Raw genomic sequence first — 111882 nt, forward strand, 5'->3', positions numbered from 1 at the left:
AGGCCTTCGTGTACAGCTCGAGCAGCTGCGCGTTGTCGTAGAGCATCCGCTCGTAGTGCGGGTCGCTCCAGTCCCGGTTCACCGCATACCGGAAGAACCCGCCCTCGACCGGGTCGCGCAACGGTGATGCACCCATCCGCTTGAGGGTGCGGAGGGCCAGGTCGCGGGAGTCGTCCCGGTCCAGCAGCAGGGCCAGCGCGGGTGAGGCGGGGAATTTCGGGGCTCCGCCGAAGCCGCCGTAGACCGGGTCTTCGGCGGCCGCGAGGGTGGCGACGATCGCGGCAAGCTGGGCCTGGTCGGGCAGCCGGCGCTCCGCCGGGTCCGGGGCCGGTTGCGCCAGCGCCTCGGCCAGTCCGGCCGCACTCTGCTCCACCTCGTTGCGGCGGCTGGTCCAGGCATCCGTCACCGCGTCGAGCACCTCACGGAACGCCGGATGACCCGGCATCGGCACCGGCGGGGAGTAGGTGCCGGCGTAGAACGGCCGGCCGGCCGGGGTGACGAAGACGTTCAGCGGCCAGCCGAGGTTCTGGGTGAACGCGCCGGCGGCGGTGAGGTAGCTGGCGTCGACGTCCGGATGCTCCTCCCGGTCCACCTTGATGCTCACGAAGTGCTCGTTCAGGTACGCGGCTACGCCCGAGTCGCTGAAGCTCTCGCGTGCCATCACGTGGCACCAGTGGCAGGTGGCGTACCCGATCGACACGAGAACGGGCACATCGCGCTCGCGCGCCTCGGCGAACGCGGCCTCGCCCCACGGGTGCCAGTCGACCGGGTTCTCGGCGTGGGAACGCAGGTAGGGGCTGATGGCATCGGCGAGGCGATTCGTCATGCATCCATTGTGCCGCGACACCTTCCATCTCGCCCCGTCGTTGCGCGAACGCTCAGCCGCAGGTTGCCGGGACGGGCGATGGAGAGTCTTGCCGTGCCCGGGAGTGGCTGTGAGACTTGATAGTCAACCGCGGCGCGCTCGCCAGGATGCGCCGCCCGCGCACCATCCGCAGCCGGAGGCACCGTGACCCACGACGACGTGACAGCATGAGCGAGAACCGCCCGTGACCGAACGCACGATGACCCCGGCCGAAGCGGCGGCGCTGCTCGAGGTGCCCGTCGACGCCGAACTCGAGCAGGTCGAACGTGCCTTCCGCTATCAGGCCCAGCGGTCGCATCCGGACCGGCTGGCCTCGGCGTCGCCCGCGGAGCTGGCCGCGGCGGCCGCCCGGTTCGACCGGTTCACCCTGGCGCGTTCGGTGCTGCGGGCGGCCGACGACGAGCGCCGCCACTCCCCCGGCATCGGCGCCCCCGGGCCGGAGCGCGGGCCGGTGGGCGGCCCGACCGCGCCCGGCTCATCCGCGCGGACGGGCCGCAGGTTCGCGGAGGAGTCCTGGGGGGGCCCGGTGTGGGCGGCCGACGAGCCCTACCAGCCGGTGGTCCCGGCGGGGCCGTGGTTGTTCTGGGTGTGGCTGGGGCTGTACGTCGTTGCGGCCGTGATCGCCTTCATCGGCGGCCCGCTGCCGTACTCCGGGCTGGACCTCTGGCTGCGGCTGCTGCCGCTCGGGCTCGCCGCCGGGGCGTACGCCCGCACCGGCCGGCAGGGGTTTCTCGCCGTGGTCGTGGCGCTGGGCGGCGCGACCGCCGCGCTCACCATTGCGTTCGCGTCGTTCGGACCGCTCGTGTCGATGATCCTGCTCGCGGCGCCGGTGCTCGGCCTGGTGGCGTTGGGCCGGTACCGTCGGCTCATCCGGCCCTGACTCAGGCCGGGGCGTGCTCGAGCAGCAGCTGCCGGCGGCGCTGCACGCGGGTCCAGATCACGAACCCGGTGAGCGTGAACGCACCGTAGAAGAGATACAGCACCGCAGAGGCGTAGTAGCCGGCGCTGATCAGCAGCGGCACCCCGACGATGTCCACCGCCACCCAGATCAGCCAGAACTCCGTCCAGCCGCGGGCCATGCCGTAGGTGGCCAACAGCGACCCGGTGAAGATCCAGGCGTCGGCCCAGACCGGTTCGAACGAACCCAGGGCGCGGAAGATCGGGGTGAGGATGAGGGTTCCGGCGATCAGGCCCACGCCCAGGCCGATGCGCGCCCGGCTGCCGGCCCAGTGCGGGGCGACGGCGACGTGCCCGGCCCCGCGGCTGCGCGACCACTGCACCCAGCCGTAGAGCGACACGACGATGAACATGACCTGCCGGCCGGCCTGGCCGAGCAGGTTCACCGGGTTGGGGGTGCCGAAGACGGCACCGAGGAACACCGTGAAGAGCAGGGCGTTGCCGATGATGCCGACGGGCCAGGCCCAGAGCTTGCGGCGCATTCCGCCGACGGCGCTGGCGATGCCGAAGACGTTGCCGATGATCTCCCGCCAGAGGATCGTTTGGCTGCCGACCTGCAGTTGGGCGTCGAACAGCCAGTCGATCAGGGACATCGGGTGCTTCTTTCTGCGGATGGGTCGCATCCGGTACGTCCCAATGTAAGGCGTGGGGGCGCGGGACTATTCCGCGCGGCTACCAGACGATGGCGGCGGAGTCCGCGGACAGGTTGGCCGGCAGGCTCGCGCGCACCAGCGGCAGTCCGCGGCGGATGGCCTGGTCGATCCGTTCGCTGAGCTCAGCGTTGGTCACCCGGTAGTTGGTGAAATCGGAGTCCTTGGCGTACACGCCCAGAGGAAGGGTCAGGGCCTGGAAGAAGCTGAACAGCGGCCGGAACTGGTGCTCGAGGATCAGTGCGTGCCGGTCGCTGCCGCCGGTCGCGGCCAGCAGCACCGGCTTGTCGACCAGGGAGTATTGCTCGACGAAGTCGAAGACGTGCTTGAACAGGCCGGTGAACGAGGCCCGGTACACCGGGGACGCCACGATGAGGAGGTCGGCGCCCTCGATGCGCTGCAGGTCGGCTTCGGCCGCCGCGGAGAGCTCGTCGCGGCGCAGCGCGCCGGAGAACTCGCGGCCCACCTGGCTGAGTTCGATCAGGTGCACGTCGATCGAGAGTTCCCGTTCGAGCGCGGCGAGGATCTCCCGCACCAGGGCGGTCGTTTTCGACGGCGCGTGCAGGCTGCCGGAGACGGCGACGACATTCAGGGTGTACGACATGCTTCGACGCTAGGGCCGCCTGCCGGATGCCGCCACTCGCGCCGACACACGGCGTAAGACGGCGGCTAGTTGACCTCGTTGGGGTGCGAGCCGACCCGGCCGCCCCGCTCGAGCGCCGTGATGGTGGCCAGCTCGGTGTTGCTCAGCTCGAAATCGAAGACATCGAAGTTCTCGGCCATCCGCTCACGGCGGTTGGACTTGGGGAAGACGATGTTGCCGGACTGCAGGTGCCAGCGGATGACCACCTGCGCCGGGGTCTTGCCGTGTGCCTCGGCCGCCGCGGTCACCACGGGCTCCTCGAGCAGCGGGTACTTGCCCTGGCCGAGCGGCCCCCAGGCCTCGATCTGCATGCCATGCTGGCGTGAGAACGCGGCGACCTCGGCCTGCTGGCCGGCCGGGTGGAGCTCGATCTGGTTGACCGCCGGCACGACATCGGTCTCGCTGATGATCCGCTCGAGGTGCGGCACCAGGAAGTTAGAGACGCCGATCGAGCGGGCGCGGCCGCTCTCGCGGATCTGCGCGAGGGTCTTCCAGCTCTCCACGTACCGGTCCTTCGCGGGCGTCGGCCAGTGGATCAGGTAGAGGTCGACGTAGTCAAGGCCGAGCTTCTCCAGGCTCGCATCGAAGGCGTCCAGCGCCGACTGGGTGCCCTGGTCGTCGTTCCACAACTTCGTGGTGATGAACAGCTCCGACCGGTCGATGCCGGAGGTGGCCAGCGCCTTCCCGACGCCTTCCTCGTTGCCGTAGATCGCGGCGGTGTCGATGTGGCGGTAGCCCACCTCGAGCGCGTCGGAGACGATGCGCGTGGTCTCGGTCGGTTCGACCTTGAAGACCCCGAAGCCGAGCTGCGGGATGGTGTGGCCGTCGTTCAGTGCGATGGTGGGTACGGAATTCGTCATCCATTGAGCCTAGGGACTGGGCCCGAGCGGCGCACGTCAGGTGTGCCCACAGCGTAATCGGCGCACCTGTTGCCGATGCGGACAACTGTTGCCGGCGCACCGGGTGCAAATGTCCGCTGAGGCAACAGTTGCGACCCGGGCCCGTCGTCGGGGGCGTGCCTGGAGGCAATACGATGGAGGGCTAATGATTCCCGTCCAGATCACCTTCCCGCCCGAGTTGCCGATCAGCCAGCGCCGCGACGACATCGCGCGCGCCATCCGCGACAACCAGGTCGTTATCGTCGCCGGGTCCACCGGATCGGGCAAGACCACCCAGCTGCCCAAGATCTGCCTGGAGCTCGGCCGGGAGTCGATCGGTCACACCCAGCCGCGCCGGCTCGCCGCGCGCACCATCGCCGAGCGCATCGCCGAGGAACTCGGCCAGGAGGTCGGCGAACTCGTCGGCTACCAGGTGCGCTTCACCGACCGCGTCGGCGCGAATACCCGCATCAAGCTGATGACCGACGGCATCCTGCTCAACGAGATCCACCGCGACCGGATGCTGCGCAAGTACGACACCATCATCATCGACGAGGCGCACGAGCGCAGCCTCAACATCGACTTCCTGCTCGGCTACCTGCAGCAGCTGCTGCCCCAGCGCCCCGAGCTCAAGCTGATCATCACCTCCGCCACCATCGACCCGGCCAGCTTCGCCAAGCATTTCGCGGCCGCCGACGGCACCCCGGCGCCCATCATCGAGGTGTCCGGCCGCACCTATCCGGTCGAGATCCGTTACCGGCCGCTCGTGGCCGAGGCCGCGATCGACGACGAGGACGAGATCACGGATGCCGCGCCCAGCGTGGACCGCGACTACATCGAGGGCATCTCCGCCGCGCTCGACGAGCTCGAGCAGGAGTCCAACGGGGACGTGCTGGTGTTCCTCTCCGGTGAGACCGAGATCCGCGACGCCGCCGACGCGCTGCAGGGCAAGTTCGCCGGCGGTGGCCGCACCAGCCCCACCGAGGTGCTGCCGCTCTACGGCCGGCTCTCCTCCGCCGACCAGCACAAGGTGTTCCAGCCCTCCACCGTCGCCGGGGTGCGGCGTCGCATCGTGCTGGCCACCAACGTGGCCGAGACCAGCCTCACCGTGCCTGGCATCCGCTACGTCATCGACGCCGGCACCGCCCGGATCAGTCGTTACAGCGTGCGCTCCAAGGTGCAGCGACTGCCGATCGAGGCCATCGCGCAGGCCTCCGCCAACCAGCGCTCCGGCCGGAGCGGCCGCACCAGCGACGGCATCGCCATCCGCCTGTACAGCGAAGAGGACTTCACCCGCCGGCCGGAGTACACCGAGCCGGAGATCCTGCGCACCAACCTGGCCGCGGTGATCCTGCAGATGATCTCGCTGGGCCTGGGCGACATCGCGCAGTTCCCGTTCCTCACCCCGCCGGACTCCCGCAACATCAAGGACGGCCTCGACCTGCTCACCGAGCTCGGCGCGGTCAAGGCCGTCGTGGCGCCCACCGGTACCCCCAGCGAAGACCCGAGCCAGGCCGGCGGTCGCTCCGGTCGCAATGGCGGCCGTAACGGCGGGCGCGGGCGTGGCGGCGGGCGGATGGCCGTCACGGCCGGCACCCACAGCCTCACCCGGGTGGGCCAACAGCTGGCCCAGCTGCCCATCGACCCGAGGTTCGGCCGCATGGTGATCGAGTCCAAGGCGCAGGGCACCAGCCGCGAGGTGATGGCCATCGTCGCCGGCCTCACCATCCAGGACGTGCGCGAGCGCCCGCTCGAGCGCCGTGGGTCCGCCGACGAGAAGCACGCCCGGTTCGCCGACCCCACCAGCGATTTCCTCTCGCTGCTCAACCTCTGGAACTACCTCGAGACCCAGCAGAAGGAGCTCGGCTCCAGCGCGTTCCGGCGACTGTGCAAGAACGAGTACCTCAACTACCTGCGGGTGCGCGAGTGGCAGGACGTCTACAAGCAGCTCCGCCAGCTGGCCAAGCCGCTTGGCCTGCACATCGGCGACCCGGCCGTGAACCCCGACGGCATCCACCGGTCGATGCTCTCGGGCCTGCTCTCCCACATCGGCCTGAAGGATGTGGCCAAGAAGGACTACGTCGGCGCCCGGCAGCAGCGGTTTGTGCTCTTCCCCGGTTCCGCGCTGGCCAAGAAGCAGCCCAATGCCGTGATGAGCGCCGAACTGGTCGAGACCAGCCGCCTGTTCGCCCGGATGAACGCCGTCGTCGACCCGGCCTGGGCCGAGCAGCTGGCCGGCGACCTGTGCAAGCGCAGCTACTCCGAGCCGCACTGGGAGAAGAAGCAGGGCGCCGTGGTCGCCTACGAACGGGTCACCCTCTACGGGGTGCCGATCGTGCCGCGCCGCCGGGTGCAGTTCTCCCGGGTGGACCCGGCCTACGCGCGCGAGCTGTTCATCCGGCACGCCCTCGTCGACGGCGAGTGGGACCTCGACCGGGTCGACCAGCGGGTGACCGCGTTCGACCGCGCCAACACGGCGCTCCGCAAGGAACTCGCCGAGCTCGAGGAACGCACCCGGCGCCGCGACATCCTCTTCGACGACGAGGCCGTCTTCGAGTTCTACCACCGCCGCATCCCGGCCGAGGTGCACAGCACCCGCACCTTCGAGACCTGGTGGCGGGTCGCCCGCGCCCAGACACCCGACCTGCTCACCATGACCGCGGATGCTCTCGTGCCCGAGGACGCGCCGGAGATCGACGAGTCGCTGTTCCCGCCGGTCTGGCAGCAGCGCGACCAGCGGTTCGCGCTGGGCTACCGGTTCGAGCTCGGCGAGGAGGACGACGGCGTCACGGTGCAGGTGCCCCTCGCCCTGCTCGCCCGGGTCTCCCCCACCGGCTTCGACTGGCAGGTGCCGGGCCTTCGCGCCGACCTGGTCACGTCCCTGATCAAGTCCCTACCCAAGGCCATCCGGCGAAACGTCGTGCCCGCCGCCGACTGGGCGGTGCGCCTGCTCGCCGAGCTGCCGCCCGCCCCCGGTGTTGAAGGGGGTTCGCTGGTTGAGCCCGTCGAAACCTCGCGACATGCCTCAAATAGCGCCCCCTCGCTGGTCGAGCTTGTCGAGACCCCGCGAGTCGCCTCGAACCGCACCCACAGCCACGGCGACACATCCGACCCGTCCTTCGCCGAGACCCTCGCCGCCCTCATCCAGCGCCTCACCTACGTGCCCGTCACCGTGCGCGACTTCGACCTCTCCCGGGTGCCCGCGCACCTGCGGATGACCTTCCGGGTCGTCGACGAGCGCGGCCGGGCCGTGGCCTCCGGCAAGGACCTGGCCGAGCTGCAGCGCCGGCTGGGCACCAAGGTGCGCGAGAGCGTCGCCAAGGCCTCCGCCGCCACTCCGAAGAACGCCATCGAGCGCGGCGGCCTCACCACCTGGGACTTCGTCGAGCTGCCCCGCTTCATCGACACCAAGCAGGGTGACAACACCATCCGCGGCTACCCCACCCTGATCGACGACGGCACGTCGGTGAGCATCCGCATGATGAGCACCGCCGAGGAGCAGGCCCGCACCCTGCCGGGCGGAGTACGCCGGTTGCTGCTGTTGGCGACCGCATCACCGGTGGCGTACGTGCAGCAGCACCTCACGGGCGGCGAGAAGCTCTCGCTGGCCACGAGCCCGTACCGGTCGACCCAGGCCCTGTTCGACGATTGCCTCGCGGCGGCCGTGGACGACGTGCTCTACCGGGTGCGCCCGGACGGTCTGGTGTTCATGAAGGCCGAGTTCGACAGCATCCGGGACCGGGTCTCCGGGGTGGTGATGGACTCCATGTTCGAGACCGTCGGCCTCGTCGCGCGCATCCTCACGGCCTCCCGCGCCGCGGACAAGGCGCTCAAGGGTTCCACGAGCATGGCCCTGCTCGCCGCGTTGACGGATGCCCGTGAGCAGCTGAACGGGCTGGTCTTCCCCGGTTTCGTCAGCGCCACCGGGCTGGCCCAGCTGCGGCACGTGCCGCGCTACCTGGGCGGCATCAGCGCGCGCATCGAGAAGCTTCTCGACAACCCCAACCGGGACCGGGTCTGGATGAACGAAGTGCAGTCGGCCACGGCGAAATTCACCGACGCTGGCGGGCGCATCCCGCTGCCGGCGGATGCCGCGCCCCACCTCGTGCGCGCGCGATGGATGATCGAGGAGCTGCGCATCAGCCTTTTCGCCCAGGAGCTGCGAGCGGCGGAAAGTGTCTCCCTGCAGCGCATCCAGAAGGTGCTCGCCTCCTGACCCCACTGTCCCGCGAGCCGTGACCTGAGCCCCAAAACGCGCGTTTTAGGTGCTCAGCTCACAGTTCGCGGGGTCGTCGGCGTGCGTGAGGGCGCGGGCCACCTCGTTCAGGGACTCTACCTGGGCGGGGGTGAGCCGGTCGAAGACCAGGCGGCGCACCTGCGCGACGTGGCCGGGCGCCGCGGCGACGAGCTTGGCCATGCCCGCGTCGGTGAGGGTCGCCAGCACCGCCCGGCGGTCATCCGGCGCCATCCGCCGCGTGGCATATCCGGCTGCCTCCAGCCGGGCCACGATGCGGGACAGCCGGGATTGTGACGTGTTGGAGGATGCGGCCAACTCCGTCATCCGCATGCAGTGATCCTCCCGCTCCGAGAGCATCACGAGCACCATGTAGCCCGCCATGGTCAGGTCCGAGTCCCGCTGCAACTGCGAATCGAGTGCCGCCGGCAAGAGGAAGAGGACTCCCGCGAGGGCCTTCCACGCGGCCAGCTCGTCGGCGCTCAGCCACTCCGGTTCGTCCATGTTTCCACCCTACCGAGATTTATTTGACGAGGAAAGTAGTTCACGCTAGTTTATTTGAAGCGGCAACTACTTCCGCTGCAAATATCATCGCGTTCGGCGTCGGGCCGACATCAGCTCCGGAGTCCCCCATGAACATCGCCATCTGGATCATCACCGGCCTGCTCGCCCTCGCCTTCATCGGCGCCGGCCTGATGAAGGTCGCCCAGCCCCGCGCGAAGCTCGCCGCGAACGGCATGGCCTGGACCAACGACTACTCGGATGCCGGCGTGAAGCTCGTCGGCCTCGCCGAACTGCTCGGCGGCATCGGCCTGGTCCTGCCCGCGCTCACCGGGATCGCCCCGGTCCTGGTACCCATCGCGGCCGCCGCCCTCACCGTGATCATGATCGGCGCCGTCGTCTGGCACCTCCGCGCCAACGACGCCAAGGGCGCCCTGCCCAGCGCGGTGCTCGGCATCCTGTCGCTTGTCGTGGCCGTCACCCGCTTCGGCCCCTGGGCGTTCTAATCGGCAACGGCACCGGCAAATAAGGAAATAGCGACGGAATACGGACCGAATCGCACCTAACGTCCTTGTCAGCGACCTTTATCCTTGCCAGAGGGCTGGGGCGCCTGTCGCGCTTGTCAGAGCACCTTGGAAAGGAACGCCTGGGTGCGGGCGTGCCGCGGGTTGGCCAAGACCTCGCTGGGCAGCCCGGACTCGACCACCACCCCGGCGTCCATGAAGACCAGGGAGTCGGCGACCTCGCGGGCGAAGCCCATCTCGTGGGTGACCACGATCATGGTCATGCCCTCCTTGGCCAGGCCCTTCATCACGTCGAGCACCTCGCCGACGAGTTCGGGGTCGAGCGCGCTGGTGGGCTCGTCGAAGAGCATCAGCTTGGGCTCCATCGCCAGCGCCCGGGCGATCGCCACCCGCTGCTGCTGCCCGCCGGAGAGGTGCGCCGGGTAGTAGTCGGCCCGGTCGGCCAGTCCCACCCGGGCGAGCAGGTCACGGGCGGTGGCCTCCACCTTGGCCTTGGGCAGCCCCTTCACCCGCAACGGCGCCTCCATCACGTTCTGCAGCGCCGTCATGTGCGGAAACAGGTTGAAGCGCTGGAAAACCATACCGATGTCGCGGCGCTGCTTCGCGGCTTCCTTCGGCGCCATCTCGTAGAGCTTGCCGTTGGACTCGCGGTAGCCGATCAGCTCACCGTCCACGCTCAGCCGCCCCGCGGAGAGCACCTCGAGGTGGTTGATGCAACGCAGGAATGTGGACTTGCCCGAGCCGCTCGGCCCGACCAGGCACATCACCTCGCCGCGCCTCACCTCGAGGCTGATGCCCTTGAGCACCTCGTTCGAGCCGAAGCTCTTCGTCACCTGCTCTGCAAGCACCATCGGCGGTTCGACGACTGTGCTGCCCGGTCCTGTGCTGCCGCTCATCGTGCTCCTTCGGTGCCGGGCGTGCCGGGGGTGTCCTGTTTCGGCGGCAGCACCACGGTCGGCTGCCCCGCTCCGATGACGGGTAGGGCGCCGGTGAGAGCGGTGGCGTTGCCCGCATCCGACTTGTTCGACTGCCGGTCGCCCACGCCGCGGGAGAAGCGCTTCTCGAGGAAGTACTGCCCGACCATGAGGATCGAGGTGAAGAACAGGTACCAGATCGACGCCACGATCAGCAGCGGGATCGGGTTGAAGGTCTCCGCCGAGATGTCTCGTGATCGCGTGAACAGTTCGAGGCTGAACGGCACGGCGGTGACCAGCGAGGTGGTTTTCAACATCGAGATCACCTCGTTGCCGGTCGGCGGGATGATCACGCGCATCGACTGCGGCAGGATGACCCGGGTCATCGTCTGCGACCAGCTCATCCCCAGCGCGATCGACGCCTCCTCCTGGCCCTTGTCCACGGAGAGCAGGCCGGCGCGCACGATCTCGGCCATGTACGCGGCCTCGTTCAGGGCCAGGCCGATCACGGCCAGGGTGAAGGTGTTCAGCGCCGCGTTGGTGCTGAATGAGATCCACGGGGTCATGAACGGCAGGCCGATGTCGATGGTGGTGTAGATCAGCGAGATCAGGCCCCAGATGGTCAGCTGAACGTACACCGGGGTGCCGCGGAAGATCCACAGGTAGAACCAGGCCACGCTCTTGACCACGGGATTGGGTGAAAGCCGCATCACGGCCAGGATCACACCGAGGACGATCGCGATCACCATCGAGAACACGGTCAGCTCGATGGTGACCAGGGCGGCCATGGAGATGCGCCGGTCGAACAGGTACTTGCCCACCGCCGGCCAGTCGTACGCGGGCCGGAAGGCCGCGTCGATGACGAAGAGGGCGAAGATCGCCACGAGCAGGACCGCGAACACCATCCGCCACGGGTGCCGCAGCCGGATGGCCTTGATCGGCGCGGATGCATCCGGTTGGCCCAGCGGCGGGGTGACCGCCGCCGGGCCGTTCACGTTCGTGGTGCTCACGGGCTAGCCGTTCGCGGCTGCGTTGATCGTGATTTCGTCGATGCCGCCGTCAGCGACGCCCCATTCGTCGAGGATCGCCTGGTAGCTGCCGTCGTCGACCATGGACTGCAGGGCGGCCTGCACGGCCGTGGTCAGTTCGGAGCCCTTGGCCACGACGATGCCGTACGGGGCCACGTCGAAGGTCTCGCCGGCGGGCTGCAGCTTGTCACCGGTCTGCGCGATGGCGTACAGGGTGACCGGGGAGTCGGCGCTGAGCGCATCCGCCTGGCCGAGGATGACGGCGTTGGTGGCGGCGTCCTGCGTGTCGAACTTGAGCTTCTCGATCGGCGGCTTGCCGGCAGCGACGCAGGCGTCGCTCTTGGCGGGAACCTCGTCGGTGTCCTCGTACGTGGTGGCCTGCACGGCGACCTTGAGGCCACAGGCGTTGTCGGGGTCGACGTCCTTGCCCTTCTGGGAGGCCCACTGGATGCCGGCGGTGTAGTAGTTGACGAAGTCGACCTGCTGCTCGCGCTCGACGGTGTCGGTGAACGACGATTCGCCGATGTTCGCCTTGCCACCGGAGACGCTCGGGATGATGTTGTCGAACTTGGCGACCTGGAACTCCGGCTCGAGGCCGAGCTTGGCGGCGATGCCGTTGGCGATCTCGATGCCCCAGCCGATCGGGTCGCCGGCCTCGTTCTTGAACTCGTTGGGCGCGTAGGTGGGGTCGGTGCCGATGACCAGAGTGCCGGTGTCGGCGACCTCGGCGGGCACGAGTGCCGCTGCCGCGTCGTCGGCCTCGATGGCCGGTGCCGTGCTTTCGGAGCCACCCGTGGCGGGTGTCGAGTTGTCGACACAGCCGGTGAGCATCAGAGCCGCAGCGGCGGCGAGGGCGGGGAATACGTATCTAGCGCGCATGGCACAACCTTCTTCGTAGGGCGTCGAGGTTTGGGTTCGACAGAATTGCAGTGGCGGTACGACTGCAGCGAGCCTAATACACCCCTGCGCTGGAGGAATGGGCTCTCGATATCGGTTCGGGAACAGCCGACAACTCGCCCGTCAAGGCTACCGCGCCCCGTGTCGTCGGCTTTCCAGGCCCCAGGGACACGACGAAGCGCCCGACCGAAACCGGCCGGGCGCCTCCCTGCACTGTGCTCGCGTGCGACGGATGCGCCTACTCGGCGGCGTCCGCGGCCAGCGCAGCAGCCGAGAGCAGGTCGACGTAGTCGTCGATGCCCCAGGTGAGCGAGAGTCCGGTGGGCGGGGAAACCGACGAGACGAAAGCGGGCCCGAACGGGGACGCCACGGCGCCGGCCTGCACCTGCGGCATGACCTGGGCGTAGCCGGCGGCGAGGAAGGCGTTGGTCTCGTCCTCGGTGGCGCCGAAGTTCACGATGACGTCGCTGCTGAGCTGGTCGAGCTGCTCATAGCTGAGCGTGTAGAAGAATTCGGACTCTCCGTTGGCCAGCTCGGCAACGCTCGGTGCGCTCTCGAAACCGAGCTCGGTGGCGAAGGTCACCCGCGGGTCGGCATCCGTGTAGACGTAGAACACTCCACCGGTGTCGGAGGTGAGGGCGACGGTCTTGCCCTCGAACTCCGGGTGCGCCGCGGCCTTTTCCGCGATCGTCGTGTCGATGTCGGCCAGCAGGGTGGTGGCTTCCTCGGTCTTGCCCAGCGCGGTGCCGGTGATCTCGATCAGCTCACGCCAGTCGGTGGACCAGGGCTCATCGGGGTACGCCACGACGGGGGCGATATCGCTGAGCAGTTCGTACTGCTCCTCGGTGAGGCCGGAGTACGCGGCGAGGATCACCTCGGGCGCGGCCTCGGCGATTTCCTCGTAGGGCGGTTCGGTGGAGTCGGAGAGCACCGTCGGCAGGTCCTCGCCCTGCTCGTCGAGGGCCTCGGAAATCCACGGCAGCACGCCGTTCTCGTCGCCGCCGTAGGCCTGGAACGGGATGGCGACGGGAATCACGCCGAGGGCGATGGCGTCGTCGGCGCTGCCCCAGCCCCAGGTGACCACCCGGGTGGGTTCGGCGTCGATGGTGGTTTCACCGAAGGCGTGCTCGATGGTGACGGGGAACGAGCCGCTCGACGCTGCATCGGAGCCGGCGTCGCTGTCGGCGGCGGAGCACCCGCTGAGCGTGAGGGCGGCGATGGCCGCGGTCGCGGCGAGCACGGTGGTCAAACGTCTGGGCACAGGTAACTCCGGTTCTGAAGAGGGAAAGGGTCAAGCTGATAAGGGTAGCCTTCCCTAATATAGTGGCTCAGGCCGGTCTGTGGAACCGTCCGATGGGCACGACCAGGGGCGCTCCGCAGACCGGGTCGGCGATGATGCGGGCACGCAGGCCGAACGCCTCGAGCACGACGGCCTCGGTGAGCACCTCCGCGGGGGTGCCCTCGGCGAGAATGCGGCCCTGTCGCATGACCACGAGCCGGTCGGCATACCGGGCGGCCAGGTTGAGGTCGTGCAGCACCATCACCACCGTGGTGCCCTGCTGGTGGTTGAGCTCGTGCAACAGATCGAGCACCTCGACCTGGTGCGTCACGTCGAGGAAGGTGGTGGGCTCGTCGAGCAGCAGGAGGTCGGGCTTCTGGGCGAGGGCCATGGCGATCCAGACCCGTTGGCGCTGGCCGCCGGAGAGTTCCTCCATGCGCCGCGGGGCCAGTTTGAGGGTGTCGGTTGCGGCCATGGCCGCGGCGACGATGGCGTCGTCGGTGCTCGACCAGTGCCGGAACCAGCCCTGGTGCGGGTACCGGCCGCGGCCGACGAGGTCGGCCACGCCGATGCCTTCGGGCGCGATGGGTTGCTGGGGCAGCAGGCCCACAATCGTGGCCACCTGGCGGCTCGGCAGGGCCGTGATGTCGCGGCCGTCGAGGGTCACCGCGCCGGCCTGCGGTGGCAGCAGCCGGGCGAGGCCGCGCAGCAGGGTGGACTTCCCCGAGGCGTTGGCGCCGACGATCACGGTGACCGCGCCGGGTTCGATCGCGAGGTCGAGGGCGTCGACGATGCGGTTGCCGTCGTAGCCGAGGCTGAGGCCCGTCGCGGTCAGTTCGTGGCGGCCGGATGCGGCGGGCTCGCCAGGCGCGGCTGCCGTCGGGCCTGCGGCGGCGGCGTTCGTGGCGGCGGTGTCGGCGGCCTGGTCGGTGGGCTGGGGCATCAGGCTCCCTTTCCGATTCGGTTCTGGGTCGCGAGCAACCAGAGCAGGTAGGGGGCGCCGATCGCACCCGTGATGATGCCGGCCGGCAGTTCGAGCGAGCCGGGCAGCAGATGCTGGGCGGTGAAGTCGGCGACGGTGGTGATCAGAACGCCGATCAGCGTCGCGGGCAGGAGGGCCAGGCTGCCGGTGCCCACCAGCCGGCGGGCGATCGGCGCCGAGACGAACGCGATGAACGCGAGCGGACCCACGAACGCGGTGGCGAGGGCAGCGAGCGCCACGGCCGCCACGAGAAGCGCCAGCCGGGAGCGTTCGGCGCGCACGCCGAGGCTGTTGGCGGTGTCGTCGCCGAGCTGGAGCATCCGCATCCGCCCGGCGAGCACCCCGACGCCCGGCAGCAGCACCGCCAGGCACCCGGCCAGCACCGCGATTTCCGGCCAGCGGGCGCCACTGACGCTGCCCACCAGCCAGGTGAGGGCGTCCTGGGCGTTCCGGAGGTCGGCGCGGGAGAGCAGGTAGCCCAGCAGGCCCTGCACCATGAACGCGACGCCGACGCCGATGAGCACGAACCGGTAACCCACGACTCCGCCGCGCCAGGCGAGCAGGTAGATGGCCGCGGTCACGATCATGGCACCGGCGAAGGCCATCGCCGAGGTGGCGACGCTGCCCAGGCCCAGCACCAGCAGGCCGAACACCGCGGCGGCGCTGGCGCCGCCGGTGACGCCGATGATGTCGGGGCTGGCCAGGGGGTTGCGCAGCACGGTCTGGAACAGCGCGCCGGAGACGGCGAACGCCACACCGACGATAATCGCCAGGGTGAGCCGCGGCAGACGCAGCTTGAAGACGATGAAGTTCTCGCTGCCCGAGCCCTGGCCGGCCAGGGTGCGCAGCAGGTCGGGAACGCTCAGGCTGTAGGCGCCCACCATCAGGCTCACTGCGGCGACGACCAGCGCCAGCAGGGCCAGCACCAGCACGATGCGGCGTTCCCGGCGGTGCGTGAGAGTGCGGGCCAGCACCAGCGGCGCGGCGGCATCCGCTGTCGGCGCCGGGGGGACGGATGCGCGCAGGCCCCCGCTCACAGTCCGGCCAGCTTCACGCGGCGCACGAGCGCGATGAGCATCGGGGCGCCGAGGAACGCGACGACCAGGCCGGCCTCGATCTCCCCGGAGCCGCCCAGCACCCGGCCGAGCACGTCCGCGGCCAGCAGCAGCACCGGGCCGAGCACGGCGGAGTAGAGCAGGATCCAGCGGTAGTCCGGGCCGGTGAAGCGGCGGGCGATGTGCGGCACGGCCAGTCCGACGAACACGATCGGGCCGGCCATCGCGGTCGCCGATCCGCAGAGCAACACCACGGCGACGGCGCAGACGATGCGGGCGGCCACGAGATTCTGGCCGAGGCCGCGGGCCAGGTCGTCGCCGAGGGCGAGCGCGTTGAGCATCCGCCCGGCCAGCAGGCAGAGCACCGCGCCGGCGGCGATGAACGGGGCCAGTGGCAGGGTGGAGTCCAGGTCGCGGGCGACGAGCGATCCGGCCGACCAGAACCGGTACTTGTCGAACGCCTCGGCGTCGCTGAGCAGCACGATCGTGATCAGCGAGGTCAGCAAGGCGGTGAGGGCGGTGCCGGCCAGCGCCAGCTTCACCGGGGTGGCGCCCTCGCGGCCGAGCGAGCCGACCACGTAGACGATCACGGCGGCGGCGAACGCGCCGGCGAAGGCGAACCAGACGTAGCCGAGCGCGGAGGTGACGCCGAACCAGGCGATGCCGGCGACGACGAAGAGGGAGGCGCCGGCGTTGACGCCGAGCAGGCCCGGGTCGGCCAACGGGTTGCGGGTGATGCCCTGCATGAGGGCGCCGGCCAGGCCGAGCGCGAGGCCGGCGAGCAGGCCGATCACGGTGCGGGGCACCCGCAGATCGAGCACCACGGTGTGGTCGGTGCTGCTGGGGTCCGGGGTCAGCAGTGCCGCGAGCACGGTGCCGAACGGGATGGCGCGGCTGCCGATCACGAGGGACGCGGTGACGGCAAGGACCAGCAGGATCACCGCGAGCAGCAGACCGGTGAGTTGGCGGCGGCGCGGCACCCGCAGGACATCCTCCGCGACCGCGGAGCCGCGGCCGGGCGCGTCCGTCGTCCCGGTTCCCGCTGAGGTAAGCATTACCTAAGTATGCCAGCCCGCGCCGTTCCGCAACATGACCCCTGCCCGTTCTCGGACCCGCCCTCCCCCTGACCGGCCCGGTTTCGCTAGTGGGGTGCGGGTCCGCACGAGCGGATCCGGGCCGGTCATGATCCGGCGGACGAGGCCAGGGACGGTGGATTGGCATCGGGCGCCGGCGGTCGGGGGCTGGCAGCATAGGTGGCATGACCGCTACCGCGCCTGGAACCATTCCCGTCCTGCGGTTCGCCGCGTTCACCGACCCCGCCACGGGCCGCGGCCAGGACGGTGGCAACCCCGCCGGCGTCGTGCTGGACGCGAGCGGCCTCGACGACACCGCCATGCAGGCACTCGCGGCGCAGGTCGGCTATGCCGAGACGGCCTTCGTCACGGTGCCCGTCGTCGACGGCGACCGGCGGCACAGCCGGCTGCGGTTCTTCTCCCCCGTCGCCGAGGTGCCCTTCTGCGGACATGCCACTGTCGCCACGGCGGTGGCGCTGGCCGGCCGGGGCGGCGTCGGGGCGCTCACGTTCGACACCAGCGTCGGGCCGATCACCATCGAGACCCGCAACACGGATGCCGGCATCACAGCGTCGTTCACCAGCGTCGAGCCACAGGTGCGTCCGATCGTACCCGGGGTGCTGGCCGCCCTCCTCGGACTGCTCGGCGTTCCCCCCGCGGCCCTGCACCCCGATTTCCCGCCGCGGTTGTCCTTCGCCGGCAACTGGCATCCGGTGCTGGTCTTCGCCGACCAGGGCCAGTTCGACACCTTCACCTTCGAGCCCACCGCGATGCGCGCGCTGATGGATGAGCAGGGCTGGGCCGGCACCGTCACCACCCTGTCGGTGCGGGGCCCGGCCGAATTCGAGGCGCGCAACCTGTTTCCGGTGGGCACGATGAGCGAGGATCCGGCGACCGGGTCGGCTGCCGCCTCGGTCGGCGGTTACCTGCGCGAGCTCGGCCGGGTGGCGCCGCCGGCACGCGTCGTCATCCGCCAGGGGCGCCACGTCGGCCGGCCGAGCCTGCTGCTGGTGGACGTGCCCGTCACGGGCGGCATCGTGGTGAGCGGCAGCGCGGCCCAGATCGACTAGCACTCGCGGCAGCGCTCGCGGCACGCGTTAGGCCCGGCGGCACGCGGTACACCTAGTGCCGACGGGCGTGACTAGGCCGCGACGCTCCGGTGCCGGCACCCGGCTCAGCGCCGGTGGCGACCGGACGGTCGGGCAGGTTGGCCCACTGCGACCAGGAGCCCGGGTACAGCGCCGGGGTGAAGCCGGCCACGGTGAGGGCCACCGCTTCGTGCGCGGCCGTGACGCCGGAACCGCAGTAGACGCCCACGTCGAACCCGTCTCCCGGTGCGGACCGGGCACGCACGCCGAGCGCTTCGAACCGGGCCCGCAACGCGGCGGCGGACAGGAACCGGCCGTTCGCGTCGAGGTTACCGCCGGTCGGGGCGTTGATGGCGCCGGGGATGTGGCCGGCGCGCGGGTCGATCGGTTCGGTGTCGCCCCGGTAGCGTTCGGCGGCGCGGGCATCGAGCAGCACGCCGTCCTCGGCGAGCGCGGCCGCCGCATCCGCGTCGAGGGTGGGCAGGGAGCCGGGCGCGAGGGTCACCGAACCGGCCGGAACCGGCTCCTCCCCCGCCACCACCGGCAGCCCCTCGGCGCGCCAGGCGGCCAGGCCACCGTCCAGCAGGCGCACGTCGCGCACGCCGGCGTTCCGCAGCAACCACCACGCCCGGGCGGCCGACATGTTGCCCAGGTCGTCGTAGACCACGACCGTGTCGCCGTCGTCGAGGCCCCAGCCGCGGGCGGCGGCCTGCAGGTCGGCCAGGGCAGGCAGCGGATGCCGGCCGTCGGCCGGTTCCCCGTGCCCGGCCAGCTCGGTGTCCAGATCGACGTACACGGCACCGGGCAGGTGCCCGCGCCGGAACTCCGCCCGGCCGGGCGGGCCACCGAGCTTCCACCGTACGTCGAGGATCCGCGGCGCGGGGCCGGCAACGAGGAGCTCGGCCAGTCCGGCCGCCGAAATCAGAGTGCGCATCCGTTCACGTTAGCGGGCAGCGGACCCGACCCGCAGTGCGCCGGGCGCCACTCCGGCCGTAGACTGAACGGTTGTGAGCAGTTACTGGACCCTTCTGAAAACCCCGGGCGTCGCCCGACTCATCGGAGCCCAGCTCACCGCCCGATTCCCGTTCGGGATGCTCTCACTCGCGTTCCTGATCCACATCGAGGCACTGTTCGACTCCTACGCGGCCGCCGGCCTCGTGCTGGCCGCCATGAGCATCGGCCAGGCCATCGCCGGCCCGCTCACCTCCCGGCTGATGGGCCGCTTGGGCATGCGCCCGGTCATCATCGCCACCATGGCCGTCTGCACGGCCTCGATCGTCGCCATGGCCCTGGTGCCGCTGCCCATCGTGGGCCTGATGATCGTGGGCTTCGTCGCCGGCCTGTCGATGCCGCCCATCCAGCCGGCCGTGCGCACCATCTACCCCAAGGTCGTCAACTCCCGCCAGCTCGCGCCGCTGTTCTCCCTGGACGCCTCCGCGCAGGAGATCATCTGGGTGCTCGGACCGGTCATCGCCACCTTCGTGGCCATCCAGGTCAGCAGCATCGCCGGCATCCTGCTCGCCGCGTTCTTCCTCGTCGCCGGCGGCATCTGGTTCGTGGTCCTGCCCGAGGTCGGCCGGGTGCGCATCCCCCGCAGCCGTCGCAAACTCGGGGTGGTGCTGAAGAAGCCCGAGGTGCTGCTGAGCACCGTCGTGGGCTTCATGCTCGTGGCCGCCTGCGCCGCCGTCGAGGCCGGCGTGGTCGCGGTGTTCGGCCACGGCAGTGCGAACGCCGGTTGGGTGCTGGGCATCTTCGCGGTCGGCTCCCTCATCGGCGGGCTCGCCCTTGGCCATGCCCCGATCGGCCCCTGGGCGCTGGCCGGCCGGATGCTGATCGTCACGATCGGCCTGGCTGTCGCCGCGATCTGGCTGAACTTCTGGTGGCTCTCCGGGGCGCTGCTGCTGGCCGGGATCGGCATCGCGCCGTCCTTCGCCGTCCTGTTCGGCATCGTCTCGGCGAGCGTCAAATTCAGCGACACCGCGGAAGCGTACGGCTGGATCGGCACCGGGCAGCTCATCGGCGCCGCGCTCGGCTCCGCGCTGGCCGGCTTCGCCATCGACCACTCCGGCGCCGCGTCCGCGATCTATGTCGCCGCCGGTTTCGCGGCCCTCGGCACGATCATCCCCGCGCTCGGCCGCCGCTGGCACCCCGACCTGCGCGGGCGCGACGTGAGCCCGATCCCCGACACCGAACCGATCAGCATCCAGGTCTCCTGACCCGCGAACGATCCTCCGGACAGCACCGTCCCGCGCTGTTCCTCATGAGCCCCTGGAATCGGCACTTCCGCACTGCGGGCCCCGCAACTACGGTTGTGCCATGACAGCGCCGCAGCCGACCGCCCCTGCCCGAGACGCACCGATGCAGAACAGGCCCGGCGCCCCCTCGATCCCCGGCGCGCAGCCGTGACCGCCGGAACCGACGCCACGCTCGCCGCCGGCCTGCGAATGCGCGTCGGCCGGCGCCACCGCGTGATCGCCGCGGCCACCGTGACGTCGGGTGAGGTGACCACGGCGACGCTCGGCGCCGACCCCGACGCGGACTTCGAGATCGGGTCGATCTCGAAGGGCTTCACGGGCCTGCTCTACGTCGACGCTCTCGAGCGCGGAGAGATCGATGCTCGGTCGACCCTGGGCGACTATCTGCCGCTGGGATCGAGCGCGGCCGCGGCGTTGGCCCTGCGGGAGGTGAGCACCCACTCCTCGGGGCTCCCCCGGCTTCCGCCGGGAATCGTGTCGCCGCGCACGATGGGTCAGATGTGGCTTCACGGGGCGAACCCGTACGGGGAGGACTTGCCGGAGCTGCTCGAGCAGGTGACGCAGGTGAAACTCGGCCGGCCCCGCCCCGCCTATTCCAATCTCGGCTTCGAGTTGCTCGGGCACGCGATCGCCGCCGCGGCGGGCACCACCTACCGCGAGCTGGTGGCGGCCCGGCTCACCGGACCGCTCGATCTGCCCAGCGTCTACGCGCCCTCCTCCGCCGACGAGCTGCGTTCCGGCTCCCTCCTCGGAACCAGCCGACTCGGACGACCGCAACAGGCGTGGACGGGTGAAGCCCTCGCGCCCGCCGGCGGCATCCGCGCTTCAATCCAGGACATGGGCCGGTTCACTCTCGCGCTCCTGGACGGGTCGGCGCCGGGCATCGCCGCGCTCGACCCCGTCGCGCCCCTGGCGGGCCCGGCGGTGCGCATCGGGGCGGCCTGGATCACGCTTGACCGGCACGGGCGCCACATCGTCTGGCACAACGGCGGCACGGGCGGGTTCCGGTCGTGGATCGGGATCGACCGCGCCGCGGGGACCGGGGTCGTGGTGATCTCCGCGACGGCACGCTCTGTCGACCGGCTCGGGATGTCGATGCTCACCGCGCTCACAGAGGCTGCCGGCTGACGCGGCCGGCTCCGGCGGCGTGGTTGACCGGCTTGGTTTAATGGGAGGCATGGATCACACGCTGAAACTCAACGACGGTCAGCTCATTCCGCAATTGGGGCTGGGCGTGTACAAGGTGGCGGATGCCCTGGCGGCGGACACCGTGCAGTTTGCGTTGGAGGCCGGCTACCGGCACGTCGACACCGCTGAGCTGTATGCCAATGAGCGCGGCGTCGGCGAGGGCCTGGCCCGGGTGGGCCTGCCGCGCGCCGAGGTTTTCGTCACCACCAAGGTCTGGAACGACCGGCACGGCTACGACGACACCCTGCGCGCCTTCGACGAGAGCCTGGCCAAGCTGGGCCTTGACTACGTCGACCTGTACCTGATCCACTGGCCGGCGCCGCGGCAGGACCGCTACGTCGACACCTACCGGGCCCTGGAGGCCCTCCGAGCCGACGGGCGGGCCCGCTCGATCGGCGTGTCCAACTTCCACCCCCACCACCTCGACCGGCTGCTGGCCGAGACGAACGTCGTGCCGGCGGTCAACCAGGTGGAACTGCACCCGTGGCTGGTGCAGACGGAGGCGCGCGCCTACAACGCCGCGCACGGCATCCGCACCGAGGCCTGGTCGCCGCTGGCCCGCGGCCGGGCGATCGGTGACCCCACCCTCGACGCGATCGGTGCCCGTTACGGCAAGTCCGCCGCGCAGGTGGTGGTCCGCTGGCACCTGCAGCTGGGCAACATCGTGATCCCCAAATCGGTGACGCCGGAACGCATCCGAGCGAACTTGGACGTCTTCGACTTCACCCTGACGGATGCCGACGTCGCCGCGATCTCTGCGCTGGACGCGGGCGAGCGCACCGGCAAGGACCCCGACGACCTCGGCTGAGCCCCCTACCAGCGCGGGTGGATGGCCTCCCGCAGCAGGCGGTCGTAGATGTCCTGCACGCCGACCATGAACTCGTCGGGCAGCTGCGGCAGAGCGCCGGCTGAGCCGTTGCCCTGGGCCTGCTTCACGGACCGGGCGCCGGGGATGACCGAGCTGACGCCATCGATCTGCGCCACCCAGGCCAGCGCCGCCTGCGCCGGGGTGAGTCCTTCCGGCACCAGGGCGGCGAACTCGTTGGCGGCGGTCAGGCCGGTCTCGAAGTCCACGCCGGAGAAGGTCTCCCCCACGTCGAAGGCGCTGCCGTCGCGATTGAAGTTGCGGTGGTCGTTCGCGGCGAAGGTGGTCTCGCGGGTGTACTTGCCGGTGAGCAGGCCGCTGGCCAGCGGCACCCGGGCGATGATTCCCACGCCGGCGGCGCGCGCAGCCGGCACGACCTCGTCGAGCGGCTTGAGCCGGAACGCGTTGAGGATGATCTGCACGGTCGCGATGCCGGGCCGGGCGATGGCCGCCAGGGCCTGCTCACAGGTTTCCACGCTCACACCGTAATTGGCGATCACCCCGTCGTCGACGAGGGTGTCGAGGGCGTCGTAGACCTCACCGGAGTCGATCACCGCGCTCGGCGGGCAATGCAGCTGCACCAGGTCGAGCGTCTCGGTGCCGAGGTTCCGGCGGGACCGCTCGGTCCAGGCCCGGAAGTTGTCGAGCACATAGTTCTCCGGCAGCTGGTCGACCCTGCGGCCCATCTTGGTGGCCACGGTGATGCCCTCGTCCGGGGCGACGTGCTCGAGGAAGTGCCCGATGATCTGCTCGCTGCGGCCGTCACCGTAGACATCCGCGGTGTCGAAGAAGGTGACGCCGGCGTCGACGGATGCGGCGAGCACCTCGGTGGCGTCGGCTTCGGTGACGTCGCCCCAGTCGGCGCCGAGCTGCCAGGTGCCCAGTCCGATGACGGAGACGGTGCGGCCGGTTCTGCCTAGTGTTCTCGTGTTCATCTGACCAGCCTAACCACGCGTCCAGGTGTAGGGCGTGGTGGTGGAGACCTTCACCAGGCCAGAGCGCTCAAGGATCGGGCGGGAGTCCTCGGTGGAGTCGCTGTGCACGAGCGTCTTGCCCTGGGCGAGGGCGGAGCGGGCCCGGGCGTTCAGCAGGGCGCGGTAGATGCCCCGACCGCGGTAGCCGGCCAGGGTGGCGCCGCCCCAGATGCCGACGAAGTCGGTGCCGGGCACCGGTTCCAGCCGGCCGCCGCAGACGAACCCGCCGTCGGCCTCGGCCGCCCACAGCTCCATGCCATCGCCGCGCGCGAGGCGATCCAGCAGAACCTCGGCCATCCGGGTGTCGACGGGATCGCCGAACGCCTCGTCGACTGCGGCGCTCATCGCCCGCACGTCGGCCGCCGAGGTGACCCGGCGCACCGTCACACCGGCCGGGACGGCCACGTCGGTGCAGAGCGCCTCGAGCGGGCCGATCATGATCGATTCGGGGTCGTCGGGCGTGAAACCGGCCGCGAGTAGCGTCCTGTGCAGTCCGGGCGCGGCGTCGTGACCGCGACTCTTCCATTCCACCCGGGTGATCGACGCGTCGGCCCGGAAATGCGCCAACGCGCCGGCGACCAGCCCGTGGATCGCGGGGGCGTCGGCCCCGTCGAGGTCGCGGTAGGTGATGAAGCCGCGTCCGCCCGGGAAGGTCACCAGGCGCAGCGGGCCGAGCCGCGTCACGCCGATCGCACCGGAGGTTTCCGCGTCGGTGCGCAGTTGATCGTCATAAGCCTGGAGGTAGCGCGCGGAAGCAGTCATCTGGTTCATGCTGGCACATCCGTCGGGGCGGCCCCGTCGAGCACCCGCACCAGCACCCGGCCGATGCGGCTGCGCACGATGTGGTCGTTCGCCTCGACCCGGTGGGTGGTGACGTGACGCATCCGCTCGACCACCCGCAGGCTGCCCGGCGCGACGAACGCGTCGAGCGCCCCGTAGATGAGGTCGACCGGCTGGTGCAGCACGGCGATGTCACTGACCATGGTCTGCGATTCGATGCAGTTCTTGAGCGACTTCACGAACGGCGTCCAGTTCTCGGCTGTCAGATCCAGGATGCCCTTGGGCAGCAGCCGGGAGAGCACCGCGGCGTTGGCGAGGGTGAAGTCCCGGTTGGCGCGCAGGAACTCGTAGGCCCGGAGGTAGGCGGACACCCGCGCCCGCACCCAGGGGTCGCCGATGTCGGAGGGCGAGAGGTAGATCGGCGGGCCGACCAGCACCAGCCGGGACACCCGGGTGCCCGGGCTGGAGAACCAGCGCCGCTCGGCCGCGTACCGGGTGGCGATCAGGCTGCCGAGGGAGTGTCCGACCAGTACGAACGGTTCGCGCAGCCGGAGCGCCCGGATGGTCCCGGCGAGCGCGGCAACGTGGTCGTCGAGGGTGTACTCGCAGTCGGCGGGCGCCGGGGAGGCGCCATGGCCGAGGATGTCGATCGCGATCACCCGGTGCCGCGGCGCGAGCAAGGGGACGACCTTGCGCCAGGTGGCGGAGGTGGACGCGATACCGTGCACCAGGATCACCACCGGTCCGCTGCCGGTGTCGGTGTCCAGGTGTAACCGTGGGGCACGGCGCCGACGCAGACGATCCGTCAACGCCGTGGCCCTGGACCGACCCGGGAGCTCGTCCACGGGTCGCTGTGAAGCTTCGACGGGCTAGCGCAGCCCTTCTTTGTAGTCGTTCTTGGCCCGGGTGGCGTCCCGCTCCGCTTCCGCGCGCTTGACGTCCCCTTCGGCCTTCCTCACCTCGGCGTCCGCCTTGACCTCATCGAGCTTGTCGGAGACGCGTTCCTTCGTGTCCTCGGCGGCACGGCCGATCTTCTGGCCGGTTGCGTCGAGCGCGTCCTTGGCATCGTCTGCAAATCCCATGGGTTCCTCCTCAAGCACGAACTGAATGTTTCTTCGGGCGCTGGCACCGCGCCAGCGGCACCGTTTCGAGCGTACGGCCCGGCCTCGCGCCGAGACTCGATTGTGATCCGACTCCCAGACATCACCCAGATTTGCGCGATGGCCCGACCCTACAGTGGGGCCATGAAACACAGCAGCACGCACCGAGGTTCCGCCTCCCGCGCCGGTTGGGCGGCCGGTGCCGTTCTCGTCACGCTGCTGCTGGCCGGTTGCACAGCCGGTCAATCCGACAGTTCGAGCAGCGAGTCCGGGCCGCGGGACAGTCCCAGCGAGGTGCAGGGCGAGTCCGGCGACGCAGCCACCGCCGAAGACGCCTCGGTCGCCGACCGGTCCGTGGTCACCACCGGGTCGGTCTCGGTCACGGCGACCGACCCGATCAAGGCGGCCCAGGATGCCGTCACCGTCGTCGAGCAAGCCGGCGGCCGGGTCGACAACCGCACCGAGAACCCCGAGACCGACACCCAGGCCGCGAGCGCCAACCTGTCCCTGCGCATCCCGGCCGGAGACCTCGACCGCACCCTCGACGAGCTGCGGGCGCTCGGCACGGTGAATCACGTGTCACTGAACGCCTCCGACGTCACCCAGCAAAGCGCCGACATCGATGCCCGCGTCACCGCCCTGACGACCTCGGTCGACCGGCTCCTCGCCCTGATGGCCCAGGCGACCAGCACCACCGACCTGATCGCCATCGAGGGCGAACTCTCCACCCGCCAGGCCGACCTGGAGAGCATGAAGTCCCAGCGGGACTACCTGTCCGACCAGATCGAATACTCCACCATCACCCTCGACCTGTACGCCACCGGCACGATCGCCGCCGGCGCGCCCGACAACTTCTGGACGGGCGTGGTGGCCGGCTGGCACACCATGGTGGCGGTCCTCGGAGCGGTCCTGGTAGGCGTCGGATTCATTCTGCCCTGGCTGGTACCCGTCGCCGTCATCATCGGTATCGTCGCCCTCATCGTGCGGCTGATCACACGAAAGGGAAAGGCTACGTAGGCTTGCAGGTGTGACATCGTCCTCCCGCGCCGCAGCGCCCTCCCCCCGCACCGCACCAGAGGTGCTCGGCGACGCCCTGCTCGCCCGGATCCGCTCACGCGCGGCGGCCCACGACGCGGACAACTCGTTCCCGTTCGACGATGTCACCGAGCTGGCCGAGGCCGGCTACCTGCGCGCCCTCGTGCCCGTACAGTTCGGCGGGCTCGGCCTCACCCTGCCGCAGTTGGCCACCGAGCAGGCGCGGCTCGCCGCGCACGCACCGGCCACCGCCCTCGCCGTGAACATGCACCTGGTCTGGACCGGCGTGGCCAAGGCCATGCACGATCGCGGCGACCCGGCCCTCGACTTCGTCCTCGCGGAGGCCGCCCACGGCGCGATCTTCGGGTTCGGCGTCAGCGAGCCCGGCAACGACCTGGTCCTGTTCGGCTCCGGCACGGATGCCGCCCCGCAGCCCGACGGCGGCTACCGGTTCACCGGCACCAAGATCTTCACCTCCCTCTCCCCGGTCTGGACCCAGCTGGGCACCATGGGCCTGGACAGCTCCGATCCGGCCCGGCCGCTGATCGTCTGGGCGTTCCTCGACCGCGCCGACCCGGGTATCACCCGCACGGACGACTGGGACACCCTCGGAATGCGCGGCAGCCAGAGCCAGACCACCCGGCTGGACGGTGCCTACGCAGCCGCCGGCCGCGTGGTGCGGAAGCTGCCGCCGGGGCCGGTGAACGACCCGCTGATCTTCGGCATCTTCGCCACCTTCGAGATCCTGCTCTCGGCGGTGTACACCGGCATCGCCCAGCGTGCGCTTGAACTCGGCGTCGCGGCGGCGAAACGGCGCCGCTCGGCCAAGAACGACGGCCGGTCCCTCGCGCAAGACCCCGACATCCGCCGCCGCATCGCGCAGGCCGCGATGCTGCTGGACGCCGTCAACCCGCAGATCCAGGAGCTCGGCCGCGACGTCGATGCCCTCGCCGACCACGGTGCGTTCTGGTTCGCCCGGCTGGCCGGACTCAAACATCGCAGTGTCGAGAGCGCCAAGGAGGTCGTCGACCTCATGCTGCGCGTGAACGGCGGTGCCAGCTATTTCACCGGCGACGAACTCGGCCGGCTCTACCGTGACGTCCTGGCCGGGCTGTTCCACCCGTCCAACTCCGACTCCGCGCACGCCACCGTCGCCGCCGCCTGGCTCGGCCCGCTCGATGTCTGACCCGCAGCGCACCCGCCCCACCCGCACCCGCACCACCGACCCCCGAAGTGTTGACGTTGTTCCCGTGACCACCCTCCTCCCGACCCCGCCGCCCACTTCCACCGAGCCGGTCACGCTTGTCGCCGACCAGGCCACCCGGCAGCCGTACCGGGCCCCGCATCCCACGACCCCGCGGCCGGTCACGACGAGTATCCCGATCCTGCGCGCCGACGCCAGCGGGATCGCCCAGGTGCGCGCCTACGAGGATGCGCCCAGCACCTCCACCGTCGCCGTCCCCGTCATCGACATCGCCGCGTACACCCGGTCGGTGCTCGACCTCACCATGCGCCTGGCCGAGGTCATCTTCGCCTCCGGTGCCGGCGCCGAGGACGCCACGGCGGCCATGCTCGCCCTCACCCGCGCCTACGGCTTGCGCGGCACCGAGGCGAACATCACCCATACGATCATCACCCTCACCCACGAGGACCAGTCCACCCACGAGTCCATCTCGCGCAGCCGCGACGTCAAGTACCGCACCCTCAACTACGCCAAGCTCACCGCCACCTCCGAGCTGATCGCCGACCTCATCAACGAGCCCACGGATGTCGCGGAGGCCCGCAAGCGCCTCGCCAGCATCGTGTCGTCCAAGCCCCAGGTGAAGCTGCTCTACCGTCGGGTCGGCTGGAGCCTCGTCGGCGCCGGCGCCGCCGCGCTGATCGGCGGTGGCCCGATCGTGGTGCTCGCCGCGTTCGTCGCCGCGTTCGTGATCGACCTGCTCACCACGGCCCTGGACAAACGGAGGGTGCCGCTGTTCTACCAGACCGTCGCCGGCGGGGCCATCGGCCCGCTGTTCGCCGCGTTCGTTCCCCTCGTGGACCCCACCGCCACCCCGTCCCTCGTCGTGGTCGCGACCATCATCATGCTCCTGGCTGGGGTGACCACCTTCGGCGCGGTGCATGACACCCTGTCCGGGTTCTATCTCACCGGCACCGCCCGCTTGATCGAGGCCCTGCTCATTACCGGCGGCCTGGTCGCCGGGGTGGCCGGTTCCTCGCTGGTCCTGGCCAGGTTCGGCCTCGACCTGCGCATCACGGCCGATGTCTCCCCCACCCTGGGCATCCTGGCGATCCAACTCGTCGCTGCCGTGATCATCGTCGTGGGCTTCGCCCTGGGCACGCAGGTACCGTGGCGGGCGTTCTGGGTGGTCTGCCTGCTCGGCGCTGTGGCCGAGGCGATCTACCTCGGCGCCAGCAACTCCGGCTTCGGCCTGGTCTGGTCCTCCGGGGTGGCGGCGATGGGTGCCGGGCTGCTCGCGGCGGTGGGCGCGCGCATCGTGCGCACCCCGCCGCTGGTGATCGTCGTCTGCGCGCTGGTGCCTTTGGTGCCCGGCCTGGCGTTGTTCCGGGGCCTGCTCCAGATGTCCGACGGCGACATCAACGGGCTGCTCAACCTGCTGACCGCCGGTGCGATCGCCGTGGCCCTGGCGGCCAGCGCCATCCTGGCTCAGTTGATCGTGCAATACGTCTGGGGTCCGGGCCGTCGCCTGCAGCGACGCTTCGTCGGGCCGCTGATGGCACTGCCGGTTCGGCTCAGCCGGCGTGCCGGCCCGGGCCCCCGCATGTAGTCCGCGGGCCGGCTAGTTGGGAACTTCTCCCTCGTCGGTCTCGTCCGACACGTCTTCGTCGACGAATCGGTACGGGATGGGTTCGGCGGTTTCGCGTCCCTTGCGGTAGGTGCGGGTGATCGTCTGGCCTTCTTCAACGGCCTCGAGCACCACCACGTCCTGGTACTCGCCGTTGGTGTAGTGCAGCTCCACCTCGGTACCGGCCCCGATCACGTTCGGACCGAATAGAACTGCTTTATAGGTTCCCTGTTCGCTCATGTTCTCCCGGCTCTCCTGCGCCCTTCCCGTCCCACTGACGAGGCGCCTCATCGCAGACAGCCTACGTCGACACCCGCGAAAGGCACAGGGCCCCGCGCCGCCCCCACCTGGGGGCCACCCGGCGCGGGTGCCGAGCGGTTCAAGATGCCCTTTCTGCCGAACCCGCGTAGGGTCAGATCATCGGTGCCGCTAGGGCTCGGGTCGAAGGAGTACACATGGCTGACAAATCACCCAAGAAGGATGCGACCAAGAAGGTCGCTGGCAAGTCACTCAAGGAAAAGCGCGCTGACAAGCAGGCGAAGTCCGCTGAAACCGAGAAGGCCCGTAAGCGCTGACTCGCTTTCGCACCCGGCGGAATCCGCCTGATCGCGCACGGCTCACCGGCGTCGCCCGATTTTCGGGCGGCGCCGCTTTCGTTTGCCGGACACCCGTCCGGCCCGAACCTGACCGGCTCGAACCGGCCCGGTTCAGACCATGAACCGCACCCCGGCCGCGACGGCCCCGCCGCCGGGCATGTCGTCGGCCCGCACCGCGAAGATCTCCGCGCCGGACAGCAGGGCCCGCCGCAGGATCTCGTCGACCACGCCGTAGGTGACGGCATCGTCCTCCTCGCTCAGGGTGAGAGCCCCGGTCTCCTCGTCGACCAGACCGGGCACCGTCTGGTCGATGTCCACGAACAGGGTTTCGACCGCACCGTAGGTCGCGGCCCGCGCCACATCGCTGAGGTCGGTGACGGCGCGACCGTGCGCGGCCCGGCGGGCCATCCGGTCTTTGAGCTCGGTGAGTTCGGCGGCGTAGAGTTCGTCGAGGATTCCCCGGGCGGCACCGCCGAGATCCTCATCGGGGGTCTCCTCAGGGTTGCCGGCGATGATCGCCTCGGTGAGGTTCGGGTAGCTGTTCACCGACCGGTGGATCCCGGCGAGGGGCTCCGCGGCGGCGAGGATCAGGGGCAGGTTGAGACCGCTGAGCACCGGCCGCAACGCCCGGTCGATCGCCCGCGCGTACTGGCGCATCCGCACCTTCTGGCCCTCGGCGCCCTGGATGCGCCCACCCATGATGTGGCTGTCCTGGGTGCGACCGCTGATGGACTCCAGCCCCACCGCGTCGGCGACGTTGCTGGGCAGGCCGGGTACCGACACCGCGTACACCGGGCTGTCCGCGCTGATCTCCAGCAGCCGCACCGAGTTCTGGGCGAGGGCGAGCACGAACGCGGCCTGCGGGAACGTGACGGCGCGCAGCAGCGGTTTGAGATAGAACCGGTCGGAAACCTCCACGGCGCCGCTGAGCCGGTTGGGCAGCCGGAAGGTGCGCACGCCGACCGGGGTGGCGAAGATGGCCAGGCTGTACGACAGCGACCGCCAGAAGTCCGAGTCGTCGATGAGGTCGTCGAGGGTCTCCTGCAGCTGCTCGATGGGGCCCTTGTCCGTGCCGGCGTCCCGTAGTTGTTGCACCGCCTCGGCCAGCCGGTTCTTGAGCTCGACCCTGGCTTTGTCCGACTCCTGCGGCAGCGGGCTGGTGCTCAGGTAGATCGATACGCACGGATGCCGGCGCACCGCTGCGAGGGTGTCGACGTCGTCCCGGGTAGGTATATCGGTGTGCAGCACGGCGCGACTCCTTTGCTCCGGACGCCTCACGTGCCGGCCCCCTTCGCTCGACCGTGAGCCTCTTGTCCGGCCCACTCTATCCACTCGGCTCTGTTCCCATAAGGTCGGCCGGCGGGCGGTGGACCCACCGTCCCGGGCTACCCACCCGGTCGCTGCGCCAGCGCCGCCACCGCCGCCTCTCCGCGGATCTGGCCGAGCAGCGTGATGAGCTCGTCGACGAGGGCGCCGGTCACCCCCGGCGTCACGATGCTGTACCGCCCGACGGGCTCAAGGCCGTCGGCGCGCACCCGGATCACCGCCCAGCCCACCTCCTCGAGGGCCGCGTCCTTCTCCCGGTCGGACACCTCCTTGAGGCCGCGGTGGGAGGTTTTGTCCCGGCCGGGTGAGTCGTATTCGATTGCCACCTTGAGGGCGGGGATGATGATGTCCGGCCACACCTCCGGCTTGCCGTAGAAAATGCGGTTGATGCGGATGGCGTTCACCCGGTGCGGCAGCCGGATGCGTTCGCCCAGCAGCATTCGCAGCTTCTGTTCCGCCTGCGAGGTGCGCAGCTTCAGGCCGGGCTTCATGAACGGCACGCCGCCCTCGAATCGGGCCGCCGGCGCCTGGGCGTTCTTCTGGCATTTGGGGCAGCCGGGGCCGGTGAGCGTTTCCCGCACGCTCGCCGAGTACCGGGAGTGCCCGCGGCTGCAGATCCACTCGTAGTCGGTGCCGATACGGGTCTCCTGTGCCAGGGCGGCGCGCGATGCCGGGGCCACCCGGTGCAGGAGTTGTTCTCGGCTGCGCTTGGTTTCGTCCAGCAGCATGCACAGCGGACAGTCCCGCTGCAGGGTGAGACGGGCCTCGCCGGCCGCCGCGCCGTGTCCGCATCGGAACCGCACGGCGGTGTCCGTCGGTGTCCCATCGTCGTTCATTCCCGCGCCCGGTCCTTCCGCTCGTGTCGGTCACCGTCACGCTAGCAACGACCTCCGACAGCCACGAGCGTTCATGGGCAGACTTCCGGCCTTCGTCGTCGAAACGACGGCCGGAAGTCTGCAATTCACTCGCCGGGCCGCCGGGCGGGCCGGCGCAGGGCGCGACGGCCCGCATCCGCGTGAGCGGTGACGAGGAGGTCGCGAAGGGTGGGCATCGTCCGCTCCCCGGGGTTCACCACGGCGATCCAGCCCGGCGGGGCGTAGACCGGGTGCGGCTGGAACACGTCGGCCGCGGCGGGATCGTGCGGGCCGGCGCCGGCCAGTTCGACCAGCGCGGCCCGGCCGACATGGATGTTCCGCCGCCAGCGATCGGCCGGGTCAAGCCGCGATCGGGCGTCATCCGGGTAGTCCTTGGTGATGATCGTCGCGAAGGGCTGCCCGTGCTGGGGTACCTGGCCGTCCGGGGCGTAGTAGAAGAAGAAGTCACCCCAGGCGATCTGGGGAGCCTCGCTGCCCACTGCGGGCGCGAGCACCAGCACCCCGCTCTGAGAGCGGACCAGCTCGACAACCTGCTCTATCGTCATGCCCGCAGTCTCCCCCCGTGCGTTTAGTTGCCGGGCGTATTGCCGTGCGCCTCGAGGACCTCGCGCATGTGTGGCCGGGCGAACTGGTCGGCGATCTGGATGGCCGTGTGGCTGCCCAGGTCGGGGTCGGCGCCGGCCTGCAGCAGGTCGGTCAGGATGGCCTCGTTGCCCCGGAACACCGCACAGGCCAGGGCGGTCTGGCCCATGCCGTTCACGACGCCGGTGTCGGCGCCTCGCCTCAGCAGCTCCTGAACGGTCTCGCGGTGCTGGGCGTAGGCGGCGACAATGAGCAGGCTGTCGCCACGCCCGTTGAGCAGGTTCAGGGGCACCCCGGCATCGATCATCTCGCCCAGCGGGCCGGTGCGGCCGTCCCTGGCGAGGTCGAAGACGCCCTCGACGACCGGTTCGGCCGACTGGTTGTCCGCACGCGCTGTCATGGTCGTCTCCCTGGGTGTGAACAACCGCCAGGTGCCTGCCGGTTCGAGTGATCTCACCAAGTCTAGGCGGGTCTCCTCACGCCTCCCGGCCCCGCCCGCGGCCCCATGCACAGACCTTGGCCTAAGGAAGAAGTGCCCAAAAAAGGACGGGATGGATCACAACGTCCTTATTTCGGGCCTTTTTCCTTATGAACGCCCGTCGCTTCGGCAAAAAAGGACCGCGGCCCGTAGGCTGCGATCCCTTTGCTTTACTGGTGGAGCTAAGGAGATTCGAACTCCTGACCTTCTCATTGCGAACGAGACGCGCTACCAACTGCGCCATAGCCCCTGACTGCGTATTTACAATATCACGCGTGCCGGATGCTCCGAACCGCGACCCGGTCAGCCGACGGCGCGGCGGCGGCGGAGCACGGCGTCGAGGTCGGTCATGCCCGGTTCGGTGTCGCCGATGATACCCATGTTGGCGAATCGGCTCGGCGCTGCCTGCGGGGCCTTGGCGGCGGCGGCGGCCGTCGCGTTGACCCTGGCGACCACCGGGCGGGTGATCGGGGTGACCTCCGACGGTGCGATGGCCTCGGCCATGGCCAGTGCGCGTCGCTGCAGTTCGGCCTCGGCGGCCGCCTGACGCAGCTGGGCGGCGGCATCCACCGAAGCCATCGCGGCTTGGGCGATGGAACCCGGGGACAGGTGCAGGGGCTTGGGCAGCGGCTGTGGGGTCCAGGGGGTCGGCTGGGCGACGGGCGCCTCCTCGAAGTGGACGGGTTCGAAGCGCTGGCCGCGGCTGCCGGCCGGGGCGCGGCGTTCGGCGTCGGCCGGGGCATCCGCCGTGGCGAGCGGCGCGCGGGCAGACCGGTTCACGGTGGCGAGCCGGCTGAGGGTGGCCACCGCGACGAGGACGGCCACCAGGCCGCCAGCCAGGAAGGTCCAGGTGCCCGCTGCGAGCGTGGTGGCACCGACGATCGCGAAGACGAGCCCAATCACCAGCAGAAGGGTGGAGAGGGCGCGCATGGTGCGCAGGCGCTTGGCCTTGCCCGCCGGGGTGAGCGCCTTGGGGCGCGCGGCGGCGGCACGCAGCACGGCGGCGCGCCGGGCGGCCGTGGCGGCGTCGCCGGCGGTCTTCGCGGCGATCCGGGCGTCTTCCTCGGCCTGGGCGAGTAGTTTGCGCTGGGCTGACACACCGCGGGCGTTGGTCTCCACGCGAACCTCCTGGGGGATTTCCGACGTCTCGGCCAGGATCCGCAGGGTCTGCTGCAGTCGCACGGCGTTGCGTTCGGTGGCGAGATACTGCCGGCGTCTGGCCCATGTCGGCATGAGATACGTCACCCAGAGCGCGGCGGCAACCGCCACCATCACTCCCCCGCCCAGGACTTCGCTACTCATGCTCCCTACGGTATGAGTCGCGGGACCTTCCGTGCTTGATTACCGGGGGGTGTGTCACTTGTCGGCTACCTCGAGCGGATGCGCAGCAGCCGCCCTGTCGAACTCGTTCACGGTGGCCACACCCGGCGGAACCAGCCCGTCCTGCCAGCGGCGCAACACACCGCCGCGCACCTCCTCGGCCACCAGGCCGAAGGCGAAGTGGTCGCGCCAGGCGCCGTTGATGTGGATGAACCGGCGGCGCAGCCCCTCGTACCGGAAGCCCAGCTTCTCGACGACCCGCAGCGACGGGGCGTTCTCGGGGCGGATGCAGATCTCCATCCGGTGCAGGCCCAGCTGGCCGAAGCAGTAATCCGTGGCCAGCGCCACCGCGATCGGGGTGATCGACCGGCCGGCGAACTTCTCGCCCACCCAGTACCCGATCGACGCGCTCGACAACGACCCCCAGGTGATCGACGACACGTTGAGCTGGCCCGCCAGTTCGCCGTTGTACTCCACCAGGAACGGCAGTCCGCTGCCGGTGCGCGAGTGCGCGAGCAGGCTGCGGATACTGGCCCTGGTGTCGAACGACATGGGCGCGTACGGACTGGTGGCCTCCCAGGTGCGCAGCCACGACCGGTTCTCCATCAGTTCACGCTCGAGGGCCCTGGCATCGCGCAACCGGATCGGGCGCAGGGTGACAGCACCCTCACGGAGCGTAGGAATCGCGGTCGGCACGATAAACCCGTCTATTTGGGGGCCGAAGCCCGATGATGCCCGAATTGTAGTCCGGGCCGACCTGTGGAACCGCTACTCGAGGGTCGCGGTGAACTCCTGCAGCCAGGGGCGCAGCTCCGCGCCGAGGTCGTCACGGTCGACGGCCAGCTGGATGATGGCCTTGATGTAGTCCAGCCGGTCGCCGGTGTCGTAGCGGCGGCCACGGAAGATGACGCCGTAGACGCCGCCCGAGGTCTCGGTGGTGACGGCCATTTCCTGCAGGGCGTCGGTGAGCTGGATCTCGTTGCCCTTCCCAGGGGCGGTGCGCTCGAGCACCTCGAACACCTCGGGGCGCAGCACGTAGCGGCCGATGATGGCCAGGTTGGACGGCGCATCCGCCGCGGACGGCTTCTCGACCAGGCCGGTGATGCGCACCACGTCGGGGTCGTCGGTCTTCTCGATCGCGGCGGCGCCGTACAGGTGGATCTGCGACGGGTCCACCTCGAGCAGGGCGACGACGCTGGTGTTGCGGCTGATCTGCTCGGCGAGCATCTTGTCGAGCAACGGGTCGCGGGCGTCGATGATGTCATCGCCGAGCAGCACGGCGAAGGGTTCGTGGCCCACGTGCATCTTGGCGCGCAGCACCGCGTGGCCCAGGCCCAGCGGGTCCCCCTGGCGCACGTAGTGCATGTCGGCGAGGTCGGTGGATGCGTTCACCTTGGCGAGACGGTCGCGGTCGCCCTTCTGGATGAGCACCGCCTCCAGCTCGGTGACGCGGTCGAAATGGTTCTCCAGGGCGTTCTTGTTGCGCCCGGTGATCATCAGCACATCGGTCAGTCCGGCGGCGACGGCCTCTTCGACGACGTACTGGATAGCCGGCTTGTCGACGACAGGCAGCATCTCCTTGGGCATCGCCTTGGTCGCAGGCAGGAAGCGGGTTCCCATTCCAGCAGCGGGAATGACGGCCTTAGTAATCTGAGTAACCATGGCATTAGGTTAGCGGCATCCCCGGCCGATTCCGCACCTAGGATGACTTGTATGGACTCTGATATCGAGCACCGAAAGCGGGCGCTCCGCGCGGAGCTCCGGGAGCGCCGCCACAATCAGACCGCTGCCGAGCGTGACGCGGCCACCACCGGCTTCACCGAGAACCTGCAGAGGGTGGTCCTGGACCTCTCTGCCCGGTCGATCTCCTGCTACCTGTCCGGTCCCACGGAGCCGAACACCCGGCCGTTCGTGAACTGGGCCGAAGCCCGCGGCATCCGGGTGTTGTTCCCCGTTTCCCGCGACGACGGCCTGCTCGACTGGACCGTCGGCGAGGATGAGACCGAGATTCGGGGTCTCTCCGGCGCGCCGGAGCCCACCGGTGAGCTGCTCGGGCCGATCGCGATCAACGACGTCGACCTGATCATCGTCCCGGCCGCGGCGATCGACCACACCGGCCTGCGGATGGGCTGGGGGCGCGGCTACTTCGACAAGACCCTCGGCTCGATGGAGAAATGCCCACCCGTCTACGCCGTGGTCTTCGACAACGAGTATCTCGACGAGGTGCCCCGCGAGGTGCACGATCAGCCGGTGAACGGCCTCGTCACCCCCACCCGGATCGTCGTCTTCTAGACTTTCCCTGCCGGCGATGCCGGTTACGACCTTCGAACCACGAACCGAAAAGACGCAGTGCCTACCTATTCCTACCGTTGCACCGAGTGCGACACGGCCTTCGACATCCAGCAGGCCTTCACCGACAACACCCTCACGGAGTGCCCCGCCTGCGGCGGCAAGCTGCGCAAGGTGTACTCGTCCATCGGGGTCAGCTTCACCGGCTCCGGTTTCTACCGCAACGACTCCCGAACCGAATCCAACGGCACGTCGAAGTCGCTCTCCGCCGAGAAGAGCGCCGCCAAGTCGGATTCGACGCCCGCCGCGAAGCCGGCCGAGAAGTCCAGCACCGGGACGCCGTCATCCTCCGGGGCGTCGTCGTCCGGCTCCTCCGGCGGTTCCAGCTCGTCCAGCTCCTCCCCCACGCCCGCGTCGAAGCCTTCCTGACCGTCCGGTGCCGCTCGAACTTTCTGAAGGAACGACCATGATCCAAGGCTTCAAAGCATTCATCATGCGAGGCAATGTCATCGACCTCGCCGTCGCCGTGGTCATCGGCGCCGCGTTCACGGCCGTCGTCACCGCCATCGTCGAGAGTGTGTTCAACCCCCTGATCGGCGCCATTTTCAACGCCGACAGCCTGAAAACCTCCTTCCTCTTCGGGCTCTCCGGCGGCGGCGAGCTGGCCCTCGGTGCGGTGCTGGCGGCCGTCATCAACTTCTTGCTGATCGCGGCGGTGGTCTATTTCGCGTTCGTGCTGCCGATCAACCGCATGAAGCAGGCGCAGGAGCGCCGCCTGGCCGCCCAGGCTCCGGGTGTCGAGGAAGCCGCGCCCCTGACCGACATCGTCCTGCTGAGCGAGATCCGGGACCTGCTCGCCGCCTCGACGGGCGCCACGGCCCACCCCCACGTCACGGATGCCGCCGCCGCGGCGCGCCCCAGCGACGGCGCCCCCAAGCACACGCTGTAAGCCCACGATCCGCCCCGCCGCCGCTGCGCAGGGCGGGGCGCATGCTGAGTTGCCGGTTGCGGCCCACTCCACGCGCGCCACGGGACAGCAACTGGCAACTCACCGCGGTGCCCCCGGCTGAATTCGCAGTTGCGGCCCATTCTGTCTTCCCCGCGCGGCCGCAACTGGCAACTCGCTCGCGGCGACGCCCCCGGCGCTTCGCGACTTGCCGCTCAGTGTCCCTTGGATGCGTCCAAAAGGGGGCATGTGCCGCATCTCGCGACGGGATGGTGCGCCGACTTGCTTCGAAGTGCCCCGTGGATGCGCTCCAAGGGGTATGTGCCGCGAGTCGATCGGCCGACAGCCGCCGAGCGGACGGGTGGGCTACCAGTGTGGGGGCTTGTCCTGACGGAGCCGGGCGTCGTTGGCGCTCGTGGCGGAGCCGTCGCCGGAAGTCTGGCCGCCCTCCTCGCGGGGCGCGGGTTCGGGGCTGGGGTCGGTGTCCGGGGCCGGGGTCAGGCGCGCTCGGCGGGCACCGGCCGACCGCACGACACGCTGGCGCGGCTCGGCCGCCGACACGGTCTCGGCGGGCGTGGCCGGGTCAGCCGCGGCGGGGTCAGGCACGGTGCGCCGGACCGTTTGACCCCTCGGTCGGCGTGATCCCTGCGAGGGCGGCGACGCGGGCGGCCACCGCATCCGGATTGCTGAACAGTTCGAAGCTGTGCACCCGCAGGTAGTGCCAGCCGAGGCGCCGCAGCACCTCGGGGCGCAGCCGCAGGGACTCGCGCAGACTGGCCCGGTTGACCACGGCGTCGGTCTCCACGACCACGGCGCGGCCGGCGTGCGAGGCGGCCAGCGCGAGCTTCCCGCGGTGTCCGAGCGATACGGTGAGGCCCTTGCGTTCAAGGCGGCGGGCGAGGTCGACCAGCATGGCTTCGCGGGCATCCGGCACGGCAACCTCGTTGCGACGCGCCTCGGTCTCGGTCAGCACCTGCGAGAGGGCCAGGATGCCGTGCCGCTGCCGGTCGGCGTCGATGTCGATGGGGCGGAAGCAGGAGACGATGTCCATGGCGCGGCGGGCGCGGGTCATGCCGATCGCGAGCAGGCGTTCACCGCCGGGTTCGCCGAGGGAACCGAAGTTGCTCAGCAGCCGGCCGTGCGGGGTGCGGCCGTAGCCGATCGAGAAGATCACCCGGTCGCGGCTCTGCGCCACGGCCTGCTCGAGGGTGAGCACCGTGAAGGGTTCGGCGCGGTCCTTGAGGATGAAGTCGCTCAGGTCGGTGCGCTTGGCGAACGCGGCGAGCACGGCCTGGTGCACGCGCACGGCGTGCCGGGCGCTGGCGGTGATCACCATCAGGGATTCCCGGGGGCGCTTGACGGCGTGGTCCATGACCAGGTCGACGACCTTCGACACCTCGGCGTCCACGCTCTCCACAGCGCCACTGTCGGCGTCGGGCATTCCGTGCCCGCCGGCGACGTAGTTGAGGGTGAGGCTGCCGTGGCCGAGGAAGCTGCCCGCCCAGGGCAGCGAGTCGATCCGGCCGCCGTAGAAGCGGTGGTTGACCAGCTCGGCGAGGTCTTCGCCGCCGGCCCGGTAGCTGCGGGTGAGCGTGAGGGTCGGCAGCAGCTCGCCGAGGCGGGCCAGGGCGGAGTCGGCGTGCAGGGCGTCGACGTTGGTCTCCTGCGGCACGGGCACGTCGGCCGGTTCCAGGATGCCGGTCTCGAACGGTGACGGCGTCTGCGTGACCGGGTCACCGAACGCGACGACCTGCTTGCCGCGACGGATCGCGCCCACGTTCTCGGCGAGGGTGGTCGCGCCGGCGTCGACGAGCAGCACGGCGTCGAAGGTCATGGTGTCGTCGAGGGCGGCCACCTCGTAGGGCGAGGCGAGCCAGACGGGGGCGAGCACCCGGCCCAGGTGCGGCGAGACCTCGTTGATGCGCGAGGGCGTGGCGCGGTCGGCCCGGAGCAACCGGCGCAGCTGGTCGGCTTCTTCCGGCCAGTCGACGACGCCGATCTTCCAGGTCTCGGCGAGCAGCCAGGCCAGGATCTGGCCGGTGCTGGCGGCGTGGGCCTCATCGACGAGCTTGAAGTCGGCTTCGAGCCGGTCCAGCACCTGGGTGTTGGCGTTCAGCAGGGCCTTGTCGCCGCCCAGCATGACCTCCAGCACGGACTGCCACCAGGCCAGCTCGAGCTCCGCGGCGACATCCTGCTCCGACACGTGCCGCAGCGACAGATCGGTCATCAGTGGGTCGAGGTTGTGTTCGCGCAGGGTCGCGAGCAGGGCGGTGCGCTCGTGCAGGTTGGCGAGCACCTCGCTGTCCGCTGCGAGGCCGGCGATGGTGCGCTGCAGGTCGCGGATCGGCTGCGAGATGAGCTGGCGGGGGGTGCCGGCGTTGCCCAGCGGACCGTCGAGCCTGCCGAGGTCTTCGGCGACCCGCTGGAACGCCACGTGCACGTCGTTGATGCCGACCGGGACCTCCGGGGTGACGCCGGCGGCGGCATACCGCTGCCACAGCGTGCGCTGCTGCTGGATGCGCCGCAGGCTCTCGTTCATGTCGCTCACGTGCACCCCCGGCCGCAGGTACTCGTCGGCGAGGCGGCGCAACCGGCGCCGGTTCGACGAGGTCATCTCCGGGGCATCCCGGCGCGCCGAGGTGGCGGCGATCAGTTCGGTGAGCGACCTGTCGAACACCGAGGGCTGGAACTTGTCCAGGGTCTCGCGGATGTCCAGCAACAGGCGCAGGTAGATGCCGAGCTCGTGCACCGTCTCGAACGGGCGCAGCCGGGTCTGGCCGACCAGATTGGTTGCGCGGTCCAGCAGGCGCTGCAGCTCGGGCTGGTTGAGCCGTTTCGCGAGCTCGTGCGCGGCGCCGGCATCCGCGGTGGAGGAGAACGATGCCCCGTACCAGGGCGAGTCGCCCGGCCCGTAGCGGAACTGGCCCAGCACGGCGGCCTTGATCAGGATCGCGGCGGCGCTGGCCCGGTCGTGGGCGAGGCGCTCGAGCGCCACCCGGTCCAGCCGGGCGGTGGTCGACGGCGGCGACGGCAGCTGGGCGAGCCGGGCAAGTTCACCGAGGGCATCGAGCACCGACACGCCGAGCACGGCGTCCTTGCGGGTGAGTGCCGAACGGTAGTCCAGCAGCACCTTGCGCAGGCGCACGAGGGCGTCGTCGACGTCGCCGACCTTGGGCTGCACGCACTTCTCGTTGCGGGTGATCGACTGGATCAGGTCGCGGCGCAGAGTGCGCGGCGTCACGGCGACGCCGGGCAGGCCCACCTGCACGAGGCGGTGGGCGATGCCGTCGAGGCTGGAGCGGCGGGCACTGACCACGAGCACCCGCTTGTGCTGGGCGATCAGCGAGCCGATGGCGTTCACGATGGTCTGGGTGCCGCCGGTGCCCGGCAGGGTCTTCACGACGAGGGAGTTGCCGGCGCTGATCTGCGCGACGACGTTCTCCTGCTCGGCGTCGGCATCCAGCAGCAGGGTGTCGGTGCCGGGCGGGCGCACGTCCTGGCCGACCGGCAGCACCGGGTGGTAGGCCATTTCGATGGCGCGGCGGGCCGTGGGGTTTCCGGCGACGGCGTCGAGCACGGAGTGGGTGAGCTTGTGCGCGTCGACGGCCATGGCCCGGCCGACGTCGGCGAAGGAGGACGCCACCAGGCGTGGGGAGACGTTGAACCAGGGCAGGTGCGAGGTCAGTCCGCGCAACCGGTCGATCACCGGTTGCGGCTTGAACGCGCCGTTGGTCACGGCGAGGGCCACGAACGCATCCGCGTCGAGGGTGATCGTGAACTGGTCGTGCAGGGCCCGGGCCAACTCGGGGTTGAGGAACGGGGCGCCCTTGAGCTTGAGCTCGAAGTCCCGGCCGTACCGGCGGATGGCCAGGGGCCGCAGCAGCACCGGCGCGGTGTACTCGACGTCGCCGTGGCGCCACTGGGCCAGCCCGATGGCGAGGTGCACCGATTCGATGCCGCGCATCGAACGCAGTTCGATGCCCTTCTGGGTGATCTCGTTGGCGGCCAGGCGGGCGTTGCGCAACGCCAGCTCGTCCCGGATGAGGTTGGACAGCAGGGTGGTCTTGCCGGTGATGAACTGCGGCAGGCCACCGGGGTGGGTGGCGGAGAGTTCGATGCGGGAGCGCGGGCTGTCGCCGAAGTGCAGCAGCGGCGAGTGGCCGCCGACGGCGGCCAGTTCGTCGCGCCAGCGCTGCCAGGTGGGTTCGGCGATGTTCCCGGCCACGAGGGCCGGGTCGCCCAGGCTCACCGAGTCCGGGGAGGTCGCAGATCGCGAATCGGCTGACGGCACGTCGGTGTACTCCGACGTGAAATCGTCATCTTCTGGTTTTCTATCGAGGCGCCACACACCCACACCCTAATTCTCCGGCGGCCGGTTCTCGGTTAGGCCACCCGGGTTTCTCGCGCATTCGCAGGTTTTTCGTGGGTTGGGAAAGGCTCTGGCCTACAGCCAGCCCTTGCGCTTGAACACCGCGTATAGCCCGAAACCCATGGCGAACATCAGCGCGATCGCAAACGGGTAGCCCAATCGCCAGTCCAGTTCGGGCATGTGCCTGAAGTTCATCCCGTAGATGGTGCCCACCAGGGTGGGGGCGAACAGGATCGCCGCCCAGCTGGAGATTTTCTTCACTTCCTCGCTCTGCGCTAGCCCGGTCTCGGACAGGCGGCGGGTCTCGTCGTTCTGCCGTTGCGCGACGAGGGTGCTGTGCACGGTGAGAGCGTTCTGCAGCAGCTGCCGGAAGGCGTCGACCCTTTCGACGACCCGGATGGTGTGGTCGAGCACGTCCCGCAGGTGCCTGTGCAGTTCCACGTCCACGTGGTGCTTCTCGTAGCCCTCCTGCAGCGACTCCAGCATCCCGATCAGCGGCTGGGTGGCGCGCTGGAATTCGATGACTTCCCGCGACAGCGCGTAGATCCGCCGGGACACCGCCTGGTCGCCGTCGAAAAGCTGGTCCTCGATCTCATCGATGTCGTTCTCGAGGCCGGCCACAACGGGCGCATACTCGTCGATCACCTGGTCCAGGATGGCGTACAGCACCGCCTGCGGGCCGAACGCTAAAAGCTCGGGCGTGCCCTCCAGGCGGCGGCGCACCGAGGCGAGGTCGGGCGATTCGGCGTGCCGGATGGTGACCACGAAGTCGGGGCCCACGAACACGTGCAGCTCTCCGAACTCCACCCGCTCGTCGGCGTCCAGGTACCTGGCCGGCCGCAGCACCAGGAACAGGGTGTCGGTGAATCGCTCGATCTTGGCCCGCTGGTGGCCCTTGAGGGCGTCCTCGATGGCCAGGTGGTGCAGCGTGAATTCGTCGGCGACGCTGCGCACTTCGTCGTCGGTCGGCCGGTACAGGCCGATCCAGGCGAAACCCTTCTTCTCCTTGAGCACCGCGAAAACGTCCTGCAGCGTCTCCGGGGTCGCCACCCGCCTGCCATCCACATAGATCGCGTCATCAACTAGCGCCACGGCTGCTCCTCACTCGCGGTACAAGTGTGGCACCGGGCAGGCGCCCCGCCGGACACGACGCGAATCAGGAACGCTGCGGTCCCTCGTGCTTGCGGTAGGTGGGGCTGAAGGCCAGCAGCACCAGGCCGACGCCGAGCACCGCCTGTCCGATCGCTGTGGAGGGCAGCACCGAGACGGCGCCGCCGAGCACGAGCAGCACGGCGGGGAGAACCCGGTAGACGCGGGCGCGCAGCATGGCGATGCCCAGCAGGATCCAGCCGACCCCGAACACCGCGGCGCTCAGCAGCAGGCCGAACGCGGACGAACCCGGCCGGACTGATCCGTCGAGCAGCTCCGGGGTCACCCGGCCCAGGGTGGGATAGAGGAACGCCTCCGCCCAGAACAGCCCGCTGATCAGGATGGTGCCGGTGCCGGCGACGATCGCGGCGGAGAACCCGAACGGGCCGATATTGCGGGCGTGGCGCTCGTAGATGGACACCAGCGCCAGGATGAGCAGCAGCGCCCCGCCGAGCAGGGCCACCGAGCGCACGGCGTAGAGCGGAGTCTGCACGATGCTGCTGGCCGGGTCCCCGGTGAGCCGCAGCACCTGGTCGAGCACGCCGCCGACGATGAACACCGTTCCGGCCGCGAGAGTCGCGGGCTTGGCCACGCCTTCGAACCTCTTCACCAGGACCTCGCTCACCGCGTAATAACATCGGCCCCCGGGGTCTGGGCCGATTGACTCGATTCTCGCACCCGTCGATGCCACCGACAAGAGCCGCCGTCGCCCAGTGCAGCCCGTCAGTTGCCACGTCGCGCCCCCTCAGCGCCCCGGAGTGGGCGCCAACCGTCAGGTCACCGACGGGTGCGCCGGCGACATGACGGTTGGTGCCCCTTCCCGGGTGCGGAAAGGGCCGGAAGTGGCAACTCAGGGCGGCCCGCCGGCCGGGCTAGGGTGAGGGCGTGCTCCCACTCCCCTCCGCCGGCCCGGATCGTGGTGGTCCGATCAGCGCCGACCCGATCAGCGCCGACCCGTTCAGCGCCGACGTGGCCGGCGTCACCCCGGCCGGGGTCGACCTGGCCACCACCGTGGTGGTGCAGCTGGCCGACCAGGCGCCGACGAGGGCGGGCGACCACCAGAGGTTGGTGGCCCTGGTCGGCCGGGTGACCGGTGTTGATCCGGCGGCCGTCACGCTTGACCGGGTCTGCCCGAACTGTGGGGAGTCCGGCCACGGGCCGCTCCGGGTCGGGTTCAGCGCCGCGCCGGATGCCGCCCCTCCCGTGCACGTGAGCCTTGCCCGGGCGGGCGGGCGGCTCGCCCTCGCCGTGACCGCGGCCGGCACGGTGGGCATCGACCTGGAGTCCGTCGCCGAGCTGGGCCGGTCGCCGGTCGCCGACGTCGTGTTGTCCGGCGCCGAAGCGCGCGCTCTGGCCGACCTCGACCCGGGCGCCGCGGAGGTCACCGTTGCCGTCGTCTGGACCGCGAAGGAGGCGGTACTGAAGGCCGCCGGGGTCGGCCTGAGGGTCGATCCGCGCGACCTCACCGTCGCCCTGCCCGGGCCAGCCGGCGCCACCGCCGCCGGCTGGCCCGTCCTCGCCGACTGGCCGGCTGCGCCGTTCCCGCCAGGGCACGTGCACCTGCTGCCGCTGGCCGCAGCCGCCGGTCTCGTCGGTACCGTCGCGGTGGTCCGCACCGACCGGCCCGCGCTGAGAATGCTACCCGCCCCGACCCGCTGACCGGCCGGAGCTGACGCCTCACAACCTCCCTCGCGACGTGCCGCAGGATGCCCCTTGGCGACCGGCGACGGGGCCGTTTGCCGCGACTCGGGGCGCGCGGGCCGGGGCGGGCGGTTAGTGCGCCGGCGCCGGCGGGTCGGGTTTGAGCTGCGGCAGGGCCTTGGCCGACACCCAGCGGGCCACGATCTTGTCGGCGACGGCGGTGCCGGCCGCTGCGCTGAAGCAGCCGAGCAGGTGCTCCGGCGTGACGTTGCCGTGCCGGTGGGTGCGGGCGTAGGCGCGCAGTGCCGTGAAGAACGCCTCGTCGCCGATGGCCTGGCGCACGGCGTGCAGGGCGAGCGCCCCGCGCTTGTACACCCGGTCGTCGAACATGTCCTGCGGGCCGGGGTCGCCCACGACGATGTTCTTGGGCAGGGCGTCCAGCTCGGCTCGGTGCAGCACGGCGCTCGCGTGCGCGGTGATCCCGCCGCTGGCCTCCGCCCAGATCCATTCGGCGTAGCAGGCGAAGCCCTCGTGCAGCCAGATGTCGGCCCACCGGGTGAGGGTGAGGCTGTTGCCGAACCACTGGTGGGCCAGTTCGTGCGCGATCAGCCGGTCGCTTCCGTGCAGGCCGTCGACGTGGTTGCGGCCGAACACGCCGAGGCCGTGCGCTTCGAGTGGGATCTCCAGTTCGTCGTCGGTGACGACGACCGCGTACGCCGGGAACGGGTAGGGGCCGAAGGCCGCGCTGAACACGGCGATCATCTCACCGAGCCGGGCGAAGTCCACGGCCACCTGGCGGGCCAGTGCGGGTGGGAAGAACAGGCTGTGCGCCACCGGTGCGGCGGCGATGTCGTGCCGGCGGTACCGGCCGATCTGCACGCTGGCCAGGTAGGGCGCCATCGGCTCCACGACGCCGAAGGTCCAGGTGGTGCGGCCGGAGCGGGTGCTCTTGGCCAGCACCGGCCCGTTGCTCACCACCGTGTACGGCGCCTCGCAGGTGAGCTGGATGCGGAAGGAGGCCTTGTCCCTGGGGTGGTCGTTGCACGGGAACCAGGACGGCGCCCCGCTGGGCTGGCCGGCGACGAGCACGCCGTCGGTGAGCTCCTCCCAACCCACCTCGCCCCAGTGGCTGCGCACCGGATGCGGCGCCCCGCGGTACCGCACCGTCACCTCGAACGGCTCCCCCGCGACCAGCGGTGTCGCCGGCGTGATCACGAGCTTCCGCGCCGAATGCACGATTTTCGCGGCCGGGGCACCGGCAACGGTGACCTTCTCGACGGTGAGGCCGGCCAGGTCCAGGCTGAACCGGTCCAGCCCGGTGAGGGCCCTGGCCCGGATCGTGGCCGTGGCGGTCAACCGGTTGGTGGCGACGCGGTAGTCCAGGTTCAGGTCGTAGTGGTCGACCCGGTAGCCGCCGTTGCCGCTGGCGGGCAGGTATGCGTCACCCGCGGACGCGGATCCGTGCACGGGGGGCGGAGTTTGCAACATAGAAGGTCAAGTCTTCCACGGCGGCCGGTGCCACGGCGCAATCGGGTTGCCGGACCAGAGGGAGTCGGTGGGCACCCGCTCGCCCCGCATCACCAGCGACCCCGGCCCGACGGTGGCGTTGTCGTCGATCCGGGCCGCGGGCAGGATCACGCTGTTGGGCCCGAGGGTGCCGCCGGTGCCGATCGACACGGTGTCCAACTGCATGATCCGGTCGTGGAACAGGTGCGTCTGCACGACGCAGCCGCGGTTGACGCTACTGCCGGCGGCGAGGTGCACCAGGTCGGCTTCCGGCAGCCAGTACGACTCGCACCACACGCCCCGCCCGATGGTGGCGCCCAGCGACCGCAGCCACAGCGCCAGCGCCGGGGTGCCCGACGCGTTCTGCGCGAACCACGGCCGGGCGACCATCTCCACGAAGGTGTCCGACACCTCGTTCCGCCAGATGAACGACGACCAGAGCGGATGCTCCGACACCCGGATGCGCCCCACCAGCAGCCACTTGGCGGCGCTGGTCAGCGCCGCCGCGACCACCCCGGCGGCCAGCAGCACGAACGGGGACAGGAGCAGTGCCACCCCGGGCCCGGCCGCCAGCCACAGGGCATCGAGCCCGGCGAGCACGCCAAGGCCGATCCACGCGGAGACGAAGACGGGCACCAGGCGGAGCACCTCCCACAGCGACCGGGCCAGGATCAGCCGGGCCGGCGGGTGGAAGGTGCGGGCCTCGTCGATGTCGGTCACCCGGCGGCGGAGGCGGGTGGGCGGGTTGCCCAGCCAGGAGGAACCGCGCTTGGCCTTCCGCGGGGTGGACGACAGCACGGCCACGAGGCCGTCCCGCGGCACGGTGCGGCCGGGCCCGGCGATGCCGCTGTTGCCCAGGAAAGCCCGCCGGCCGATCTTGGCGCGGCCGATGCGCATCCAGCCGCCGCCGAGTTCGTAGCAGGCGACCATGGTGTCGTCGGCGAGGAACGCGCCGGGCGCGATGGTGCTCAGCGACGGCACCAGCAGCACGGTGGACGCCTCGACGCCGGGGCCGACCTTCGCGCCGAGCAGCCGCAGCCACACCGGAGTGAGCAGGCTGGCGTAGACCGGGAACAGCAGGGTGCGGGCGCCGTCGAGCAGCCGTTCGGTCATCCAGACCTGCCAGCCCACCCGGCTGCGCACCGCGTGGTGTCCCTCGGTCAGGCCGAGGCCCAGCAGCCGCACCGCCCCGATGACGGCGCCGGCGTAGAGCAGGCCGGCGGCGAGAACGGCACCCGGCACGGCCAGGGCGGCCCGGCCGAACGCGCTGCCCAGGCTGCCGGCGTCACCGATGGCCAGGCCCACGATGAGCAGGCCGAGCAGCACGGCCGCGGCGGGGATGCCGGCCAGCGCGACCGAGCCGGCGCCGTAGGCGATGAGCCAGCGCCGGCGGGCGGGCGGGCGTTCGATTGGCCAGGCCCGGCGGGCTGAGCCGACCCGCACGGCGGGCGAGCCGGCCCAGCGTTCGCCGCGCGGCACCCGGCCGGATACGGCCGAACCCGGTTCGATCTCGGCGCCGTCGCCGATCTTCGCACCGCCCAGCATGGTGCTGCGGGAGCCGACCACGGCATCCGCGCCGATGCGCACCCGGCCGATGCGCAGGATGTCGCCGTCGAGCCAGTAGCCGGCCAGGTCCACCTCCGGTTCGATCGCCGCGCGCTCGCCGATGCTGAGCATCCCCGTGACCGGCGGCACCGAGTGCAGGTCGACGCCGGGTTCGATGCGGGCGCCGAGCATGCGGGCGTAGTAGCTGATCCACGGCGCCCCGGCGAGGCTGGCGGCGTCGACGAAGTGGGCGACCTGTTCGGCCAGCCACAGCCGCAGGTGCACCCTGCCGCCGCGGGGGTAGTTCCCCGGGGTGACGCCGCGCAGCAGCAGCCGGGCCACGCCGACGGAGATGGCGATCTTGCCCAGCGGGGTGACGAGCAGCACGAAGCCGGCCAGCACCCACCACCACGAGATGGAGGGGGCGAAGGAGGCGCCGGCGGCGGCGAGCACATTGTTGGCCGCCATCAGGTACACCAGCCAGCGGGCGCCGATGAGCAGGTGCAGCGGCACGCCCAGCAGGCTCTGCAGCAGCCCGGTCTGCGCCGGGACCGGCAGCACCTGCCGGCTGCGGCGGGCCACCGGCGGCAGGCGGCTGTCGAGTTCGTCGGCCAGCGCGCCGATGCGGGGGTGGTCGTAGATGTCGCTGATGCGGGTGTCGGGAAAGCGCTCGCGGATGGCGGCGACGAACTGGGCCGCCGAAAGGGAACCGCCGCCGTAGGCGAAGAAGTCGCTGTCCGCGTCGGCGACGGGCACACCGAGGATCGCGGCCCAGTGCCCGGCGAGCCAGCCGGCGGTGCCGCGCAGCGCAGCCGTGCCGGTGGTGCTGCCGCCGGGCAGCGGCCAGGGCAGCGCGGCCCGGTCGACCTTGCCGGAGGTGCGGGTGGGGATGTTCTCGACGACGGTGAGCAGCGGTACCAGGGCGGCGGGCAGTGCGGTGCGCAGCGCGTCGGATGCGGCGGGCAGGTCGAACCCGCCTGGTTCGGTCGGTGCGGCGTCGGTGAGGGACAGGTAGCCGACCAGCACCTGGTTGCCGGCCGGGGTGGTCTGCACGACGGCGGCGGCGCCGGCCACGCCGGGCAGCGCCTGCAGGGCGGCGTCGATCTCGCCGAGCTCGATGCGCCGGCCGCCGAGCTTGATCTGGTCGTCGGCGCGGCCCACGAACACCAGGCCGGCCGGATCGAACCGCACGAGGTCGCCGCTGCGGTAGGCGCGCTGCCAGCCGAGGCCGGCGTGCGGGGCATACTTCACGGCATCCTGCGCCGGGTCGAGGTAACGGGCCAGGCCGACACCGCCGATGATCAGCTCGCCGGTCTCGCCGGCGCGCACCCGGTTGCCGGCCGGGTCGACCACGGCCAGGCTCCAGCCGTCCAGCGGCAGGCCGATACGCACCGGGTCGCTGCCGTCCAGCAGGGCGCCGCAGGCCACGACCGTGGCCTCGGTGGGGCCGTAGGTGTTCCACACTTCGCGGCCGCGGGCGCTGATGCGGGCGGCCAGCTCGGGCGGGCAGGCCTCGCCCCCGAAGATCACCAGGCGCACGTTCTCGAGGGCCTCCTCGGGCCAGAGCGCGGCGAGGGTGGGCACGGTGGAGACCACGGTGATGCCGTGCGCGATCAGCCACGGACCGAGGTCGGCGCCGCTGCGCACCAGGGTGCGTGGGGCGGGTACCAGGCAGGCCCCGTTCCGCCAGGCCAGCCACATCTCCTCGCAGGAGGCGTCGAACGCGACCGACAGCCCGGCCAGCACCCGGTCGCCGGGGCCGATGGGTTCGCGGGCGAGGAACAGGCCGGCCTCGGCGTCGACGAACGCGGCCGCCGACCGTTGGGTGACGGCGACGCCCTTGGGCACGCCGGTGGAGCCGGAGGTGAAGATGATCCAGGCGTCGTCGTCGGGGGCGGGCATGGGTTCGCCCCAGTGCGCCAGCGACGGATCCTCCTCCGCGGTCAACGGCCGGTCGGTGAGCACACCGGCATCGAGGCCGTCGCGCACTGTGAAGACGCCGCCGGCGCCGATCACGCCCACCACTCGGGCCTCACCGAAGACCAGGCGGGCGCGTTCCTCGGGGTCGTCGGCGTCGACGGGCACGTAGGCGGCGCCGACGACGAGGGTGGCCAGGATCGACAGGTACAGCTCGCGGGTGCCCGACGGGATGCGGATGCCGACGGTGTCGCCGCGGCGCACACCGGCCCGGCTCAGCCGCACGGCCTGCTCGTTGACCAGCCGCACGACGCGCCGGTAGCTCAGGGCGCCGGTCGCGTCCTCGAGCGCGAGCGCTGTGGGGTGTTCCTCGGCCGTGGCCAGCAGGATCTCCACCAGGGTGCGCTCCGGGTGCACCAGGTGGCCGGCATCCAGCACGCCCTGCTCGTGGGCGGGCGCCGACGGGGGCCCGCCGGCCGGGATGGTCGGCGGCACCGTGTCGGTGTCGGCGGACTCGGCGACGCGCTGGCCGGGCTCCGGGTGGATCTGGGTCACGCACGCTCCTGTCCGGCTTCCGCGACAAACCGCGACGGCGCCAGCGTAGAACCGTCAGGTAACCAGCGGGTGAACACACGTCACATCCCAATTCTCTCCCCGCCCCGCCCCGACCCGATTCCCGCACCGCCAGATAAGGAAAAAGCGCCTGAAAAAGGATGGGATTCCGCAACGGACCCTTAATTCCGGCCGTTGTCCTTTTCGGCGTTCGTGGCCCGGCGCGCTGACAGGTCAGCGGATGCGAGCCCGAACCGCCGTGGCCGCGCAGAGGATCACGGCCAGCGCACCGACCAGCACGACCAGGTCCAGCCGCTCGCCGAGGAGCAGCCCTGCCCACACGATCGTGAGCACCGGTTGCACCAGCTGGATCTGGCTCACCCGGGCGATCGGACCGATGGCCAGGCCCCGGTACCAGGCGAAGAAGCCCAGGAACATGCTCACCCCGGCCAGATACCCGAACGCCAGCCAGGTAGGCGCATCCGCCTGCGGCCAGGCCGGTCCCATCACCACCAGCATCAACGGTGTCATGACCGGCAGTGCCACGATCAGGGCCCAGCAGATGGTCTGCCAGGAGCCGAGCTCCCGGGACAGCAGCGCACCCTCGCCGTACCCGACCGCCGCGAGCAGGACGGCGCCCACCAGCAGCAGGTCGGCCGGGTGCAGGCTGTCGAGCCCGCCCGCAGTGAGGGCCACGAAGCCGATCACGGCCGCGACGCCGAGCCCGCTGGCCAACCAGAACCGTACGGATGGGCGCTCCCGGGCACGCAGCACCGCGACCACCGCCGTGGCGGCCGGGAGCAGGCCGATCACCACGGCGCCGTGCGCGGCCGGCACGCTCTGCAGGGCGTAGGACGTGAGGATCGGGAAGCCCGCGATGACGCCCGCGGCCACCACGGCCAGGCGCAACCACTGCCGGCCTCGCGGGAGCCGTTGCCGCAGCACCGAGAGCACACCGATCGCGAGGATCCCGGCCAGCACGGCCCGGCCCGCACCGACGAACAGCGGGTCGAGCTGGCCGACCGCCACCCGCGTGAACGGCAGGGTGAACGAGAACGCGAGCACGCCGATCAGGCCGAAGGTCAGACCGGCTGCGGGTGAGAGGGACCACGGCAACGGGCCGCGGTCCACCGGAGTGGCCGCAGTCGCCGATAGCGCTGGCGCGAGCGGGACGATAGCGCTATTCTGTGGATTCATGCAACAGGATAGCACCCGGCCGGTCGCTTCGGACGACGATTCCGCCCACCTCGCCATCGAACGCCGGCTGCGCTCCCTGGTCGCCCGGCTCCCGGCCGGCGACCGCCTCCCGTCCACCCGCACCCTGGTGCAGGAACACGCCGCCAGCCCGCTCACCGTGCAGCGCGCCCTGCAGCGGCTGGTGCTCGAGGGCCTCGTGGAGACCCGGCCGGGCGCCGGCAGCTTCGTGGCCCGACCGCACGCCGTGCACCGCGCCGACTTCGGTTGGCAGACCACCGCGCTCGGCGCGGCCCGAACCGGCGCCGACGCGATCGGCACCGCCATGGCGAGCGCCGGTCCCGGCGTGATCGCCCTGCACTCCGGGTATCCCGCCGAGGAGCTCCTGCCCACCCGGCTGGTGCGCACCGCCCTGGTCCGCGCGGCCCGCACCAGCACCGCCGTCGACCGCGCCCCCGTCGCCGGGCTGCCCGAGCTGCGCAGCTGGTTCGCGGCGGAGCTGGCCCCGGCCGGGGCATCCGCCGCCGCCCCGCCGGCCCCCGACGACGTCGTGATCACCCCGGGCGGTCAGAGCGCACTGTCCTCGATCTTCCGGGCGCTGGCCGTGCCGGGCGACGCGATCGTGATGGAGTCGCCCACCTATTGGGGCGCCATGGCCGCCGCCCGGCAGGCGGGGCTGCGAATTGTGCCGATCGCACGCGGCGCCGGCGCCCCGTCGGCGGCCGACCTCGACGACGCCCTCGGGGCCAGCGGGGCGCGCCTGTTCTATGCGCAACCGCACTTCGCCAATCCCACCGGAGCGCTGTGGACCAGCGCCGAGCGCAGCGCCGTCACCGCGGTCCTCAGCGCCCGCGGGGTGTACCTGATCGAGGACGACTGGGCACACGACTTCGGCATCGAGGCGGATGTCGCCACGCTCGCCGCCGACGACGCCGACGGCCACATCGTCTATGTACGCTCGCTCACCAAAAGCCTCTCCCCCGCCATCCGCGTCGCCGCCGTCGTGGCCCGCGGCCCGGCGCTGGCCCGCATCCAGGCGGACCGCACCGTGGACGACCTGTACGTGAGCGGCATCCTCCAGGCGGCGGCGGTCGACGTACTCACCGACCCCGGCTGGCGCAGCCACCTCACCCGGTTGCGCGGGTCTCTGCGCGGCCGCCGCGACGAAATGGCCCGGCAGGTGCGCGGCCGGCTGGGCCCGGACGCTCTCGAGCTGGTCCCCCGGGGCGGCCTGAACCTCTGGGTGCGCGTCGCTGACGGGGTGGACGTGGCCGACCTGGCCCGCCGCGCCGCCGCGGAGGGGGTGCTCTTCTCCCCCGGCGGCGACTGGTTCCCCGCCGAACCGACCGGGTCGTTCTTCCGGCTGAACTACTCCCGCGCCCGCCCGGAACTCTTCGACGGCGCCGTGGCGACCCTGGCCGGCCTGCTGCCCTGACCGACCTCCCCGCACATCACGCCAGTGGGCATGACTCCTGCTATTTCTCGCCGACGACCCGTCGCCGGCCCCGAAACACTGGGCTCGTCGTATCCGTCGAGGAAAACTGCAGGAGTTATGCAACTCCCGGGGCGGGCGTGGCGGCCTGCGCCGCCGCGGCGAGCCAGTCGGTCCAGAACTGTTTCCATCCCTCGCCCGCGTCGAAGGTGGCCAGTTTGTCGTGCGTCACGCCCACCCCCAGTCGGCCCTCCGGCAGCTCATCGGCGGAGAACAGCAACGACCCCAGCGGCTGCCCGGCCATCGCGGCGTGGAATCGCAGTGCCTTCGAGGCGGGCCTGGACCGCAGCACCGTGTCGATGCCCGGGAGCATCTCGGCGCGGGCGGCGTCGTCGAGCAGGGCGTCGCGCAGCCGTCGCACCGGTGACGCCAGCACCCGGGAGCGGCTGACGCTGAAGGTGCCGTCGGGCATCTGGCCGGGCAACCGCAGTCCGGCGATGCGCTCGTAGCCCACCGTCACGCCCTGCGCCCACCATCCGGGCACCCCGTGCTCGGCGTGCACCCACCCGGCGATCGCGGTGTGCCCGGCCAGCCGGCCGGGGCCGGCGTCGATCAGCTCGGCCCACTCGTCCCAACTGTGCCCGGTGCTCTCCCGGATCTTCTCATCGGAGTGCAGGGGCTCGGCGGCCCAGGTCCGTGCCCGGGTCGAGGCCGCTGCCGACGGCCCGGCGGGAGGGGCCTGGGCCGGTGCCGGGCTGACCGGGGCGGCCACCCCGGCCGCCGCCAGTCGGTCCCGGATGCGGCGGGTGAACGTGTCGTGAGTGATCATTGACCTTCCGGGACGAAAGCGGTGCCGCCGAGTGCTCCGCGGCAACCGGAAGTCCAGGTTATTCCCTACAATCGAGGCAGGGGAGAAAATTCGCAATGACACAGAAGCAGAACAACGAACCAGGCGACGAGTTCGACCGCATCATGATTCCGGCGTTCCTCGCGCGACCGTTCGAGCGCCTCGGCGGCAGACCGCTCCCGGCGCCTCCTGCCGGCCGGGCCGGTTCCTCCGCCGATGCCGGCCCCGATCGCCCGCGGTACGCGGACGACGAGACCGAGAACCCGGATGCCGCATCCGCCGACGACGAGCAGCCGGCGCCCCGCGCCTGGTGGGCCGGGTACCGCGGCAAACTGTTGCTCTACGGCGCGGGCACCCTCGTCATGGTCTTCCTGCAGTCCCGCGGCTAGTGCAGTTCTACTCCGACTTCGCCGCCCACCGCTCCCGCCAGATCGCGGTCGACCTGTTCGCCGTCGCGGCGATCGCCGCGTGGGTGTGCCTGGGCGCGATCGTCTACTCGCTCGTGATCGACCTCGCCCGGTTCGGTCGGCAGATGCAGTCCGCGGGGTCGGACTTCTCGAGCACCATGACCGACATCGGCGACCAGCTCGGCGGGGTGCCGCTCATCGGCGGCGGCATCAGCGCCCCCTTCGAGGCGGCCAGCGGAGCGGGCGAAAGCCTGGAGGCGGCCGGGCGCAGCCAGCAGGAGGCGGTGCTGAACCTCGCTGTCGGCCTGGGCTGGGGAATCGCCGTGGTACCGGTCGGGACGATCCTGCTGTTCTGGCTCGTTGGCCGCCTGCGGTTCACCCGCAGGGCTGCCACCACCCGACGGCTGATCGGCGCCGGCGTCACCGTGGACATGCTCGCCCTCCGGGCCCTGACCAACCAGAAACTGTCGGTGCTCGCCACCGTCGACGCCGACCCCGTCGCCGCCTGGCGGCGGGGCGACCCGACGGTCATGCGGTCGCTCGCGCAGCTGGAACTCAAGGCATCCGGCGTGCGCATCGGCTGATCAGCACGCTGAACCCACGCCGCACACGGTAGTCGGGTTCATCCGTTCGGAGGATGCCTCCGGCGACCCGGGCCGCGACGATGGAATCACCGAACTCGCTCGAGCGCTCGGGTGTCGCTTGGCCGAGAGGATTCCTGATGACCACCATCCTGCGCACCATTCCCGCACATTGCGGGCTCCGCCCCATCGTCATGACGGCCAGCCTCGTGGCCGTGCCGGTATGCAGCCACGGCCCCGCCGACCTGCCGCTCAGCGTGGACCGCGCACCCGCACATGCCCTCGACCGGATCGCCCTGTGGGCCGCCGATCCCGCCGTCGTCGGCCACGCCGCCTGAGCCGCCCCACCCGCGGACCGGGTCAGCCGCCGAGCAGGAGCAGCAGGGTCTGATAGGTCACGTAGACCGGCCAGACGATCGCCTGCAGGAGACCCAGGATGACGCCCCAGAACGAGCCGTCCGACACCGAGATGAAGTAGATGGCCGCGCCCAGATAGGCCAGGAGGAAGAAGAACCCCCAGGACCCGTCCCGCACGATGACCCGGCCTCGCCCGTCCGTTGCCATGGGAGCCTTTCGCCTTGTGTCCCGGTGACCGCTTCTGGCGAACAGGCTAACCGCGGTTCTGGGAATGCGGAACCTCCCGCCACCTGCTCGCCGCCTGATCAGGCACTCTCGACACGGAAGACGCCGGGCTGCTGGCGGCCGGGGCCTCCGCGGGCGAGGATGGTCCCATGGTCGCCACCCTCGCCACACTCGCCCGGGAGCTCTACGGCCTCCAGCCCCAGGACTTCACGGCCGCCCGCAACGCCAGGGCTGCGGAGCTGAAGACTTCTGATGCCGCCCTCGCCAAACAGATCGCCGCCCTGCGGAAGCCAGCACCCGCGGCCTGGGTGGTGAACCTCCTCGCCCGGGAGGACACGGACGCCCTCACCGCGCTCCTCGACCTTGGCGAGCAGATGCGCACCGCGCAGGAGCAGCTTGACCGGGACGCGCTGCGGCGGCTCGGCGGAGAGCGCCGCGCCGCCGTCGCCGCCCTCACCCGGGCGGGTGCCGCGCGAGCCGCCGGCCTCGACCGCCCGCCCACCGCGGCCGTTCTCGGCGAGGTCGAGCAGACCCTGCTGGCCGGAACGTCGGATCCGGCGGCCGCCGGCGCGGTCGCCAGCGGACTGCTGGTCAAACCGTTGCACGCCGGCGGCTTCGACCCCGTAGACCTGGGCGACGCCGTCGCCGTGCCGACCACGGAGTCGTGGACCGCGTCGTCCGGCACCTCCCGTACGTCCGCCCCGCCGGACCCCGTGCAACTCGCCGACGTCCGCCGCCGCAAGGAGGCCAGGCGGGAGGCGGAGCGGCTGGAGCGCGATGCGGAGGCCGCCGTCGCCGAGGTCGACGCCCTGGAGCGCCGGGCCCACCGGCTCGAGCTTCGCCGGACCAGCCTCGAGGCGGAGATCGCGGAGCTCCGGGAGCAGTTGGACACGGCCGAGGCTGCGCTCGCGGCCGTCACCGACGACGACAGCGCCCTGGCCGAGGCGCGCGCACGAGCTACCCGTGCCGCGGACGACGCCGGAAACCGCGCCCGCGACGCCCGCGCCGCCGTCGACGCCCTCGACTGAGCCGAGGTGCTCGGCCCCTGCCGCCAGCCGATCGGCGGCGGCTAGGATACCGCCATGACTCCCAGCGATGCGGTCGACGCGGTCAGCCGGCTCAAGGCGAAAGCGGATGCGGCCAAGGCCGCCGCGCTTCGTGCCCAGGCCGACGCTGAGGAGGCAGAAACCCCGCTGCGCCAGGCGGAGGAGGATGCACGCGCCGCATCCGCCGACACCCCTAGCCTCGAGCCGGTCCCGTCGGCCGGGTCGGCCCGCGCCGAACCCACCGGGACGCCCGCCGCCGGGCCCCTCGACGACACACAGGTGGAGGCGATCCGGTCCGGCTACGCCTTCGACGGGCCGGCACTCGAGCTCGGCGCCCTCGTCAACGGCGCCGCCCGCCCCGACGTGCAGATCCGCATCCCGCTGGCCATGACCAACCGGCACGGGCTCGTCGCCGGCGCGACCGGCACCGGCAAGACCCGGACGCTCCAGCTGCTCGCCGAGCAGCTGTCGGCGCACGGGGTGCCGGTGTTCGCCGCCGACATCAAGGGCGACCTCTCCGGCATCGCCAGCGCCGGTACGTCCACCGAGAAACTGCTCGCCCGCACCTCCGCCCTCGGCCAGGACTGGGTCGGTACCGCCTCGCCCACGGAGTTCTTCTGCCTCGGCCGCATCGGCCACGGCGTCCCGATCCGGGCCACCGTCGCCGGGTTCGGCCCGTTGCTGCTGAGCAAGGTCCTCGGCCTCAACGACACCCAGGAGTCCAGTCTGGGCCTGGTCTTCCACTACGCCGACGAGGCCTGGCAGCCGCTGCTGGACCTCACCGACCTGCGCGCCGTGCTCGGCTTCCTGATCAGCGACGACGGCAAGGGCGGGCTCACCGGCCTCGGCGGGCTCTCCAGCGCCACCGTCGGCGTCATCCTGCGCGAACTGATCACCTTCGCGGACCAGGGCGCCGACGTCTTCTTCGGTGAACCCGAGATCGACACCACGGAATTCCTCGCCGTCACCGCCGACGGCCGCGGCCTGGTCAGCCTGCTCGAAGTGCCCGGGGTACAGGAGAGGCCGGCGCTGTATTCGACGTTCCTGATGTGGCTGCTCGCCGACCTGTTCAACGACCTGCCCGAGGTGGGCGACCTGGACAAGCCCAAGCTGGTGTTGTTCTTCGACGAGGCGCACCTGTTGTTCCGGGACGCGTCCAAGGACTTCCTGGCCGCGATCACCCAGACCGTGCGGCTCATCCGCTCGAAGGGGGTCGGCATCTTCTTTGTCACCCAGACCCCGAAGGACGTGCCCGGCGACGTGCTCGCCCAGTTGGGCTCGCGGGTGCAACACCAGCTGCGGGCGTTCACGCCGGATGACGCCAAGGCGCTCCGGGCGACGGTGTCGACCTTTCCGCACTCCGGCTATGAACTCGATGAGGTACTCACCGGGCTCGGCATCGGTGAGGCCGTGGTCACGGTGATGAATGAGAAGGGCGCGCCCAGCCCGGTCGCCTGGACCCGGCTGCGGGCGCCGCGGGGGTCGATGGCGCCCACCCCCGCGGAACAGATCGAGGCCACCATCGCCGCGTCCCCGCTGCTGGCCCGCTACGGCGAGCCGGTCGACCGGGATTCCGCCCGGGAGATGCTGGCGGCCCGTCTGAAAGCGCGACCCGGGCTGCCGAAGCCGAGCAGCGGGCGATCGACCAGGCCAAGGCCGACGCCGAGCTCGCCAACCGGCAGGCGGCCGCGGATGCGCAACAGGCCAAGGCCCAGAAGAAGGCCGACGCCGACTATGAGCGGCTCCGGCGCCAGGCCGACACCGCCTCCCGCACCCGCACGCGCCCGCACCCGCGCGCCAAGCCGGAAAAGTCGGTGCTCGAGGAGGTGCTCGGCTCCCCCGCCACGAAGACCATCCTCACCGGCATCGTCACGGGCATCTTCGGTACCCGCCGCCGGCGCCGCTGAGCGCCGCGGCACCTGGGTCGGCCGGCCCGTCACCGTCTGCTGGACGGCCTCCTCCTCACCAGCGCCCATGTGGTTGCCGGCGCCGACATCGTCAACGTCGGATTCGCCGACGGCACCAGCACCCGCGCCGACGTGGCCGGTCGCGACCCGCTCTCGGACCTGGCGGTGTTGCACGCCCGCGGTGCCACGCCGCATCCGGTGGAGCTCGGCGACGCAGCGCACCTGCGGGTCGGCCAGGTGGTGGTGGCGCTGGGCAACCCGCTCGGGCTGGCCGGCAGCGTCACCGCCGGCATCGCGTCGGCGCTCGCCCGGTCGCTGCCCACCCGGTCCGGGCGGGTGATCGACGAGGTCATCCAGACCGACGCCGCCCTCAACCCGGGCAACAGCGGTGGCGTGCTCGCGGACAGCTCCGGGCGGATGGTCGGCGTCAACACCGCCCTGGCCGGGATCGGGGTGGGCATGGCGGTGCCGATCAACGCCACCACTCGGGAGATCATCACCGCGCTGATGACTCGGGGGCGGATGCGCCGCGCCTGGCTGGGCATCGCCGGCGCCCAGGTGCCGCTGGCGCCCGCCCTCGCCACCCGGATCGGCTCCCCCACCGGCCTGCAGGTCGCCGCCGTGGCGCCGGGCAGCCCGGCGGCCGAGGCGGGGCTGCTGCGCGGCGACATCGTGGTGGCACTCGCCGGCCAGCCGGTGGTCACGGCCACCGCGGTGCAGAAGCTGATGGTGGAGACCGCCATCGACAAGCCCATCGAGATCACCGTGTGGCGAAACGGCGCCCTGGTCGACGCCATCACGGTGCCGCGGGAGCTCCAGGAGCCCTGAACCGGACGAGCCGATCGAGCCGGCGGCTCGGTCGGGTGGATCAGGCGGCGGCGAACCGCTTCGCCGACCGCTCCTTGGCCTTCGCGGCCTCGACCTCCCGGTTCTTCGGCGGCGCGGACGTCACCAGGTCCGCCAGCAGGTGCCGCGAGATGTGGGCGATCTCCTCGACGGCCCGGTTGAAGGCCGCTTCGTTCGCCTTCGATGGTTTCGTCGAGCCGCTGATCTTGCGCACGAACTGCAGCGACGCCGCGTACACCTCATCGTCGGTGGCGGCCGGTTGGAAATTGTGGAGTTGATGAATGTTCCGACACATATTTCGAGGGTACCCAGCCGGATGCATCCGGGGAACCGGCAATCTTGGCTATTGTGCGACCGGCGCACATCCCGCTACGGTGTTGCCTACGCCATCAGACGAAAGGAGCCCAGCGTGTTCATCCAGAAGAGTGCAATTGCATCCCTCACCACCGTCGGCTTCGTCGGCGTCTTCACCGCCTGATCGTCCGGTAGCTCACGCCCACCGGTCCAGACGGTGGTGACGCTCTCGAAGCCGGACCAGGCAGCGGCTGCACGCTAGTGCTCGCGGCCCTCGGTCATCCACCCGCCAGCGGTGCGCGTTCCCGCGCCTCGCTTCCCGCCGTCCTGTGCGGCCACCCCTCATTCGGCGATCCCGAACGCGCTCTGCGAGCGCCCGGTTTCGCGACCCGTTTTGCACCTTCCAGAAGGAAACCACCATGAATACCCGTTTGGCGCCCACGACCGGTCGCCAGGACCACCCGCCCCAACCCGACCGCGCTCCCGAGCCGCACCCCGTGCGCCGCGTGGGCGTCCTCGACCGCGCGGCCATGCACCTCGGCCTCGCCCTCATCCACTGGGGCCGCAGGCCCGTTCGGCAGCGCCGCGAACGCCCCGTTTTCGCCCCGGAGTCCATCCAAGCCCGCCGCGAACTGGACCGAGTGCGGGACCAGTACCTGGTCCTGAAGCTCACCCAGTTCCGGTGAGCTTCACCCCGAAGCGCGCGCCTGAACGATTCGCGGGTGCGGCGCCGCTACGCGGGTGGCGCGCCACCCGCGTAGCGGCACCTGACCCGCGTACCGCCCTGCCGGGACCTGGTCGTGCTCAGCCGTCCAGAGCCGCGCGCCACTGCTCAAGCAGGCGGGCGACGGCCCGGCTGTGCGCCCACGGCACCTCGGGCGCTTCGGTGCGGCCCTGGGCGAGGGCCAGCGAGACCGCGTCGGCCTCAGCGGCGAACGGATCGACCGTCGGCAGCTCGATGTCGACGTCGCGGCCGTCCGCGTGCAGGATGAAGGAGGCCGCAGAGGACTCTCGGCTGCCGAACGAGTCGGTCAGTTCGAGGGTCGCGTTGGCGCCGGTGACCGATCCGGAGCGCGGCAGCTCCGCGGCGATGGCGCACGCCACGTCAGCGCTGAACCCGGCCGCCGTGATGGTCGCGCGCGCCTGCTCGTCCACCCCGGTGTCCCCGATGGTGCCGGTCGCGTCGGTCACGCTGAGGTCGGCCAGGTCGACGCCGGCGGCCGCGGCAAGCCCCACGGCGAGGGCGACGGGGTACCCGCCCACGTCCAGGATCGCCCCGCCGGCCAGCGCCGGGTCGAACAGGCGCCCGGATCGTTGCACGGCCGCGAACCCGAACGACGCCACGACGTGCAACGGACCGACCAGCTGGGGATCGGCGACGGCGGCGTCGAGGGAACGGGCGAACGGACCGAACCGGTGCTTGTAGGCTTCCACGAACGGCAACCCGGCGGCCGCCGCGCGGGCGAGGATCGGCTCCAGTTCGGCAGCGGTGGGCGTGACCGGCTTCTCGCACAGGACCGCCTTTCCGGCGTCGAGCGCGGCGAGGGCCAGCTCGGCGTGGGCGGTGTTCACGGTGGCGATGTACACAGCGTCGACGTCGTCCCGGGCGAGGATCTCCGCGTATGTTCCGCTGACCGCGGCACCGTGCTCGGCGGCGAACGCGGCGGCCCGCTCCGGGTTGGTGCTGCCGACGGCGTGCAGCACCCCGTGCGCCGACCCGGGTAACGCTCGCGCGAACCATCCGCCGATTTCGCCCGGACCCAGGATCGCCCACCGTGTAGTTGTCATATCTCGACGGTACCAACCCGGTGCCCCGCGGATGACGGGCACGCCGACCCCGAACCGGTGGCAGACTGTGCGCACCCCGTGCTGCGCACACCCGATACCGGAAAGACGCGCTCGGTGACCACACTGTCACCGCGGCTGGCCGCCGTCGTGCAGGCGCTGCCCCTGCGACCCGGACTTCGGGTCTTGGAGATCGGCGGCGCTCCCGGTGCCGCGGCCCGTGCCGTCGCGCACCTCCTCGGCCAGGGCCACATCCTCGTGATCGACCGCTCCGCCGCCGGTGTCGCGCAGATCATCCGGACCGCCGGACTGGAGATCGCGGCAGGAACCCTCGGTGCGCGGCAGGTGGCCGCGGAGGATTTCGAGCTGCTACCCGGGGAAGCCCCGTTCGACCTGGCCTTCGCGATCCGGGTCGGCGCCTTCGACGGCCGGCATCCGCTGGCGGGCATCGCAGCGACCAAACGCATCGCTGCGGCGCTCAACCCGTCGGGCCGGTTCTTCATCGACGGCGGCGACCCGCTGCGGGAGATTGAGCTGCCGCGCTGAGACGGATGCCTGGGGTGCCCCTGGAGGGACTCGAACCCCCAACCCTTTCCTTAGGACGGAACTGCTCTTCCATTGAGCTACAGAGGCTGACCGGGAAAGTTTAGCCGGAACTCTAGGACGGCGGGTACAGGAAGAGCTTCACGGCGCTGATCGGCACCGTGCGGGTGTGATAGGCGTGCGAACCCATCCAGTTGTACTCCTCGAGCACGACGGTGCCGTCGCCGGGCACCAACTGCACATAGGCCACGTGGTTGTAGTTGAAGGTGGCGACGGCACCCACGACGGGCGTGGTTCCGGTGGGCCGGCCCTTGGCCGCCCAGTTACGTGCCCAGGCGTCGCCGTTGCCGCCGCCGGGTGTCAGGTTCCCCCAGGTCCACTTCCACGGGCTGCCCGAAGCGCCGGCATCGCGGTTCAGTCGCCACGCCACGAAGTCCACGCACTCCCGGTAGTAGTAACCGAGGGGCGAGAGCCCGCCGCCCTGGTCATCCGTCGCCGCGGTCGGCCACGGGTAGTCGTCGCCTTCGGCGCGAATGCCGTACACGGCGAAGCCGGCGGCAGCCGAGCGTTCGGCCGCATCCTCGGCCAGTCGGCGAGCCTCGATCTCGTCGATCTCGGCCTGACTCGTCGAGCTGAAGGCGTCGCCCACGATGCTCACTGCCACGGCGGCGGCAGCCACGGAGACCCGCTGGGCCTCACCGGACGGCTGGGCCGTGATCGCCGTCGACCCGCCCTGCGGGGCGAATGCGTACGCCGGCAGTGCTGTGGTCAGGAAAATCGCCGGGATCGCGAGCAGGGTCACCATCTTCGCGAGTGGCTTCCGACTCGCGCGTCGGCGAGCGGCGGCGGGCGGCCGGGAATCGAGAGGAGGGAGTGTCGAACGGGTCCGCGGGCGGGCCGGGCGGGCGGGCGGCCGGCGGACGCGGGCGGCTGCGTCGGGCGTGATCGCGGGCACCGCGGTTCCGACCACGACGGCCAGGTCCGGGGACACGGACGCGATCGGCGTCGGCGGCACGGGTACAGGCACCGGCGCCAGGGCGGACGGTTCCACGGTTTCAGCGGCGAGGGCTTCGGCTTCGCGGCGGGCGCGCAACTCACGGCGCGTGGGAAGCGCGCCGTCGCCCTCGGGCGAACCGGCTGGGCCGGAAAAAGTCACAGATATTCCTTTAGACGGCCAAAACCGGGAGGGGACTTTCCAACCTTAACTGATGCGGGCCGCTCCTGTCGCATTGAGCGTTACGTTTTCGTGACATTGGTGCGACATCCGCGCGACTATCTGGTCATGCGGCGCTCTGCGCGGCCGGCGCGAGGAACTCGTCCCACTGCGGCAGCGGCCGCTCCACCCCGCTCAGGGTCCACGTCGTACCCTGCGGCATCCGCGGGTTGAAGTGCATGGCCCAGCCCATTTCCGCGGGGGTGCGGTCGCTTTTGAGGTTGTTGCAGCGCAGGCAGCAGGCGACCAGGTTGTCCCAGGTGTCGCGGCCGCCGCGGGACCGCGGCTGCACGTGGTCGATGGTGCTGGCGGATTTGCCGCAGTAGCAGCAGCGGTGCTCGTCGCGCCGCAGCACCCCGCGCCGGCTGACCGGCACCGACCGGGAGCGCGGCAGGCGCACGTACCGGGTGAGCAGGATGACGCTGGGCCGCTCCCACGGCCCGGTGGCCGCCCACACCGGGTGGCCTTGGTCTGCCTGGATGATGGTTGCCTTCTGATTCATGACGAGCACGAGTGCACGCTTGAACGAAACGACCGCAAGGGGTTCATACCCTGCGTTGAGGACCAGTGTGCGCATGCGCTCCCTTTCGAAAAAGGCTGGACGGCTTCCAGCCATTCGAACTGCTGCCTGATGTCGACGGGGAGGAGGGGCAGGCAAACAAAAAGGGGCGTCGTCATCATGACAACGCCCCTCGGGCCACAGAGCTCGAAGCCCCCCCGATAGATTTGACTGCTGTGCCGCAACACAAAGCGTCCGCGCACATCCATGGTGTGGATCGTGCGTAGCTTGCGCATCGGCTCTCCTGTAATCCCGCAGAACATCAGGGGATCAGGTTAACTCACAAATGGTGCGCCGCGAAACGTGGCGCACCATTTGTGCTAGGCGTTACCCAGTGTTAACCGGCCAGGACCGACAAGCGGCTGCCGCCGGGCGTCAGATGCCCAGGCGCACGATGAAGTAGTCGCTGGTCCAGAGCGGCTGAACGCGCACGGCGGCTCCTTCATACGGGGCGTGCAAAATGTTGCCGTTGCCGGCATAGAACCCGTCGTGCCCGTCCATAATCACCAGGTCGCCCGGCTGGGCGTCGGCCAGCGCGATACGGGTGCCGGCGGCACCCTGCCCGGTGGAGGAGTGCGGCAACGAGATGCCGAACTGGGCGTACACGTACATGACGAAGCCCGAGCAGTCGAAGCCGGCCGGAGTGGCGCCGCCGTACACGTACGGCACACCCTGGTACTGCAGGGCGACGTTGTACACCGAGGCGAGGTGGAAGCTGGGGTAGGTGGGGCTGGCGGCGAACTCGGCCGCGGACGGTCCGGAGTAGGAAGCAGCGTAGCTGGTCATCGATGCGGCGGCAGCGACCCGGGTGGCTTCCGCAGCTTCCGCGGCTTCCGCAGCTTCCGCGGCGTCGATGTCGGCCTGCGGGGTGGACGAGAAGCCGTCTTCGGCCACAGTGACGGTGGCGGCCGCGTTGTCCACGGCCACGTTCTGGGCGCCCGCCTTGGTCAATTCGGTGGCATCGGTGGCGGCGAAGGTCGATTCGGTGTCCGAGGGCGCGAACGCGTACGCGGGCAGGGCCATCGTCGCGACGAGCCCGGTCGCGAGGGTCATCATCACCATGCTGCCGACCTGGCCGCGTCGGGCCGCGCGTTTGACCGGGGTGCCCGGTCGCACCACGGTGCGGGGGCGGATCTCCATCTGCGTCGCGCGCAGCGGCTCCACGGCGGTGGGACGAACGGCGAGCGCCGTTGAACGTCGGGGGCGGGTGAACAGTCTTCTACCTAATACAGCCAAAAGTTAACCTCCGGCGCCTCGACAACACTAGGTAGTTGCCCCGTCCGATGCGGCTGACCGCGTGAAATTACCGCGACAGGAGACGGGCGGAAAAGAGGCGTCCTGCGCGGGCCCGACGGTCGACCTCTGACCTGTGGGCAGGTTGAACGCTACGTGACGAAAAAGCGTTTGTCACCCCGAAAACACTGAATCTAACGAATTGGTAACGAACCTGTGAATCCGCCCAGATATTCGGCTGGTTTTCCTACACCCCAACGGGGGGCGTGGTCACGAAGATGTGGCCGGCGACCTCGTTGGGCAGCTCGAGCCCGTCGCCGAAGCCCTCCACCTGGACCAGCACGTAGGAACCGACGGCGGAGAACACGCCGGTGTTGCCCGGCATCACCCCCGACTGCTTGAGTTGCGCGAGGAGTTCGGGGTCGAACTGAACCGGTTCGCCCATGCGGCGGATGACCGCGCTGACGGGCGTCGGCGATGCCGCGACGATGTCGAGAAGATTGGTGACTCCGGCCATGAACGCCACCGCGGGCGAATCGCCCAACTCGTCGAGCCCTGGGATCGGGTTGCCGTACGGGGATTCGGTGGGGTGCCCGAGGATTTCGAGAATCTTGCGCTCGACCTGTTCGCTCATCACGTGCTCCCAGCGGCAGGCTTCGTCGTGGACGAACTCCCACTCGAGGCCGATCACGTCGCTGAGCAGGCGCTCGGCGAGGCGGTGCTTGCGCATCACGTGCACGGCCTTGGTGCGTCCACTGAAAGTCAATTCGAGGTGGCGGTCGCCGGACACGACGACGAGACCGTCCCGCTCCATGCGCGCCACCGTCTGGGAGACCGTCGGCCCGGAGTGTCCCAGCCGCTCCGAGATCCGTGCGCGGAGAGGAACGATGTTCTCCTCCTCCAGATCGAGGATCGTGCGGAGATACATCTCGGTCGTGTCGATAAGGTCAGTCATTCCAGCCTCCCGCTCGGCCATATGTGCAACGCCACAACACTACCCGTGCGGCCCGGCCAACTAGAATCCTGTTATGCCGGACCTACAGATCCCCAACGAATTGCTGCCCGCCGACGGACGTTTTGGCTGCGGCCCGTCCAAGATCCGCCAGGAGCAGCTCGACTACCTCTCTGGTGCCGGCGCGAAGATTCTCGGCACCTCCCACCGCCAGGCGCCGGTGAAGAACCTCGTCGGCCGGGTCCGCGCGGGGCTCAGCGACCTGTTCCGTGCCCCCGAGGGCTACGAAATCGTCATGGGCAATGGCGGCTCGACCGCGTTCTGGGACGCCGCCGCGTTCTCGCTCATCGAGACCCGCGCCCAGAACCTCGTTTTCGGTGAGTTCGGCGGAAAGTTCGCGGCCGCCGCCGCCGCTCCGTTCCTTACCGCCCCCGACGTGATCACGTCCCCGGTCGGCTCGCGGGCCGCCGCCGTTCCCACCGAGGGCGTCGACGTGTACGCCTGGCCGCAGAACGAGACGTCCACGGGCGTCATGGCCCCGGTCACCCGGGTGCAGGGCGACGCGGGCGCGCTCACCGTCATCGACGCCACCAGCGCCGCCGCCGGCATCGACTTCGAGGCCGACCAGGCGGATGTCTACTACTTCGCCCCGCAGAAGAATCTCGCCTCGGATGGCGGCATCTGGTTCGCCCTCTTCTCCCCCGCCGCCATCGAGCGGGTCGAGCGCATCGCGGCCAGCGGCCGCTACATCCCCGAATTCCTCAGCCTCAAGAACGCCATCGACAACTCCCGCCTGAACCAGACGCTGAACACGCCCGCCGTGTCGACGCTGCTGCTGATGGAGAACCAGCTCGACTGGATCAACGGGAACGGTGGCCTCGCCTGGGCGTCCGCGCGCACCGCGGAATCCTCGTCGGTGTTGTACGACTGGGCCGCGACCGTGGATTACGCGACGCCGTTCGTGACCGACCCGAGCGACCGCTCGCAGGTCGTCGCCACGATCGACTTCGACGACAGCATCGACGCCGCCGCCATCGCCAAGGTGCTGCGCGCCAACGGCATCGTCGACACCGAGCCGTACCGCAAGCTCGGCCGCAACCAGCTGCGCGTGGCGACGTTCACGGCGATCGAGCCGGCGGATGTGCGAAAGCTTGTCTCGTCGATCGAGTTCGTTGTGGCCAACCTGGGCTAACCTCAGGCCATGCGGTTCTGGCTCAAAGACAGCGAACGCCGGCCAGACCCGCTGCCCGCCCGCGCGAATGCGCGGAAGGCGGTGGCAGCGGGGTCGGCGCTGTGGCTAGTCGCCCTGGCGTGCGCTGTCGTTTTCCGAGCTGAACTGCATGCCGCGGGCCTGGACTGGTGGCTGTGGTGCGCGGTCATCGGCCTGGCCCTTGGCCTGGCCGGTCTCGGCTTCGTGCTGCTCCGGCGCCGCTGACGGCTCGCTCAACTGGGAAGCGGTGAGCGCCTCGTCGAAGTCGATGCCGTCGAGTACGTCCACGCCGTCGTCGGCGACGTCGTCGGATTCGGCGCTCTCGTCGTCGGTGTCCTCGTCGCTGTCGTCGTCGTCCTCGTCGCCGTAGTCCTCGTCGACGAGCTCGACGGCGGCCAGTTCCTCCGCGACCTTCACATCGGCCAGCCGGTCGCTCCACGGCACCCACTCCGGTGCCAGCAGCGCGTCGTCGCCGGGCATCAACTCGGTCTCCAGCACCTGCGGTTCGGCGTCGCCGTCCACCCGGGACAGGCTGACCGTCCACCGCCAGCCCGGGTAGCCGGTCATCAGGCAGTCGAAGAGCAACGACAGCACGTGCTCGCCCTCCACGATGTAGCCGAGCGGTTCACCGATCGTGTTGGCCGGCGTGATCAGTTCCAGAGCGGTCCTGGCCTGGTCGGTTGCGCCGGCGAGCACCTCGTCGGCCTCCCACACCTCGTCGACGTCGGCTTCGACCGCGGTATCGCTCGGCGCATCGGCGGGCGAGGCCGTAGCGGCCTCCTCCGTCGGAGCCGTGGCCACCGGTGTCTTCTGCGGCGGGGTGGGATCGAACGGATCAAGCATCCAGTTCCTCGGCAACCTTGCGCAGCATGGCCGCGATCTTCTTGCTGTGCGAGCTGTCCGGGTAGCGTCCACGGCGCAGGCTCGCGCCGATGCCGTCGAGCAGCTTGACCAGGTCCTCGACGATGATCGCCATGTCATCGGCCGGCTTACGGCTGAGCTTGGCCAGGCTCGGCGGTGCCTCCAGGACGCGCACGGACAGCGCCTGTGCGCCGCGTTTGCCGTCGGCGATGCCGAACTCGAGTTTCATCCCCGCCTTCACCGTCACTCCGGCGGGCACCGCAGATGCGTGCAGGAAGACTTCGTGGCCGTCATCGGAACTGATGAAGCCAAAACCCTTCTCCTCGTCGTAGAACTTGACTTTGCCGGTGGGCATCTGAACCTCGCTGTGATTTTGGGGCGCGCAGAATGCGTGCCAACCAGATACAGCTTATTCCGTTGTAGCTGACCGTGCCCCGTATCCTTGGACTGTGACCACTCAAACCCCACACGATCCCGGCCGTCTCGAGAAGATCCTGGCGTACATGGTCGCGGGTGTCGTCGGGCTGTCGATCCTGGCCTTCCTAGCCGTCATCCTCGGCACCGCCGCCGGTGTCGGAGACAACGACGGATTCAGCCAGGGCGTCTGGCCGGCCGTGCTCACCCTGCCCCTGTTCGGTCTACCCCTCGGTTTCCTGCTGGTCATCACCCTGATGATCGTCAGCGGACTCCGCCGCGCACGCGAGGCCCGACAGAAGCAGGAGTAGCCCACATGCTGACGCTCGCCTCACGCCTCCGCGCCCTGGACGACGCAGCACTGCGCCGCACGATCGCCCTGCGCGGAGTTCCCGCGCACGGCATCCACGACTTCTTCGACCTCGCCGAGGCGCTCCTGGCTCCCGACGCCCTCGAGTCGACGCTCTCCCGCCTGGACCGCAGCACCCTCGCGGTGCTGGCCGTGGCCGGCGAACTCGGGGAGCCCTCGATGGCAGAGCTGATCGAAGGGCTCGCCGACCTCGGCCACGACACGCTCGACGCCGCCGACATCGCCGCCAGGGTCGCGCGCCTCGAGGAGCTGATGCTGGTGAGTGCCGAGGACGGTACCGTGGTGCCTTTCGCCGCGGTGACCGCGCAGCTGCGCGGCTGGCCCCAGCGCGGTCTGCCGAGCGCCGCGGACCTGGCCGGGGTGCCGGCGCCCGCCCCGCTCGCTCCGCTCTCAGCCACGGACAATCGCTTCACCGAGCGCCTGGCTGCGGAGCGCGCCTTCGCTGCCGTGTCATCGATCGCCGAGCTGCTCACCGAGCTCGGCCAGGAACCGGCCCGCGAGCTCAGCCGTGGCGGTCTGGGCCTGCCGGACACCAAGCGCCTCGCCACGGCGATGGGAATCGACGTCGATGAGGTCGCCCCTCTCGTCAGTGTCGCCGAACGGGCCGGCCTGGTCACCCTCGGCGGCGGTTACTGGGTGCAGTCCCCCGCCGGCGAAACCTGGCCGATCGACGGCGCCGCGGCGCGCTGGGGAGTCCTGGCCGCATCCTGGCTCGACGCTCTGCCACCGGATGTGCGTGAGATCCTGGCCCAACGGCCCGGTGTCGCCTGGGGCGATGCCATGCACCGTTTCGTGGCGTGGCTCTACCCGGCCGGCGGCGCCTGGATGGACGAACGGATCGCCGTCTTCGCCCGGGATGCCGAACTGATCGGGATCACCGCGCGCCAGACGACGAGCGCGGCGGGCGCGTTGGTGCTCGTCGGCGACATCGACGCGGCCGTGGGCATCATCGCCGCCTCGCTGCCCGCCGAGGTGGCGACCGTGTACCTGCAGCACGACCTGTCCGTCGTCGCACCCGGACCGTTGTCGCCGTGGATCGATGCCCGGCTGCGCACCTTCGCGGATGTCGAGAGCCGCGAACTGGCCGCGACGTACCGGCTGAGCGGAGCATCGGTCAACCGCGCCCTCGCCACCGGTGACGACGCCGACTCGCTGTTGGCATTCCTCGCGTCGATCTCCGTCACCGGGATTCCGCAGCCCGTCGACTACCTCATCCGCGACGCCGCCGACCGGTACGGGCGGGTGCGGGTGGGCAGCTCGCGCCCCGACGAGCAGGCCGGCGCCAGCTACATCGCCTCGGACGACATCGAGCTGCTCGCCGCCATCGCCGTGGACCAGACCGTCGCCCCGCTCGGGCTGACGCCGGTGTCCACCACCCGGCTGAGCAGCCCGTTGCCGGCCGATACCGTGTTCTGGGCGCTCACCGACGCCCGGTACCCCGTCGCCGCCGAGAACGCGGCCGGCGAGATCGTGCATCCGCGCCGGCACGCGGTGAGCCCCCTTCCGCGCACCCCCGTGCCGGATCCCGGCATCGCTCTCGTGCAAACGCTGCGCGCCACCGACGGGGGCGAGGCCAAGGCCGCCAACGCGTGGCTCGCCCGGCAGCTCGATTCGGCGATCAAGCACCGGCGGTCCGTGCTGGTCAGCGTCCAGATGCCCGGCGGTGAGGTTGTCGACTACCTGCTCGAACCGGCCAGCGTCGGCAACGGGCGGTTCCGGGCCCGCGACCGGCACGCCGACATTGAACGCACCCTGCCGCTGTCCAGCGTGGTGAGCATCACCCCTGCCCCGTGATCGGTCGGGCGGGGCGACGGACGGCGCTTCCCTGAACGCGGGTGCTGAGTCCGACGGCCCATCGGCGTACCATTGACGGTTATGTCCGTTGGCCCGCTGATCGTCCAAAGTGACCGCACGGTTCTGCTCGAAGTCGCGCATCCTCTCGCCGAGGATGCCCGGCACGACCTGGCCGTTTTCGCCGAGCTGGAACGTGCGCCGGAGCACATCCACACCTACCGCATCACCCGGCTGGGCCTGTGGAATGCGCGAGCGGCCGGCCATGACGCGGCGAACATGCTGGCCACCCTCGAGAAGTATTCCAAATTCGCGATCCCGCAGACGGTGTCGGTCGACCTCGAGGAGACCGTGGGCCGGTACGGCCGCCTGGTCATCGACCGCGACGCCGACGGCCAGCTGGTGCTGCGCAGCCTCGACGCCCCCGTGCTCACCGAGGTCGCCGCCGCCCGGCGCATCGCCCCGCTGCTGATCGGCCAGCCCACTCCGGACTCGTTCCTGGTGGCGCCGTGGGCGCGCGGCCAACTCAAGCAGGAGCTCGTCAAGCTCGGCTGGCCGGCAGAGGACCTCGCCGGGTACACCCCGGGAACCCCGCACGACATCGCCCTGCTCGAAGACGGCTGGGCGCTGCGCGACTACCAGAACAAGGCCGTGTCGAACTTCTTCGACGCCGGCTCGGGCGTTGTGGTGCTGCCCTGCGGGGCCGGCAAGACCCTCGTCGGCGCCGGCGCGATGGCCACCGCGAAGACCAACACCCTGATCCTGGTCACCAACACCGTCTCGGCGCGGCAGTGGCGCGATGAGCTGCAGAAGCGCACCACCCTCACCGCAGAGGAGATCGGCGAGTACTCCGGCCAGGTGAAGGAGGTCAAGCCCGTCACCATCGCGACGTACCAGATCCTCACCGCGAAGCGGAAGGGCGAGTACGCGCACCTGGAGCTGCTCGACGCGATGGACTGGGGTCTGGTCATCTATGACGAGGTGCACCTGCTGCCGGCCCCGGTGTTCAAGCTCACCGCCGAGTTGCAGGCCCGTCGCCGACTCGGGCTCACCGCCACCCTGGTGCGCGAGGACGGCCGGGAGGGCGACGTGTTCAGCCTGATCGGGCCCAAACGGTTCGACGCCCCCTGGAAGGAGATTGAGGCACAGGGCTTCATCTCCCCCGCCGCATGCTTCGAGGTGCGCATCGACCTGCCCCAGTCCGAGCGGCTCAGCTACGCCGCCGCACCCGACGATGAGCGCTACCGGATGGCCGCGACCGCGCCGGCCAAGCTGGACGTGGTCAAGCAGCTCGTGGCGATGCACCCGGGCGAACGCATCCTGGTGATCGGCCAGTACCTCGACCAGATCGACGAACTCGCCGAGACGCTGCAGGCGCCCAAGCTCACCGGCGCCACGCCGGTCGACGAACGGGAACGGCTGTACCAGGCGTTCCGGGTGGGTGAGGAGAATCTGCTTGTGGTGTCCAAGGTCGCAAACTTCTCCATCGACCTGCCGGAGGCCTCCGTCGCCATTCAGGTCTCCGGCTCCTACGGGTCCCGCCAGGAGGAGGCCCAGCGCCTGGGGCGCCTGCTGCGCCCCAAGGAGTCCGGCCTCACCGCCACGTTCTACACCCTCGTGGCCCGCGACACGGTCGACCAGGACTTCGCCCAAAACCGCCAGCGCTTCCTAGCCGAGCAGGGGTACTCCTACACGATCCTCGACGCCCACGCCCTGGAGCTGGTCCGCGAACCCTGACCAGACCGCGCCTCGTGGGAAGGACAAAGTGCCCGGACAAGGACGGAAGCCGGCAGGTGGTCCTTATCCGAGACCGTTGTCCTTACCCACGGCAGCGCGCAGGTAGCGCAGCAGGAGGGTGTCGCCGGCCGGGAGGGCGTGGGCCAGGCGCATCCGGCGGGGGGACGCCTCCCGTGCGCCGGCTATGCGGGGAGCGCGTCCGGACTCCAGCAGGGGCGCAAGGGTGAGGCAGAGCTCGTCCACGCGGTCGGCGGCCAGCAATGAGCCGAACAGGCCCGGCCCGCCCTCGCAGAGCACCTGCGGGTAGCCGCGTTCCGTCAAAGTCGTGACCATCAGCGCGTGGTCCACGGCTGAGTCGCCGCAGACCAGCACGTCGGCCACCTCGGCGAGCGCTGCGCGCCGGTCGGCCGGGGCTCCGGCGTGCGTGATCACCATCGGCCGGCTGGCCGCCCGCGTGAATACCGGATGCGTGGCGTCCAGGTCGAGCCGGCCGGACACGATCGCCACCGGCGGGTGCTCCGGCAGGCCGTGGGCGAGGCGCCAGGCCACAGCGTCGTCGGTGAACCGGATGCCTCCGTACCCCTCGGCGCGCACCGTGCCGGCGCCCACCAGGATCACGTCGCTGAGCATGCGCAGGGTGTCGAAGACGAGCCGGTCGGCGTCGTCACCGAGGCCGCCGCTCAGCCCGTCGTGGGTGGCGGCGCCGTCCAGGCTGCTGATGAAGTTGACCCGCAGGTGCGGGGTGCTCCGATCGGTCACGACGTACCGGCGGAGCACGTCGTCCGGGTCGAGCGTTCCGGCGGCGGGCGTCATCAGGTGAGGTTGTGGCGCAGGTAGGCGGGCTCGCGGAAACCGAGGATGGCTTCGACCATCCGCACGGCGTCGACGGCGGCGGGAACGTTGTGCACCCGCACGATCCGGGCTCCCTGCAGGATGCAGAACACCGCGGCGGCGAGTGTGCCCTCCACCCGCTGGTCGCGGTCCCGGTCGAGGGTCTCGCCGATGAAGTCCTTGTTCGACACCGCCACCAGCGTGGGCAGCCCCAGCGTGGTGATCTCGCCCAGCCGGCGGGTGAGTTCGAGGGAGTGCCGGGTGTTCTTGTTCAGGTCGTGGCCGGGGTCGATGACCAGCCGGTCGGCCGGCATCCCGTGCCGCACCGCCCGGTCCACCCGGTCCAGGAGGAACGCGGCGACCTCACCGACCACGTCGTCGTACCGCGGCGCCGGATACGGGGTGCGCGGCCGGGCCAGGCTGTGCGTGATCACGAGTGTCGCGGCACTGTCGGCGACGACTTCCGCCATCCGCGGATCGTGCACCCCGGTGGTGTCGTTGATCACGTGGGCGCCGGCGCGGATGCTGGCCCGGGCCACGTCCGGATCGAAGGTGTCCACAGAGATCACGACGCCGGCGCCCCGCAGGGCCTCGACCACCGGCACGACCCGGTCGATCTCCGCCGCCACCGGAATGGCCGGCCCCGGCGCGAACTTCGCCCCGCCGATGTCGACCCAGTCGGCGCCATCGAGAACGGCCCGGCGGGCGGCGGCGACGGCCGCGTCGAGCGTGAAGGTGGCACCGCGGTCGTAGAAGGAGTCCGGCGTGCGGTTGATCACCGCCATCACCGCCACCTCGCGGTCGAAGTTGAAATCGCGCCCCCCGATGCGGCGCACGGGCACGTCGAGCCGGGGCAGGATGACCCCGGTGGCGGCGGTCGAGCTGGGCATCTGGCTCCTCGTGCTGGGCCGCCGCGACAAGCGACGGGTATTCGGCAAGGCCTACCCCGACAACGGGAGAAGCAGGTCTTCCAAGGCTATGTTCTCATCCGTGAGCCGGTTCGCCTCCACCCGCACGCCCGAGCGGATGAGGCGCTGCACGGTCTCGTTCACGCCCCAGACGTTCACGTTCATGCCTGCGACGACCTGCCCGTCGGCGAGCCAGAAGGCCACGAATCTCCGCCCCGCCCGGTCACCGCGGAACACGACGTCCGCCTGCGCGGCGAGCTCGCCGAAGCCCGAGTACTCCATCCCCAGGTCGAACTGGTCGGTGTAGAAGTACGGGATCGCGTCGTACTCGGTGGTGTCGCCCAGTATCGCCCGACCGGCCGCGGCGCCGGCGGTGTCGGCGTTGGCCCAGTGCTCCACCCGCATCCGGTGGCCCAGCCTGGGGTGGAAGACGTTGGCGACGTCGCCGACGGCGAAAACATCGGGGTCGCTCGTGGCAAACGTCGCCGAGGCGGCGATGCCGTTCTCCACGCTCAGGCCGGACCCCAGCGCCAGCTGGGTGTTCGGGGTGGCGCCGAGGCCCACCACCACGAGATCCGCGCGCACCAGGGTGCGATCGCTCAGCCGTACCCCGGTCACCCGGGTGCCGCCGCTGCGGCTCTCCCCCTCCAGCTCGACCACCGTGGTGGAATTGCCCACGTGAACGCCGTGGTCGCGGTGCAACTGCTCGAAGACCGCGCCGACCTCGGCGCCGACCGCGGAGGCCAGCGGAACGGCGCCACGCCCCAGCACGATCGCCTCGTTGCCGTAGCCCCTGGCCGCGGCGGCGACCTCCAGCCCGATCCAGCCGGTACCGATGATCACCACCCTGCGGCCGCCCGCCGCCAGCGCGGTCCGCAGGCGCTCGGAATCGGCCAGGCTGCGCAGATAGTGCACGCCGGGCAGGCTCGCCCCAGGCCCGGGAAACGGCCGCGGCGACGCGCCCATGGCCAGCAGCAACCGGGAATACCGGACGGTGCGGCCGTCGTCGAGGGTCAGCCGGTGCCCGCCCCGGTCGAGCACCGCCGCCCGGTGCCCCGCGATCCGCTCGATCCCGTTCTCGGCATACCAACCGACCGGATGCACGTCGACGACGTCCCGCCCGGCGGTGCCGGCCAGGTACTCCTTCGACAGCGGCGGGCGGATGTACGGGGCGTCGATCTCCTCCCCGATCAGCAGCACCCGTCCGGTCGAGCCCGCGCGCACGGCCTCAGCCGCCCGGGCTCCGGCCAGGCCGGCGCCGACGATCACCACCGGCTCGTCCGCAGGGTCCCCCGGGGTGCCCGATTCTCCGATTCCCCGCTCCACCATGGCTTCCCCTCGCCCCGGTTGGTTCCCGCACGACCCGTCGAGGACGACGGTATCGGCATCAGCCCCGCACCGGAAGGGCTACCGGCCCGAGACTGCGCGGGCATACCGCCCACTCTCAGGGAAGCATCAGCTAACGCGCAGATACTAGGGGCATGACTGACGGCCCCCGCATCCTTATCGTTGACGACGAACCCAACATCCGGGATCTCCTCACCACCAGCCTCCGCTTCGCCGGTTTCGCCGTGCGCGCCGTCGGCAACGGTGCCCAGGCGATTTCCGCGGTCCTGGAGGAAGAGCCCGACCTCATCATCCTGGACGTCATGCTGCCGGACATGAACGGCTTCGGCGTCACCAAGCGCCTGCGTTCGGCCGGTTACACCGCCCCGATCCTGTTCCTCACGGCCAAGGACGACACCGAAGACAAGATCACCGGCCTGACCGTGGGCGGCGACGACTACGTCACCAAGCCGTTCAGCCTCGACGAGATTGTCGCCCGGATCAAGGCGATCCTGCGCCGCACCATGCACGCAGATGAAGACGCGGTGATCCGTGCCGGTGAACTCACCATGGACCAGGACACCCACGAGGTCCTCGTCGGCGACCAGCCCATCGAGCTCAGCCCCACCGAGTTCAAGCTGCTGCGCTACCTGATGCTCAACCCCAACCGGGTGCTCTCCAAGGCGCAGATCCTCGATCACGTTTGGGAATACGACTTCAACGGCGATGCGGGCATCGTGGAATCCTACATCTCGTACCTGCGCCGCAAGGTCGACATGCACTCCAGCGAGCCGCTGATCCAGACCAAGCGCGGCTTCGGATACATGCTCAAGGCCGCGAAGGCTTAGACGCTCAGGATCGTTTCCTAGACTGGAACAATGCATGTGGCCCTGATGGACCGATGGAGCCGGGTTTCGCTCCGCTCCAAGATCACCGGTGTCACCGTGCTGATGCTCACGCTCGGCCTGCTCGTTTCCGGTGTGGGGACCATGGTGATCCTGCGCAACTACGTGGTGCAGCAGGTGGATTCCAGCCTGCAGACCGAGGCGCAGACCCTCCTGACCAATTATCTGTCGTCCCCGCTGGACGAGGGCAGCGCCAACGTGGACTCGGACTACTTCGTCGCGGTCTACGACCAGAACGGCGTCCTCAAGGACCGCACCTGGCGGGACCGTCCGCGCGCGAGCCTGCCGGTGGTCACCATGCAGCTCGACCTGCACAGCGTGATCAGCCTGGACGGCACCGTGCAAAAGCTCTCCGACGCCGAGGGCGACACCGAGTTCCATGCCGTGGCGGTGCCCTTCGTGATCAACTCCACCGGCACCTACGGCACCCTGCTCATGGCCGTGTCGATGCAGCCGACCCAGAACACCGTCAACACCTACCTGAGCATCTTCCTCGGCTTCGGCGTCGGCGTCGTGGTCGTGGGCGCCATGCTCACCCGGCTGCTGGTCACCACGACGTTCGTCCCGTTGCGCGAGGTGGAGCGCACGGCCGCCGCCATCGCGGACGGCGACTTCAGCCAGCGCCTCGGCGGCGCCACCCCCAACACCGAGGTCGGCCGGCTCAACCGGTCCCTCAACACCATGCTCAGTCGCATCGACCGGGCGTTCAAGGACCGTGCCCGCACGATCGACCAGATGCGCCGGTTCGTCGGCGACGCCAGCCACGAGCTGCGCACCCCGCTCGTGTCGGTGCGCGGCTACGCGGAGCTCTACCGGATGGGCGCCCTGCAGAGCCCGGAAGAAGTGGCCCAGGCCATGCAGCGCATCGAGAAGGAAGCCATCCGGATGGGCGGCCTGGTTGAAGACCTGCTCGAACTGGCCCGACTGGACGAGACCAAGCCCCTGGTGCTCACCCGCGTCGACCTGCTGCCCCTCGCCCAGGACGCCGCCCTGGATGCCATGGCCTCCTCGCCCGGCCGCCGGGTCAGCGTACTCACCAGCCACCCCACCGTTTACGATGACGCCGACCCCGAACCGCACATCGACCTGGGCCACTCCACCGGCGAGGTCCTCGGCGCCGCGCCGACGCCGTCGTCACCCGAGCTGCCGGCGGCGCCGGCACCCACGGCCAAGGCCGCCGCAGCCGCCGCCAAGGCCGCCGCGTCCGCTTCCGCCAAAGCTGCGGCCGCCGCGGCCGCCAAGCCCACCGCCCGTTCGGACCAGTCCGGGTCCACGACCGGCACCGTCTCCTTCGCCGGTGCCACGCTCGCCCGCCTGCGCACCCGCCGGCCTCGCCGAACGGATGTGCCCGCATCCGTCGCCGACCCGTCCACCGCGCCGATGCCGGAACCGCCGCCCCTGGAGGCGGTGATCATGGCCGAGGAGAACAAGGTGCGCCAGGTCATCACCAACCTGATGGGGAACGCCCTGCGATTCAGCCCCGATGACAGCCCGGTGGAGCTTGAGGTGACCGTCGACCGGCGCAATGAGCGGGCGTCGATCTCGGTGATCGATCACGGCGAGGGCATCCCGCCGCAGATCCGCGACAAGATCTTCCAGCGTTTCTGGCGTGCGGACACGTCCCGTGCCAGGGAGACCGGTGGCAGCGGCCTGGGGTTGGCGATCGTGGCGTCGATCGTGGCCAGCCACAACGGTTCGGTCGAGGTCCTGGAGACGCCGGGCGGCGGTGCGACCTTCCGGGTCTGGTTCCCCCTGGCGGACTCGTCGGCGGCCCCGCAGGCGCTGGCTACGCCCACCCTGTCCTGATCCGGACGGGTTGCGCGGCGTTCCGTCCTCCCCAGGCCCGGCGCGGCGCCGTTTCTCCCCTGCCGGTGCCCGTCTCAGCAGTGCGCGCCCGCGGCGTCATAGCGTCGCCATGAGCGTCCGACCGGACGCCGCACCCAGCGAACGGAGAAGACGATGACGCAATTCCAGGTAGACAGCGACGCACTGCTCAGCACCACCGGGGCCGCCCGGGCCACCATGGGCCGGATCCAGGCGGAGGTCGCGGCCCTCCTCGGCCAGCTCACGGGCCTGGAGGGGTCCTGGACCGGGCAGGCATCCGCACAGTTTCAGGCGGCCGTCTCCGCGTGGCGCACGACCCAGCAGCATGTCGAGCAGAGTGCGGATGTGCTCAATCAGGCGCTCGGGCAGGCCGGCCAGCAGTACGCCGACGTGGAGCAGGCCAACGCCCGGCTGTTCGCGCGGTAACCGGCCTGCGGGTCCTGGCCGGCCGGGAGGTGCGGGCACAAGAAAAGTGGGCGCCCCTAGAGGGACGCCCACTTGTCAGTGCTGGTGAGGCAGGACTTAGAAGTCCATGCCGCCCGAGGGGTCGCCGGCCGGAGCCGGGTTCTTCTCGGGCTTGTCGGCGACAACGGCCTCGGTGGTGAGGAACAGTCCGGCGATCGACGATGCGTTCAGCAGCGCGGAGCGGGTGACCTTCACCGGGTCATTGATGCCGGCGGCGATCATGTCAACGTACTCACCGGTTGCGGCGTTGAGGCCGAATCCGACGGGCAGGTTGCGCACCTTGTCCGCGACAACGCCCGGCTCGAGGCCCGCGTTGAGCGCGATCTGCTTGAGCGGTGCGTCGATGGCGACGCGCACGATGTTCGCGCCCGTTGCCTCGTCGCCGACGAGGCTCAGGATGGCCTCGCCCTCGAATGCGGTCTTTCCGGCCTGGATGAGCGCAACGCCACCACCGGCGACGATGCCCTCTTCGACGGCTGCCTTCGCGTTACGGACGGCGTCCTCGATGCGGTGCTTGCGCTCCTTGAGCTCAACCTCCGTCGCGGCGCCGGCCTTGATGACGGCAACGCCACCGGCCAGCTTGGCGAGACGCTCCTGGAGCTTCTCGCGGTCGTAGTCGGAGTCGGTGTTCTCGATCTCGTTACGGATCTGCTGAACGCGACCGGCGATGGCCTCGGCGTCGCCGGCACCCTCGACGATGGTGGTCTCGTCCTTGGTGATGACGACCTTACGGGCGTTACCGAGCAGGTCGAGGGTGACGTTCTCGAGCTTGAGGCCGACCTCCTCGGAGATGACCTGGCCACCGGTGAGGATGGCGATGTCCTGCAGCTGCGCCTTGCGGCGGTCGCCGAAGCCGGGGGCCTTGACGGCAACCGACTTGAAGATGCCACGGATCTTGTTCACAACGAGCGTGGCCAGGGCCTCGCCGTCGACGTCCTCGGCGATGATGAGCAGCTGCTTGCCACTCTGGATGACCTTGTCGACGATCGGCAGCAGGTCCTTGATGTTGGACACCTTGGAGTTGACGATCAGGATGTAGGGGTCTTCGAAGACCGCTTCCTGACGGTCGGGGTCGGTGACGAAGTACGCCGACAGGAAGCCCTTGTCGAAACGCATGCCCTCGGTGAGCTCCAGCTCGGTGCCGAAGGTGTTCGACTCCTCAACGGTGACAACACCTTCCTTGCCGACCTTGTCGATGGCCTCGGCGATGATCGCGCCGATTTCGGCGTCACCGGCAGAGATGGAGGCGGTGGCCGCGATCTCTTCCTTGGTCTCGATTTCCTTGGCGCTGGCGATGAGCTCGGCGATGACCGCAGCGGTGGCCTTTTCGATGCCGCGCTTGAGGCTGATCGGGTCGGCGCCGGCTGCGACGTTGCGCAGGCCTTCGCGAACCAGGGCCTGGGCGAGGACGGTGGCGGTGGTGGTACCGTCGCCGGCCACGTCGTCGGTCTTCTTGGCGACCTCCTTGACGAGCTCGGCACCGATCTTCTCGTACGGGTCGTCGAGCTCGATCTCCTTGGCGATGGACACGCCGTCGTTGGTGATCGTGGGGGCGCCCCACTTCTTCTCCAGCACGACGTTGCGTCCGCGCGGGCCGAGGGTCACCTTGACCGTGTCAGCGAGGATGTTGAGGCCGCGCTCAAGGCCGCGACGGGCCTCTTCATTGAAAGCAATGATCTTTGCCATATGTGTTTCTCGTCCCTCCCGGACGTTACCAAAACGATGATGGGTTAGCACTCCGAACAGCAGAGTGCCAAGTCGATTCTGGCACTCTGGGGTCGAGAGTGCAAGTGAACGGACGGGTGCAGACCCCATCGGGTCACCGGGAGCGTCGACCCCGAAACACAGCAAACGCCACCCACCGGGTGCGCCGGGCAGGTTTGCCCGGCGAGCGCGGTGGTGGCGTGGCTGTCACATCTCGGTGTGTAGTTGTCGACGCGTGAGTTCTAAGCCGGACGAACCGACTCGGCCTGCGGGCCCTTGGCTCCGGTACCGAGTTCGAAGATGACATGCTGGCCTTCTTCGAGAACCTTGTAGCCGTGCATGTCGATGGCGGAGTAGTGGACGAAGACGTCCTGCCCACCTCCATCAACAGTGATGAAGCCGAAACCCTTTTCAGCGTTGAACCATTTAACGGTTCCGTTCGCCATGTGAAACTCCCCTAATGCAGTGTTGTGTAGTACGGCACTCACCCGTTGGTGTTACCGGGCCTGGCGCAGATGCTGCGTCCACCGTCTGTGAAAAATCGTTCTCTGGTGGAGAGCGCTGAGCACATAAAATGAGCGACCACTGCAGATATTAGTGACCTCGGGCAAGTTCAATAGGGGGTTGACGGGGCGGCCCGATCCCGATAGGAAAATCGCCCGCGAACGGCTTATTCCGCCGGCATCACGTAATCGGTGCCCACCACGACGGTCAGGGTCGCGCCGGAGCCGGCGAAGGTGTCCGACAGCTCGACGACCGAGCCGGGGAGCAACGCCGCCACTCCGCGGGCAACCCCCTCCTGGGTGGCGTCGGCGTAGTAGACCGTCGTCGTCACGACGTCTTCGGAGTCCGCGTTGCTCGTCGCAGCGACGGTCCAACCGTTGCCCGTGAGCATCTCCCCCACCGAACGCGCCACGCCGAAGCCGGCGGTGCCATTGAGCACGGTGACGCTGGCGGCGGGGTCGGTCGTGGGTTCCGCCGCCGGAATCGCCTCTTCCGTAGGCGTCTCGGTCGTGGTGGTCGCCTCGATGCCGGGGAACGTGAAGTTCAGCCGGTTGTTCAGCACCGTCAGCCCGACCGCGCCGAGCGCGATGAGCACGGCCGTCGCAGCCAGGGCCCACCAGAATGCCACCCACCGACGACCCTTCTTCGCGGGAGCCCGGTGCGCCCCGACCCGGTCGAGGTGGTGCGGGAGGTCGTCGAAGCGGTCTTTCGGGTAGGAAGGGGGCATCGTGGGTGTGGTTCGATCCTCGGTTGTCGTGAGCAAGCGGCGGGTCCTACTCGATGGGACGGATGGCTCGACGCGACCGGGCAAGCGACCGGGCGTCACGCATCCGTTGCAGGCGTTTGACCAGCATCGGGTCGTGGGCCAGGGCAAGTGGGGAGTCGAGCAGGGCACCCAATACCTGATAGTACCGGGCGGCCGAGAGGCCGAACTCGGAGCGGATGGCCTGTTCCTTGGCGCCGGGATGCGACCACCACCGCCGTTCGAAGGCGAGCACGGCTTCGTCCCGCTGGCCGAGAGCGCGAGTGGCGCCGTCGTCCCGCTCGCTCTCGTCCTGCCCGCTGGTCGCCATACGCGTCATCTTATTTGCCGCGGACTGGGTTTTCGCTGACCGACGCCGCCTGTCGCGGGTCCGTGGCCGCCGCGTGAACGTGGGAGTCGGCTGGGCAGTGGCGCAATCGGGAATTCCGGGCGGGCCCGGCGAGTTTAGGCTGGAGGCAGTCGCCTGCCGCACGAGACGCATCGAAAGGACGCACCATGGACTATGAGGTCACCAAGTCTGACGCCGAATGGAAGGCCGAGCTTTCCGCAGAGCAGTATGCAGTGCTGCGCGGCGCGGCCACGGAACGTGCCTGGACCGGCGAGCTCCTCGACGAGGGCCGGGCCGGCGTATACACCTGCGGCGCCTGTAACGCCGAGCTGTTCAAGAGCGGCACGAAGTTCGACTCCGGCTGCGGCTGGCCGAGCTTCTATGAATCGGTACGCCCCGAGGCGGTCGAACTCCTCGAGGACCGGTCGCTCGGTGTCCTGCGCACCGAGGTGCGCTGCGCTGCGTGCGGGTCGCACCTGGGCCACGTGTTCGACGACGGCTTCGGCACGCCTACCGGCGACCGCTACTGCATGAACTCGATCTCGCTGAACTTCACGCCGGGCGAGTAACTGCGTCAACTGTTCCCCATGCGGACAATTGCACCCGGCACGCCGGGCGCAAAAGTCCGCATGGGGAACGTTTGGGTGGGCGCACCCTCAGGCGAAGGCGTTCACTCCGGTGAGCCCGGCGGACAGCGTCCAGAGGCGAGCCGCCGCATCCGGGTCGATCGGGTGTGGGTTCACGCCGCGCAGCCGGGCGGCGGCGCTGCCGGGCACCGTGGGTTCGGCGATGTCGCAGTCCTCGCAGTAGACCCCGCCCATTCCGTCCAGCTGCGGTGACGTGGCCGCCCAGACGGACGTGGCGGCGCCCTCAGCAGGGGACTTGAACTGTTCGTTGACCTCGCCCTCCTCGGTCATCCACCCGGCGGCGATCATCTCCTCGCGGGGCAGGTGACGTTGCAATTCGGTCATGATGCCACCGGGATGCACGGCGAACGCGCGCACACCGTGATCGGCACCGCGGGCGTCCAGTTGCACCGCGAAGAGGCTGTTGGCGGTCTTGGCCTGCCCGTACGCCAGCCATTTGTCGTAGCCGCTGGTGAAGTTCGGGTCATCGAAGCGGATGCCGCTGAGCTTGTGCCCCGTGGACGACAGCGCAACGACCCGGGCACCGCTGCCGGCCGTGAGGGCGCGCCAGAGCAGGTTGGTGAGCACGTAATGGCCGAGGTGGTTGGTCGCGAACTGGGATTCCCAGCCATCACCGACCAGGGCCTGGGGGGCGGCCATGATGGCCGCATTGTTGATCAGGATGTCGAGGCCGCGCCCGGTGGCCAGGAAGTGCTCGGCGAAGGCGCGCACACTGACCAGATCGGCCAGGTCGAGGGTCTGGACCTCCACCGACTCCAGGCCGCCTCGGGGCGCCGGGCCGGCACGATCACCTGGGCGCCGGCGCCGGCCAACGCCGCGACCGTCTCGATGCCGAGGCCGGAGTAGCCGCCGGTGACGATGGCGGTCCGTCCCGTCAGGTCGATGCCAGCGAGCACCTCGGTGGCGGTGGACCGTGCGGTGAATCCGGAGGACAGGGCGTGCTGGGCTGTGGTGGTCATCGTTCCAACGTACGCTCGGCGCCGCCGGCTCCGGTCAGAAGGCGAGCGCGACGATGATCACCAGAAGCGGCAGTCCCGCCTCCGCAACGCCGCTTTTCCTTCCAAGGCGCGCGGCGAGTTCTAGGCCGGGGCCATCCGGTCGTCCGGGCCGATCGCCCGCACGACCCTGGCCGGGTTGCCGGCGGCTATGACGCCCGGCGGCACATCGCGGGTGACCACCGATCCGGCGCCGATGATGCTGCCCGCGCCGATGGTGACTCCTGGGCAGACCACGACGTTGCCGCCCAGCCACACGTCGTCTTCGATCACCACCGGGGACACCCGCTCGTAACTCGCGCGGCGCTCCTCGACATCGAGGGCATGGCTGGGGGTGTACAGGCGGGCGCTGGGGCCCACGAGCACATTCGCACCGACGGTGATCTCGCCGCCACCCAGGGTGAGGAAGTCGGCGTTGATGAAGGTGTTGGCGCCGACGTGCAGCCGGGAGCCGTAGTCCAGGTACATCGGCGGCCGAAAATCGACCCCCTCGCCGACGCTGCCGAGCAGGTCGACGAAGAGGCGCCAGCGTGGGCTGCATCCCGCCCCATCCGGACCGAAGAGGACCGCGACATGCCCGCGAACCCCGGTCCGCCGGCGCCCGCCGCCCCGGCCCCCGGCCCCGTCGTGGTGATCCGTTCGCGCGGGTACCTGCGACTTCTGGTTCTGGCCGGTCTAATCGGTGTGCCCGTGTCGGCAGTCGCGTACGGTCTCCTGGCCCTGGTCGACCGGTTGCAGAACTACCTGTACGACCGGCTGCCCGTTCTGCTGGGATTCGGCGACGCCCCGCTGTGGTGGCCGCTGCCGTTGCCCGTAGCGGCCGGGTTCTTGGTCGCCCTGTGCATCCGGCACCTGCCGGGCACCGGCGGACATCCGCCATCGGAGGGCTTCAAGGCGGGCGGCGTCCCGAACCCCGTCGACCTGCCCGGCGTGGCCCTGGCAGCGCTCGCGACACTGGCCCTGGGCGCGATCCTCGACCCCGAGGCCCCGCTCATCGCCCTCGGCGCGGGCCTGGGCGCCCTCGCGATCCGTCTGATCAGGAAGGACTCGCCGCCCACCGCGGTGGCCGTGATCGCCTCGGCCGGAAGCTTCGCCGCGGTGAGCACCCTGCTCGGTTCTCCCCTGCTCGGCGCGTTCCTGCTAATGGAGGCCTCCGGGCTGGGCGGCGCGATGCTCGGCGTCGGCCTGCTCCCCGGCCTGCTGGCGGCGGGCATCGGCTCCCTCGTCTTCGTGGGCCTGGATTCCTGGACCGGGCTCGGCACATTCTCGCTGGCGATCCCCGACCTGCCGGCCTTCAGCACGTCCACGCTGACCATGTTCGGATGGGCACTGCTGCTCGGAGCGGCGTGCCCGCTCCTGGCTTGGGGCATCCGAGCGGGGGCCCTTCTGGTGCGCCCCGCCGTGCATGCGCAGCGGCTCGGCGTGATGCCCGCGCTCGGCGCCGCAATTGCCGCCCTGGCCATTGGTGACGGGGTGGTCACCGGCCAGGACGCCACCGACGTGCTCTTCTCGGGCCAGTCGGCCCTCCCCGCATTGATCAGCGACGGCGCGGCCTGGCCGGTGGGCGCCGTAGCCCTGCTCGTGGCCTGCAAGGCGCTGGCATACGCATTGTCGCTGGGCGCGTTCCGCGGCTGGCCGGTTTTCCCCGCCATCTTCCTCGGTGCCGCCATGGGGGTCGCGGCCTCGCACCTGCCCGGGATGGCGCTGGTGCCCGCCGTGGGTGTCGGCATCGGCGCGATGTGCGTCTCGATGCTGCGCCTGCCGCTCACCAGCGTGTTGTTGGCGACGGTGCTGCTCAGCAGCGACGCCGTCGCGGTGACGCCGCTGGTGATCGTGGCGGTCGTGGTGGCGCATGTGGTGACCGGCCGGTTGCCCGAGCCGCCCGGTCGGCGGCTCAGCTGGCGGCTGACCCGGCCGGCACCGGGTACCGCGGTCACGTGAGCGGGGTCAGCCCCTGGTCTCCCAGAAGCCGGTGTGCACCTGGGCGGCTTCCTCAACCAGCGCGGGACCCGCCACGCTCACGGGGGTGCCGCCGCGCGCGAAGACCTCCCGCAGGGCAGGTCCATGGTGGGCGCGCCATCCTGGGCCGGCACCATGCGGGCGAGGTCCTCTTCCGGCAGGCCGTAGACGACCCGGCCGATGCCGGCCCAGTAGATGGCGCCCGAGCACATGGCGCACGGTTCGGTGCTCGTGTACAGGGTGCTCACGCTCAGCTGCTGCCTTGACAATCGGACGCCGGCCCGGCGAACGAGGATCAGCTCGGCGTGGCCCGTCGGATCGCCGGTCGTGACGACGCTGTTCTCGGCGGTGAGCACCGTGCCGTCGCCGGCGACAAGGATGGCCCCGAACGGATGGTTGCCCCGCCGCCGGGATTCTCGGGCCACCTCGATGGCGTGCCCGAGGTGCACGACGTCCGCGCTCGACACCGTGGTCCGGTCGGCAGGCTCCTCAGCGGCCATCAGCTCTCCTCGGCTTCGTGTCTGGTCAACGCTGCCGGGCAGCACACCGCCTGTCAACCGGGAGACCGAAGCGACGTGCTCTCGACGGTCTCTGCGAGCCGCACCGTGGGATTGCGCAGCATGGCCGAGGCCGGACCGGCCCACAGGTCCTGGAGCGCGGTTTTCATCCGGGCCGCTTCCGGGCGGTCATCGAAATCCAGGTCCATCCAGACGGTGTCCGGGTCGGCGTCCGTGCGGAGAACTCCGAAGGCCGTGACGCCGGCGGCCGCACGACCCAGCGGATCCGCGTCGAACAGGTGCTTCCACTCGTCGTAGTTCCCGACGGAGTGCTCGATGTGCAGGGTGAACACGGCGTTCTCGATTCCGCCGACGCGCGGCGCACCGGCACGCGGTCAGCGCAGTCCGACGCCACCGATCTGCGCGTCCGGCGCGGCCACGCTTCGATGCTCCCGAGGTGCCTCGAAGCGGAATATCGGGGCCGGCCACGGGACTTGAACCCGTAACCCCCACTTTACAAGAGTGGTGCGCTACCAATTGCGCCAGGCCGGCATGAGGCAGACGAACCGCCTCGAGCATTCATCCTAAATCACCCGGGCGTCCCGCCGGGACGAAATCTCCACAGCTGCCGGGGCGGCCGGCGCCGAAGTGACGCTAGCCGACGGGCGTGGGGGTGGCGGTGGAGTACGTCTCACTCGCGGCCTGCAGCACGAATGCCGCGAATTCCTTGGGGTCGTCGAGCGCGCCCACGTACTGCTTCCCGTTCACGAGCACCGTCGGGGTACCGGTGATCGCCTTGAGCGACGAGTTCGGGATGGGACCGCTGAGGGCCCGGTCCGTGGCCGACTTCACCCAGGACCGGTAGGTGGTCTCGTCGATGCACTCGTTGATCGAGGCCAGTTCCGTGGACACGCCGGCGTCCTTCACCAGGGCCTTGAGCTCGTCGTCGCTGAGTCCGGCCGTGCCCTCGACGGGCTGGTCCTCGAACAGGGCCGAGTTGACGGCGAAGAAGTCGTCCGGCGACCAGTTCGCCACGCAGGCTGCCGCGTTGGCGGCGCGCAGGGAGTACTGGGTTCCCGCCGATTTGCTGGTCAGGATGGAGATCGGGTGGATCTCCAGGGTCGCGGCGCCCGATTCGACCCACTGGGACATCTGGTCGCTGTTGGTGGTTTCGAAAATGCCGCAGAACGGGCACAGATAGTCGAGGTAGACGCGGATGTCGGCGACAGTGCCGGATGCGTCCGGGGCGGACGGCACCAGGTCGTCGTCGGGTTGCAGCGCGGGGGTGGTGACTGCGGCGAGGCCCGTGCCGAGGAGCAGGCCGTCACTGGCCATGTTCTTGGGGCCGGGGCCCGCGGGCTGCACGGAATTCACGATGATCAGGACGATCGCGGTGACGGCGGCGACGGCGAGGACCGCGATGCCACCCTGCAGGAAGACCCGGTTGCGGCGATCGCGTTTTTTCTGCTGAACCCGAAGCTTTGCGGCCTTGGTGCGTGCGGCGTCACGTCGCTTGTTCTTCGCGGGACGGGAGTCGCCTGGGCCGCCAATTGTCATGGATGTTCGCTCCGAGTTGAGGGTGCGCTCGCGGAAGTACGCGCTAGCACTCAGAATATTAGGACTCCAGTCTGGGAAATGACCAACCGGCGGCGCACAGCCTGCTCGCTGCCGGTTCACCGGCCGCCCACTGCCGCCCGCCGTCCCGGTGCAGCGCTTCCACATCCGCGCCGTGCCATACTAGGAAGGTCTTGCGCTGGTGCTACGTCAGCCGGACAGATAAATCCCATCACAACGGATCGTCCGGCACGTACCTGCCGGTGAAGGAGAATAACGAAATAATGGCTTCAGTAACCTTTGACAAGGCCACCCGTCTGTACCCGGGTTCCACCCGCCCCGCAGTCGATCACCTCGACCTTTCGGTCGCCGATGGTGAATTTCTCGTCTTGGTCGGCCCGTCCGGCTGTGGAAAGTCCACCTCACTGCGCATGCTCGCCGGCCTCGAAGAGGTCAACGACGGCGACATCTTCATTGGTGAGCGCAACGTCACCGACGTTCCCCCGAAGGACCGTGACATCGCCATGGTCTTCCAGAACTACGCCCTGTACCCTCACATGACCGTCGCCGAGAACATGGGCTTCGCGCTCAAGATCGCCGGCGTCAACAAGGACGAGCGCGCCACCCGCGTTCTCGAAGCCGCCAAGCTGCTCGACCTCGAGCCCTACCTCAGCCGCAAGCCGAAGGCCCTCTCCGGTGGCCAGCGTCAGCGTGTTGCCATGGGTCGCGCCATCGTGCGTCAGCCCCAGGTGTTCCTCATGGATGAGCCGCTGTCGAACCTCGACGCCAAGCTGCGCGTTCAGACCCGCACGCAGATCGCGTCGCTGCAGCGTCGCCTGGGCGTTACCACCGTCTACGTCACCCACGACCAGACCGAGGCGCTCACCATGGGTGACCGCATCGCCGTGCTCAAGGATGGCGTCCTCCAGCAGGTCGGCACCCCCCGCGACCTGTACGCCAAGCCGAACAACGTCTTCGTTGCCGGCTTCATCGGCAGCCCGGCCATGAACCTGTTCCTGGCCGACACCGTCGATGGTGGCATCAAGTTCGGCACCGCGACGGTCCCCGTGGCCCGCGACACCCTCGCCGGCTCCACCGGCGCGAAGGTCACCATCGGCGTTCGCCCCGAGGACATCCACCTCGCCACCGCGCAGGGTGAGGGCCTCGCGGTCGAAGTCGACCTGGTCGAGGAGCTCGGCGCTGACGGTTACCTGTACGGTCACTCCACCGTCGAGGGCAAGCGCACCGACATCGTCGCCCGCGTCGATGGCCGCTCGCACCCGTCGGCCGGCGACACGGTCTACCTGACCCCGACGCCGAACCACCTGCACGTGTTCGACGCCGAGTCCGGCGCCCGTCTCGGCGGCGCCGTCAGCGACTAAGCAGTACCCGACAAACTCGACCGCCGGCAGTTACGGCGGTCGAGTTTGTCATATCCCCGACCGGTTCCCCCTCCGGTCCCGTTCCGCGCCGCCGAGCCCCTTGTGGCCGGGGCACCCTGTGGCCCACCCGGGTCTTCTCGATAGTTAGGCTCCTCATGAGCGGTTCCCTCAACATCACCTCCGCCACGGCCGATCCGGCCCTGCTCGACCTCCCCTGGAACGTGCCGCTGGATGCGTGGCCGAACGAGAACATCGCCTCGCTGCCCAAGGGCCTCTCCCGCCATCTGGTGCGGTTCGCACACTTGAGCGGCCGGGTCGTGGCCATCAAGGAGACCACCAGCGAGATGGCCAAGCGGGAGTACGACATGCTCCGCACCCTGCAGGGGCTGGAGATCCCGTGCGTCGAACCCCTCGCCGTGATCACCAACCGCACCGACGAAGACGGCGACCCGCTCAACTCGGTCCTGGTGACCCGGCACCTGAAATTCTCCCTGCCCTACCGGGCGCTGTACTCGCAGGCCCTCCGCCCCGACACCGCCACCCGGCTGGTCGACGCGCTGGCCCTGCTGCTCGTCCGGGTGCACATGGTGGGCCTGTTCTGGGGCGACGTGTCGCTGTCGAACACCCTCTTCCGCCGGGACGCTGGCGCCTTCGCCGCCTACCTCGTCGACGCGGAGACCGGGCAGCTCTACCCCGGCGGTCTCTCCAACGGGCAGCGTGAGAACGACCTCGAGATCGCCCGGGTGAACATCGCCGGCGAGTTGATGGACCTGGAGGCCGGCGGCCGCGTGGCCGACGAGCTCGACCCCGTCAACGTGAGCAACGGCATCGTCGCCGCGTACCGGCTGCTCTGGAGGGAGCTCACCGGTTCGGAGTCCTTCGCCAGTAGTGAACGCTGGCGGATTACCGAACGCGTCGAGCGCCTCAACCACCTCGGCTTCGACATCGAGGAACTCGCGATCAAGACCGACGAGAACGGCACGACCGTGCGCATCCAGCCCAAGGTGGTGGATGCCGGCCACCACCAGCGCAGGCTGCTGCGCCTCACCGGCCTGGACGCCGAGGAGAATCAGGCCCGCCGCCTGCTGAACGACCTTGACTCCTATGGGGTCGCCTACGGCAACCCCGACGCCGACGAGGAGATGATGGCGCACGAGTGGCTGATGCGGGTCTTCGAACCCGTCGTGCGCGCCATCCCCCGGGAACTCAAGGGCAAGCTGGAACCGGCCGAGGTGTTCCACCAGCTGCTCGACCACCGCTGGTACATGGCGCAGAACGCCAACCGGGACATTCCGCTGGCCGAGGCGGTGACCTCGTACGTGCAGGATGTGCTCCGGCACCGCCGCGACGAGGCCACGGTGATCGACCCGCCCACCGCACCGATCAGCCTGCCGAATCTGACTGCCGAGGGCATCGACACCGACGAGGACGTCGACCTGGACGACTGGCGCCTGAACGTCTGATCCCCGCTCCGCCCTGCGGCTCCCCGAGTTGCTGCTGTGAGATGCCAGTTGGAGCCCTCTCAGCGCGCCGCAATGGGCCTCAACTGGCAACTCACCATCGGCGCCGGCGACAAGTTGCCAGTTGGCGCCCTCTCAGGGCGCAGCAATGGGCCTCAAGTGGCAACTCACGCGACCTGCCCCTCGGCGGCGCGCCCCAGGGGTCTCAGGGACGGAACCTGCGGCACTCACCCGGGCATTCGCATCCCTGTATTAAGCACCCCCTGAACGGGGCCACAGCACTCCGGCACCAACAAGAACGGCGCAGATCCTTCCCGATGTGAGGTTCTGCGCCGTTCTGAGAAAAACGACCTAGCCCTGAGCAGCAGCCTTGGTAGCCGCCTTCGCAGCAGCCGCGACCGCGCGCAGCTTGGAAATTTCGTACAGCGTGACACCCGCCGCGATTCCGGCGTTCAGCGACTCGGTGCTCGCATTGATCGGGATCGACACGATGGCGTCGCAGGTTTCGGTGACGAGGCGGGACAGGCCCTTGCCCTCGCTGCCGACGACCACGACGATCGGGCGTTCGGCGTAGCCGATGCCGAGCTCGGGCAGCTCGGTGTCGCCGCCGCCGTCGAGGCCGATCACGAGCATGCCGCGCTCCTTGAGCGCCTTGAGCGTCTGGGTGAGGTTGCTCGCCATGGCCACGGGCAGGCGCGCGGCGGCACCGGCCGAGGTCTTCCAGGCCGACGCGGTGACGCCCACCGAGCGACGCTGCGGCACGATGATGCCGTGGCCGCCGAACGCCGCGGTGGAGCGGATGATCGCACCGAGGTTGCGCGGGTCGGTGATGCCGTCCAGCGCCACGAACAGCGGCTTGTGCCCCCGGCTGATGGTGAGGTCGAGCAGTTCGACGGGGTGCGCGTAGTCATAGGCGGGCACCTTGAGCGCGAGGCCCTGGTGCACGGCGTCCTTACCGGCGAGCCGGTCGATCTCGGGACGCATGACCTCGAGCACCGGGATGTTGCGGGTGGTGGCGAGCTTGAGGACTTCCTTCACCCGGTCGTCCATTTCGATCCGGGTCGCCACGTAGAGCGCAGACGCGGGGATCTTGGCGCGCAGCGCCTCGAGCACCGAGTTGCGGCCGGTGACGACCTCGAACTCGGCATCCGACTTCGCCTTGCGGGTGGACGAACCGCCGCCGCCGGTGTTGCCGGTGCCGGTGCTGCGTCCGGTGCGCGGGGCGCCGGATCCGCTCGGGGCACGACTGCGGCCGCCGCCGGCCGCGGCGAAGCGGTCCTTGGCGGCTTTGGCCTTGCCCGCGGGGTGGTACGGGCGGTCTTCGGCCTTGGGCGTGGGCTTCTTGCCTTCAAGAGCCTGACGGCCCTGTCCGCCGGAACCGACCTGCGGGCCCCGGCTTCCCTTGCGCACCGCGCCGGTGCGCGACTTTCGATCTGTGTTCTTCATCAGTCAAAACTCCAATGTGCACCCGATGGGGTGTCTTCGATGGTAATACCGGCGGCGACGAGCTCGTCCCGGATACGGTCTGCGGCGGCGTAGTCGCGGTTGTGCCTGGCGGTCTCGCGGTCATCGAGCAGGCGCTCGACGAGGGCGGTGAGGGCCACCATGGCGGGTTCGTCCGTTGCCACGGCCCAGCCGGGCGACAGGGGGTTGATGCCGAGGACCTCGCTCATGGCCAGCACCTGGCCGCGCGCGGCCGCAGCGGCGTGCAGGTCTTCGGCGTCGAGGGCGGCGTTGCCGGCGCGCACGGTTTCGTGCAGCACACCGAGCGCCTGCGGCACCGCGAGGTCGTCGTCCATGGCCGTGGCGAAGTCATCCGGCACGATCTCGACCCCGGACCCGGCGAACCGGGTGTCGGCCAGGCGCCGGTCGGCGCGGTCGAGGAAACTTTCGATGCGCTCGAGGGCGGCTTCGGCCTCGGCGAGGGAACCCTCATGGAAATCGAGGGTGGACCGGTAGTGCGCGGCGCCGAGGTAGTAGCGCACGACGATCGCCCTGGCCTGGCCGAGGAGTTCCGCGGCGTACACCGAGTTGCCCAGTGACTTCGACATTTTCTGGCCGTTCGTGTTGACCAGGCCGTTGTGCACCCAGAAGTTCGCGAAGGCGTCACCGGCGGCCGTGGACTGCGCCAGTTCGTTCTCGTGGTGCGGGAAGCGCAGGTCCAGACCGCCGCCGTGGATGTCGAAGTGCGCACCGAGGTAGCGCGCGGCCATGGCGGAGCACTCGATGTGCCAGCCCGGGCGGCCGGCGCCCCACGGGGAGGCCCAGGCGGCGGAGGCCGGTTCGCCCTCCTTGTAGCCCTTCCACAGGGCGAAGTCGCGCGGGTCGCGCTTGCCGCGCGGGTCGGCGTCCGCTGCCGCTTCCATGTTGTCGGGGTTCTGCCGGGTGAGCTCGCCGTAGGCGGGCCAGCTGCGGGTGTCGAAGTACACATCACCGGAGCCGTCGTCGGCCGGGTAGGCGTGCCCGTTGTCGATGAGCCGGGAGACGATGTCCTGCATCTCGTGCACGCTCGCGGTGGCGCGCGGCTCGTAGGTGGGCGCGAGGATGCCCAGTTTCTGGTAGCCGGCGGTGAACTCGAGTTCGTACCGGTAGGCCAGCGCCCACCATTCTTCGGTAGTGCCCTGCGCGTTGATCAGGATCTTGTCGTCGATGTCGGTGACGTTGCGCACGAAGGTGACATCGTTGCCGCGGTAGCTGAGCCATCGGCGCAGCTGGTCGTAGACCAGGGCGCTGCGCAGGTGGCCGATGTGGGGCGAGGACTGCACCGTGGGTCCGCAGACGTAGATTCCCACCTTGCCCGGCACGATCGGCAGGAAATCGCGAAGGGCCTGGGCCTTCGAGTCGTATAGTCGCATGCTCACTGGTTCAGTTTAGGCGGGGCCGGTTGGCTGCTCGGGTAGATGACGACGGTGGCCAGGGCGGCGATGCCCTCGCCGCGGCCGGTGAAGCCGAGCGCGTCGGTGGTGGTGGCCGTTACCGCCACCGGGGCGCGCAGGATGCCGGTCAGCAATTCTTGCGCTTCGGCACGCCTCGGGGCCAGCTTGGGCCGGTTGCCGATGATCTGCACGGACACGTTGCCGACCCGGTAACCGGCCTCGGCGACCAGGCGCAGGGTCTCGGTGAGGAACACCTCGCCGTGCGCGTCGGTGAGGCGCGGGTCGGCGGTGCCGAAGACCTGGCCGATATCGCCCAGGCCCGCGGCGGCCAGCAGGGCGTCGCAGATGGCGTGCACGGCGGCGTCGCCGTCGCTGTGCCCGGACAGGCCCCGCTCGCCCGGCCAGTGCAGTCCGGCCAGCCACAGGTCGCTGGTGTCGTCGAACGCGTGCACGTCGGCCCCGGTGCCCACGCGGGCCTGGCCGGTGGAGCCGGTCGCGTCGCCGAGCAGCAGTTCGGCGCGGCGCAGGTCCCAGGTGGTGGTGACCTTGAAGGCCAGCGGGTCGCCGGGGATGCTGCTGACCGGGTTGCCGGCCGCGGCGACCAGGGCCGCGTCGTCGGTGAGGTCCCGGCCGGCGGCATCCGTGGCCGGCAGGGCGTCCGCCCAGGCGAACGCCGCGTCGAGCATGGCGCGGGGAAAACCCTGCGGGGTCTGCACGGCGGTCAACAGCGACCTGTCGACGGTGCCCAGGATGCTGCCGCCCGCGTCGACGCTCTTGATGGTGTCGACCACGGGGAGGCCGGGCACGATGCCGTGGCCGGTGCGGCGCACGGCGGCGATCACGGCGTCGCCGAGGCCGGCGGGCGTGAGCGCCCTGGCGGCGTCGTGCACGAGCACCACGGTGACGCCGGGGCGCACCAGGGCGAGCCCGCGGGAGACCGAGGCCTGCCGGGTGTCTCCCCCGGCCAGGACGTCGAGGTACCCGGCGGCGGCACCGGCGACGCGTGCGGCGATGGCGGTGGCGTCGGCCAGTTGGGCGTCGGGCGCCACCACGATCACCTGGGCCGGTTCGGCCAGGCCGAACACACCGGTGAGGGCGTGCTCGAGGATGCTGCGGGGGCCGAGCGGGACGAACGCCTTGGGCAGCTCACGGCCCAGGCGGCTCCCGCTGCCGGCGGCGACGACGATGACCGCGACCGCGGGATCCGGGTAAACAGGCATGTCTGAGGCTATCTGGTGGGGCGCGGTGAAGCGGGGCGGAAACGGGCGGTGCTGCTGGAGCGGATGGTGCGAGGCCGGAACATGCGACAGGCGGCACCAGCCGGTGCCGCCTGTCGCACGAACAGGTTGTTCGGTAATCGTCAGGAGGCGAGGACCTCGTCGAGCACGGCGGAGGCCCGGTCCTCGTCGGTCTTCTCGGCCAGGGCCAGTTCGGAGATCAGGATCTGCCGCGCCTTCGCGAGCATCCGCTTCTCCCCGGCCGACAGGCCGCGGTCCTGGTCGCGGCGCCACAGGTCGCGAACGACCTCCGACACCTTGATCACGTCACCGCTGGCCAGTTTTTCCAGGTTGGCCTTGTAACGCCGTGACCAGTTGGTGGGTTCCTCCGTGAACGGCGCCCGTAGCACTTCGAACACCTTGTCGAGGCCGTCCTGGCCGATCACATCGCGCACGCCGACCAGGTCGACGTTCTCCGCGGGTACCTCGATGGTGAGGTCACCCTGGGTAACATTGAGCTTCAAATAGAGTTTCTTTTCACCCTTGATGATGCGCGTTTTCACTTCGGTGATCGTCGCAGCGCCGTGGTGGGGATAGACGACTGTTTCGCCAACTTCGAATAGCATGTATTGATATCCCTTCAGCAACGTCTATGATACCACCCCTGTCCGACGCACTCCCGGGCGAGTATCCGGTGTCTGACCCGATCCGCCCGGTCAGAACTATTTCGTAAGGTAAACTCGACGGAAATATGCAGCGTTCACGCCACTTCGGCTGAACGCTGAACTCTTGTGGAGGTCTTGTGAGAGCGCGAACCATGGCAACCGTCGTTGTGGCGGCCGGCGTCCTGTTGGGAACAACAGGGTGCAATCTGTACGCTCCCCAGGCGACGACGATTCACTACGACGCCAGCGACGGCGTCAGCGGGAACGTGGGCGACCTCGCCATCCGCAACGCGATCCTGCTCACCGAGGATGGTGAGAACGCCAACCTGCTCGTGCACGTGGTGAACTCCAGCGACGAGGACATCGACCTGATCGTGCAGTATGAGGGCGTCGACGACGAGGTCACGACCACGCTGACCATCGACGCCAACTCGACCGGCGAGATCGGTGTCGAAGGCGGCGAGAGCGTCGCCGTCGAGGGCGACGTCAGCGCCGGCTCGTTGTTCCCCGTGTTCTTCCAGTACGGCGACCTCACCGGTACCGAGCTGCTGGTACCCGTGCTCGACGGCACCCTGGCCGCGTACTCCACCCTGGTGCCCACCGAGAAGCCCGCCACGACGCCTGCCGAGACCCCGGCCGAGACGCCCGCTCCCTCGGCCACGCCGGAAGCCACCACGGCCCCTTAACGCTGTGAACGGCGCAATGCCCCTGGAGTCGAAAGCCGGGGGCATTGTGACGTACGCGGGCCGGGCGGGCCCGCCGGTCAGGCCTCGAAGCGGTAGCCCAGGCCGCGCACGGTGACGAGCATCACCGGTTCGGATGGGGTCGCTTCGATGCGGGAACGGATCCGCTTGATGTGCACGTCGAGGGTCTTGGTGTCCCCGAAGTAGTCGCTGCCCCAGACCCGGTCGATCAGCTGGCCGCGGGTGAGCACCCGGCCGGCGTTGCGCAGCAGGAATTCGAGCAGCTCAAATTCCCTCAACGGCATGTTCACCACCTCGCCGGACACGGAGACGGTGTGCCGTTCGATGTCCATCCGCACGGTGCCCGCGGAGAGCTGGCCGTCCTCTTCCTCGGTCGGGTCGGTGTGCCGCCGGGACACGGCACGGATGCGGGCGAGCAGCTCCCGGGTGGAGTACGGCTTGGTGACGTAGTCGTCGGCGCCCAACTCGAGCCCCACGACGATGTCGACCTCGGAGTCCTTGGCCGTCAGCATGATGATCGGCACGGCGGAGCGGGTGCGGATCTCCCGACACACCTCGGTACCGGGGATTCCGGGCAGCATCAGGTCGAGCAGGATCAGGTCCGCGCCGGCGCGATCGAATTCGGCGAGCGCGGCTGGACCGTCCTCGGCCACGGCTACCTCGTATCCCTCGCGCTCGAGCAGGAAGCTCAACGGTTCGCTGAGCGCCTGCTCGTCTTCAACCAGAAGGATTCGAGTCATGGGGTGTCTCCTGTCGCCGCTAGCGCGGGTTGGGTCGCCTCTGGCAGGCGAATGGTGAAGGTGGAGCCGGAGCCGGGCTGGGACCAGACCCGGATGTCACCACCGTGGATCTGCACGACGTGCTTGACGATGGACAGGCCGAGGCCGGTGCCGCCGGTGTTGCGGGCGCGGGCCTGGTCAACGCGGAAGAAACGTTCGAAGATGCGGTCCAGATCACCTTCAGGGATGCCGACGCCCTGGTCGGTGACGGTGACCTCGACGACCCCGCCGGTGACGCGCGCGCCGACCCCGACCCGTGAGCCCGGCGCCGAGTAGTGCACCGCGTTGGCGACCAGGTTCTGCACGGCCATCACCAACAGGCGTCCGTCGCCGTAGACCCGCGCGCGGGACTTGCGGCCCACCGCGATGGTGATGCGGTCGGCCTCGGCGACAACCCGGTTCTGGTCGACGCCGGCGGCCACGATGTCGTCGATGTCGATCAGCTCGGGCTCGCGCAGGGCGTCCTGGGCCTGCAGCCTGGACAGTTCGATGATCTCTTGGGTGAGCCGGGCCAGGCGCCCGGCCTCGGTGGTGAGGCGGTCGGCGAAGCGGCGCACCTGCGCGGGTTCGTCGGCGGCATGACCGAGGGCCTCGGCGAGCAGGCCCACCGCGGCGATCGGGGTCTTCAGTTCGTGGCTGATGTTGGCCACGAAGTCCCGGCGCACCTCGTCGAGCCGGAACGCCTCGGTGCGGTCTTCCGCGAGCAGCAGCACGTAGCGGGTGCCCAGCCGTGCCAGCCTAACCCGCAGGTGCATGCTCGCGTCACCGAACGGACCGCGCGAGAGCACCAGGTCCTCCGACACGGCCTCGCCGGAACGCCGGACCCCGCGGGCCAGCTCCAGCAGCTCGGGGTGGGCGAGCTGCTGGTGGACGACCAGGCCCATGCTCACCGCGCCCGGCGACGTCTTGATCACGTTGTTCGACGGATCCAGCACCAGGCCGGCGCTCTCGAGGGCGTCCAGCACCTGGTCGATCCCGTCGGGCACCGCGGGGTTGACCACCTCGGCGGCCCGCTTCCCGTGCCGCTCCGCGACATGGAGAAGGGTGACGAACCCTGCTCCGACGGTGAGGCCCAGTGCCAGGGACAGCAGCACGAGCCAGGTTGATTCCATTTGACCAGATTAGTGACTATCCCACGGGGCAATCGCCCCGGCAAGGGTGGTCACACGCTACTTTAGGAGTTGTTCAATCGCAGGGCACCTGCCGTTAACCTCCGGCCGCCAGAATTGCTCGGGGGCCAGGCGGGCCTCATGCGTTCGCGCGCTTTGGCGCGACCAGGAAGGACCACAGATACATGCGTGAAGTATTTCAGCAGGAGCTCGCCGAGGTTCAGGACCGCCTCGCCGAGATCGCTCGCCTCGTGGCCATCTCCATTGAGAAGGCCACCAAGGCTTTCAACGAGTCCGACGTTGCACTGGCCGAGGAGGTCATCGCCGACGACGACAAGATCGACGCGCTGACCGTTGAGCTGGATGAGCTGGCGATCACCATCCTCGCGCGGCAGCAACCGGTGGCGCGTGACCTCCGCATCGTGGTGAGCGCGCTGCGGATCAGCGCGTCGCTCGAGCGGATGGGCGACATGTCCACCCACATCTCGCAGCTGGCCCGGTACCGGTTCCCCGACAAGGTGATCCCGAAGAGCCTGCGCCCGACGTTCGCCGAGATGGGCGCGGTCGACGTGAAGATCGCGAAGATGCTCGCCGAGCTGCTCACCACCGAGGACATGAAACTGGCGGAGGCCATCCGCAACGAGGACGACAAGGTGGACGCGCTGCACCTGAGCGTGTTCGACGCCGTGCTCGGCGAAACCTGGAAGGGGCAGGCGGCGGACACCGTCGACGCCACCCTGGCCAGCCGGTACCACGAGCGGTTCGCGGACCACGCCGTGTCGATCGCGAAAAAGGTGCAGTACCTGGGCACCGGCGACTGGCACCAGCCGTCGTCGCCGGAGGCCTGAAGCACACCTCGCGAACCGTGAGCTGAGCACCTGGATTCCCGACGGGCTCAGGTCACGGCTCGGGAACTGGAAAAGCCCCCGTCGGAGACGGGGGCTTTTCTCCGTGGGGCCAGGGTTACTTCTTGCCCTGCGCGGCAACGGCGGCGGCACCGGCGGCGGCAGCGGCAGGGTCGAGGTACTCACCGGCGCCGGTGGGCGTGAGGTCCTCGTCCAGGCGGTACACCAGCGGGATGCCGGTGGGGATGTTCAGCTCGGCGATGTCGGCGTCGGAGATGCCGTCGAGGTGCTTGACCAGGGCGCGCAGCGAGTTGCCGTGCGCGGTGACGAGCACGGTCTTTCCGGTGCGGAGGTCCGCCGCGATGTCGGACTCCCAGTACGGCAGCATCCGGGCGATGACGTCCTTGAGGCTTTCGGTGCGGGGCACCTCGTCGCCGAGGTCGGCGTAGCGGGCGTCGCCCACCTGGGTCCACTCGGAGGAGTCGTCGAGCAGGGGCGGCGGCACGTCGAACGAGCGGCGCCAGGTCTGGAACTGCTCCGGGCCGTACTTGGCGAGGGTCTCGGCCTTGTCCAGGCCCTGCAGGGCACCGTAGTGGCGCTCGTTGAGGCGCCAGGAGCGCTTGACGTCGATCCAGAGCCGGTCGGCCGCTTCGAGGGCGATGTCGGCGGTCTGGATGGCGCGCGTGAGACGTGAGGTGTGCAGGATGTCCGGCAGCAGTCCGGACTCGGCCAGCAGCTCGCCGGCGCGCAACGCCTCGGCCCGGCCCTGGTCGCTCAGCCGCACATCCACCCAACCGGTGAAGAGGTTTTGCTGGTTCCAGGTGCTGTTGCCATGGCGGAGGAGGATGAGGGTATAAGGAGCAGACATAGCTCAACTCTAGCGAGGCGCGCGGGCGCACGCGGTCCCGGCCGGCGTGACGAAAGTCCCGCCGGACGGTGGGCCGTCAGCCGCGCGGGGCCCGCACACCCAGCCGCGGCAACCGTGGGACCTCGGCCACCGACCCGGCCGATTCCGGCACGATGACCTCCTGGCTGGCGGTGATGGAGATGCCCTGCGAGAGCACGTGCAGGGTCACCGTGCCCGGCACGGTGCGCTTGATCACGGCGAGGGCGATGGGTCCCAGTTCGTAGTGGATGGCACTGGAGGTGATGGTGCCCACGGTGCGGCGCTCCGGCTCGCTGTTCGCGACGAACCGATCGCCCTGCACCTCGTCGCCGTGCACGGGCAGCACCGACTCCGAGCCGTCCAGGTGCAGCAGCACCAGGCGGCGCGGCGGGTGGCCGAGGTTGTGCACCTTCGCAACGGTCTCCTGCCCGCGGTAACAGCCCTTGTTCAGGTGCACGGCGGTGCGGAGCCAGTCCAGTTCGTGTGGGATGGTGCGGTCATCGGCGTCGAGGGCGCCGCGGGGCCGCCAGGCGGCGATGCGCAGTGCCTCCAGGGCGAGGAGGCCGGCGGCGGTGACCGTACCCGCCGAGACGGCATCGCGAAGGGCCGGCAGCGCGGACCGGGTGATCAGCACCTCGGTCCACCGCCAGGTGGCGGCGGGGTGCGCGGTGTTCGCGGCGTACTGCCAACCGCCCGGGGCGACCTCGGTCCACGGGTCGTGCCAGACCAGCGGCACCCCGTTGGGGGCGGCCGCGCTCAGTGCGACGGCAGTGGGATCGGCGGCCATGGTGCCGACCGTGGCGTAGGCCAGGGTGTGATCGACGACCTGCACCCGCAGGGTGAAGCGCATCCGGTCGAGCCAGGCGTGCAGGCCGGGCAGCTCGGCGGCCTCGATCAGCAGCCAGGTCTCCACGCCGTCATCGAGCAGCGCGATGGCGTACTCGAGGTGGCCGGTCGGGTCCAGCAGCAGTGTCTCGGTGGACTGGCCGGGAGTGAGGCCGCGCAGTTCCTGGCTGGACATCGAGTTCAGCCAGGTGAGCCGGTCGGCACCGGAAATGGACAGCACCCCGCGGTGGGAGAGGTCCACGACGGCCTGGCCGGCCAGGAGCCGGCGTTGTTCGGTGTTCGGGCTGCCGTAGTGGGCGGCGACACCCGCGTCGATGCCCTGCGCCTGCACGGCCCCGTCGAGTTCGAGCAGGGGCGACCCCGCGGCGGAAACGATCGGTTCGGCGGTGCTGGTCATGAGGGCTCTCCTTCGGGGAAGCTCCGGGAATGCTGCCGGGGAGCGCCAGGGCAGTCGACAGCGTGGAACTCCGGCCCATATGCTAACCCAACGGCCTGTATGACATCCCGTATTCCCGCCAGGGCCGGCTGCCCGCCCCGACGAGGAGTCACCGATGACTGTTCCCGCCCCGCTGCCCGCCGCGCTCCGCCTGTCCATGGGGGCGCTCACCCTGGTCGCGGTGGCGGCGACCTTCGTCTCCACCGCCGCCCGCGCCACGATCAACCCGTTCAATTTCTTCGGGTTCTTCACCATCCAAAGCAACCTGCTGGCCGCGGGGGTGCTGCTCGCCACGGCGCTGTTGGTGCTGCGGAGCCGACCGGTCCCGGACTGGCTGGTCCTGGCCCGGGCGGCGGCGACGGCGTACATGATCGTCGTCGGCGTCGTCTACAACACCCTGCTCACCGGACTGGCCGGCGGCGTCGACCTGCCCTGGGCGAACACCGTCCTGCACGTGCTGTTCCCGCTCTACTGCCTGCTGGACTGGTTGGTCTTCGCCGACCGGGACCGGCAGCCGTGGCGCCGCCTGTGGCTGCTGCTGGCCTACCCGGCGCTCTGGTGCAACGTGGTGCTCCTGCGCGGAGCGACGGACGGCTGGGTGCCGTACCCGTTCCTCAACCCTGTGGCCGGGTATGACGTCGTGTTCGGTTGCGTGCTGCTGATCGCCGGAACCGTCCTCGCCGCCGGCGCCGTGGTGTTCGGGCTCAGCCGGGTGCGCCCGATCGGTGTGGTGCCGGTCAGGACACGCGGCTGAGCCGGCCGGAGGCGTGGGTGCGCAGCTCCTCGCCGAGCGCGGCGATGTCCCACGCCCAGAGCAGGTGACTGTCGACGAGGCCGTAGAGCCGGGTGGCGGCCGCGTACGGTTTCGCGCCGCTGGTCTGCACGATCGCGTCCGTGGCCAGGTCGATGCGCGGGCCCTTCACCTGGCCGAGGTAGAGCTCCATGATGCCGCCCGGATGCACCAGGCTCACCTCGATGTCGAAACCATTGTCGGCATTGCGCAGCGTCTCCACCGCCTCCGCGGTCTGGAACGGTGCGGGGCCGACACCGGGGAGGAGGCCGGGCCCGGGGTCGCCGGCCTGCTGCGGGCGGCTGAGCCGCCAGTAACCGGTCTCGGTCATCAACGGGACGGCCGCGCCGGCCGTCGCGCCGGCGCCCGGATTACCGGTCGCCGTCGGCGCCTCGGGCTCCAGCCAGGTGTACGAGCTGTAGTTCAGGTGTTGCATGCCGTCATGGCTGAAGCTGATCCGGTGCCCGAATTCGCCGGTGACCTTCTTCCCGCCGACGGTGTAGTCGAGGATGCCCGAGCCTTCCCAGACGCCGAGAAGCCACGACAAAGGAACGAGCTCGGACGGCAACCCGACCGGAAGTTCGTACACTTCGGTTACCGCTGGCCCCGGAACAGCTTGAACAGCACGACGCCGGAAACCCAGGCGATCGACAGGCTGGCCAGCGCGAGGAGGCCCAGGAACAGGATTTCGAGTGCGAGCGTTGACATGCCCCAACTCTAGCCTCTGGCGCGCGCCCCGCGGCCGAAACGCCGAACCGTGCCGAACCGTTATCCGAGGCCGACGAGGCCGACGAGGCCAAAAATGCCGGTGGCCGCGGCGAGGACCAGAACAGCGCCGACCAGGCTCTGGGTCACCCGGCTCACGTATCCCTCTTTCTGCCCGGTGGACAGCTGGGCCGCAAGGGTGAGGATGGTGCAGCCCGCCAGGGAGAGGCTGGTCCAGACCAGCCGATTTTCCGGGGCGACGAGCACGCCGATCAGGACCGCACAGACGGCGGCGACCAGCCAAATCACTCCAACACTCACACGCTTCCAACTCACAAACCCATTCTGCACGCCAGAGTCGCATTCCGTGGCACGCTAGGATTACCGGGAAGATACTTGGAGGACCTGCGTGGCGCAGCTGTTGATCCTGACCTCGGCGGTGAACGACGAAGTTCTCCCCGCCCTGGCGTTGCTCTCACACAGCACACGATTCATTCCGGCGCAGCCGGATCAGCTCATCACCGCGCCCGATTCCGATTTGATCCTGGTCGACGCACGGTCGAACCTGATGGCCGCCAAGTCGCTGTGCCAGATCCTGCGGACCACCGGAAGCAGCGTGCCGCTGCTCCTGGTCATCACCGAGGGCGGGCTCACCGCCGTCAGCCCGGACTGGGGCGTCGACGACGTGGTGCTGAACACCGCCGGTCCCGCCGAGGTCGACGCTCGCATCCGCCTCGCCGCCGGCCGCACCTCGCACAACGAACCCTCCCCCACGATTCGTGCCGCCGGCGTCGTCATCGACGAAGCCAGCTACTCCGCCAAGGTGCACGGCAAGCCGCTCGACCTCACCTATAAGGAGTTCGAGCTGCTGCGGTTCCTCGCCGCGCACCCGTCGCGGGTGTTCACCCGTGAGCAGCTGCTCAGCGAGGTCTGGGGCTACGACTACTTCGGCGGCACCCGCACCGTCGACGTGCACGTGCGGCGGCTCCGCGCGAAGCTCGGCGACCAGGAATCCCTGATCGGCACGGTACGCAACGTCGGCTACCGCTTCAACGTCTACGAGGAGGACGGCGAGCGTGTCGTTCACTCTGTCGGCACCTGACCTGGCCGACGCCGCTTTCGCGGCTCGCTTCCACGACGTCGCCGACGCGGCCGCGCACACCGACGGGCACCGGCCCTTCAACGAACAGGCCCTGCTCGACGTGCGCTCGGGCCGCCGCCGGCCGCAGCTGCTGCTCGAGGGTGAAGACGCCGTCGGCGCCGCGATCCTGGGCGCCGGCGAGATCGACTTGGTCGTGCATCCGCGCTACCGCCGGCGTGGGCACGCCACCGCCGCGCTCCGCCGCGTGTTCGAGGACGAGGGCGGCATGTCCGGCGACCTGACCGCCTGGGCGCACGGCGACCACCCCGGCGCCCGTGCCCTCGCCGACCGGTTCGGCTTCAGCGCCGCGCGCACCCTGCTGCAGCTGGAGCGGCCGCTCAGCGCCGCCGACGACTCCCCCGAGCTTCCGGCCGGCGTGGTCATCACGGCGTTCCGCCCCGCCACGGCCGGCGACCCCGGTGACGCCGCCGAATGGGTGCGGTTGAACGCCCTGATCTTCGCCGCGCATCCGGAACAGGGCGCCCTCACCGAGGCCGACCTGGCCGCCCGCCAGGACGAACCCTGGTTCGATGCCGGAGACCTGCTGCTGGCCCGGACGAGCCGGCCGGACTCCGCGCCGGACGACGCCGCGCCCGGGCCGATCCTCGGCTACAACTGGCTCAAGATCGAACCCGGCTCATCGCTCGGTGAGATCTACGTCCTCGGAGTGCACCCCGATTCCGCCGGCGCCGGCCTCGGCCGCGCCCTGATGCTGGCCGGCCTCGCCCGCCTGCGTGAGCGGGGCTGCACGGCCGTCGAACTGTATGTGGAGGCCGAGAGCACCGCCCCGGTGCGCCTGTATCGCAGCCTCGGATTCGCCGACCGTACGGTGGATGTGCAGTATCACCGCTGGCCTCGTTAAGGTTCCGTTCACCGTGATCGTCGCGCCCGCTCGGCGCCGGGTGTCAAGATGGACAGATGGACGGCGACAACATCCCAGGCACCTCAGGGCTCGAGAGCGAACTCGACGACGATTTTGACCCTCAGATCGGCAAAAACGATCCCGCACTCCCGATCGAGCGGTACCTCGACCGAGAGCTGAGCTGGCTGGCCTTCAACCAGCGAGTGCTCGAGCTGGCCGAAGACCCAGCCCTGCCGGTCCTGGAGCGGGCGAACTTCCTGGCCATCTTCGCCAGCAACCTCGACGAGTTCTTCATGGTGCGGGTCGCCGGGCTCAAGCGCCGCATCCTGACCGGCCTGGCGGTGCCCACCAACGTGGGCCGCGCCCCGCAGGATGTGCTCACCGACATCTCGAAGGCCGCGCACGTGCTGCAGGACCGGCACGCGCACGCCTTCCAGGAGCTGGTGCGCCCGGCCCTGGCCGAACACGGCGTGGACATCGTCACCTGGGACAGCCTCTCCGACGTGGACCGCCGGTCGCTGCGCGGCTACTTCGGCAACCAGATCTTCCCGGTGCTGATGCCGTTGGCCGTCGACCCGGCGCACCCGTTCCCGTACATCTCCGGCCTCTCGCTCAACCTCGCCGTGCGGCTGCACAGCTCCAAGACCGGCAAGCAGGAATTCGCCCGGCTCAAGGTGCCCTCCATGCTGCCGCGCTTCGTGCGGGTGGACCGCACCGAGTCCGTCGACAAGGTGCGCTTCATCACCCTGGAAGACCTCATCGCCAACCACCTCGAGGATCTCTTCCCCGGCATGGACATCCTCGAACACCACGTGTTCCGGGTCACCCGCAACGAGGACGTCGTCATCGAGGAAGACGACACCGAGAACCTGATCAAGGCCCTCGAGAAGGAGCTGCTGCGCCGCCGGTTCGGCCCGCCCATCCGCCTCGAGGTCACCGAGGACATGGACGAGGTGACGCTTGGACTGCTCGTGCGCGAGCTCGACGTCACCGAGCAGGAGGTCTACCGCCTGCCCGCACCGCTGGACCTCGGCGGGCTGTTCGATCTGCGCATCGACCGGCCGGACCTGCACTACACCAAGCACGTGCCCACCACCGCGGCGCAGCTGCTCACCGGCGAACCCAACCAGGAATCCGATATCTTCCGGGCGATCAGCCGGGGCGACGTCCTGCTGCACCACCCGTACGAATCGTTCGCGACCAGCGTGCAGGCGTTCCTGGAGCAGGCCGCCGCCGACCCGAACGTGCTCGCCATCAAGCAGACCCTGTACCGCACCTCGGGCGACAGCCCGATCGTGGAGGCGCTGATCGCCGCCGCGGAGTCCGGCAAGCAGGTCTTGGCGCTGGTGGAGATCAAGGCCCGCTTCGACGAGCAGGCGAACATCTCCTGGGCACGCAAGCTCGAGAAGGCCGGCGTGCACGTGGTGTACGGCCTGGTCGGGCTGAAGACGCACTGCAAGCTCGCCCTCGTGGTGCGCTACGAGAAGGGCGTGCTGCGGCACTACAGCCACATCGGCACCGGCAACTACAACCCCAAGACCAGTCGCATCTACGAAGACATGGGGCTGTTGACGGCGGATGACCAGGTCGGCAAGGACCTCACCCGGCTGTTCAACGAACTCTCCGGGTACGCCATCGAGAAGAAGTTCAAGCGCCTGCTGGTGGCGCCGCTGCACCTGCGGAAGGCGCTGCTCAAGCGCATCGCCGACGAGACCACGAACGCGCTGGCCGGCAAGCCCGCCGGCATCCGCATCAAGGTCAACTCGATGGTCGACGAGGACATCATCGACGCGCTCTACCGGGCCAGCCAGGCCGGGGTGCCCGTCGACGTGTGGGTGCGCGGCATCTGCAGCCTCAAGCCCGGCGTGCCCGGCCTGAGCGAGAACATCCGGGTGCGGTCGATCCTCGGCCGGTACCTCGAGCACTCGCGGATCTTCTGCTTCCACACCCTGGGCGAGACGCAGGTGTTCATCGGCAGCGCCGACATGATGCACCGCAACCTCGACCGCCGCGTCGAGGCTCTGGTGCGCCTCGTCGACCCGCGCCACCTCAACGAGGTGGATGCCCTCTTCACCCGGGCCATGGACGAGCGCACCTCGTCGTGGTGGCTGGACGGCAACGGCGAATGGACCCGGCACCACCTGGATGGTGACGGAGCGCCCCTCGACGACATGCAGAACCGGTTGATGCAGCAGATCGGCCAGCGGAAGCGCCCGGTGAGCCGCCGATGACCGACACTGCCACCGTTTACGCGGCCGGTGCGGTCCTGTGGCGGCTCATCGACGGCAAGATGCACGTGCTGCTGATCCACCGCACCGTGCACGGCGACATCACCATCCCCAAGGGCAAGGTCGACCCCGGCGAGACCCTGCCGATCACGGCGGTGCGGGAGATCAAGGAGGAGACCGGCCTGGCCATCGCGCTCGGGGTGCCGCTCGGCGTCTCCGAGTACCCGATGCCCAACGGCAAAACCAAGGTTGTGCACTACTGGGCGGCGGAGGTGCTGCCCGAGCACATCCTGCACTCCACCTTCGTGCCCAACGGCGAGGTCGCCGCCCTCGAATGGGTCACCATCAAGAAGGCCAGGACGTACCTCAGCTACGCGCCGGACGTGGAGATCATCGACGCCTTCGCCGGGCTGGTGACCCAGGGCATCACCCGCACCTTCGCCATCATCGCGCTGCGGCACGCCAAGGCCACCCCGCCGCACGACTGGTCCGGCCCCGACGCCACCCGTCCGCTCAGCGAACGGGGGGTGGCGCAGGCCGCCGCGCTGGTGGGCACGGTCAGCGCGTGGCGGCCGCAACGGATCTTCGCCAGTACCGCCACCCGGTGCGTCACCACGGTGGCGCCGCTGTCCGCGTCGACCGGGGTGCCGTTCAAACGCACCGACCTGATCAGCCAGGACGCCTGGGAGGAAGGCACCTCCGATGTGCGGCACGCCGTGGGCAAGCGTATCCGCGCCCGCAAGACCGCGGTGCTGTGCAGCCACGGACCGGTGCTGCCCGACATCCTGCGGGAGATCGCCCTGGCGACGGGCTCCCCGGTGACGCACCGGCTCTCCAACGCCGCCGTGCTGGCGCCCAGCGGGTTCTCGGTCGTGCATCTCTCCAGCGACAATCCGAGTGCGGGGATCCTGGCGATCGAGAGCCACCCGCCGCGCCTATAGCCCGCCCCTGCCCTCCCCCGACGCCCGCACTCCGACCGGACTGCGGGCGTTGTCGTGTGCGCACCAACCGTCGGCATCCGTTTACCTGCCGTTCACCCAGGAGGGGGAGTGTCGTTAACCACAAGGAATAGCGTCTGTCGAGGGCCAGCACCGGCCCGAAGTTCGCAGGGTTCTCCTGTGATCGCATTCCCTGTAGTTGACCTGAAAAGGATCCTTGTGAATCTCATGCGTTATGGCCGCCCGGCGGTCATTGCCATTGCCGTAGCACTCGTTCTCTCCTCCTGCGCGTCGAACGAGGGGGGCGCCAGCACGTCCACCGCCGGTGCCGCAGCTGAGACCGCCGTCGCCGGCACCATCAACGTCGCGGGCGCGTCCTCGCAGGGCTCCGCGCAGGAAGCGTGGATCTCCGCGTTCCAGACCGCCAACCCCGACGTCACCATCAACTACGACCCGTCGGGCTCCGGCGCCGGCCGCGAGACCTTCATCGCCGGCGGCACCGACTTCGCCGGTTCGGACTCCTACCTCAGCGACGAAGAACTCGCCGGCACCTTCGCAGCCTGCGCGCCCGACACCCTCGCCGTGGACCTGCCGGTCTACATCTCCCCGATCGCCGTCATCTTCAACGTCGAGGGCGTCACCGACCTCAACCTGGATGCCGACACGCTCGCCAAGATCTTCACCGGCGCCATCACCACCTGGAACGACCCGGCCATCGCGGCGCTGAACGAGGACGCCACCCTGCCGGCCACCGCGATCACCGCCGTGCACCGCTCGGACGACTCCGGCACCACCAAGAACTTCGCCGACTACCTCTTCCAGGCCGCACCCGACGTGTGGACCGAGAAGCCGGCCGACCCCTTCCCGTACCAGACCGGTGAGGGCGCCCAGGGCACCTCCGGTGTCGTCGACGCCGTCACCAACGGCACCGGCACCATCGGCTACGCCGACGCGTCGCGCGCCGGTGACCTCGGTGTCGCCAAGATCAAGGTCGGCGAAGAATTCGTCGAGTACACGGCCGAGGCCGCTGCCGCCGTCGTCGACGGTTCGCCGCTGGTCGAGGGCCGCGCCGACAACGACCTGGCGATCAAGCTGGACCGCCTCACCACCGACGCGACCCACTACCCGCTCGTGCTCGTGAGCTACGCGCTCGTCTGCACCGAATACGCCGACGCCGAGCAGGGCACCCTGGTCAAGGAGTACGTCAGCTACATGGCCAGCGAGGCCGGCCAGGAGGAGGCTGCGGCATCCGCCGGCGCCGCCCCGCTGTCCGCCGACCTGCAGGCCAAGGTCGCCGCGGTCCTCGAGACCGTCAAGTAAACATCCGCTGAGCCTCACGCCTCAGTAACACTGCCCGGCAGGGCGGCCGCGTTGCACGCGGTCGCCCGGTCGGGCACACTGAGGCTTGGGGTCTGGCCCACGAACCACCCTTTTACCGGTACCACCTCACCCCTCCAGGGAGACGCTCGGAATGACGACCGCAGTTGACCGTATTGCGATCAAGGCCAAGGAACGACCGGGCGACCGTATCTTCTCCACCGCAACGGTGGTCGCCGGAAGCCTGATCCTGGCCGTGCTCGCCGCGGTCGCCTTGTTCTTGTTCGTGCAGAGCATTCCCGCCTTCGTGGCCCCGGCGGATGCCTTCAAGGGTGACTTCACCAACTTTTGGTCCTACGTGGCACCGCTGGCGTTCGGCACGGTCTGGTCGGCCTTCCTGGCCCTCCTGATGGCCGTGCCGGTGGCCATCGCCGTGGCCCTGTTCATCTCGCACTACGCCCCGCGGAAGCTCGCGCAGGGCCTGGGCTACCTCATCGACCTGCTCGCCGCCGTGCCGTCCGTGGTCTTCGGCCTGTGGGGTATCGGTGTCCTCGCCCCCCTGGTGCAGCCGTTCTACGCCAGCCTGGTCGACTGGTTCGGCTGGTTCCCGCTGTTCGCCGGCCCGGTGTCCGGAACCGGCCGCACCATCCTCACCGTCGCGATCGTGCTGGCCGTGATGGTGCTGCCGATCATCACCGCCATCTGCCGGGAAATCTTCCTGCAGACGCCGGTGCTGTACGAAGAAGCGTCGCTGGCGCTCGGCGCCACCCGCTGGGAAATGATCACCATGGCCGTGCTCCCGTTCGGCCGCGCCGGCATCATCTCCGCCGCGATGCTGGGCCTCGGCCGGGCTCTGGGCGAGACCATGGCCGTGGCCATGGTGCTCTCCCCCAACCCACAGGTGATCTTCCAGCTGCTCACCTCGCAGAACTCCAACACCATCGCCGCGAACATCGCACTGAACTTCCCCGAGGCGCACGGCGTCGGGGTCAACATCCTGCTGGCCACCGGCCTCGTGCTCTTCGTCATCACGCTGATCGTGAACATGATCGCCCGCGTGATCATCAACCGCCGCAAGGCCTTCTCTGGAGCGAATTGATGAGCACCATGACCGTCTCGGCTCCCGTCACGAACTCCCTCACCGCCGGCAAGCTGCCCAAGAACTCCCCGCTGATCGTGCTCGCCGCCAGCTGGGTCGTCGCGGCAGCATTCTTCGCGGTGATCTTCCTTGCCGGCGCCACCGAGACCTTCAACTGGGCCGGTGCGCTGTTCTTCGGTACCGTGCTGCACTGCGTGGCCCTGTTCCTGTTCTCCTACTTCGTGGAGGGCGTCCGCCGGGCCAAGGACCGCTTGGTCACGGCGCTGGTCACCATCGCCTTCGTGGTGGCGCTGATCCCGCTGATCTCCCTGGTGGGCACCACCGTGGTCAACGGCCTGCCCGCCTTCCTCACCCCGAGCTTCTTCACCGAATCCCAGCGCAACGTCGTCGGCGCCGGCGGCGGGGCACTGCACGCCATCGTCGGCACCCTCTTCGTCACCGGCCTGGCCACCCTGATCTCGGTGCCGATCGGCCTGCTCACCGCGATCTACCTCACCGAATACGGCCGTGGCCGGCTCGCCCGCGGCATCACCTTCTTCGTCGACGTGATGACCGGCATCCCCTCGATCGTGGCCGGCCTGTTCGCCTACGCGCTGTTCTCGCTCCTGTTCGACGACCCGGGCATCCGGTTCGGCTTCGGCGGCTCGGTGGCGCTCTCGGTGCTGATGATCCCCGTGGTGGTGCGCTCCAGCGAGGAAATGCTCAAGCTCGTGCCCAACGAGCTGCGGGAGGCCGCGTACGCCCTCGGCGTGCCCAAGTGGCTGACCATCGTGAAGGTGGTGCTGCCCACCTCGCTGGCCGGCATCGTCACCGGCGTGATGATCTCCATCTCCCGCGTGATCGGCGAGACCGCCCCGCTGCTGATCATCGCCGGCTTCACCGCCAGCATGAACTATGACCTGTTCAGCGAACGGATGATGACCCTCCCGGTGTTCGTGTACAACCAGTACGCCAGCCAGGGCGCCGACTCGCAGGCGTACATCGACCGGGCCTGGGCCGGGGCGCTCACCCTCATCGTGATCGTGATGCTGCTCAACCTGGTGGCCCGCCTGGTCGCCCGCACCTTCTCCCCCAAACTCGGCCGCTGACGCCGCCTCCGCCCCAGATCTCCTGCTTTCCCAGATTCGAAGGAACCCATGTCCAAGCGCATTGAAGTCAACGACCTCGACGTCTACTACAGCAAATTCCTCGCCGTCGAAGGCGTATCGCTGACCATCGAACCGCGCACAGTGACCGCGCTGATCGGCCCCAGCGGCTGCGGCAAGTCCACGTTCCTGCGCACCCTCAACCGCATGCACGAGGTCATCCCCGGCGCCCACGTGGACGGCGAGGTACTCATCGACGGCAACAACCTGTACGGCCCGGGCGTCGACCCGGTGCTCGTGCGCCGGCAGGTCGGCATGGTGTTCCAGCGGCCCAACCCGTTCCCCACCATGTCGATCGGCGACAATGTGCTCGCCGGCGTCAAGCTCAACAACCGGCGGATGCCCAAGAACGACGCCGACGCGCTCATCGAGAAGTCGCTGCAGGGCGCCAACCTGTGGAACGAGGTGAAGGACCGCCTGGACAAGCCAGGGTCGAGCCTGTCCGGCGGCCAGCAGCAGCGCCTCTGCATCGCCCGCGCCATCGCCGTGCAGCCCGACGTGATCCTGATGGACGAGCCCTGCTCTGCCCTTGACCCGATCTCCACCCTCGCGATCGAGGACCTCATCGAGGAGATGAAGACCGACTACACGATCGTCATCGTCACGCACAACATGCAGCAGGCCTCCCGGGTCTCCGACCGCACCGCGTTCTTCAACATCGCGGGCACCGGCAAGCCGGGCAAGCTCATCGAGTACGACGACACCACGACGATCTTCTCCAACCCCACCGTGCAGGCCACCGAAGACTACGTCTCCGGCCGCTTCGGCTAACCCGCACCACCTCGCGAGAGCGGCCTGACGGTCACCTCACATCGGCGAAGCGGCCACACCGCCGCTCTCGCGGGCCCGTCAGGACCCGGTGCGGGCCAGCAGGGACGCGTTCAGGGCGCGTGTGAGCTCGGTGTCGTGCGGGAACTCCTCGCCGTCCAGGGCGGTCACGGCGACCGCCAGGCGCACGCTGGAGACCAGCCACGCCGCATCCGCCGCCCGCAGCTCGTCGACGGTGATGTCGCGGTACTCCACGCTCTCGCCGTGGGCGGTGAGGTACTCGAACACGCTCTGCTGGGTCGTGCCGTGCAGGATCGCGCCACTGGGCGCCGGGGTGACATAGCGACCGTCGATGCGCAGGATCACGCTGGAGGTGGGGCCCTCCATGACGTAGCCGTCGTGGGTGAGGAAGATGGTGTCGTCTGCACCGCGGCGCTGGGCCTCGCGCAGGGCGGCCATGTTGATGGCGTAGCTGAGCGTCTTTGCACCCATCAGCAGCCACGGCGCCTGCTCGGCCACCCCGCGTGGGTAGCCGCGGTCGAGGGTGATCACCCTGATGCCCCCCTCGCGTACGGCGGTGAAGTCGGCCGCGCGGGTGGCGTGCAGCCAGGCGGTGGGCGCCGGGCCGTGCTCGACCCCGCGGCTGAGCACGAACTTGAGCGCCAGTTCACCCTCGCCGGGGATGCGCGCCACGGCATACGCGATCGCCGCCCGCCACTGGGCGGGGTTGGGCACCGGCAGGTCGCAGATCTGCGCCGAGTTGATCAGCCGGCTGAGGTGCGGCTCGACCTCCTGCGGATGCCCGTTGACCACGCTGAGGGTCTCGAAGATGCCGTCGCCGCGTTGGGTGCTCAGCTCGGCCACTCGCAGCGCCGGGGCGCCGGAATCGATCTCGTGGAACGTGTCGACGAAGTCGGTGCGGGTGGAGTCGGCCGGCTCCGGGTCGATGAGCAGCGTGAAAGGCAAGGTCATGTACCGAGACTACCCATCCGTCCCGGACGTGCCCG

At 69.9% G+C, this 111882-nt stretch carries 110 protein-coding genes, 3 tRNA genes and 2 pseudogenes; 46 read left to right on the forward strand and 69 right to left on the reverse strand.

Annotated elements, in window-relative coordinates:
• Positions 1–826 (reverse strand): thioredoxin domain-containing protein (locus tag JWP54_RS14370; RefSeq protein WP_297373245.1); only part of this gene is annotated, 826 nt, incomplete at its 3' end.
• 223 nt (positions 827–1049) lie between these two features.
• Between JWP54_RS14370 and JWP54_RS14375 the strand changes: the two genes are divergently transcribed.
• Complete coding sequence (locus JWP54_RS14375) at positions 1050–1745, forward strand: hypothetical protein (RefSeq protein WP_297373246.1); 696 nt, start codon at positions 1050–1052, stop codon at positions 1743–1745.
• A 1-nt stretch (position 1746) separates the two neighbouring features.
• Here JWP54_RS14375 and pnuC read toward each other — a convergent pair whose 3' ends face one another.
• From pnuC to JWP54_RS14390, 3 genes are all read right to left on the reverse strand, one after another.
• Entirely contained in the window at positions 1747–2415 is a 669-nt protein-coding gene (pnuC, locus tag JWP54_RS14380; RefSeq protein WP_297373247.1) for a nicotinamide riboside transporter PnuC, read from the reverse strand.
• A gap of 79 nt (positions 2416–2494) precedes the next feature.
• Complete coding sequence (msuE, locus tag JWP54_RS14385) at positions 2495–3076, reverse strand: FMN reductase (protein WP_297373248.1); 582 nt, start codon at positions 3074–3076, stop codon at positions 2495–2497.
• A gap of 65 nt (positions 3077–3141) precedes the next feature.
• Positions 3142–3975 carry an aldo/keto reductase gene (locus JWP54_RS14390; RefSeq protein WP_297373249.1) on the reverse strand — a complete coding sequence of 278 codons (834 nt, stop codon included), beginning with the start codon at positions 3973–3975 and terminating at the stop codon, positions 3142–3144.
• 184 nt (positions 3976–4159) lie between these two features.
• On the opposite strand from JWP54_RS14390, the gene JWP54_RS14395 reads away from it, so the two are divergent.
• Positions 4160–8209, forward strand: a complete 4050-nt coding sequence (locus JWP54_RS14395; RefSeq protein ID WP_297373250.1) for a DUF3418 domain-containing protein — start codon at positions 4160–4162, stop codon at positions 8207–8209.
• 45 nt (positions 8210–8254) lie between these two features.
• Here the strand turns inward: JWP54_RS14395 and JWP54_RS14400 are convergent, their stop codons facing one another.
• The gene (locus JWP54_RS14400; RefSeq protein ID WP_297373251.1) at positions 8255–8731 is read right to left on the reverse strand and encodes a MarR family transcriptional regulator; all 477 of its coding nucleotides are present in this window, start codon (positions 8729–8731) and stop codon (positions 8255–8257) included.
• Between the two features lie 128 nt (positions 8732–8859).
• Between JWP54_RS14400 and JWP54_RS14405 the strand changes: the two genes are divergently transcribed.
• Entirely contained in the window at positions 8860–9234 is a 375-nt protein-coding gene (locus JWP54_RS14405) for a DoxX family protein (protein ID WP_297373252.1), read from the forward strand.
• Positions 9235–9350: 116 nt separating this feature from the next.
• Here JWP54_RS14405 and JWP54_RS14410 read toward each other — a convergent pair whose 3' ends face one another.
• From JWP54_RS14410 to JWP54_RS14440, 7 genes are all read right to left on the reverse strand, one after another.
• Positions 9351–10103, reverse strand: coding sequence for an amino acid ABC transporter ATP-binding protein (locus JWP54_RS14410; protein WP_367274233.1), 753 nt, complete (start codon positions 10101–10103; stop codon positions 9351–9353).
• Between the two features lie 41 nt (positions 10104–10144).
• The gene (locus tag JWP54_RS14415; RefSeq protein WP_297373499.1) at positions 10145–11161 is read right to left on the reverse strand and encodes an amino acid ABC transporter permease; all 1017 of its coding nucleotides are present in this window, start codon (positions 11159–11161) and stop codon (positions 10145–10147) included.
• Between the two features lie 18 nt (positions 11162–11179).
• Complete coding sequence (locus tag JWP54_RS14420; protein ID WP_297373254.1) at positions 11180–12073, reverse strand: ABC transporter substrate-binding protein; 894 nt, start codon at positions 12071–12073, stop codon at positions 11180–11182.
• A gap of 256 nt (positions 12074–12329) precedes the next feature.
• Positions 12330–13352: an iron-siderophore ABC transporter substrate-binding protein gene (locus JWP54_RS14425; RefSeq protein WP_297373255.1), complete on the reverse strand. Its 1023-nt coding sequence runs from the start codon at positions 13350–13352 to the stop codon at positions 12330–12332.
• Positions 13353–13419: 67 nt separating this feature from the next.
• The gene (locus tag JWP54_RS14430; RefSeq protein ID WP_297373256.1) at positions 13420–14313 is read right to left on the reverse strand and encodes an ABC transporter ATP-binding protein; all 894 of its coding nucleotides are present in this window, start codon (positions 14311–14313) and stop codon (positions 13420–13422) included.
• The gene (locus tag JWP54_RS14435; protein ID WP_297373257.1) at positions 14313–15389 is read right to left on the reverse strand and encodes an iron chelate uptake ABC transporter family permease subunit; all 1077 of its coding nucleotides are present in this window, start codon (positions 15387–15389) and stop codon (positions 14313–14315) included. Before JWP54_RS14435 ends, JWP54_RS14430 begins: the two co-directional genes overlap by 1 nt.
• Positions 15386–16462: an iron chelate uptake ABC transporter family permease subunit gene (locus JWP54_RS14440; RefSeq protein WP_297373258.1), complete on the reverse strand. Its 1077-nt coding sequence runs from the start codon at positions 16460–16462 to the stop codon at positions 15386–15388. The genes JWP54_RS14435 and JWP54_RS14440 overlap by 4 nt, the downstream gene beginning before the upstream one ends.
• Positions 16463–16665: 203 nt before the next feature.
• On the opposite strand from JWP54_RS14440, the gene JWP54_RS14445 reads away from it, so the two are divergent.
• Positions 16666–17550, forward strand: a complete 885-nt coding sequence (locus JWP54_RS14445) for a PhzF family phenazine biosynthesis protein (protein ID WP_297373259.1) — start codon at positions 16666–16668, stop codon at positions 17548–17550.
• Positions 17551–17602: 52 nt separating this feature from the next.
• Here JWP54_RS14445 and JWP54_RS14450 read toward each other — a convergent pair whose 3' ends face one another.
• Positions 17603–18502, reverse strand: coding sequence for a sulfurtransferase (locus tag JWP54_RS14450; RefSeq protein ID WP_297373260.1), 900 nt, complete (start codon positions 18500–18502; stop codon positions 17603–17605).
• Positions 18503–18575: 73 nt separating this feature from the next.
• On the opposite strand from JWP54_RS14450, the gene JWP54_RS14455 reads away from it, so the two are divergent.
• The 3 genes from JWP54_RS14455 (at position 18576) to JWP54_RS14465 (ending at position 21819) form a co-directional block, all read left to right on the forward strand.
• The gene (locus tag JWP54_RS14455; protein ID WP_297373261.1) at positions 18576–19784 is read left to right on the forward strand and encodes an MFS transporter; all 1209 of its coding nucleotides are present in this window, start codon (positions 18576–18578) and stop codon (positions 19782–19784) included.
• 186 nt (positions 19785–19970) lie between these two features.
• Positions 19971–20951 carry a serine hydrolase gene (locus JWP54_RS14460; RefSeq protein WP_297373262.1) on the forward strand — a complete coding sequence of 327 codons (981 nt, stop codon included), beginning with the start codon at positions 19971–19973 and terminating at the stop codon, positions 20949–20951.
• A 49-nt stretch (positions 20952–21000) separates the two neighbouring features.
• Entirely contained in the window at positions 21001–21819 is an 819-nt protein-coding gene (locus tag JWP54_RS14465) for an aldo/keto reductase (protein WP_297373263.1), read from the forward strand.
• 5 nt (positions 21820–21824) lie between these two features.
• On the opposite strand, the gene JWP54_RS14470 is transcribed toward JWP54_RS14465, so the two are convergent.
• The 4 genes from JWP54_RS14470 to JWP54_RS14485 are packed head-to-tail and all read right to left on the reverse strand — an operon-like array spanning position 21825 to position 24712.
• Complete coding sequence (locus JWP54_RS14470) at positions 21825–22811, reverse strand: aldo/keto reductase (protein WP_297373264.1); 987 nt, start codon at positions 22809–22811, stop codon at positions 21825–21827.
• Between the two features lie 9 nt (positions 22812–22820).
• On the reverse strand, positions 22821–23612 hold the full coding sequence (locus tag JWP54_RS14475; RefSeq protein WP_297373265.1) for a GNAT family N-acetyltransferase: 792 nt from the start codon (positions 23610–23612) through the stop codon (positions 22821–22823).
• 5 nt (positions 23613–23617) lie between these two features.
• Positions 23618–24475: an alpha/beta fold hydrolase gene (locus tag JWP54_RS14480; protein WP_297373266.1), complete on the reverse strand. Its 858-nt coding sequence runs from the start codon at positions 24473–24475 to the stop codon at positions 23618–23620.
• A 24-nt stretch (positions 24476–24499) separates the two neighbouring features.
• Positions 24500–24712: a hypothetical protein gene (locus JWP54_RS14485; RefSeq protein WP_297373267.1), complete on the reverse strand. Its 213-nt coding sequence runs from the start codon at positions 24710–24712 to the stop codon at positions 24500–24502.
• A gap of 162 nt (positions 24713–24874) precedes the next feature.
• Here JWP54_RS14485 and JWP54_RS14490 point away from each other — a divergent pair, with 162 nt between their 5' ends.
• The 3 genes from JWP54_RS14490 to JWP54_RS14500 are packed head-to-tail and all read left to right on the forward strand — an operon-like array spanning position 24875 to position 28554.
• Positions 24875–25747 (forward strand): DUF4349 domain-containing protein, encoded by an 873-nt coding sequence (locus JWP54_RS14490; RefSeq protein WP_297373268.1) that lies wholly within the window; start codon positions 24875–24877, stop codon positions 25745–25747.
• 10 nt (positions 25748–25757) lie between these two features.
• Positions 25758–26951 carry an acyl-CoA dehydrogenase family protein gene (locus JWP54_RS14495; protein WP_297373269.1) on the forward strand — a complete coding sequence of 398 codons (1194 nt, stop codon included), beginning with the start codon at positions 25758–25760 and terminating at the stop codon, positions 26949–26951.
• Positions 26944–28554: a threonine/serine exporter ThrE family protein gene (locus tag JWP54_RS14500; protein ID WP_297373270.1), complete on the forward strand. Its 1611-nt coding sequence runs from the start codon at positions 26944–26946 to the stop codon at positions 28552–28554. Before JWP54_RS14495 ends, JWP54_RS14500 begins: the two co-directional genes overlap by 8 nt.
• A 12-nt stretch (positions 28555–28566) precedes the next feature.
• On the opposite strand, the gene JWP54_RS14505 is transcribed toward JWP54_RS14500, so the two are convergent.
• The 9 genes from JWP54_RS14505 to galU all read right to left on the reverse strand — a co-directional run bounded on the left by JWP54_RS14505 (position 28567) and on the right by galU (position 35411).
• Entirely contained in the window at positions 28567–28812 is a 246-nt protein-coding gene (locus tag JWP54_RS14505; protein WP_297373271.1) for a hypothetical protein, read from the reverse strand.
• Positions 28813–29279: 467 nt separating this feature from the next.
• Positions 29280–30416: a hypothetical protein gene (locus JWP54_RS14510; protein ID WP_297373272.1), complete on the reverse strand. Its 1137-nt coding sequence runs from the start codon at positions 30414–30416 to the stop codon at positions 29280–29282.
• Between the two features lie 137 nt (positions 30417–30553).
• Positions 30554–31330 carry a hypothetical protein gene (locus tag JWP54_RS14515; RefSeq protein WP_297373273.1) on the reverse strand — a complete coding sequence of 259 codons (777 nt, stop codon included), beginning with the start codon at positions 31328–31330 and terminating at the stop codon, positions 30554–30556.
• A gap of 125 nt (positions 31331–31455) precedes the next feature.
• On the reverse strand, positions 31456–31914 hold the full coding sequence (locus JWP54_RS14520; RefSeq protein ID WP_297373274.1) for a DUF6194 family protein: 459 nt from the start codon (positions 31912–31914) through the stop codon (positions 31456–31458).
• Positions 31915–31937: 23 nt separating this feature from the next.
• Positions 31938–32351 (reverse strand): ankyrin repeat domain-containing protein, encoded by a 414-nt coding sequence (locus JWP54_RS14525; protein WP_297373275.1) that lies wholly within the window; start codon positions 32349–32351, stop codon positions 31938–31940.
• 252 nt (positions 32352–32603) lie between these two features.
• Positions 32604–32679, reverse strand: a tRNA-Ala gene (locus JWP54_RS14530).
• Between the two features lie 53 nt (positions 32680–32732).
• Positions 32733–33731 carry a hypothetical protein gene (locus JWP54_RS14535; RefSeq protein ID WP_297373277.1) on the reverse strand — a complete coding sequence of 333 codons (999 nt, stop codon included), beginning with the start codon at positions 33729–33731 and terminating at the stop codon, positions 32733–32735.
• A gap of 54 nt (positions 33732–33785) precedes the next feature.
• The gene (locus tag JWP54_RS14540; protein WP_297373279.1) at positions 33786–34445 is read right to left on the reverse strand and encodes a GNAT family protein; all 660 of its coding nucleotides are present in this window, start codon (positions 34443–34445) and stop codon (positions 33786–33788) included.
• A gap of 72 nt (positions 34446–34517) precedes the next feature.
• On the reverse strand, positions 34518–35411 hold the full coding sequence (galU, locus tag JWP54_RS14545; RefSeq protein WP_297373281.1) for a UTP--glucose-1-phosphate uridylyltransferase GalU: 894 nt from the start codon (positions 35409–35411) through the stop codon (positions 34518–34520).
• A 51-nt stretch (positions 35412–35462) separates the two neighbouring features.
• On the opposite strand from galU, the gene JWP54_RS14550 reads away from it, so the two are divergent.
• From JWP54_RS14550 to mscL, 3 genes are read left to right on the forward strand one after another with little or no spacing between them, the layout of a single operon-like run.
• Positions 35463–36041, forward strand: a complete 579-nt coding sequence (locus tag JWP54_RS14550) for a 5-formyltetrahydrofolate cyclo-ligase (RefSeq protein WP_297373282.1) — start codon at positions 35463–35465, stop codon at positions 36039–36041.
• A gap of 57 nt (positions 36042–36098) precedes the next feature.
• The gene (locus JWP54_RS14555) at positions 36099–36467 is read left to right on the forward strand and encodes an FmdB family zinc ribbon protein (protein WP_297373284.1); all 369 of its coding nucleotides are present in this window, start codon (positions 36099–36101) and stop codon (positions 36465–36467) included.
• A 37-nt stretch (positions 36468–36504) separates the two neighbouring features.
• A complete protein-coding gene (gene mscL / locus JWP54_RS14560) occupies positions 36505–36987 on the forward strand; it encodes a large conductance mechanosensitive channel protein MscL (RefSeq protein ID WP_297373286.1) in 483 nt (160 codons plus the stop codon).
• A gap of 363 nt (positions 36988–37350) precedes the next feature.
• On the opposite strand, the gene JWP54_RS14565 is transcribed toward mscL, so the two are convergent.
• The 4 genes from JWP54_RS14565 to JWP54_RS14580 form a co-directional block, all read right to left on the reverse strand.
• Positions 37351–37590: a hypothetical protein gene (locus JWP54_RS14565; protein ID WP_297373287.1), complete on the reverse strand. Its 240-nt coding sequence runs from the start codon at positions 37588–37590 to the stop codon at positions 37351–37353.
• A complete protein-coding gene (locus JWP54_RS14570) occupies positions 37583–41332 on the reverse strand; it encodes an AAA family ATPase (RefSeq protein WP_297373501.1) in 3750 nt (1249 codons plus the stop codon). The genes JWP54_RS14565 and JWP54_RS14570 overlap by 8 nt, the downstream gene beginning before the upstream one ends.
• Before the next feature lie 96 nt (positions 41333–41428).
• A complete protein-coding gene (locus tag JWP54_RS14575; RefSeq protein WP_297373289.1) occupies positions 41429–42445 on the reverse strand; it encodes a magnesium and cobalt transport protein CorA in 1017 nt (338 codons plus the stop codon).
• Positions 42446–42509: 64 nt separating this feature from the next.
• Positions 42510–43127 carry a hypothetical protein gene (locus JWP54_RS14580; protein WP_297373291.1) on the reverse strand — a complete coding sequence of 206 codons (618 nt, stop codon included), beginning with the start codon at positions 43125–43127 and terminating at the stop codon, positions 42510–42512.
• A 260-nt stretch (positions 43128–43387) separates the two neighbouring features.
• Here JWP54_RS14580 and JWP54_RS14585 point away from each other — a divergent pair, with 260 nt between their 5' ends.
• The gene (locus tag JWP54_RS14585) at positions 43388–44161 is read left to right on the forward strand and encodes a 4'-phosphopantetheinyl transferase superfamily protein (RefSeq protein WP_297373293.1); all 774 of its coding nucleotides are present in this window, start codon (positions 43388–43390) and stop codon (positions 44159–44161) included.
• Between the two features lie 114 nt (positions 44162–44275).
• Here the strand turns inward: JWP54_RS14585 and JWP54_RS14590 are convergent, their stop codons facing one another.
• From JWP54_RS14590 to JWP54_RS14600, 3 genes are all read right to left on the reverse strand, one after another.
• Positions 44276–45610, reverse strand: coding sequence for a M1 family metallopeptidase (locus JWP54_RS14590; protein ID WP_297373295.1), 1335 nt, complete (start codon positions 45608–45610; stop codon positions 44276–44278).
• 27 nt (positions 45611–45637) lie between these two features.
• A complete protein-coding gene (locus JWP54_RS14595; RefSeq protein ID WP_297373504.1) occupies positions 45638–49549 on the reverse strand; it encodes a Pls/PosA family non-ribosomal peptide synthetase in 3912 nt (1303 codons plus the stop codon).
• Between the two features lie 348 nt (positions 49550–49897).
• Positions 49898–50860 carry a DMT family transporter gene (locus JWP54_RS14600; protein WP_297373297.1) on the reverse strand — a complete coding sequence of 321 codons (963 nt, stop codon included), beginning with the start codon at positions 50858–50860 and terminating at the stop codon, positions 49898–49900.
• On the opposite strand from JWP54_RS14600, the gene JWP54_RS14605 reads away from it, so the two are divergent.
• On the forward strand, positions 50859–52292 hold the full coding sequence (locus JWP54_RS14605; protein WP_297373299.1) for a PLP-dependent aminotransferase family protein: 1434 nt from the start codon (positions 50859–50861) through the stop codon (positions 52290–52292). The two genes, JWP54_RS14600 and JWP54_RS14605, sit on opposite strands and share 2 nt — an antisense overlap.
• Before the next feature lie 115 nt (positions 52293–52407).
• Here the strand turns inward: JWP54_RS14605 and JWP54_RS14610 are convergent, their stop codons facing one another.
• Complete coding sequence (locus tag JWP54_RS14610) at positions 52408–53118, reverse strand: hypothetical protein (RefSeq protein WP_297373300.1); 711 nt, start codon at positions 53116–53118, stop codon at positions 52408–52410.
• Positions 53119–53213: 95 nt separating this feature from the next.
• Between JWP54_RS14610 and JWP54_RS14615 the strand changes: the two genes are divergently transcribed.
• From JWP54_RS14615 to JWP54_RS14625, 3 genes are all read left to right on the forward strand, one after another.
• Positions 53214–53525: a hypothetical protein gene (locus JWP54_RS14615; protein ID WP_297373302.1), complete on the forward strand. Its 312-nt coding sequence runs from the start codon at positions 53214–53216 to the stop codon at positions 53523–53525.
• Positions 53525–54127, forward strand: coding sequence for a hypothetical protein (locus JWP54_RS14620; protein ID WP_297373304.1), 603 nt, complete (start codon positions 53525–53527; stop codon positions 54125–54127). The genes JWP54_RS14615 and JWP54_RS14620 overlap by 1 nt, the downstream gene beginning before the upstream one ends.
• Positions 54128–54264: 137 nt before the next feature.
• Complete coding sequence (locus JWP54_RS14625) at positions 54265–54462, forward strand: hypothetical protein (protein WP_297373306.1); 198 nt, start codon at positions 54265–54267, stop codon at positions 54460–54462.
• A gap of 22 nt (positions 54463–54484) precedes the next feature.
• Here the strand turns inward: JWP54_RS14625 and JWP54_RS14630 are convergent, their stop codons facing one another.
• Positions 54485–54688, reverse strand: a complete 204-nt coding sequence (locus JWP54_RS14630) for a hypothetical protein (RefSeq protein ID WP_297373307.1) — start codon at positions 54686–54688, stop codon at positions 54485–54487.
• Between the two features lie 167 nt (positions 54689–54855).
• Here JWP54_RS14630 and JWP54_RS14635 point away from each other — a divergent pair, with 167 nt between their 5' ends.
• From JWP54_RS14635 to JWP54_RS14645, 3 genes and pseudogenes are all read left to right on the forward strand, one after another.
• The gene (locus JWP54_RS14635; protein WP_297373308.1) at positions 54856–55734 is read left to right on the forward strand and encodes a transposase; all 879 of its coding nucleotides are present in this window, start codon (positions 54856–54858) and stop codon (positions 55732–55734) included.
• 54 nt (positions 55735–55788) lie between these two features.
• Positions 55789–57659, forward strand: a pseudogene (locus JWP54_RS14640) (helicase HerA-like domain-containing protein).
• A 69-nt stretch (positions 57660–57728) separates the two neighbouring features.
• A complete protein-coding gene (locus JWP54_RS14645) occupies positions 57729–58487 on the forward strand; it encodes a trypsin-like peptidase domain-containing protein (protein WP_297373309.1) in 759 nt (252 codons plus the stop codon).
• Between the two features lie 40 nt (positions 58488–58527).
• On the opposite strand, the gene JWP54_RS14650 is transcribed toward JWP54_RS14645, so the two are convergent.
• Positions 58528–58800, reverse strand: a complete 273-nt coding sequence (locus tag JWP54_RS14650; protein WP_297373311.1) for a DUF2277 domain-containing protein — start codon at positions 58798–58800, stop codon at positions 58528–58530.
• A gap of 418 nt (positions 58801–59218) precedes the next feature.
• Between JWP54_RS14650 and JWP54_RS14655 the strand changes: the two genes are divergently transcribed.
• Positions 59219–59485: a hypothetical protein gene (locus tag JWP54_RS14655; protein WP_297373313.1), complete on the forward strand. Its 267-nt coding sequence runs from the start codon at positions 59219–59221 to the stop codon at positions 59483–59485.
• A gap of 118 nt (positions 59486–59603) precedes the next feature.
• Here JWP54_RS14655 and JWP54_RS14660 read toward each other — a convergent pair whose 3' ends face one another.
• Positions 59604–60587, reverse strand: coding sequence for a Gfo/Idh/MocA family oxidoreductase (locus JWP54_RS14660; RefSeq protein WP_297373315.1), 984 nt, complete (start codon positions 60585–60587; stop codon positions 59604–59606).
• Between the two features lie 114 nt (positions 60588–60701).
• Between JWP54_RS14660 and JWP54_RS14665 the strand changes: the two genes are divergently transcribed.
• Entirely contained in the window at positions 60702–61130 is a 429-nt protein-coding gene (locus tag JWP54_RS14665) for an SAM-dependent methyltransferase (protein WP_297373316.1), read from the forward strand.
• Positions 61131–61145: 15 nt separating this feature from the next.
• Here the strand turns inward: JWP54_RS14665 and JWP54_RS14670 are convergent.
• From JWP54_RS14670 to JWP54_RS14690, 5 genes are all read right to left on the reverse strand, one after another.
• A tRNA-Arg gene (locus tag JWP54_RS14670) sits at positions 61146–61217 on the reverse strand.
• 25 nt (positions 61218–61242) lie between these two features.
• Positions 61243–62283, reverse strand: a complete 1041-nt coding sequence (locus JWP54_RS14675) for a CHAP domain-containing protein (protein WP_297373317.1) — start codon at positions 62281–62283, stop codon at positions 61243–61245.
• Between the two features lie 124 nt (positions 62284–62407).
• Positions 62408–62917, reverse strand: a complete 510-nt coding sequence (locus tag JWP54_RS14680) for an HNH endonuclease (protein ID WP_297373319.1) — start codon at positions 62915–62917, stop codon at positions 62408–62410.
• A 357-nt stretch (positions 62918–63274) separates the two neighbouring features.
• On the reverse strand, positions 63275–64063 hold the full coding sequence (locus JWP54_RS14685) for a C40 family peptidase (protein ID WP_297373321.1): 789 nt from the start codon (positions 64061–64063) through the stop codon (positions 63275–63277).
• Positions 64064–64379: 316 nt separating this feature from the next.
• Positions 64380–65087, reverse strand: coding sequence for a metal-dependent transcriptional regulator (locus JWP54_RS14690; protein WP_297373323.1), 708 nt, complete (start codon positions 65085–65087; stop codon positions 64380–64382).
• 73 nt (positions 65088–65160) lie between these two features.
• Here JWP54_RS14690 and serC point away from each other — a divergent pair, with 73 nt between their 5' ends.
• Complete coding sequence (serC, locus tag JWP54_RS14695; RefSeq protein WP_297373325.1) at positions 65161–66276, forward strand: phosphoserine transaminase; 1116 nt, start codon at positions 65161–65163, stop codon at positions 66274–66276.
• A 9-nt stretch (positions 66277–66285) separates the two neighbouring features.
• A pseudogene (locus JWP54_RS14700) lies at positions 66286–66456 on the forward strand (DUF2530 domain-containing protein); the annotation flags it as partial.
• Here JWP54_RS14700 and JWP54_RS14705 read toward each other — a convergent pair.
• Both JWP54_RS14705 and JWP54_RS14710 read right to left on the reverse strand, forming a co-directional pair.
• Positions 66382–67137 (reverse strand): DUF3027 domain-containing protein, encoded by a 756-nt coding sequence (locus JWP54_RS14705; protein WP_297373327.1) that lies wholly within the window; start codon positions 67135–67137, stop codon positions 66382–66384. The pseudogene JWP54_RS14700 and the gene JWP54_RS14705 sit on opposite strands and share 75 nt — an antisense overlap.
• Positions 67130–67510, reverse strand: a complete 381-nt coding sequence (locus tag JWP54_RS14710) for a cold-shock protein (RefSeq protein WP_265401236.1) — start codon at positions 67508–67510, stop codon at positions 67130–67132. The genes JWP54_RS14705 and JWP54_RS14710 overlap by 8 nt, the downstream gene beginning before the upstream one ends.
• A 94-nt stretch (positions 67511–67604) precedes the next feature.
• Between JWP54_RS14710 and JWP54_RS14715 the strand changes: the two genes are divergently transcribed.
• The 3 genes from JWP54_RS14715 to JWP54_RS14725 all read left to right on the forward strand — a co-directional run bounded on the left by JWP54_RS14715 (position 67605) and on the right by JWP54_RS14725 (position 71467).
• Positions 67605–67880, forward strand: coding sequence for a multidrug ABC transporter ATPase (locus tag JWP54_RS14715; RefSeq protein WP_297373330.1), 276 nt, complete (start codon positions 67605–67607; stop codon positions 67878–67880).
• 5 nt (positions 67881–67885) lie between these two features.
• Positions 67886–69733 carry a helicase-associated domain-containing protein gene (locus tag JWP54_RS14720; protein ID WP_297373332.1) on the forward strand — a complete coding sequence of 616 codons (1848 nt, stop codon included), beginning with the start codon at positions 67886–67888 and terminating at the stop codon, positions 69731–69733.
• An 81-nt stretch (positions 69734–69814) separates the two neighbouring features.
• Complete coding sequence (locus tag JWP54_RS14725; RefSeq protein WP_297373334.1) at positions 69815–71467, forward strand: DNA repair helicase XPB; 1653 nt, start codon at positions 69815–69817, stop codon at positions 71465–71467.
• Between the two features lie 63 nt (positions 71468–71530).
• Here JWP54_RS14725 and JWP54_RS14730 read toward each other — a convergent pair whose 3' ends face one another.
• From JWP54_RS14730 to JWP54_RS14740, 3 genes are read right to left on the reverse strand one after another with little or no spacing between them, the layout of a single operon-like run.
• Complete coding sequence (locus JWP54_RS14730) at positions 71531–72280, reverse strand: pyrimidine reductase family protein (protein WP_297373336.1); 750 nt, start codon at positions 72278–72280, stop codon at positions 71531–71533.
• Positions 72280–73188 (reverse strand): dihydropteroate synthase, encoded by a 909-nt coding sequence (folP, locus tag JWP54_RS14735; protein WP_297373338.1) that lies wholly within the window; start codon positions 73186–73188, stop codon positions 72280–72282. The genes JWP54_RS14730 and folP overlap by 1 nt, the downstream gene beginning before the upstream one ends.
• 51 nt (positions 73189–73239) lie before the next feature.
• Positions 73240–74535, reverse strand: coding sequence for an FAD-dependent oxidoreductase (locus tag JWP54_RS14740; RefSeq protein WP_297373340.1), 1296 nt, complete (start codon positions 74533–74535; stop codon positions 73240–73242).
• Between the two features lie 152 nt (positions 74536–74687).
• Between JWP54_RS14740 and JWP54_RS14745 the strand changes: the two genes are divergently transcribed.
• The 3 genes from JWP54_RS14745 (at position 74688) to JWP54_RS14755 (ending at position 77687) form a co-directional block, all read left to right on the forward strand.
• On the forward strand, positions 74688–75380 hold the full coding sequence (locus JWP54_RS14745; protein WP_066597326.1) for a response regulator transcription factor: 693 nt from the start codon (positions 74688–74690) through the stop codon (positions 75378–75380).
• A gap of 30 nt (positions 75381–75410) precedes the next feature.
• Positions 75411–77243: a cell wall metabolism sensor histidine kinase WalK gene (locus tag JWP54_RS14750; RefSeq protein ID WP_297373346.1), complete on the forward strand. Its 1833-nt coding sequence runs from the start codon at positions 75411–75413 to the stop codon at positions 77241–77243.
• A 153-nt stretch (positions 77244–77396) separates the two neighbouring features.
• Positions 77397–77687, forward strand: a complete 291-nt coding sequence (locus JWP54_RS14755; protein WP_297373348.1) for a WXG100 family type VII secretion target — start codon at positions 77397–77399, stop codon at positions 77685–77687.
• A 96-nt stretch (positions 77688–77783) separates the two neighbouring features.
• Here JWP54_RS14755 and groL read toward each other — a convergent pair whose 3' ends face one another.
• The 4 genes from groL to JWP54_RS14775 all read right to left on the reverse strand — a co-directional run bounded on the left by groL (position 77784) and on the right by JWP54_RS14775 (position 81007).
• Complete coding sequence (gene groL / locus JWP54_RS14760) at positions 77784–79412, reverse strand: chaperonin GroEL (RefSeq protein ID WP_297373349.1); 1629 nt, start codon at positions 79410–79412, stop codon at positions 77784–77786.
• 260 nt (positions 79413–79672) lie between these two features.
• Positions 79673–79876: a cold-shock protein gene (locus tag JWP54_RS14765; RefSeq protein WP_088457037.1), complete on the reverse strand. Its 204-nt coding sequence runs from the start codon at positions 79874–79876 to the stop codon at positions 79673–79675.
• A 224-nt stretch (positions 79877–80100) separates the two neighbouring features.
• On the reverse strand, positions 80101–80661 hold the full coding sequence (locus JWP54_RS14770) for a LytR C-terminal domain-containing protein (RefSeq protein WP_297373352.1): 561 nt from the start codon (positions 80659–80661) through the stop codon (positions 80101–80103).
• Between the two features lie 46 nt (positions 80662–80707).
• Positions 80708–81007, reverse strand: a complete 300-nt coding sequence (locus tag JWP54_RS14775) for a DUF3263 domain-containing protein (RefSeq protein ID WP_297373354.1) — start codon at positions 81005–81007, stop codon at positions 80708–80710.
• Between the two features lie 185 nt (positions 81008–81192).
• On the opposite strand from JWP54_RS14775, the gene msrB reads away from it, so the two are divergent.
• Entirely contained in the window at positions 81193–81594 is a 402-nt protein-coding gene (gene msrB / locus JWP54_RS14780) for a peptide-methionine (R)-S-oxide reductase MsrB (protein WP_220605695.1), read from the forward strand.
• Between the two features lie 87 nt (positions 81595–81681).
• On the opposite strand, the gene JWP54_RS14785 is transcribed toward msrB, so the two are convergent.
• The 3 genes from JWP54_RS14785 to JWP54_RS14795 all read right to left on the reverse strand — a co-directional run bounded on the left by JWP54_RS14785 (position 81682) and on the right by JWP54_RS14795 (position 83135).
• Positions 81682–82422, reverse strand: coding sequence for an SDR family NAD(P)-dependent oxidoreductase (locus JWP54_RS14785; RefSeq protein WP_297373358.1), 741 nt, complete (start codon positions 82420–82422; stop codon positions 81682–81684).
• Positions 82329–82631 (reverse strand): hypothetical protein, encoded by a 303-nt coding sequence (locus JWP54_RS14790; protein WP_297373361.1) that lies wholly within the window; start codon positions 82629–82631, stop codon positions 82329–82331. The genes JWP54_RS14785 and JWP54_RS14790 overlap by 94 nt, the downstream gene beginning before the upstream one ends.
• Before the next feature lie 120 nt (positions 82632–82751).
• Positions 82752–83135, reverse strand: a complete 384-nt coding sequence (locus JWP54_RS14795; protein ID WP_297373363.1) for a sugar O-acetyltransferase — start codon at positions 83133–83135, stop codon at positions 82752–82754.
• A gap of 105 nt (positions 83136–83240) precedes the next feature.
• On the opposite strand from JWP54_RS14795, the gene JWP54_RS14800 reads away from it, so the two are divergent.
• Entirely contained in the window at positions 83241–84608 is a 1368-nt protein-coding gene (locus JWP54_RS14800; protein ID WP_297373364.1) for a chloride channel protein, read from the forward strand.
• A gap of 77 nt (positions 84609–84685) precedes the next feature.
• Here the strand turns inward: JWP54_RS14800 and JWP54_RS14805 are convergent, their stop codons facing one another.
• From JWP54_RS14805 to JWP54_RS14820, 4 genes are all read right to left on the reverse strand, one after another.
• Positions 84686–85126 (reverse strand): nucleoside deaminase, encoded by a 441-nt coding sequence (locus tag JWP54_RS14805; protein WP_297373366.1) that lies wholly within the window; start codon positions 85124–85126, stop codon positions 84686–84688.
• Positions 85127–85179: 53 nt separating this feature from the next.
• Positions 85180–85476 (reverse strand): hypothetical protein, encoded by a 297-nt coding sequence (locus JWP54_RS14810; protein ID WP_297373368.1) that lies wholly within the window; start codon positions 85474–85476, stop codon positions 85180–85182.
• 126 nt (positions 85477–85602) lie between these two features.
• Positions 85603–85675, reverse strand: a tRNA-Thr gene (locus tag JWP54_RS14815).
• Positions 85676–85777: 102 nt separating this feature from the next.
• Positions 85778–86680, reverse strand: a complete 903-nt coding sequence (locus JWP54_RS14820; protein WP_297373370.1) for a thioredoxin domain-containing protein — start codon at positions 86678–86680, stop codon at positions 85778–85780.
• Between the two features lie 281 nt (positions 86681–86961).
• Here JWP54_RS14820 and JWP54_RS14825 point away from each other — a divergent pair, with 281 nt between their 5' ends.
• Together JWP54_RS14825 and JWP54_RS14830 are read left to right on the forward strand one after the other, a co-directional pair.
• Complete coding sequence (locus tag JWP54_RS14825; protein WP_297373372.1) at positions 86962–88059, forward strand: ABC transporter ATP-binding protein; 1098 nt, start codon at positions 86962–86964, stop codon at positions 88057–88059.
• Positions 88060–88214: 155 nt separating this feature from the next.
• Positions 88215–89522 (forward strand): DUF4032 domain-containing protein, encoded by a 1308-nt coding sequence (locus tag JWP54_RS14830; protein WP_297373374.1) that lies wholly within the window; start codon positions 88215–88217, stop codon positions 89520–89522.
• A gap of 348 nt (positions 89523–89870) precedes the next feature.
• Here the strand turns inward: JWP54_RS14830 and rlmB are convergent, their stop codons facing one another.
• The 4 genes from rlmB to JWP54_RS14850 form a co-directional block, all read right to left on the reverse strand.
• Complete coding sequence (gene rlmB / locus JWP54_RS14835; protein ID WP_297373376.1) at positions 89871–90965, reverse strand: 23S rRNA (guanosine(2251)-2'-O)-methyltransferase RlmB; 1095 nt, start codon at positions 90963–90965, stop codon at positions 89871–89873.
• Positions 90965–92380: a cysteine--tRNA ligase gene (cysS, locus tag JWP54_RS14840; protein ID WP_297373378.1), complete on the reverse strand. Its 1416-nt coding sequence runs from the start codon at positions 92378–92380 to the stop codon at positions 90965–90967. The genes rlmB and cysS overlap by 1 nt, the downstream gene beginning before the upstream one ends.
• A complete protein-coding gene (gene ispD / locus JWP54_RS14845; protein WP_297373380.1) occupies positions 92377–93615 on the reverse strand; it encodes a 2-C-methyl-D-erythritol 4-phosphate cytidylyltransferase in 1239 nt (412 codons plus the stop codon). Before ispD ends, cysS begins: the two co-directional genes overlap by 4 nt.
• A 140-nt stretch (positions 93616–93755) precedes the next feature.
• The gene (locus JWP54_RS14850; protein ID WP_297373382.1) at positions 93756–94238 is read right to left on the reverse strand and encodes a CarD family transcriptional regulator; all 483 of its coding nucleotides are present in this window, start codon (positions 94236–94238) and stop codon (positions 93756–93758) included.
• Positions 94239–94429: 191 nt separating this feature from the next.
• Between JWP54_RS14850 and JWP54_RS14855 the strand changes: the two genes are divergently transcribed.
• Entirely contained in the window at positions 94430–94963 is a 534-nt protein-coding gene (locus JWP54_RS14855; protein ID WP_297373384.1) for a hypothetical protein, read from the forward strand.
• A 77-nt stretch (positions 94964–95040) separates the two neighbouring features.
• Here JWP54_RS14855 and JWP54_RS14860 read toward each other — a convergent pair whose 3' ends face one another.
• Together JWP54_RS14860 and JWP54_RS14865 are read right to left on the reverse strand one after the other, a co-directional pair.
• Complete coding sequence (locus JWP54_RS14860) at positions 95041–95721, reverse strand: response regulator transcription factor (protein ID WP_297373386.1); 681 nt, start codon at positions 95719–95721, stop codon at positions 95041–95043.
• Positions 95718–96872 carry an ATP-binding protein gene (locus tag JWP54_RS14865; RefSeq protein ID WP_297373388.1) on the reverse strand — a complete coding sequence of 385 codons (1155 nt, stop codon included), beginning with the start codon at positions 96870–96872 and terminating at the stop codon, positions 95718–95720. Before JWP54_RS14865 ends, JWP54_RS14860 begins: the two co-directional genes overlap by 4 nt.
• A gap of 182 nt (positions 96873–97054) precedes the next feature.
• Between JWP54_RS14865 and phoU the strand changes: the two genes are divergently transcribed.
• Complete coding sequence (gene phoU / locus JWP54_RS14870) at positions 97055–97717, forward strand: phosphate signaling complex protein PhoU (protein ID WP_297373389.1); 663 nt, start codon at positions 97055–97057, stop codon at positions 97715–97717.
• 115 nt (positions 97718–97832) lie between these two features.
• On the opposite strand, the gene JWP54_RS14875 is transcribed toward phoU, so the two are convergent.
• Entirely contained in the window at positions 97833–98582 is a 750-nt protein-coding gene (locus tag JWP54_RS14875; protein WP_297373392.1) for a phosphoglyceromutase, read from the reverse strand.
• Positions 98583–98658: 76 nt separating this feature from the next.
• Positions 98659–99843 carry a folate-binding protein gene (locus JWP54_RS14880; RefSeq protein ID WP_297373394.1) on the reverse strand — a complete coding sequence of 395 codons (1185 nt, stop codon included), beginning with the start codon at positions 99841–99843 and terminating at the stop codon, positions 98659–98661.
• Between the two features lie 154 nt (positions 99844–99997).
• Here JWP54_RS14880 and JWP54_RS14885 point away from each other — a divergent pair, with 154 nt between their 5' ends.
• Positions 99998–100636 (forward strand): Pr6Pr family membrane protein, encoded by a 639-nt coding sequence (locus JWP54_RS14885; RefSeq protein WP_297373396.1) that lies wholly within the window; start codon positions 99998–100000, stop codon positions 100634–100636.
• Here JWP54_RS14885 and JWP54_RS14890 read toward each other — a convergent pair.
• Together JWP54_RS14890 and JWP54_RS14895 are read right to left on the reverse strand one after the other, a co-directional pair.
• Entirely contained in the window at positions 100620–101261 is a 642-nt protein-coding gene (locus tag JWP54_RS14890) for an FABP family protein (RefSeq protein ID WP_297373398.1), read from the reverse strand. The two genes, JWP54_RS14885 and JWP54_RS14890, sit on opposite strands and share 17 nt — an antisense overlap.
• Positions 101262–101440: 179 nt before the next feature.
• The gene (locus JWP54_RS14895) at positions 101441–101713 is read right to left on the reverse strand and encodes a hypothetical protein (RefSeq protein ID WP_297373399.1); all 273 of its coding nucleotides are present in this window, start codon (positions 101711–101713) and stop codon (positions 101441–101443) included.
• 73 nt (positions 101714–101786) lie between these two features.
• On the opposite strand from JWP54_RS14895, the gene JWP54_RS14900 reads away from it, so the two are divergent.
• From JWP54_RS14900 to pstB, 8 genes are all read left to right on the forward strand, one after another.
• Positions 101787–102479 (forward strand): response regulator transcription factor, encoded by a 693-nt coding sequence (locus JWP54_RS14900; RefSeq protein ID WP_297373401.1) that lies wholly within the window; start codon positions 101787–101789, stop codon positions 102477–102479.
• A complete protein-coding gene (gene mshD / locus JWP54_RS14905) occupies positions 102454–103380 on the forward strand; it encodes a mycothiol synthase (protein ID WP_297373403.1) in 927 nt (308 codons plus the stop codon). Before JWP54_RS14900 ends, mshD begins: the two co-directional genes overlap by 26 nt.
• A gap of 56 nt (positions 103381–103436) precedes the next feature.
• Entirely contained in the window at positions 103437–105611 is a 2175-nt protein-coding gene (locus tag JWP54_RS14910; protein WP_297373405.1) for an RNA degradosome polyphosphate kinase, read from the forward strand.
• Entirely contained in the window at positions 105608–106549 is a 942-nt protein-coding gene (locus JWP54_RS14915) for an NUDIX domain-containing protein (RefSeq protein ID WP_297373407.1), read from the forward strand. The genes JWP54_RS14910 and JWP54_RS14915 overlap by 4 nt, the downstream gene beginning before the upstream one ends.
• A gap of 225 nt (positions 106550–106774) precedes the next feature.
• On the forward strand, positions 106775–107866 hold the full coding sequence (pstS, locus tag JWP54_RS14920; protein WP_297373507.1) for a phosphate ABC transporter substrate-binding protein PstS: 1092 nt from the start codon (positions 106775–106777) through the stop codon (positions 107864–107866).
• A 151-nt stretch (positions 107867–108017) separates the two neighbouring features.
• Entirely contained in the window at positions 108018–108962 is a 945-nt protein-coding gene (pstC, locus tag JWP54_RS14925) for a phosphate ABC transporter permease subunit PstC (protein ID WP_297373409.1), read from the forward strand.
• Entirely contained in the window at positions 108962–110050 is a 1089-nt protein-coding gene (gene pstA, locus JWP54_RS14930; protein ID WP_297373411.1) for a phosphate ABC transporter permease PstA, read from the forward strand. Before pstC ends, pstA begins: the two co-directional genes overlap by 1 nt.
• A 48-nt stretch (positions 110051–110098) precedes the next feature.
• Positions 110099–110878 carry a phosphate ABC transporter ATP-binding protein PstB gene (pstB, locus tag JWP54_RS14935; RefSeq protein ID WP_297373413.1) on the forward strand — a complete coding sequence of 260 codons (780 nt, stop codon included), beginning with the start codon at positions 110099–110101 and terminating at the stop codon, positions 110876–110878.
• Positions 110879–110956: 78 nt separating this feature from the next.
• Here the strand turns inward: pstB and JWP54_RS14940 are convergent, their stop codons facing one another.
• Positions 110957–111847 carry an aminodeoxychorismate lyase gene (locus tag JWP54_RS14940; protein WP_297373415.1) on the reverse strand — a complete coding sequence of 297 codons (891 nt, stop codon included), beginning with the start codon at positions 111845–111847 and terminating at the stop codon, positions 110957–110959.
• Between the last annotated feature and the right edge of the window lie 35 nt (positions 111848–111882).

Source organism: Cryobacterium sp. (assembly GCF_025463825.1).
In the GTDB taxonomy this organism is placed as follows: domain Bacteria; phylum Actinomycetota; class Actinomycetes; order Actinomycetales; family Microbacteriaceae; genus Cryobacterium.

Excerpts from the sequence above, each read along its gene's own strand:
- JWP54_RS14390 (WP_297373249.1), bottom strand. The coding sequence starts at position 3,975 with ATGACGAATTCCGTACCCACCATCGCACTGAACGACGGCCACACCATC.
- JWP54_RS14610 (WP_297373300.1), bottom strand. The coding sequence starts at position 53,118 with ATGATCACTCACGACACGTTCACCCGCCGCATCCGGGACCGACTGGCG.
- JWP54_RS14465 (WP_297373263.1), top strand. The coding sequence starts at position 21,001 with ATGGATCACACGCTGAAACTCAACGACGGTCAGCTCATTCCGCAATTG.
- phoU (WP_297373389.1), top strand. The coding sequence starts at position 97,055 with ATGCGTGAAGTATTTCAGCAGGAGCTCGCCGAGGTTCAGGACCGCCTC.
- JWP54_RS14445 (WP_297373259.1), top strand. The coding sequence starts at position 16,666 with ATGACCGCTACCGCGCCTGGAACCATTCCCGTCCTGCGGTTCGCCGCG.
- JWP54_RS14690 (WP_297373323.1), bottom strand. The coding sequence starts at position 65,087 with ATGACTGACCTTATCGACACGACCGAGATGTATCTCCGCACGATCCTC.
- JWP54_RS14725 (WP_297373334.1), top strand. The coding sequence starts at position 69,815 with ATGTCCGTTGGCCCGCTGATCGTCCAAAGTGACCGCACGGTTCTGCTC.
- JWP54_RS14680 (WP_297373319.1), bottom strand. The coding sequence starts at position 62,917 with ATGCGCACACTGGTCCTCAACGCAGGGTATGAACCCCTTGCGGTCGTT.
- JWP54_RS14410 (WP_367274233.1), bottom strand. The coding sequence starts at position 10,103 with ATGGTGCTTGCAGAGCAGGTGACGAAGAGCTTCGGCTCGAACGAGGTG.
- JWP54_RS14500 (WP_297373270.1), top strand. The coding sequence starts at position 26,944 with ATGTCTGACCCGCAGCGCACCCGCCCCACCCGCACCCGCACCACCGAC.
- groL (WP_297373349.1), bottom strand. The coding sequence starts at position 79,412 with ATGGCAAAGATCATTGCTTTCAATGAAGAGGCCCGTCGCGGCCTTGAG.
- JWP54_RS14825 (WP_297373372.1), top strand. The coding sequence starts at position 86,962 with ATGGCTTCAGTAACCTTTGACAAGGCCACCCGTCTGTACCCGGGTTCC.
- JWP54_RS14615 (WP_297373302.1), top strand. The coding sequence starts at position 53,214 with ATGACACAGAAGCAGAACAACGAACCAGGCGACGAGTTCGACCGCATC.
- JWP54_RS14655 (WP_297373313.1), top strand. The coding sequence starts at position 59,219 with ATGAATACCCGTTTGGCGCCCACGACCGGTCGCCAGGACCACCCGCCC.
- pstB (WP_297373413.1), top strand. The coding sequence starts at position 110,099 with ATGTCCAAGCGCATTGAAGTCAACGACCTCGACGTCTACTACAGCAAA.
- JWP54_RS14630 (WP_297373307.1), bottom strand. The coding sequence starts at position 54,688 with ATGGCAACGGACGGGCGAGGCCGGGTCATCGTGCGGGACGGGTCCTGG.
- JWP54_RS14420 (WP_297373254.1), bottom strand. The coding sequence starts at position 12,073 with ATGCGCGCTAGATACGTATTCCCCGCCCTCGCCGCCGCTGCGGCTCTG.
- JWP54_RS14625 (WP_297373306.1), top strand. The coding sequence starts at position 54,265 with ATGACCACCATCCTGCGCACCATTCCCGCACATTGCGGGCTCCGCCCC.
- JWP54_RS14940 (WP_297373415.1), bottom strand. The coding sequence starts at position 111,847 with ATGACCTTGCCTTTCACGCTGCTCATCGACCCGGAGCCGGCCGACTCC.
- JWP54_RS14755 (WP_297373348.1), top strand. The coding sequence starts at position 77,397 with ATGACGCAATTCCAGGTAGACAGCGACGCACTGCTCAGCACCACCGGG.
- JWP54_RS14450 (WP_297373260.1), bottom strand. The coding sequence starts at position 18,502 with ATGCGCACTCTGATTTCGGCGGCCGGACTGGCCGAGCTCCTCGTTGCC.
- JWP54_RS14820 (WP_297373370.1), bottom strand. The coding sequence starts at position 86,680 with ATGACAATTGGCGGCCCAGGCGACTCCCGTCCCGCGAAGAACAAGCGA.
- mscL (WP_297373286.1), top strand. The coding sequence starts at position 36,505 with ATGATCCAAGGCTTCAAAGCATTCATCATGCGAGGCAATGTCATCGAC.
- JWP54_RS14600 (WP_297373297.1), bottom strand. The coding sequence starts at position 50,860 with ATGAATCCACAGAATAGCGCTATCGTCCCGCTCGCGCCAGCGCTATCG.
- JWP54_RS14880 (WP_297373394.1), bottom strand. The coding sequence starts at position 99,843 with ATGACCAGCACCGCCGAACCGATCGTTTCCGCCGCGGGGTCGCCCCTG.
- JWP54_RS14650 (WP_297373311.1), bottom strand. The coding sequence starts at position 58,800 with ATGTGTCGGAACATTCATCAACTCCACAATTTCCAACCGGCCGCCACC.
- pstC (WP_297373409.1), top strand. The coding sequence starts at position 108,018 with ATGACGACCGCAGTTGACCGTATTGCGATCAAGGCCAAGGAACGACCG.
- JWP54_RS14485 (WP_297373267.1), bottom strand. The coding sequence starts at position 24,712 with ATGGGATTTGCAGACGATGCCAAGGACGCGCTCGACGCAACCGGCCAG.
- ispD (WP_297373380.1), bottom strand. The coding sequence starts at position 93,615 with ATGCCTGTTTACCCGGATCCCGCGGTCGCGGTCATCGTCGTCGCCGCC.
- JWP54_RS14875 (WP_297373392.1), bottom strand. The coding sequence starts at position 98,582 with ATGTCTGCTCCTTATACCCTCATCCTCCTCCGCCATGGCAACAGCACC.
- JWP54_RS14805 (WP_297373366.1), bottom strand. The coding sequence starts at position 85,126 with ATGGCCGCTGAGGAGCCTGCCGACCGGACCACGGTGTCGAGCGCGGAC.
- JWP54_RS14740 (WP_297373340.1), bottom strand. The coding sequence starts at position 74,535 with ATGGTGGAGCGGGGAATCGGAGAATCGGGCACCCCGGGGGACCCTGCG.
- folP (WP_297373338.1), bottom strand. The coding sequence starts at position 73,188 with ATGCCCAGCTCGACCGCCGCCACCGGGGTCATCCTGCCCCGGCTCGAC.
- JWP54_RS14860 (WP_297373386.1), bottom strand. The coding sequence starts at position 95,721 with ATGACTCGAATCCTTCTGGTTGAAGACGAGCAGGCGCTCAGCGAACCG.
- JWP54_RS14855 (WP_297373384.1), top strand. The coding sequence starts at position 94,430 with ATGGCAACCGTCGTTGTGGCGGCCGGCGTCCTGTTGGGAACAACAGGG.
- JWP54_RS14395 (WP_297373250.1), top strand. The coding sequence starts at position 4,160 with ATGATTCCCGTCCAGATCACCTTCCCGCCCGAGTTGCCGATCAGCCAG.
- JWP54_RS14635 (WP_297373308.1), top strand. The coding sequence starts at position 54,856 with ATGGTCGCCACCCTCGCCACACTCGCCCGGGAGCTCTACGGCCTCCAG.
- galU (WP_297373281.1), bottom strand. The coding sequence starts at position 35,411 with ATGGTTACTCAGATTACTAAGGCCGTCATTCCCGCTGCTGGAATGGGA.
- JWP54_RS14430 (WP_297373256.1), bottom strand. The coding sequence starts at position 14,313 with ATGCCCCAGCCCACCGACCAGGCCGCCGACACCGCCGCCACGAACGCC.
- JWP54_RS14535 (WP_297373277.1), bottom strand. The coding sequence starts at position 33,731 with ATGAGTAGCGAAGTCCTGGGCGGGGGAGTGATGGTGGCGGTTGCCGCC.
- JWP54_RS14750 (WP_297373346.1), top strand. The coding sequence starts at position 75,411 with ATGCATGTGGCCCTGATGGACCGATGGAGCCGGGTTTCGCTCCGCTCC.
- JWP54_RS14525 (WP_297373275.1), bottom strand. The coding sequence starts at position 32,351 with ATGACAGCGCGTGCGGACAACCAGTCGGCCGAACCGGTCGTCGAGGGC.
- JWP54_RS14770 (WP_297373352.1), bottom strand. The coding sequence starts at position 80,661 with ATGCCCCCTTCCTACCCGAAAGACCGCTTCGACGACCTCCCGCACCAC.
- JWP54_RS14710 (WP_265401236.1), bottom strand. The coding sequence starts at position 67,510 with ATGCCCACCGGCAAAGTCAAGTTCTACGACGAGGAGAAGGGTTTTGGC.
- JWP54_RS14865 (WP_297373388.1), bottom strand. The coding sequence starts at position 96,872 with ATGGAATCAACCTGGCTCGTGCTGCTGTCCCTGGCACTGGGCCTCACC.
- JWP54_RS14515 (WP_297373273.1), bottom strand. The coding sequence starts at position 31,330 with ATGAACGACGATGGGACACCGACGGACACCGCCGTGCGGTTCCGATGC.
- JWP54_RS14850 (WP_297373382.1), bottom strand. The coding sequence starts at position 94,238 with ATGCTATTCGAAGTTGGCGAAACAGTCGTCTATCCCCACCACGGCGCT.
- msuE (WP_297373248.1), bottom strand. The coding sequence starts at position 3,076 with ATGTCGTACACCCTGAATGTCGTCGCCGTCTCCGGCAGCCTGCACGCG.
- JWP54_RS14795 (WP_297373363.1), bottom strand. The coding sequence starts at position 83,135 with ATGTACCTGGACTACGGCTCCCGGCTGCACGTCGGCGCCAACACCTTC.
- JWP54_RS14440 (WP_297373258.1), bottom strand. The coding sequence starts at position 16,462 with ATGCTTACCTCAGCGGGAACCGGGACGACGGACGCGCCCGGCCGCGGC.
- msrB (WP_220605695.1), top strand. The coding sequence starts at position 81,193 with ATGGACTATGAGGTCACCAAGTCTGACGCCGAATGGAAGGCCGAGCTT.
- JWP54_RS14400 (WP_297373251.1), bottom strand. The coding sequence starts at position 8,731 with ATGGACGAACCGGAGTGGCTGAGCGCCGACGAGCTGGCCGCGTGGAAG.
- JWP54_RS14550 (WP_297373282.1), top strand. The coding sequence starts at position 35,463 with ATGGACTCTGATATCGAGCACCGAAAGCGGGCGCTCCGCGCGGAGCTC.
- JWP54_RS14790 (WP_297373361.1), bottom strand. The coding sequence starts at position 82,631 with ATGACCACCACAGCCCAGCACGCCCTGTCCTCCGGATTCACCGCACGG.
- JWP54_RS14470 (WP_297373264.1), bottom strand. The coding sequence starts at position 22,811 with ATGAACACGAGAACACTAGGCAGAACCGGCCGCACCGTCTCCGTCATC.
- JWP54_RS14885 (WP_297373396.1), top strand. The coding sequence starts at position 99,998 with ATGACTGTTCCCGCCCCGCTGCCCGCCGCGCTCCGCCTGTCCATGGGG.
- rlmB (WP_297373376.1), bottom strand. The coding sequence starts at position 90,965 with ATGAAGAACACAGATCGAAAGTCGCGCACCGGCGCGGTGCGCAAGGGA.
- pstS (WP_297373507.1), top strand. The coding sequence starts at position 106,775 with ATGCGTTATGGCCGCCCGGCGGTCATTGCCATTGCCGTAGCACTCGTT.
- JWP54_RS14775 (WP_297373354.1), bottom strand. The coding sequence starts at position 81,007 with ATGGCGACCAGCGGGCAGGACGAGAGCGAGCGGGACGACGGCGCCACT.
- JWP54_RS14505 (WP_297373271.1), bottom strand. The coding sequence starts at position 28,812 with ATGAGCGAACAGGGAACCTATAAAGCAGTTCTATTCGGTCCGAACGTG.
- JWP54_RS14705 (WP_297373327.1), bottom strand. The coding sequence starts at position 67,137 with ATGCTTGATCCGTTCGATCCCACCCCGCCGCAGAAGACACCGGTGGCC.
- JWP54_RS14520 (WP_297373274.1), bottom strand. The coding sequence starts at position 31,914 with ATGACGATAGAGCAGGTTGTCGAGCTGGTCCGCTCTCAGAGCGGGGTG.
- JWP54_RS14915 (WP_297373407.1), top strand. The coding sequence starts at position 105,608 with ATGACCGACACTGCCACCGTTTACGCGGCCGGTGCGGTCCTGTGGCGG.
- pstA (WP_297373411.1), top strand. The coding sequence starts at position 108,962 with ATGAGCACCATGACCGTCTCGGCTCCCGTCACGAACTCCCTCACCGCC.
- JWP54_RS14660 (WP_297373315.1), bottom strand. The coding sequence starts at position 60,587 with ATGACAACTACACGGTGGGCGATCCTGGGTCCGGGCGAAATCGGCGGA.
- JWP54_RS14765 (WP_088457037.1), bottom strand. The coding sequence starts at position 79,876 with ATGGCGAACGGAACCGTTAAATGGTTCAACGCTGAAAAGGGTTTCGGC.
- JWP54_RS14605 (WP_297373299.1), top strand. The coding sequence starts at position 50,859 with ATGCAACAGGATAGCACCCGGCCGGTCGCTTCGGACGACGATTCCGCC.
- JWP54_RS14405 (WP_297373252.1), top strand. The coding sequence starts at position 8,860 with ATGAACATCGCCATCTGGATCATCACCGGCCTGCTCGCCCTCGCCTTC.
- JWP54_RS14800 (WP_297373364.1), top strand. The coding sequence starts at position 83,241 with ATGCCCGCGAACCCCGGTCCGCCGGCGCCCGCCGCCCCGGCCCCCGGC.
- JWP54_RS14830 (WP_297373374.1), top strand. The coding sequence starts at position 88,215 with ATGAGCGGTTCCCTCAACATCACCTCCGCCACGGCCGATCCGGCCCTG.
- pnuC (WP_297373247.1), bottom strand. The coding sequence starts at position 2,415 with ATGTCCCTGATCGACTGGCTGTTCGACGCCCAACTGCAGGTCGGCAGC.
- serC (WP_297373325.1), top strand. The coding sequence starts at position 65,161 with ATGCCGGACCTACAGATCCCCAACGAATTGCTGCCCGCCGACGGACGT.
- JWP54_RS14475 (WP_297373265.1), bottom strand. The coding sequence starts at position 23,612 with ATGACTGCTTCCGCGCGCTACCTCCAGGCTTATGACGATCAACTGCGC.
- JWP54_RS14490 (WP_297373268.1), top strand. The coding sequence starts at position 24,875 with ATGAAACACAGCAGCACGCACCGAGGTTCCGCCTCCCGCGCCGGTTGG.
- JWP54_RS14730 (WP_297373336.1), bottom strand. The coding sequence starts at position 72,280 with ATGACGCCCGCCGCCGGAACGCTCGACCCGGACGACGTGCTCCGCCGG.
- JWP54_RS14720 (WP_297373332.1), top strand. The coding sequence starts at position 67,886 with ATGCTGACGCTCGCCTCACGCCTCCGCGCCCTGGACGACGCAGCACTG.
- JWP54_RS14910 (WP_297373405.1), top strand. The coding sequence starts at position 103,437 with ATGGACGGCGACAACATCCCAGGCACCTCAGGGCTCGAGAGCGAACTC.
- JWP54_RS14745 (WP_066597326.1), top strand. The coding sequence starts at position 74,688 with ATGACTGACGGCCCCCGCATCCTTATCGTTGACGACGAACCCAACATC.